Origin of the sequence: Amycolatopsis sp. NPDC049159 (assembly GCF_040648295.1) — a bacterium.
Taxonomy (GTDB): Bacteria; Actinomycetota; Actinomycetes; order Mycobacteriales; family Pseudonocardiaceae; genus Amycolatopsis; species Amycolatopsis pretoriensis_A.
The window spans coordinates 57,672-169,458 of the sequence record NZ_JBEZDL010000002.1 but is presented as its reverse complement, the minus strand read 5'-3'; the positions used below and the strand labels follow the sequence as shown (position 1 = coordinate 169,458).

Sequence of the window (111,787 nt, the reverse complement as noted above, 5' to 3'; positions counted from 1 at the left end):
GGTGATCTCGAACAGCCCGATGGCCCTGCCGGGCATGCTCCAGACCGAAGACTACGTGCGCTCGGTCTACGAGCTGTCCGGCCGGTACACCACGGATCGGCTCAAGGCCCTCGTCCAGGCGAGGATCGACCGGCAACAGCTGCTGCAGCGCCGGAACCCGCCGCAGTGCCTCTACTTCGTGTACGAGCACACCTTGCGGTCGGTCCTGCGCGACCCGGCGCTGATGCACGAACAGTTGCAGTACCTGGTGCTGGCCACCAACCTCCCGCACTGCACCATCCGCGTCGTCCCCGCTTCCGCACCGCCGTACCACCTGGTCGGCAGCCGGTTCACGATCCTCGAGTTCGCCGAACACCCGCCGGTGGCCTACGAAGAGACCTTCGCGGCCGGGCTGTTCATCGACGAACGCGTGGCGGTCGAAGCCTTTTACGTCCTGCGCACGCGGCTGGAACAGATTGCCCTGTCGGAGCACGAGTCCCGGGCGTTCCTGGTCCGGCTGGCCGAGGAGTTCGACGTCATGGCGGGCTGAACCCGGCCTTTCCCGATCGCCGGACCGGCCGGACTTCGAGGACTCGCCGTACGAGCCGGGCAGGTGTCCGGTCCGGGCCGGTCAGCGCGCGGGATGAGCGGTCAGTCATCCCGGATGCCGCGATCCACCTCGGCACCGGAGATCCTCCCGCACCCCCAGAGCATCCGATCACCTGTCGCCACGGTCGCGACCTCCCCTGGACAGAACACTTAGCCGACCCGGTTGCCGTCGTGCCAGACCGCCCGGATCCGGGTGGGCAGGTCGGTCACGTCCAGGTCCGTGCCGTCGAGCAGCACCACGTCGGCACGCAACCCCACCTCGAGCCGGCCTCGGTCGTGCTCCAGCCGCAGCAGGCGGGCGGCCTCGGCGGTCGCCGCCTTCAAGGCGTCCGCGGGGCCGAGCACCGCGGCCAGGAGGCGGAGCTCGGTCGTCAAGTCGACATGGGGACGGGGAGCGAGGTCCGAACCGGCGGCGATCGGGATGCCCGCTTCCGCCGCGAGGCGGAGCGAACCGCGGTGCGTTTCGGCGAACTCGCTGTCGCTGATCGGCGAGAGCGTCGGCACGTACCAGGCGTTCGCCAGTGCGGCCACGGCGTCGTCGTCGAGGAACATGCCGTGCTCGATGCTGCGGGCACCGGCGCGGGCCGCCGAGGTGACCGACTCGGCGGTGTGCGCGTGGGCCAGGACGTCCCGGCCGGTGCGGCGGGCCTCGTCGACCAGGGCGGTGAGCTCGTCGTCGGCCGGCCGGACGTCCGTGCCCTCGCGCACGGCCCGCAGGGCGCCGCCGGCGCCGACCTTGATCCAGTCGGCGCCGGCGCGCACCATGCGGCGGACGGCCGCCCGGGCCGCGTCGGGCCCGTCGAACACCGGGTCCGGCAAGGACGGGTCACCGAAGTTGTCGACCGTGCCCGCGGGCGGGTCCCAGCTGTCGCCGAGGCCGCCGGTCGGCGACAGCTGGCGGAGGCTGACCAGCAGGTCGGGCCCGTCGATCCAGCCTTCGCGCAGCGCGTGCTTGAACCCGGCGTCGGCACCCCAGGCGTCCCGCACCGTGGTGATCCCGCGCGCCAGCAAGCCGCGCAGCACCGGCACGGCTTCGAGGATCCGCGCGCTGCGCGGCAACGGCTCGGGCCGCGGGAAGGCGACGTGCACGTGGCAGTCGATGAGCCCGGGGATCAGCAACCCGCCCGAGCAGTCGACACGCCCGTCGCCGTCGAGGCCCGGGCCGACCTCGGCGATCCGGGCCCCGTCGAGCCGGACGTCGGCCCGGACGACGTCGCCGGTTTCGGGGTCGAAGACGTGCGCCCCGGCGAGCAGCGTCACGCCAGGTCCTTGCGGTAGATCAGGAAGTCGCACGGCGTCGCGAGCGAAGGCGCGAGGTGCGGGTAGTCCTCGGCGAGGCCGGCTCGGTGCGAAGCGGCGGCGATCTCCCCGGTCGAAGCGAGGCCGGACGGCGGTGGGGACACGATCTCCATGCCCCCACCATGCCAGGCGGGTCACCTCACTTGTCGCGGCGGAACAGCTTGTTGCCCAGCCAGACGATCGGGTCGTACTTGCGGTCCGCGACGCGCTCCTTCATCGGGATGAGCGCGTTGTCGGTGATGTGGATGCCTTCCGGGCAGACCTCGCTGCAGCACTTGGTGATGTTGCAGTAGCCGAGGCCGTGCTCCTCTTGGGCCGCGTCACGCCGGTCCGCGACGTCGAGCGGGTGCATCTCCAGCTCCGCGATGCGCATCAGGTACCGCGGCCCGGCGAAGGCTTCCTTGTTCTCCTCGTGGTCGCGCACCACGTGGCAGGTGTTCTGGCACAGGAAGCACTCGATGCACTTGCGGAACTCCTGCGAGCGCTCGACGTCCACCTGCTGCATCCGGTACTCACCGGGCTTGAGGTCCGCGGGCGGGGTGAACGACGGGATCTCCCGCGCCTTCGTGTAGTTGAAGGACACGTCGGTGACGAGGTCGCGGATCACCGGGAACGTCCGCATCGGCGTCACCGTGATCACCTCTTCCTCGGTGAACGTCGACATCCGCGTCATGCACAGCAGCCGCGGCTTGCCGTTGATCTCCGCCGAGCACGAGCCGCACTTGCCCGCCTTGCAGTTCCAGCGCACCGCGAGGTCCGACGCCTGGGTGGCCTGCAGCCGGTGGATGATGTCGAGGACGACCTCGCCCTCGTTCACCTCCACCGTGAAGTCCTGCAACCCGCCGCCGGTGTCGTCGCCGCGCCACACCCGGAAACTCGCCTTGTAGCTCATGCTTTGCTCCCGGGGTGCGCTTCGAGCTCGTCGTCGGTGTAGTACTTCCCGAGTTCGCCGAATTCGAACAGCTCCAGCAGGTCCTGCCGCAGCGGCACCTGCTCCTTCACTTCGACGCCGATGTCCGGGACGACCGGGTTGTCCCCGTCCGAAGCCGAGCACACCAGCAGCTTGTGCCGCCACTCGGCGTCCATACCCGGGAAGTCGTCGCGCGTGTGCCCGCCGCGGCTCTCGGTCCGTGTCAGCGCGGCCTTCGCGACGCACTCGCTGACCATCAGCATGTTGCGCAGGTCGATCGCGAGGTGCCAGCCGGGGTTGAACTGCCGGTGCCCTTCGACCGTGACGCGCAGGATCCGCTGCCGCAGCTCGCCCAGCTTCTCCAGCGCCTGCTCGATTTCGCCGGCCTTGCGGATGATGCCGACCAGGTCGTTCATCGACTGCTGCAGTTCGGTGTGCAGGGTGTACGGGTTCTCGGCCGACGCACCCGCGGGCGGGTCGAACGGCGCGAGCGCCATCTTCGCCGCGGCGTCCACATCGGACTGCGCGACGGCCGGCCGGTCACCGAGGCCGTCCACGTACTCGGCCGCGCCGAGCCCCGCGCGGCGGCCGAACACCAGCAGGTCCGACAGCGAGTTGCCGCCGAGCCGGTTGGACCCGTGCATGCCGCCCGAGCACTCGCCGGCGGCGAACAGGCCGGGCACGCTCGCCCCGGCCGTGTCCGGGTCGACCTCGATGCCGCCCATGACGTAGTGGCAGGTCGGGCCGACCTCCATCGGCTCGGCCGTGATGTCGACGTCCGCCAGTTCCTTGAACTGGTGGTACATCGAGGGCAGCCGCTTCTTGATCTCCTCGGCCGGCAGCCGGCTCGCGATGTCGAGGAAGACGCCGCCGTGCGGGGACCCGCGGTTCTCCTTGACCTCGGAGTTGATCGCGCGGGCGACCTCGTCGCGGGGCAGCAGGTCCGGCGTGCGGCGGTTGCTCTCCTGGTCGGTGTACCAGCGGTCGGCTTCGTCTTCGCTTTCCGCGTACTGGCCCTTGAAGACGTCCGGCACGTACTCGAACATGAACCGCTTGCCCTCGGAGTTCTTGAGCACGCCGCCGTCCCCGCGCACGCCTTCGGTGACGAGGATGCCCTTGACGCTCGGCGGCCAGACCATCCCGGTCGGGTGGAACTGGACGAACTCCATGTTGATCAGCTTCGCGCCCGCGCGCAGGGCCAGCGCGTGGCCGTCGCCGGTGTACTCCCACGAGTTCGACGTCACCTTGAACGACTTGCCGATGCCGCCGGTGGCGAGCACGACCGCGGGCGCCTCGAAGAGGATGAACCGCCCGCTCTCGCGCCAGTAGCCGAACGCGCCGGCGATCTTCCCGTCGGTGGTGAGCAGCTCGGTGACCGTGCACTCGGCGAAGACCTTGATCTTCGCCTCGTAGTCGCCGGTCTCCTTGAAGTCCTCCTGCTGCAGCGAAACGATCTTCTGCTGCATCGTGCGGATCAGCTCGAGCCCGGTGCGGTCACCGACGTGCGCGAGCCGCGGGTACGTGTGCCCGCCGAAGTTGCGCTGGCTGATCCGCCCGTCCGCGGTGCGGTCGAACAGGGCGCCGTAGGTCTCGAGCTCCCAGACGCGGTCCGGCGCCTCCTTGGCGTGCAGCTCGGCCATCCGCCAGTTGTTGAGGAACTTCCCGCCGCGCATGGTGTCGCGGAAGTGGACCTGCCAGTTGTCGTTCGAGTTCGCGTTGCCCATCGACGCCGCGCAGCCGCCCTCGGCCATCACCGTGTGCGCCTTGCCGAACAGGGACTTGCACACGACCGCCACGCGGAAGCCGCGTTCTCTGGCTTCGATCACCGCGCGCAGGCCGGCACCACCGGCACCGATCACCACCACGTCGTAGCTGTGCCGTTCGACCTCGGTCATGTAGGAATTCCACCTCGGAAATGGGGACGTCGTTGTCGGGAGGGGCGGACGCTAGTTCACGAATCTCAGGTCGGAGATCGTCCGGCTGGCCACGAGCATGACGTAGAAGTCGGTCAGCACCAGCGTGCCGAGCGTCGTCCAGGCCAGCGCCATGTGGCGGGTGTTGAGTTTCGAGACCTTGGTCCAGATCCAGTACCGCACCGGGTGCTTGGAGAAGTGCTTCAGCCTGCCCCCGGTGACGTGCCGGCACGAGTGGCAGGAAAGCGTGTAGGCCCAGAGCAGGACGACGTTGGCCAGCAGGACGATGTTGCCCAGCCCGAAGCCGAAGCCGCCGGTCTTCCCGTGGAACGCGGTGATCGCGTCGTAGGTGTTGATCAGTGAGACGACCAGCGCGACGTAGAAGAAGTAGCGGTGGACGTTCTGGATGATCAGCGGCAGGCGCGTCTCGCCGGTGTACTTCGCCTTCGGTTCCGCGACGGCGCACGCGGGCGGGGAGAACCACACCGCCCGGTAGTAGGCCTTGCGGTAGTAGTAGCAGGTCAGGCGGAACCCGAGCAGGAACGGCAGCACGACGAAGCCGAGCGGGATGAACCCCGGCAGGTCGCCGAACCAGTGGCCGAAGTGGCTCGAGCCCTCGACGCAGGACGTGGACAGGCAGGGCGAGTAGAACGGCGTCAGGTAGTGGTATTCGGGCACCCAGTACGCGGTGCGCACGAACGAGCGGACCGTCGCGTAGATGATGAACGCCGACAGTCCGAGCACGGTCAGCAGCGGCTGGAGCCACCACCGGTCCGTGCGGAGGGTGCGCTCGGCGATCCGGGCCCGCTTCGGGGACCGGACGCCGGTGCCGACGCCGTTGTCAGCCGGTGCGCTCACCGCTGGTCGCGCTTGTAGCCGCCGACGCCTTCGTCATCGGCGCCGTGCCAGAGCGCCGGGTCGTAGGGGGTGTCGGGTACCGGGACACGCTCGGCGGCCTTCGCCTGCGCGGGCACGGCCAAGGGCGTGCCGTCGAGGTCCGCGATGTCGATGTCGAGGCGCTCCACGTCGTTCGCGAGCCGGCGCACCGCCGAAGCGTCGCCGTAACGAGAGCGCAGTGCGCCGACGCACTGCCGGAGCTGGCCGATGGTTCGCCGCAGCTCGGCGATCTCGGAGGTGGACATCATGCCTCCCGTGGTGGTGGGGCCGACAGGGAACCGGCCGGGCGAGCGTTCGCCCCTACGGCTTTGCCGCGCGTCGTGCAGTGTGACAACTAGCACACTAACGGTTCGCGGGGTGATCAGGGTCACGCGGGTCGATCTTCTGAATCGATTTTGATTCGGTGTTTTCCCGAGGTAGTGTGGCCAGGGTCACGACCCTGAGGCGTCAGCGTTGCCGTCCCGCGGACCACCACACACCAGTGATCCGGAGCCGGACATGAGCCCCGCCCCCACCACGAAGCTGCACCGAGTCGTCGCCGACGTCACCGAGCGCATCGCGAGCCGCAGTGCCGCGACCCGCGGCGCCTACCTCGCCCGCATGGCCGCCGCGCACGAAGAAGGCCCGGTCCGCCGCGGTCTCGCGTGCAGCAACCTGGCCCACGGGTTCGCCGCGATGGACGGCGTCGACAAGGCCGCCCTGCGGGCCGCGCGCGCCCCCGGCGTCGCGATCGTCTCGTCCTACAACGACATGCTTTCGGCGCACCAGCCGATGCAGGAGTACCCGGCCTGGCTGAAGAAGTCCGTGCGCGAAGCGGGCGGCGTCGCCCAGTTCGCCGGCGGCGTCCCGGCCATGTGCGACGGCATCACCCAGGGCCGCGCCGGCATGGAGCTGTCCCTGTTCAGCCGCGAAGTCATCGCGATGTCGACGGCGATCGCGCTGTCGCACGACATGTTCGACGCAAGCCTGCTGCTGGGCGTCTGCGACAAGATCGTGCCCGGCCTGCTGATCGGCGCCCTGTCGTTCGGGCACCTGCCGGCGCTGCTGGTCCCGGCCGGCCCGATGAACTCCGGCCTGCCGAACAAGGAGAAGGCGCGCGTCCGGCAGCTCTACGCGGAGGGGCTCGCGACCCGCGAAGACCTCCTCGACGCCGAAGCGGCGTCGTACCACTCGGCCGGCACGTGCACGTTCTACGGCACCGCCAACTCGAACCAGATGGTCGTCGAGGTGATGGGCCTGCACCTGCCCGGCGCCAGCTTCGTCCAGCCGGGTTCTCCCCTGCGCCGGGCGCTCACCGAGGAGGCCGGACGCCGGGCCGTCGCGATCTCGCGCGGCGAGGAGTACACGCCGGTCTCGCGGATCCTCGACGAGAAGGCGTTCGTCAACGGCGTCATCGCGCTGCTCGCCACCGGCGGCTCGACCAACCACACGATGCACCTGGTCGCGATCGCCGCCGCCGCGGGCATCCAGCTGACCTGGGACGACTTCTCCGACCTCTCGGCGATCGTGCCGCTGCTGGCGCGGGTGTACCCGAACGGCAGCGCGGACATCAACCACTTCCACGCCGCCGGCGGCATCCAGTTCCTGGTCGGCACGCTGCTCGACGCGGGCCTGCTGCACGAGGACGTGCACACGGTCGCCGGGTTCGGGCTGCACCGCTACCGCGCCGAGCCGATCCTGTCCGACGGTGAGCTGGTCTGGCGCGACGTGCCGACCCGCAGCCTCGACGAAGAGGTGCTGCGCCCGGTGTGGCGCCCCTTCGCCGCGGACGGCGGGCTGAGGATGGTCGAAGGCAACCTCGGCCGCGCGGTGGTCAAGGTGTCGGCGGTGGCGCCGGAGCACCGGGTCGTCGAGGCGCCGGCCCGGGTGTTCACCACGCAGGAGGCGTTCACGGCCGCGTTCCAGGCCGGTGAGCTCGACCGCGACGTCGTCGTGGTGATCCGGCAGCAGGGTCCGCGGGCCAACGGCATGCCGGAGCTGCACGGCCTGACCCCGGCGCTGGGCGTGCTGATGGACCGCGGGCACCGGGTGGCGTTGCTCACCGACGGCCGCATGTCGGGCGCTTCGGGCAAGATCCCGGCCGCCATCCAGGTGACGCCGGAAGCCGCGGCGGGCGGCCCGATCGCGCGCATCGCCGACGGCGACGTCGTCCGGCTGGACGCCGCCGCCGGTTCGCTCGACGTGCTCACCGGTGACGAAGAACTCGCCCGCCGTGAGCTTGTGGACGGACCGCCGTCCGAAGCATCCTGGACCGGCACCGGCCGAGAGCTGTTCGCCGCGTTGCGCCGTGCCGTCGGCCCCGCTGACCAGGGCGCTTCGGTGTTCGGGCCCTTGACGCCGGAGCACTTCGGAATGCCCACGCACACTCTGGAAATCCAGGAGGTCGGTCAGTGACCACCGGTCAGGACCTGCTCGCGCTGTCCCCCGTGATGCCCGTCGTGGTGATCGACGACGCCGCCGACGCGGTGCCCACGGCCCGGGCCCTGCTCGCCGGCGGGATCGGGGTCATCGAGCTGACCCTGCGCACCCCGGCGGCGCTGTCGGCCATCGAGCGCGTCGCCGCCGAGGTGCCGGACATCGTCATCGGCGCCGGCACCGTCACCGCGCCGGAGCACGCGAAGCAGGCCGCCGACGCCGGCGCGAAGTTCCTCGTGACGCCGGGCTGCACCGACGCGGTCGTCGACGCGTGCTTCGAGACCGGGCTGCCGTTCCTGCCCGGCGCGAGCACCGTGTCCGAGGCGATGCGGCTGGCCGAGCGCGGGCTTTCGGCGCTGAAGTTCTTCCCGGCGGAGGCGTCCGGCGGCGTCGCGTACCTGAAGTCGATCGCGGGCCCGTTGCCGTCGCTGAAGTTCTGCCCGACCGGCGGGATCACGGTGGCGTCCGCGCCTTCGTACCTGGCGCTGCCGAACGTCGGCTGCATCGGCGGTTCGTGGCTGACGGCGTCGCTCGAACCCGCGACGATCGAGAAGCTGGCCGCGGAGGCCGCGAAGCTGTAGCGGAGATCACCCCGCGTCGGCACCCGCGCCCGAACGGCGGAATGCGCGTCCGCATTCCGGGAGCACCGTTCCAGCACTCTGGAACGGTGCTCCGAGCGGGTGTGGCGGCGGTCATGAATTCCGCTGAATGGCGCATTCCCGTCGCCGGTGGGTGATTTACCGGCCTGTTATCGTTCACCCTCGCTGTTTCGAGCGAGGAGATCCGGTGTCCCTGACCGATGTGGTCGCCCCCAGTCCTGCCCCCGAGAACGTCGCCGCACTGGTCGGCGAACGCCTTTCGCTGTCCGCCCTCCACCAGCTGGGCGGCACCCTCGGCGGCTATTCCTTCGTGAAGGTCGTGGTGGACCGGGAAAAGTCGGTGATCCACTTCCTGAACGACGCGCGGCATTCCTTTCACGCGATCTATATCGGCGAAGAGATCCTCGGCGTCCCCGGGGAACGGGTGCGCGCGGAGATCGACTCCTACAACCAGGCTTTCTACCACGGGCCGGATCGCCGGTTCCTGCTCGGCATTCTGGCCCGGCACCCGCAGATGCTTTCGCTGGAGACGGTCGAGGTCGACACGATGCCGTCCGCGCTGATCCGCGAGTTCCACGCCTTCGTCGCCGAGCACGTCGACCCGGCGCTGCCGCTGGTGTTCAAGCCGGCCAACCAGCTGCAGGAACGGATCGTCCGGGAGATCCCGGCGGCCGAGCTGCCCCGCGTCTTCGCGCACGAGCTGTTCTCGACGGCGCCGTTCGTGGCACTGAACCCCGGCACGGCCACCGGCCGGCTGCGCGCGTTCCGCACCGAGGCCGAGTACCGGGCGGCGACGCTGGACTGGACGGACATCATCGTGATGGACCGCGTCCCCGACGACGTCCCGCGGCTGTCGGGCATCATCAACGCCCGCCACACGACGCCGCTGTCGCACACCAACGTGCTGGCGACCGGCTGGCAGATCCCGAACGCGGTCCAGCTCGGCGCCCTCGCCGAGATCGAGCGCCGCGGCCTCGACGGCAAGTGGGTCGAGTACACGGTGGACACCCAGGCGCTCTCCCTGCGCGAGATCCCCGAGCCGCCCGCCGCGACGCCGCCGAGCTGGTACGCCCAGCGCGTCACGCTGGAGCAGCCGGAAGCCGACCACAGCCCGATCGTGAACCTGGCCCGCCTGCGCGCGGCCGACCGCCACCGCTACGGCACCAAGGCGGCCAACCTCGGCGAGCTGCACCACGTGCTGGCACGCGGCTCCCAGCGGCTGCTCGGCTTCTACCAGGTGCCGCGCCCGCCGAGGGAGAACCTGCTGCCGTACCTGGCCCGGCTGCTGGACCTCCCCACCGGTCCGACGGCGTCCGACCACCGCGCCGAGCCCGCGGCTCCGGGGCGGTTCGCGGTTGAGGACCGGTTCGCGGGTGCCGACCAGCCCGCGGCGCCGGGCCGGTTCGCGGCTGAGGACCGGTTCGCGGGTGCCGACCAGCCCGCGGCGCCGGATCGGTTCGCGGGTGCCGACTCCGCCACCAGCCCCGCGGTCGCCGACCTGACCGTCGCGGCCCGCCGGCTGCTCGACGAGCGCGTGCGCGTCCCCCGCGGGATCGCCCTGCCGTTCTCGCTGCAGCGGCGGTTCCTGGAGTCGTCGCCGCGGATCCAGCAGGCCATCGGCAAGCTGAAGATGGCCCTGGAGCTGGACGCGCGGGAGATCGAGCCGCTGTGCGTCGAGCTGCAGACGCTGATCCGGTCGGCCCGCATGCCCGGCGCGCTGGCCGGCGAGATCGACTCCGCGCTGGTGTCCCAGCTGGCCGGCGTGCGCGCGTTCGTCGTGCGCAGTTCGTCGAACGCCGAAGACCTCGCCGGGTTCTCGGCCGCCGGGATCTACGAGTCGCTCAACCACGTCACCACCGCCGAGCGGATCTTCGCCAGCGTCAAGGAGGTCTGGGCGTCGCTGGTGTCGGTGCGCAGCGTCCGCCTGCGCCGCCAGGCCGGGATCTCCCTCGACGACTGCTACATGGGTGTCGTGATCCAGGAGCAGGTCACGGCCGACTTCGGCGGCGTGCTGGTGACGACGAACCCGATGAACCGCGCGGACTTCCGCACGGTCTACGTCAACGTGTCGCCCCGGGTCACCGACGTCGTCGAGGGCTCGGTCCTGCCGATGCAGTACCTGTATTCGACGGTCGAGGGCGGCGGCCGCACGGTGTCGCTGGGCGACGCGCCCGAGGACCTCGACGAAGCCGCCCACGCGCAGCTGCAACGGCTCGCCGTCGCCGGTCGCCTGCTGCAGGGCCACTTCTCGCCCGACTACACGTTCGATTCGCCGGTGGACGTCGAGTGGCTCGCCGACCGCGACCACATCCACATCGTGCAGCTGCGTCCGTATTCCGTTTGATCCTCCAGGAGACACCACCATGCTGGGCTTTCGCCTGCCCGCGAAACCGGCCGTCCAGCGCGCCGTCCGGCTGACCTACGGGTTCCAGTTCTTCTTCGGCCTGCTGCTGTGGGTGCCGATCTTCTACCAGTACCAGAAGCTCGTCGGACTCTCCGACAGCGAGATCTTCGGCATCCAGAGCATCTACTACGTCGTGTTCTGCCTGCTGGAGATCCCGACGGGCCTGATCGCCGACCGCTTCGACTACCGCACCTCGCTGACGGCGGGCGCCGGCGTGCTGGTGGTGGCGAACCTGGTGCCGGTGTTCCTGGGCTCGTACCCCGGGTTCCTGCTGCACTTCATCCTGATCGCCCTGGCCCGCTCGCTCGTGTCCGGCGCGCAAAGCGCGTACCTGTACGAGTACCTGCACGCCCACGGCGAAGGAGAGCACTACCTCCGCGTCGAGGGTGTCGGCCGCGCGTACAGCCTGGTCGGCAAGATCGTGTACTGGCCGGTGATCGGCCTGCTGATGACGTGGAACCTCCCTTCCCCGTACTGGCTGACGGCGATCAACGCGGCCGTGGCACTGGCGTTCGCCTGCAAGCTCCCGCCGATCCCCGGCGGCCGTCGTACCTCCGGCAAGACGGCGTCGCTGCTGTCGGGCGTCGGCGGCGCGGTGGCCGCGCTGCGGTCGTCCCGGTGGCTGGCTTTGCTGATGGTGCAGGGCATCGCGATGTTCACCCTCGTCCGGATCTGCCAGGTGAACCTGTTCCAGCCGATCCTGGAGTCGAAGTCGCTCTCGGTGAACTGGTACGGCGCCGTCCTGGCCGCGATGACGGTCTTCGAAGCACTCGGCGCGGCCCGCCCCCACCGCCTCCGCCGCGCGATCGGCCCGGTGGGCTCGGTGTTCACGCTGACGATCGTGATGGCGTCGTGCCTCGGCCTGCTGGTCTGGGCGGGGCCCTTCCCGGCGGTGGTGCTGCTGTGCGTCTTCGCGGTGGCGACCGGCATCGCCTTCCCGGTGCAGAAGCAGCTGCTGAACGACTCCATCCCGGACTCCCGCTACCGCGCGACCCTGCTGTCCATGGAGTCCATTGTGGACCGCGCGGTGTGCGCGCTGGTGGCGGTGGCACTGGGCGCGTACCTGGCGGCCGGGCAGCTGAACGAGTTCCTGCTGCTGACGGCCGTGGTCACGTGCGCCGCGATGGGGCTGCTCGCACTGCTTTTGCTCGCGGTCCGCAAGCACCGCTCCGACCGCCGGGTGCCGGTGGTCCGCGCACCGGCGCCCGAAACCGTCAGTCGATGAAGGCGTCGTCGAGGAGGGTGGACTCCGCGCCGTACTCGCGGAGTTCCTCCTTGATGACGCTGTACGCCAGCCCCTGCGGGTAGCCCTTGCGGGCCAGGAAGCCGAGCAGCCGCCGCAACGCCGTCTGTTCGTCGACGTTGCCCAGCGAGCCGAGGCGCTTGCGGACCAGTTCCCTGGCCATCTGCTCCTCGGACTCGCGGTCGACCTCGCCCGCCGCCTGCGCCGCGACCTCGTCGTCGACGCCCTTGCGCCGCAACTCGGCCATCAGCGCGGTGCGGGACAGGCCCTGGGTCTCGTGCCGGGACTTGACCCACAGCTCCGCGAACTCGGCGTCGTTCACCAACCCCGCCCGGTCGAGCTTGCCGAGCAGGGTCTCGCTGGTCTCCTCGTCGAACCCCTTGCGGCGCAAAGCCTGCCGGAGCTCCTCCTGAGTCCGCGCACGCACGGCCAGGAGGTCGTAACAGATCTCCTTGGCCTTCTTGTAGCGCTCCTCGGGAGGCAGCTCCGCCGGGGGAACCTTCGGCGCCCTCGCCACTCAGCTCACTCCTCGTTCTTCACAAGCCAAAACCAGGCGTCACCACACAACGCGCCCACGCCGGGGGTCCAGGGGGCGAGTGCCTTCCGCGAGCACACTTCGCCCGATCCCGAAACCCTGGAACTCCTTCGATCAGAAGTCGACCGGCGCCGGAACAGCTTCGACGGCCTCGGCGTCGACCTGTGCGCCGATGCCCAGCTTCTCCTTGATGCGCTTCTCGATCTCGTTGGCGATGTCCGGGTTGTCGCGCAGGAACTTCCGCGCGTTCTCCTTGCCCTGGCCGAGCTGGTCGCCCTCGTAGGTGTACCAGGCGCCGGACTTGCGCAGGATCGCCTGGTCGACACCCATGTCGATGAGCGAACCCTCGCGGGAGACGCCGTGGCCGTACAGGATGTCGAACTCGGCCTGCTTGAAGGGCGGGGCCATCTTGTTCTTCACGACCTTGACGCGGGTGCGGTTGCCGACCGGCTCGCCGCCGTCCTTGAGCGTCTCGATGCGGCGCACGTCGAGCCGGACCGACGCGTAGAACTTCAGCGCCTTACCACCGGTCGTGGTCTCCGGGGAGCCGAACATGACGCCGATCTTCTCGCGCAGCTGGTTGATGAAGATCGCGGTGGTGCCGGAGTTGTTCATCGCACCGGTCATCTTGCGCAGCGCCTGGCTCATCAGGCGGGCCTGGAGACCGACGTGCGAGTCACCCATCTCGCCCTCGATCTCGGCGCGCGGCACGAGCGCGGCCACGGAGTCGATGACCAGGATGTCGAGCGCGCCGGAGCGGATCAGCATGTCCGCGATCTCGAGCGCCTGCTCACCGGTGTCCGGCTGCGAGACGAGCAGCGCGTCGGTGTCGACGCCGAGCTTCTTGGCGTACTCCGGGTCCAGCGCGTGCTCCGCGTCGATGAACGCCGCGATGCCGCCGGCGCGCTGCGCGTTGGCCACCGCGTGCAGGGCGACCGTCGTCTTACCGGAGGACTCCGGGCCGTAGATCTCGACCACGCGGCCGCGGGGCAGCCCGCCGATGCCGAGCGCGACGTCGAGGGCGATCGCACCGGTCGGGATCACGGAGACGGGCGCGCGGCCGTCCTGGCCGAGCCGCATGACCGAGCCCTTGCCGTACTGCTTGTCGATCTGCGCGAGCGCGAGCTCGAGCGCCTTGTCCTTGTCGGGTGCTGCAGGCATGGAAGTCCACCTCGCTGGTCGAAGCCCCCCGTCTCGAGGGCTCTGTGTCGGTTCTTCAACTGTCCGGTCCGACGCTAGCGGCGGGGACCGACAATTCCAGGCGCGGCGCCCAATCTGTGGATCGCTGGACCCGATGTGGACAACACGATAGACGAACACGTGTTCGAGGTCGGCAGCGACACACCCTTGCGCTAGGGTTTTCGCCCGCCCGGGTCCGGACCCGGGCGGATCCGCGCAGGTCAGCGCCGTTCGAAGGGGACATCGAAGGCGTCGCAGACCTCTCGCCAGACCTCTTTCGCCGGGATCCCCGCGGTCAGCGCCTGGTCGACGGTGCGCCCGCCGAGCCCGCTGATGACGTGGTCCCTGGCCAGTACCTGGGCCCGTCCGGGGCCGAACTCCTCGGCCATCAGCCGCCGGAAAACCGTGATGCGCATCGAAGCCACTCTAACCCGGCGGCACGAACGGTCCGTTCGCGCCCGCCACCCGCCCCGCCCGGCCACCGCGAGTGGCGCCGGACCCGCGTCCGGACGTCATGGACGACCCTTTCACCGCGTCGGGCGAGGTGAACGATTCGTTCATGACGTCGCGGGCCGGCGGCTACTCCCCCGGCTGGACGCTCGCCTCGAAGTAGTTGGCCAGCGTGTCCGGTGTGGTCGCCGCCGCCTGGTCGTTCGAATTCAGCTGGTAGATGAAGCCCACCAGCGGCCGGTCCGACACCGTGAACACGAGCACCGCCGACGTCTTGCCCGCCGCGGACGAGTAGTGGCCCTTGAGCCCGTTGCCGCCCCAGTCGGCCTCGGTGCGGTCGCCGCCCGCGGAGGTGAGCAGGCCGTCGGTGTACTCCTTGAGCGTGTCGGCGCTGTCGCCCTGGACGTAGGTCACCTGCGTGCCCGCGCGGCCGGGCGCAGAGCAGGTCGAGGCCACGCCGAGGCTCTTCGCCGGCGCCGCCGGGCCGTTGCCCATGCCGGCCTTGCAGTCGCCGGTGTCGGCGATCTTCCCGGCGAGCTGGCGCAGGCAGCCGGTGAGGCCCTTGTCGTCCGCCTGACCCGGCGTCCTGCACTGGTCCGCGGTGTAGGTCGGCACCGAAGACGACGACGTCAGGAAGAAGGTCAGCCCCGCGGCGAGCACCACGACGACCGCGGCCGCGATCCCGATGAGCAGCTTCTTCTTGCCGCCGGACTTCGGCTCGGCCTGCTCGGTGGCCGCGGCGGGCGAGTACGCGGGGAAGTTCGACGGCATCGGCTGCGGCCCGCTGGGCGGGAAGTTCGCGTACCCCGGGTACTGCTGTTGCTGCGGCGGAGGCGGCGGTGCGTACTGCGGGCGGTGCGGCCCGGCGCCGGCCGCCACCGCGCCTTCGACGTTCTGCGTCCGCGCGCCCATGCCGTCGCGGGCGACGTGCTGGGCACCGAGCGCCACCGCCGTCTCCGGCTGGTCCAGGCTGCCCGGCACGACGCCGAGCTTCTCCGCGATCATGGCCCCGACCAGCGGCAGCCGGCTCGACCCGCCGACGAGGTAGATGCCGGCCAGCCGGTCCGGGCTCAGCCCCGACGAGCGCAGCGTCCGCGACAGCAGCTCGACGCTGCGCAGCATCGCCGGCCGGACCAGGCCCTCCAGCTCACCGCGCGTGACGAGGACGTCCTTGAACGGCTCGGGCATCGGCACCTCGGTCTGCGGGTGCCGCGACAGCGCCTCCTTGGCCGCCTTCACGTCTTCCTGCAGCGCGCGCCGGGTGCGCCGGTCGCCGGTGGACTCGGGCCGCAGCAGCCGCTGCCAGCGCTGCGGGTCCGAGTGCGAGACCTCGCGCCCGACGTGCACCATCAGCGCCTGATCGACGTCGAGGCCGCCGAGGTCGGGCAGGCCGTCCTCGGCGAGCACGGTGAAGCCGTTCTGCGTGGCGCCGACGACGGCGACGTCGAAGGTGCCCGCGCCGAGGTCGTAGACCGCGAGGGCCTGCCCGGGCGCGAGCGACTTGCCGGGGAACGACGCGAAGTGCGCCGCCGCGGCGACGGGCTCGGGCACCAGCAGGATGTTCTGGCCCATCCCGGCGAGGCGGGCGGCGGACATCAGGACGTTGCGGCGGGTCTGGCCCCACTGCGCGGGGTGGGTCAGCCGGACCTCGTCGGGCTGCTCGCCACCGAGCTGGCGGGTGGTTTCTTCGAGCACGCGGCGCAGGATCGCGGCCAGCGCGTCGGTCACCGGGACGACGTCGGTGCCGAGCAGCAGGGTCTGTTCGTCGATGCGGCGCTTGGGGTTCGGCTCGAAGCGCGTCGGGTCGAGGCGGGCGCGGCGCTCGGCGTCGCGGCCGACCATGATCGTGCCCTCTTCGGTGGCGAAGACCGCCGACGGCATGTTGGCCGAGCCGTCCACCTCGACGACCCGGGGCGGCATGCCGTGCGCCGAAAGCACGGCGACGGTGTTGGACGTCCCGAGGTCCACCGACAGGATCCGCACTGCACTTCCCTTCACGAAAACCCGCCTTGGCGGCGTTCGCCGTGATGCTGCCACGTGCGCGGTCACCGCACGTGCGGACCCGCGAAAGTCCCCCGCCGCTTGACGGAGAGGTGGATCACGAGGCACGATAGTTGCGCAGTTCGGTCAACCGAGTTGCACGAACCGCGCAAAGGAGCGTTGCGATGCCCCAGCTGCTCGTCCTCGGGGACGACCTCACGGGCAGCAACGCGTCCGGAGGGCTCTACGCCCGCTTCGGACTGCGCGCGATTTCGGTCAACGCGCCGCTGGAGCCGGACGCGCCCTGCTTCCGCCCGGACAGCGGGATCGACGCGCTGGTGGTGAACCTGGGTACCCGGCACGCTTCGCCGTCACACGCCGAGCGGGCGGTCCGCCGCGCGATCGAGCTCGCCGGGCCGGTCGAGCTGACGGTGAAACGCGTGGACACGACGCTGAGCGGCAACGTCGGCGTGGAGACCGAAGCCGAAAGCCCCGCCGCGCGCGACCCCCTGGCGCCGGTCGCGTCCTCGCGCGTCCGCACCCTCCTCGGGCCGACCCGCCGCGAACTCGCCGAACTGCCGCTGGACGTCGTCGAAGAGGGCGTGGACGCGGTCGAAGCGGCCCTGCGGTGCCCCGCCGGGCTCGTCGTCTGCGACGCCACGACGAACCGGCACCTCACCACCGTCGCCAAGGCCGCGGCCCGGCTGGCGGCCGAGGGCACGAAGTGGATCTCCGTCGGCTCCGGGCCCTTCGGCGTCCGGCTGGCCGCGGCGCCGGGCCTCGCGCCGGGCCTCGCGCCGGGCCTCGCGCCGGGCCAAGGCACCGTCTCGCCGGTGCTCGCGGTGGTCGGCAGCATCACCGGCCAGACCCACGACCAGCTGCTGGAAACCGAGCTGGTGCCGGACGCGCGGTACGTCGACGTCGAGGCGGGCCGGCCCGATCCACCGGCCGTCGCGGCGGCGGCCGGACAGCTACCGGCAGCCGGGCACCGGGTCGCCGGCATCCGCACGCGCGCCCCCGCCACGGGCACGAGGGCCGACCCGGCGCGGATCCCGCCGGCGCTCGGCGAAGCGGCCGGCTGGTGCCCGGCGCGCACCGGATCGGCGGGCTCTACGCCTCCGGCGGCGACATCGCCGTCGAGGTCACGAAGTCCCTCGGGGCCGAAGGCTTCGAGATCGACACCGAAGTCCTGCCGCCGGCGGTCGCCGGGCGGCTCTCCGGCGGTCCGCACGCCGGGCTGCCCTTCGCCACCAAGGGCGGGTCGATCGGCGGCCGGGACGCCGCCGTCCCTTGCCCGGAACACCTGAACCACGTGCTGGCCACCGGAAGGAAGAACCCGTGAGCGACCTCCCCCTCCTCGCCGTCACCCTCGGCGACCCCGTGGGCATCGGCCCGGAGATCACCCTCAAGACCCTCGCCGAGCCCGAGTCCCTGCAGCTGGCGCGCGGGGTCGCGGTCGGCGACGCGATCGTGCTGGAACGCCTGGTCCGCCACCTCGGCCTGCACCTGGAGGTCAACCCGATCGCCACGGTCGCCGACGCGCGCTTCACCACCGGCGTGATCGACGTCCTCAACCTCGGCGTGGTCACCGAAGACCTGCCGTGGGGCGAGGTCAACGCGACCGCGGGCGCCGCCGCCGTCGGCGCGATCGAAGTGGCCACCCGGCTCGCGCTGGCCGGCGAGGTCGACGCGGTCGTGACCGCGCCGATCAACAAGGAGGCGATCTGGGCGGCCGGCTCCCAGTACCTCGGGCACACCGAGATGCTCGGCGAGCTGACCGGCTCGACCCGGTACAACACCATGTTCTGGGTGTCGGGGCTGAAGATCTTCTTCGCCACCCGGCACCTTTCGCTGCGCGAAGCGATCAACCGGATCACGCGGGAGAACATCGAGCACGCGATCCGCGAGGCGTACACCGCGCTCGAGGTGTTCGGCACCGAGAAACCGAGACTCGCCGTGGCCGCGCTGAACCCGCACGGCGGCGAGAACGGCAAGTTCGGCGACGAGGAGATCGTCGCGATCGCGCCCGCGGTGGCCGCCGCGCGCGCCGCGGGGCTCGACGTGGTCGGCCCGATCCCGGCGGATTCCGTGTTCCACCAAGGGATCCAGGGCCGCTTCGACGGCGTGCTCTCGCTCTACCACGACCAGGGGCACATCGCGTCGAAGACGTACGACTTCGACGGCACGGTCTCGGTGACGGTCGGCCTGCCGATCCTGCGCACGTCGGTCGACCACGGCACGGCGTTCGACATCGCCGGCACCGGCCGGGCGTCGCACCGCACGATGGTCGCGGCGTTCAAGGCCGCGGCGACACTGGCGCCGTACGCGCGGAAGCTGCCCGCGATCTACCCACCGGGCGTCCGGTGATCCCCCGCAAGCGCTGGGCGTACGTCATCCCGGTCGCGGTGGTCATGTACATGCTGGCCTACCTCGACCGCACGAACGTCGCGGTGATCCTGCCCTACATCGGCGACGACTTCCCGTTGTCCGCGAGCGCGAAGGGGCTGGCGAGCGGCATCTTCTTCCTCGGCTACCTCGTGCTGCAGATCCCGGCGGCCGTGCTGGCGGTGAAGTGGAGCGCCCGCAAGACGGTGCTGATCCTGATGGTCGCGTGGGCGGTCGCGGCGGTGCTGTGCGGGCTGGTGCGGAACGAAACGCAGCTGCACCTGGCGCGGCTGCTGCTGGGGCTGTTCGAAGGCGGCGTGTGGCCCGCGGTGCTGATCCTGCTGGCGTCGTGGTTCCCGCAGGCGGAACGGGCCAGGGCGAACGCGCTGTGGATGACGTGCCTGCCGATCTCGGCGATCGTCATGTCGCCGCTGTCCGGGCTGATGCTCGACCACATGTCGTGGCGCTGGGTGTTCGTGCTCCAGGGCCTGCCGCCGCTGCTGTGGGCGGTCGTCTGGTCGTTCGCGGTGGCCGACCGGCCGGCCGGGGCCCGCTGGATCTCCGCCGAAGAGCGCAAGTACCTCGAAAGCACGTTGAAGGCCGAAGAAGACGCGAAGCCCGCGTTCGCGAAGCAGGGCTACCGGCAGGCGCTGGCGAACCGCCAGGTGCTGCTGCTGATCGGCGTCTACTTCTTCTGGATCACCGGCTTCTACGGCTTTTCGCTCTGGCTGCCGTCGGCGGTGAAGACGATGACCGGCGGCTCGGCCACCGCGGTCGGGTTCCTGTCGGCCGTGCCGTACGTCCTCGCGCTGGCCGGGATGGTCGCGTGCGCGCACTGGTCCGACCGGACCGGCAACCGGCGGCTCGCGGTCACCGTGCCGCTGCTCGTCGCCATCGCCGGGCTCCTGCTCGGCAACCTCGGGCACTGGCCGGCGGCCGCGCAGCTGGTCCTGCTCTGCGTCGTCGCGACCGGCGTGTACATGCCGTACGGGCCGTTCTGGGCGATCCCCAGCCGGATCCTCGGCATCGAAGTGGTCGCCGTGGCGATGGGCCTGATCAACGCCCTCGGCAACCTCGGCGGGTTCGCCGGGCCCTACCTGGTCGGCTGGCTCACCGACGTCACCGGCAGCGCGACCACCGGGTTCGTGGTGCTGGCCGCGTTCCTCGCCGTGGCCGCCGGCCTGGCGTTCTTCGGGCTGAAACCGGCCGTCGTGGAAGACTCGGCGCATGTCCCAGCCGCGACCAGGAACCCGTGACCGGCGCGCGATGCTGCTCGAAGCCGTCCGCGACGGCTCCGGCGGCATCGCGGAGCTCGCCGAGGAGTTCGGCGTCTCCGAGTCGACGATCCGCCGCGACCTCGCCTCGCTCGCCGGGGCCGGGCACGTCGTCCGCACCTACGGCGGCGCGCTCGACACCGAACGCAGTCCGCGGGAAAAGGACCAGGAGCACGCGGCGGCGAAGGAGACCATCGCCCGCGAAGCCGCCTCGCTGGTCGAGGACGGCGAGGTCGTGCTGCTCGACGCCGGCACCACCACCGGCAGGCTCGCCCGGCACCTCGCGCACCGCGACGGGCTGACGGTGGTCACCAACGGCGTCGACGCCATCCGCGAGCTGGCCGGGTTCGCCGGGATCGACCTCATCGTCCTCGGCGGCCGGCTGCGGCACCCCGACGAAGCGATCCTGGGCGAGAGCGTGCTGGCACAGCTGCGGCACATCTCACCCGATCGGGTGTTCCTGGGTGCGGACGGCGTGGTCGAGGGCCGGGGGCTGTGCTGCCCGTCACTGGAACAGTCGGTGGTCAAGCACGCGATGCTCCACGCCGGGGGCGAGGCGTACGTGCTCGCCGACCACTCCAAGCTGGACCAGGCCCCTTTTTCGTACTGGGCTCCGCTGGACCGCGACTACCGGCTGATCACCGACGGGCCGGCGGTCGACGTCGCGTTCCCGCAGTTCGCCGACAGCGTGATCCTCGCCGGAGGATCGGAAACTGTCGGTGGTGCCGCGCATCATGGACGACGTGGCCACTGACGTGCTCGACCTCTTCTCCCCCGCGACCCGCGACTGGTTCGCGGGGGCCTTCGCCGCGCCCACCGCGGCGCAGGAGGGGGCCTGGCGGGCGGCGCACGCGGGCGAGCACGCCCTCGTCGTCGCGCCGACCGGCTCCGGCAAGACGCTCTCGGCGTTCCTCTGGGCGCTCGACCGGCTCTCGGTGGAGCCGCCGCCGGCGGAGGCCACCAAGCGCTGCCGGATCCTCTACGTCTCCCCGCTGAAGGCCCTGGCCGTCGACGTCCAGCGGAACCTGCGCGCGCCCCTGGCCGGCATCTCCCAGGCCACCCGGCGGCTCGGGCTGCCGGTGCCGGAGATCGAAGTGGGGATGCGCACCGGCGACACCACGGCGGCCGAGCGCCGCTCCTTTAACAAGACCCCGCCGGACGTCCTGGTGACCACGCCGGAGTCGCTGTTCCTCATCCTCACGTCGTCGGCGCGGGAGTCGCTGCGCGGCGTCGAGACCGTGATCGTCGACGAAGTGCACGCGGTCGCCGGCGGCAAGCGCGGCGCGCACCTCGCGCTTTCGCTGGAGCGGCTGGACTCGTTGCTGCCGAAGCCGGCGCAGCGGATCGGGCTCTCGGCGACCGTCCGCCCGGTCGACGAGGTGAGCGCGTTCCTGGCCGGCGGCCGTCCGGTGCGGGTGGTCCAGCCGAAGCTGGCGAAGACCATCGAGGTGCGCGTCGAGGTCCCGGTCGAGGACATGAGCAACCTCGACGCGCCGCGCAGCGGCCCGGCACCGAGCCCGCTCGACGCGCTGGAGTCGCTCGAGTCGCTGACCGAGGCGTTCCCTCCCGGTGACTCCGACCTCGGTTCGGGGGTCCGGGTGGCGAAGCCCCCGGCCCGGGGTGAAGCCCCGGTTGTCACTGCGCCCGGTGGGCTGGGCACGCTGGAGGAGATCGCCGGCAACCCCGTGCAGCGGCCGTCGATCTGGCCGGCCGTCGAGGAACGGGTGCTGCACCTGATCCGGGAGCACCGCTCGACCATCGTCTTCGCCAACTCGCGCCGGCTCACCGAGCGGATGACGGCCCGGCTCAACGAACTGGCCGCCGAGCAGACGGAGCTCACGCCCGCCGACGCCTTCCCGGCCGAAGCCGTCGGGCAGTCCGGCGTCAGCACCGGTGCGCCGGCGGTGATCGCCCGGGCGCACCACGGGTCGATGTCGCGGGAGCAGCGCACGCACGTCGAGGAAGACCTCAAGTCCGGGCGGCTGCCCTGCGTGGTGGCGACGTCGTCGCTGGAGCTGGGCATCGACATGGGCGCGGTCGACCTGGTGGTGCAGATCGAGGCGCCGCCGACGGTGGCGTCCGGGCTGCAGCGCGTCGGCCGGGCCGGGCACCAGGTCGGCGCGGTGTCCTCGGGGGTGATGTTCCCGAAGTTCCGCGGCGACCTCGTCTCGTGCGCGGTGGTCGCGGAGCGGATGGCGAGCGGCGCCATCGAAGCCGTGCGCTACCCGCGCAACCCGCTCGACGTCCTCGCGCAGCACATCGTGGCCATGGTGGCGCTGGAGCCGTGGACGGTGGCGGACCTGGCGTCGCTGGTGCGGCGGGCGGCGCCGTTCGCGTCGCTGCCGGACGACGCGCTGCACGCGGTGCTCGACATGCTCGCCGGCCGGTACCCGAGCGAGGAGTTCGGCGAGCTGCGGGCCCGCATCACGTGGGACCGGATCAGCGGCGAGCTGCGCGGGCGGCCGGGCTCGCAACGGCTGGCCGTGACCTCCGGCGGCACGATTCCGGACCGCGGCCTCTTCACCGTGATGACGCCGGGCGCGGACGACAAGCCCGGTTCGCGCGTCGGCGAGTTCGACGAGGAGATGGTGTACGAGTCGCGCGTCGGCGACACCATCCTGCTCGGCACGTCGTCGTGGCGGATCACCGACATCACGCACGACCGGGTCATCGTGGTACCCGCGCCCGGCGAGCCGGCGCGGATGCCGTTCTGGAAGGGCGACGCGCCGGGCCGCCCGCTGGAACTCGGCCGGGCGCTGGGGAAGTTCGTCCGCGAACTATCCACATCGGACGACAAGAAGGCCAGGGAACGGGCCGCCGCGGCGGGTCTCGACCAGCGGGCGTCGGACAACCTGCTCGCCTACCTGACCGAGCAGAAGTCCGCGACCCGCCACGTGCCGAACGACCGGACGCTCCTGCTGGAGCGCTACCGCGACGAGCTGGGCGACTGGCGGATCATCCTGCACTCGCCGTTCGGCGCGCAGGTGAACGCGCCGTGGGCGCTGGCCATCGCCGCGCGGTTGCGGGAAAACCGCGGGGTGGACGCGCAGGTGGCGCACTCCGACGACGGCATCGTGCTGCGCCTGCCGGACGCGCTCGACGCCGAGGGCGGCGACGTCACGATCGGCGCGGACGACATCCTGCTCGATCCCGAGGAGGTCGAGCAGCTGATCGTCGCGGAGGTCGGCGGCTCGGCGGTGTTCGCCGCGCGCTTCCGGGAGTGCGCGGCGCGGTCGCTGCTGCTGCCGCGCCGGGACCCGCGGCGCCGCACTCCCCTGTGGCAGCAACGGCAACGCGCGTCGCAGCTGCTTTCGGTGGCGGCGAAGTACGAGCGGTTCCCGGTCGTCCTGGAGGCGATGCGGGAAGTCCTGCAGGACGTCTACGACGTGAGCGGGCTGCGCGAGCTGATGGCCGACGTCCGGGCCCGCAAGGTCCGGCTGGTGGAGGTCGAGACGCCGGCCGCGTCGCCGTTCGCGCGCAGCCTGCTCTTCGGCTACGTCGGGATGTTCCTGTACGAGACGGACGCGCCGCTGGCCGAGCGGCGGGCGGCGGCGCTGTCGCTGGATTCGGCGCTGCTGGCCGAACTCCTGGGCACCGAGGCGATCCGCGAACTGCTCGACCCGGAAGCCGTGCGCGAGGTGGAGCGGTCGCTGCAGCGGCTCGAACCCGACCGGCACGCGCGCTCGGCCGAAGACGCCGCGGACCTGTTGCGGTTCCTCGGCGACCTGACCGTCGAGGAGGCCGCCGAGCGCGGGATCCAGGCCGAGTGGCTCACCGAGCTCGAAGCGGCGCGCCGCGCGATCCGGGTGCGGATCGGCGGCACGGAACGGTTCCTGGCCATCGAAGACTCCGGCAAGGTGCGGGACGCGCTGGGCACCGCGCTGCCGGTGGGCGTGCCCGAGGCGTTCACCGAACCCGTCGCGGACCCGCTCGGCGACCTCCTCTCGCGCTACGCCCGCGGTCGCGGGCCGTTCGCCGCGGCGGCGGTGGCCCAGCGGTTCGGGCTCGGCCTGGCCGTCGTCACCGGCGTCCTCGACCGGATGACCGGCGAAGGCCGGCTGGTGCGCGGCGAGCTGAGTCCCGTCGGGCATCCGGACACCCACGGGGCAGGGGTCGAGTACTGCGATTCGGCGGTCCTGCGGCGGCTGCGACGAGCGTCCCTGGCGAAGCTGCGGGCCGAGGTCGAGCCGGTCGAACCGGCGGCGCTGGGCCGGTTCCTGCCGGCGTGGCACGGGTTCGGCGGGCGCGTCCGGGCGGCGCCGACGGCGGACGACGTGCTTTCGGTGGTCGAGCAGCTCGCCGGGGCGCCGCTGCCGGCGAGCGCGGTGGAGTCGCTGATCCTGCCCGGGCGGCTGCCGGGCTACTCCCCCGCGCTGCTGGACGAGCTGACGACGGCGGGCGAAGTCACGTGGGCGGGCTGCGGCGCGCTGTCCGGCGGGGACGGCTGGATCGCCCTCGCTCCCACGGACGTCGCCGACCTGCTGCTGCCCGAGGTCGTCGAGGACATCCCGACCGGGCCGCTGCACGACGCCATCGTGTCCACTTTGGAGGGTGGCGCGCTGTTCTTCCGGCAGCTGGTGGACCGCGCGACCGTGCTGGTGGAGAAGGCACCGGGTGACGCCGAAGTCGTGGCGGCGCTGTGGGACCTGGTGTGGGCGGGGCTCGTCACCGGCGACACGCTCGGCCCGCTGCGGGCCCAGGTCGCCGGGCACGGCGCGCACAAGGCCCGGCGCCAGGCGCCCCGCGGCCGGTACGCGCGGTTGCGGGCCGGCCGGCCGCAGATGCCGTCGCGGTCCGGGCCGCCGACCGTGGCGGGCCGGTGGGCGCTGACCCCGCCGCGCGAAACCGACGCGACCCGGCGGGCCCACGCTCGCACGGAAGCGTTCCTGGAACGCCACGGCGTCCTGACCCGCGGCGCGCTCGACACCGAACGCGTCACCGGCGGGTTCTCGGGCATCTACAAGGTCCTGCGCGGCATGGAGGACACCGGCCAGGTGATCCGCGGCTACGTCGTGGAGGGCCTCGGCGCGGCCCAGTTCGCGGCGAAGGGCGCGGTGGACCGCTTGCGCGCCCTGTCCGGCCCGGGCCGGCCGGCCCCGGGCCGCGCGGTGGTCCTGGCCGCGGCGGACCCGGCCCAGCCCTACGGCGCCGCCCTCCCCTGGCCGGCGGCGACGGGCGACACGAAACACCGCCCCGCGCGCAAGGCCGGCGCGCTGGCGGTCCTGGTGGACGGGGTCCCGGCCCTGTACGTCGAGCGAGGAGGCCGATCACTGCTGAGTTTCACGGAGGAACGCCAACCGTTGTCGGACGCGGCCCAAGCGCTGTCGGCCGCGGTCCGCGAGGGCTGGCTGGGCCAGCTGGCCGTCCAGCGCGCGGACGGCGAGCAAGCCCTGACCTCGGAGCTGGCGGAAGTGCTGCGGGAGGCGGGTTTCCGGGCGACGCCGTCGGGCTTGCGCCTGCGAGCCTGACCCGGGATCGGCGCCCGCCCGCGGGTGGCCCGCGCGCCCGGGCCCGCCGGGTTGCCGATTGCCCGGCGACCTCGGTGCGGGCTGCCCTAAGCTGCCAGTCCGACACGCACGAAGGATGTTCTGCTCATGGCGATGCGCGAACTGCGCTATTTCGGCGATCCGATCCTCAAGTCCGTCTGCGACCCGGTCACCGTGTTCGACGAGAAGCTCGAGGCGCTCGTGCGGGATCTGGTCGACTCGGTCAAACCCGCCGGGCGGGCCGGGCTCGCCGCGCCGCAGATCGGTGTCGGGTTGCGGGTTTTCAGCTACGACGTCGCCGGGCTGACCGGGTACGTCGTCAACCCCGAGGTCGTCGAAGTGTCCGAAGAGACGCACGAAATCGACGAAGGCTGCCTGTCCGTGCCGGAGCTGTGGTTCCCCACCCGGCGCGCGAAGCACGCGAAGGTCCGGGGCGTCGACATCCACAACGAGCCCATCGAGGTCGAAGGCGAAGACGTGCTGGCGCAGTGCCTCCAGCACGAAACCGATCACCTCGACGGTGTCCTCTACCTCGACCGGCTCACCGCCGAGCGCAAGAAGTCCGCCATGCGCGAAGCGCGGGACAAAGACTGGTTCTGGAAGCGCTAAGCGGGCAGGAACAGCCGGAGCTTGGCGCCGTCCTCGGGGGCGCGTTCCGTCCGCAGGCCGGCCCGGGCCGCCGTGCGGGGCAGGACGTCGTCGCCGGTCAGGCAGTCGGCCGTCAGCTCCGTGATGCCCTGGGTTTCCGCGAGGACGGCGAGCCGGGCCAGCAGGGCCGTGCCGATGCCCTGCTGCTGCCAGTCGTCCTCCACCAGCAGCGAGATCTCGGCGGGACCCGACGCGCCCGGGATGAGCTGCGCCAGCCCGATCACCTCGCGGCCGAACACCGCCAGCACGCTGGTTCCGCGCGGGGGCACCAGCAGCCGGTGCAGCCAGCGGCGCGGGACCGTCCGCACGCCCGAGTGGTAGCGCCGGAAGAGCGTCGCCATCGAGCAGCGGCGGTGCAGGTCGGCGACCGCGTCGGCGTCGCCGGGGAGGCCTTTGCGCAGGACGATCGCGGCTCCGTCCGGGCGGTCGAGCACGACCGGGCCGGCCGCGTTCCGGGCCGCCGCCGTCAGCAGCGCCACCAGCGCTTCGGCACGGGTCAGTTCCAGCTGCACGAACGGGGCCCAGCGGCGGCGCGCCACCAGTGCGCGGTCGCCGGCCAGCGCGAACACCGCCCGGTGCCCGCTTTCCGTGCGAGCCGGGTTCGCTTCGGTGGCGGGCACGAGCGTCACGACGTCCGCGGCGAGGACGTCCTTGAGCACCTCGGCGAGGCGGGCCGGGTCGTCGACGGCGCGGCGGGCCGCCAGCAGCGTCGACGCGGCCGGGTCGACCAGCTCGTGGACGTCGGCGTCGATGATCGCGGTGCATTCGCAGCCTTCGGCGCGGATGGCCTCGGCGAGGTGCCGGCGGGGCAGGCCGGTCGCGGGGCGCAGCACGATCTCGTCGAGCACCCCGCCAGGCACCGGCAGCACGCTCAGGCCGAGGATGTTGCACTCCAGGTCGGCGAGCCGGATGGCGAGGCGAGCCAGGGTGCCCGGGTGGTCGTGCATCCGGACCCGCACCCGCCACGCCGACGCGACGGCGGGTTCCTCGACGACGGCCGTCCGGCCCGGCTGGGGCAACGCTCTGGAGGTCTCCATGCCCCCACGGTCCCGCGTGGTTGTTGCCAAGCCAGGACGCCGGTGTTTCGCGCAGGTCAGCGTTCGACGCGGCCCGGCAACCCCGGCGAAACACTCGTCAGCCAGGAACGCAGCTCCGTCGCCAGCGCGACCGGGGCATCCAGCTGGACCAGGTGCCCGGCGTCGCGGATCGGGGTGAACTTCGCGCCCGGGATGCCCGCGGCGAGCCGCTCGCCGATCCCGATCGGAATCCAGGTGTCCTCGGTGCCCCACAGCACGTGCACGGGCAGGTCGACGCGGTCCAGCAGTCCCTCGATCTCGGCGAGGTAGCTCTCGTCGTACGCCGCGATCTGGCGGTACAGCGCCGGCTGGCCTTCTTCGCCGAGCCACGGCGCGGCGAGCTCGTCGACGTCGGCTTCGCGCAGCTCGCGGTGGCTCGCGTTGGCGACGTAGGCCCGGACCAGCGCCTCGTGGATGTACGGCGGCACCCGGGCGAGCACGTCCGGGTGTTCCTTGACGAGCTGGAAGAACGGCGAGCCCGACGGCGGGATGGCCACGGCGTCGACGAGCAGCAGCGACGCGTACGGCACGCCGTGGACCAGGTTGGTGCGCAGCGACACGACGCCGCCGTAGTCGTGGGCGACGACGTGCGGCCGGTCGAGCTCCCAGTGCGCGAGCAGCGCCCGGAACGCCTCGGCTTGGACGTCGAAGCCGACTTCGTGCCCGGCGTCCTTGGACGATCGGCCGTAGCCGGGCATGTCCCAGAGGTAGACGGTGAAGTCGCCGCTCAGCGCTTCGGCGAAGGGCCGCCAGAGCCACGACGACCACGGCGTGCCGTGGCAGAACACCACCGGGGGCCCGGAGCCGGCACGGTCCCAGGCGATCCGGCGCCCCTGCCAGTCGAAGGTCTCCATGACCTCCAAGCTAGGTCACCGCGGGGTCAGCACGCAGAACTCGTTGCCCTCCGGATCGGTCAGCACCCGCCACGGCAACGGCGGCCCGCCCAGGTCCGCCGGTGCCGCACCGGCCGCGACGACCTCCCGCACCGCCGCGGCGTGGTCCGCGCCCGCCGGGGGCGCGACGTCCAGGTGGACGCGGTTCTTGCCGCGCTTGGCGTCGTCGTTGCGGAGGAACTCCAGCCACGGCCCGCGCCCGGACGGCGCGCGCAGCCCGACCAGGACGTCACCTTCGCGGGCTTCGACCGGCCGGCCCGTGAGCCCTGCCCAGAACGCCGCCAGTTTCTCCGGGTCGTGGGCGTCGACCAGGATCGACGCCACCGCGCCCGTCTCCGCGTAGCGCTCGCGGGGCTCGAGGACGCAGAACTCGTTGCCCTCCGGATCCGCCAGCACGACCCACGGGACCGCGCCCTGGCCGACGTCGACGCGGTCGCCGCCCAGCTCGAGGGCGCGCGCCACCAGCGCGGCCTGGTGCTCGGGGGTCTTGCTCGCCAGGTCCAGGTGGATCCGGTTCTTCACCTCCTTGGGGTCCGGGACCGGGACGAAGACGAGGTCCAGGTCCCAGCCGTCGGTCTCCGGGGCGCGCACGTCGACCTCGCCGAGGTCTTCGACGGCGACGTCCCAGCCGAGCAGCGCGGCCCAGAAGTCCGCGAGGACCTCCGGGCGCGCCGCGTCGATCACCAGGTTCACCAAGCGCGTGTTCATGCGGCGCAGGCTAACCGCCACCCCCGACAGTTCCGGTTCGGCTTCCCCACCGGCCGGTTCATCGGGTCGCGAGCCGCAGCAGCGCCCAGAGCTGGGCCGCCTGGTCGTGCACGCCGCGCACGGTCACCGAGGTCAGGGACGCGCGGCCCCAGAGCCACAGGTAGACCTGCGCGGGCTTCGCCGTGACGACGTCGTCCGCGGCCTCGGCCTCCTCGGCCGAACAGCGCCAGGCTTCGGTGGTTTCGGGCCCGGCGCGCGCGATCCAGCTGTGGGCGCCGGTGCGCACGCCGACCGAGCCCGCTTTCGTGCCGGTCAGCCCGAGCATCGGCAGCTTGTGGCCGAACCACAGGGTGAGCGCTTCGTCGATGCCGTCGATCGCGAGGTCGTCGGGCACGCCGCGCGGGTCCGCGCCGGACGCCTGCTCGACGTCGACGCGGTGGATCAGCGTCTCGTGCAGCATCCGGCGCCGCCAGAACCCGTAGGTCGGGTCCGCGGGCCACCAGGTGTCGGCGCGCTCCCGCGGTTCGTGGGCGGCGAGCTCGTCGAGCAGCTCGGCGAGGCCCGTCTCGAGGAACTCGTGGAGCGGCCGGCCCGGTTCGGGGTCGCGCTGCCAGTCTTCGGGGGTGCGGCCGTCCGCGAGCCGGCGCCGGACGAGCCGGTAGAGGCTGCCGACGTGCCGCGCCACCTCGCCGAGCGACCAGCCGGGGCAGGCGGGCACCGGCGCTTCGAGCGGAGCGGCGTGCACGGCCTCGGCCAGCACGCGGCCTTCGATCCCCAGCGCCGTGAGCAGCCGCCCCGGGTCGACCGGGCCGTGCTCACGCGACATGGGCTTCCCCACTGACCGGCAGGCCGTGCACGAGCCGGCGCACGAGCTCCAGGAACAGCCCGGCGACGCGCACCAGCTGAGCGGCCGACTCCCCGGTGACCTTCCCGGTGATCCCGGCCTGCGCGGCGGCGCGCGTGGCGGAGTTGCCGGCGAAGAAGGCGGACCACTCGTGCAGCTCGGGCGCGACGGAGTCGAGCAGCATCCAGCTACTGGCCGGCCGGGCCCGCCCCCGGTGCGGCCGCCCCCGCGCGGCGAGCACGGCGGCGGCCCCGCGCAGGGCGGCGAGGTAGGCCCCGATGAACCGCTCGGCGGGGGCGGTCTCACGTTCGGCTTCGGCGAGCCCACGCCGAGCTTGGGCGAGCAACGCGGCCGCGGCGGGCGGTGCGGGAGGGTGGAGCGACATGGGCAGCTGGGACTGATCGGACTCCGCGACGGGCGGGCTGAGGGGCACGCGTTGAGGAGGCACGGCGACCTCGGGCGCATCCGGGACCGGGGCGGGTGTCGGCTCGGGCGCCGTCGAGTCCGCGGCCGGGGAGGCCGCGATGGCAACGGGCGGATGCGGCACCCCGGGCTGCGCAGGCGCGACGGTGGCCGGCAGGTCGGTGGCGGTGGCGGCGGGCGAGTGCGACAACGCGAGCTGCGCGGGTTCGGTGGCGGCGGCGGCTGGGGCGGCCGCCGGCAGGTCCGCGATGACGGCGGGCGAGCGCGACGACGCGAGCTGCGGGGGTTCGGTGGCGGCGGCCGGGACGGCCGTCGGCAAGTCCGCGATGACGGCGGGCGACTGCGGCAACGCGAGCTGCGGGGGTTCGGTGGCGGTGGCGGGCAAGCTCGCTGTGGCGGCGGCCGGAGGCAAGTCCGCGATGGCGGTGGGCGACTGCGACAACGCGAGCTGCGCGGGCGCAGCGGCGGTGGCGGCCAAGCTCACCGTGGCGGCAGCCGAGGCGGCCGCCGGCAAGTCCGCGACAACAGCAGGCGACTGCGGCAACGCAAGCTGCGCAGGTGCGGCGTTGGCGGGCGACTGCGGCAACGCGAGCTGCCCAGGCGCGGCCGTCGAGTCCGCAAGCGCCGCGGGCGGCCGCAGCGGCAACCCGGGCCGCGCCGGGTCCCCCGCTCCCGACGGGCGCGGGCGCCGCCGCCCTGCCGCGTCGGCCTCTGCCGGGTGCGGGGACATCGGCAGCTCCGGCTGCCTCGGCTCCGCGGCGGACGGAGACGGGCGCGGGCGGCGGGGACGGCCGTGGTGGGTGCCGGGGGCCGGTGGGGTCACCGGAGGGCGCAGCGACATGGGCAGCTGGGGCTGTCCGGGTTCCGTGGGGGACACGACCTCGACGGACATGGCGACCCTCCTCCTGCGCGGCGTGAGCTCGATCCGGTACCCGGCGCCGAGACGCTTCCCCCGTCCCGGAGCCGGGCACCCGACCGGTGCGCGCTCACCAGATGTCGAACGTCTGTTCGAACAATTTCCAGAGTAACCCCGGACCGGGCATCCGCTCAACCCCAGGGGTGGAATCCCGCGGGACAGCAGGTCGGCGGCGTGATCTCATAGGCGCATGAGTTCGCTGGACCACCCCGCCGTCGCCAAGGTGGCGGCCGCGCTCGCCGAAGCCGGGCAGCACGCCGCCGCCGAAGGCATCCGCGTTCTGGCCGCCGAGGTGCGGACCGCCGCCCAGGCGGCCGACGCGCTCGGCGTTCCCGTCGGCGCCATCGCCAACAGCCTCATCTTCCGCCTGGGGTCCGACAAAAACGCGCTCCTCGCCCTCACCTCGGGGGCGCACCGCGCGGATCCGGCCACCCTCGCGCGGCTGGCCGGGGGCGAAATCGGCAAGGCCGACGCCGATTTCGTGCGGGCACACACCGGGCAGCCGATCGGGGGCGTCGCGCCCGTCGGGCACCCGCGGCCGCTGCCGACGCTGGTCGACACCGCGCTGCGGGCCCACGACGTCGTCTGGGCCGCCGCCGGGCACCCCAAGACCGTCTACCCCACGACCTTCGCGGACCTCGTGGCGTTGACCGGGGGCACCCCCGGCGCGCTCGGCGGCGCGGAGGAAGATGGCTCGCTGTGACCGCGATGCCCGCCGGCTGCTCCCGCTACGTCCAGCTCTCGACGGACGAGTTCCGCGCGCGCCTGCCCGAAGCGCTCGACATCTACGTGCGGGCGATGCGGTACCCGGCCGGCACGGCCGAGCAGCGGGCGCCGATGTGGCTCACCCACGCGCTGCGCGAGGGCTGGCGCTGCATGGCCGCGCTCGACGCCGACGACGTTCTGCTCGGGCTGGCCTACGGCTACCGCGGCCGGGCCGGGCAGTGGTGGCACGAGCAGGTGCGCCACGGCCTGAGCCGCCGCTCCGGGCCCGCCGAGGCCGACCGCTGGCTGGGTGACTACTTCGAGCTGACCGAGATCCACGTCAAGCCGGAGAACCAGGGGCACCAGATCGGCGAAGACCTGCTGCGCGGCCTCCTCGACGGCGTGCCGAGCGCGAACGTGCTGCTCTCCACGCCCGAAGGCACCAGCAGGGCGTGGAAGCTCTACCGCCGGACCGGGTTCGTCGACGTCCTGCGCGACTACCACTTCGCCGGCGACCCGCGGCCGTTCGCGATCCTCGGGCGGGCGCTGCCCCTCGAGCCGCGCTGAGGGGCAGCACCCGGGTTTCACCGCGGTTCGGGCCGCCAGTAGCCGACCGCCAGCGCCGCGACCAGCACGGCCGCACCGCACCACGCCGTGCCGCTCAGCCGCTCGCCGAGCAGCACCGCGGACAGCACCGCCGCCGTCAGCGGCTCGAGCACCGCCGACAACGCGCCCAGCACGGGGTGCGCGTCGGTCAGGCCGCGCAGGTACGCCGCGTACGCGAGCGCGGTGGGGACGGCGCCGAGGTAGCAGGCCACCAGCAGGACGTCCGCGTGCAGCGGCAGCGCCATCCCGGTCCAGCTCGCGACCGGGGTGAGCAGCAGCCCGCCGGTCAGGCAGCCGAACGCCGTCGTGGGCAGCGGCTCCAGACCCTCGACCGGCTTCGCCGTGAGCAGCGTCAACGCCGCGAAGCCGACCGCGGCGAGGAGCGCGAAGCCGAGACCGCCGATCGTGGCCACGGCGTCCGGTGCCCAGCGCAGCAGCACCAGTCCGGCGAGCGTGCCCGCCACCGAGGCCAGCGTCCAGCCGCCGGGTTTCCGGGTGCCGGCGAGGGTGACCACGACGGGCGCGGCGCCGATCGTGGTCATCGTCGCGATGCTGACCGAGCTCAGCGAGACGGCGGCGAAGTAGCTCGCCTGGAACAGCGCGAACAGCCCGCCGACGGCGAGGACGCGCTTGACCGCTCCGGCCGTGCGCGGGAAGGTGCCGCCCTTCAGGAGGACGAACAGGGTGGCGAACCCGCCGCCGACGAGCAGCCGGTAGGCGGCGACGGCGAGCGGGTGGAGACCGGCGAGGTCGCCGAGCAGCGAGCCGGCGAGGCCACCGGTGCCCCAGAGGACACCGGCGAGGACGAGCGCGGCCGAAGAACGGGCGCGCGTGGGCAGAGACACCAAAGGAAAGCTCCTGCGTCGAAGGAAGGGGGAAATCGACGACGCGGGGCGGTGCGCAAGACGAAGCGGCCGCGGGCGCTCAGGCCACGCGGCGAGGAACCACCCCGCTCAGGCGCGGGGCGGTGGGGTGACGAGGAAGATCCGGTGCACGGGAGGAACCTAACGGCGGACCGCGCGGCGGGGCCACCGGTTTTCCGGTGACCCCGCGCACGTCAGTCCAGGTGGGCCAGCTGCTCCCGCAGGGTGTCCAGCCCCATCCCGCCCAGCTTCAGCGCCTCGGTGTGGAACCGCTTGATGTCGAACGCGGCTCCCGCGCGGGCCTGCGCCTCCGCGCGGGCGGTCAGCCAGAGGCGCTCGCCGATCTTGTACGCCGGGGCCTGGCCGGGCCAGCCGAGGTAGCGGTCGATCTCGTCGCGGAGGTGGGCCTCGTCGGTGATCGTGCGGGTCAGCATGAACTCCAGGCCGAGCTCCGGGGTCCAGCGCGCCCCCTCGTGGAAGCCGGTGCCCGCCGGGATCGTCAGCTCCAGGTGCATGCCGAGGTCGACGATCACCCGGGCGGCGCGGAACAGCTGCTCCGAGAGCATGCCCAGCAGGTCGCCGTCGTCGGAGAGGTAGCCCAGCTCCTCCATCAGGCGCTCGGAGTACAGCGCCCAGCCCTCCGCGTGGCCCGACGTGAAGGCCATCAGGCGCTGGTACTTGTTCAGCGACGCCGACTGGTCCACCGCCGTCGCGATCTGGAGGTGGTGGCCCGGCGCGCCCTCGTGGTAGACGGTGCTCGTCTCGCGCCACGTGCTGAACTCGTCGCGGCCGGCCGGCAGGGACCACCACATGCGGCCCGGGCGGCCGAAGTCCTCGCTGGGGCCGGTGTAGTACGCGCCGACGCCGCCGCCGGGCGGGGCGATCTTGCACTCCAGGGCCATCACGCGGTCGGAGATCTCGAAGTGCTTGCCGCGCAACGATTCCAGGGCGCCGTCGGACAGGCGCTGCATCCACGCCTCGAACTCCGCGCGGCCCTGGACGCGGTAGCGCGGGTCGGCGTCGAGGATCTCCGCGGCTTCCTTCGGGGTCGCGCCGGCCTTGACGCGGTTCGCGACCGCGCGCATCTCCGCTTCGATGCGGGAAAACTCGGCCCAGCCCCATTCGTAGGCCTCGCGCAGGTCGAGCGCGGCACCGACGAAGTACCGCGACCACAGGCGGTAGACGTCCTCGCCGACGGCGTCCTTGACCGGGGCCTTCGGCGCCAGCTCGGCGCGCAGGAACCCGGCGAACTCGGCGAACGCCTCCTCGGCGGCGCGCGCGCCGTGCGCGAGGTCGGCCTTGAGCGCTTCGCCCTGCGAAGCCGCCCCGGCGACGAGCTCGGCGAAGAAGCCCTTCGCCTCCTTCAGGCCGGCCCACGTCTCGCACTGCTCCGCCACCTTCGAGACCTGCCGCAGCGCCGCGACGTGACCCGCGTCGGCGCCCGCGAGGAGACCGCTGCGGACGCCGGCCAGCGCCTTCGGGACCTCGCCGATGCGGGCCGCGACGACCGACCAGTCCTGCTCCGACTCCAGCGGCATCAGGTCGAACGCCATCCGCAGCTCCTGCACGGGGCTGGAGATGACGTTCAGGCTCGCCACGTCGAGACCGGCTTCGTGGATCTCCAGCTCGAGGCCGAGGCGCTCGGTGAAGACGGCCTGTGCCGCCCGTTCCGCGGCGTCGCGCGGCTCGGCGGCCGCGACGGCGGCGTGCGCCCGCGCGACCAGCCCGGCGCGCTCGGCGAAGCCGTCCGCGGAGTAGTCGGTCAGCCGGTGGTCGTGACCGGTGATGCCGTAGGAGGTCGCGGCGACCGGGTCCGCGGCCGCGTAGTCGTCGACGTAGCGGTCGCAGACACCGTTGACGTCTGAAGCAGTGGAAGCCATGCCGGGCACGCTACCGGGCCACCCAGACCCGGTGGTACGTACTTAAGCACGGGCCGGGACGAGACCCAGCCGCGCGATGACCTCGCGCGTCGCCTTCGAGCGGTTGAACGTGTAGAAGTGCAGGTTCGGCACGCCTTCCGCGATCAGCTTCTCGCACAGCTCGGTGATGACGTCGATGCCCGCGGCGCGGAACGCCTTGGGGTCGTCGGCCAGCGGTTCCAGCCGGTCGAGCAGCTTCCGCGGGGCCGGGGCGCCGGACAGCTTGATCGTCGTCTGCAGCGTCCGCATGGTCGTGAGCGGCATGACGCCGGGCAGGACCGGGACGTCGCAGCCGGTCGCGGCCACCCGGTCGCGCAGCCGCAGGAAGTCCTCGGCGTCGTGGAACAGCTGCGCGATCGCGAAGTCCGCGCCCGCGCGCAGCTTGCGGACCAGGTACTTCGTGTCGGTGTCGAGGTCCGGCGAGCGGGGGTGGCCGTAGGTGGACGCCGAGACGCCGACGCAGAAGTCGCCCAGCTCGCGGACGAGCTGCACCAGCTCCTCGGCGTAGGTCAGGCCCTCGGGGTGCGGGATCCAGTCGCCGTAGACGTCGCCGGGCGGGTCGCCGCGCAGCGCGAGGATGTTGCGGACGCCGACCGAGGCGTACCAGCCGATGACGTTGCGCAGCTCGGCGACGGAGTGGTTGACCGCGGTCAGGTGGGCCATCGGCACCAGCGTCGTCTCGGTCGCGACGCGGGCGATGCTGCGGATCGTACCGTCGCGGCTGGAGCCGCCCGCGCCGTAGGTGATCGACATGTAGGCCGGGTCGTACGGCTCGAGCTCCCGGACCGCCTTCCACAGGACGGCCTCGTCCGCCGCGTCCCGGGGCGGGAAGAACTCGATGGAGAACTTCGGCCCGTCTCCGCGCAACCGCTCGATCACCGACGTCATACCCGCATGTTAAGGGCCGACGCCCGCCATGCGGGAGCCCCCGTCCGCGTCGCGAGACTGCGGTTCGACTCACATTCGAGGCGCTATGGCGGACACTGTGCCGATCGTTACCGATCCGACCACAGCCACGGCCGAACGGCTTCGCGACAACGTCACGTCCCGCGCGGGGGTCGGCCTGCTTTTGGCCGGATCGGTAACCTGGTCCGGTGCGGGACGATGCCGGCTGGGACGAGGACGTGCGCCTCGCGGTCTACCACGCGTTCGCCGACCACGGCCGGGCGCCGACCGCGCCGGAGCTGGCCGACGCGGCGGGCGGCTCGCTGGCCGTCGCGAAACAGGCGCTGCACCGCCTCGCCGACGCCCACCACCTGGTGCTCGACGACTGCGAGCACGTCGTGCTGGCGCACCCGTTCGCCGCGAAACCGCTCGGGTTCTCCGTGATGGGCGCGCGCACCCTGTGGTGGGGCGGCTGCGCCTGGGACTCCTTCGCCATCCCGCACCTGGTCGAAGCCGAGCCGGAGGTGCTGGTCGCGACGCGCTGCCCCGGCTGCGGCCAGCCGCACGCGCTGGTCGTGAACCGGGCCGAGCCGCCGGAAGGCGCCCAGGTCGCGCACTTCCTCGTACCCGCATCGCGGATGTGGGACGACGTGCTGCACACGTGCGCGAACCAGCGGCTGTTCTGCTGCGAGTCCTGTGTGGACGCCTGGGTCGCGGAATCCGGGCAGGACAAGGGTTCCGTGCTGGACCTCGTGACGCTGTGGCGGCTTGCGCGCGGCTGGTACGAGGGCAGGCTCGAGCGCGGCTACCGGCGCCGCGAACCGGACAGCGCGGCCGCTTACTTCGCCGAAGCGGGCCTGACGGGGTCGTTCTGGGCCGCCACGGCCGGAGTCTGATTCACCACATCCGGGTGCCCCGGCGGGCCGCGCACCCGTGGGTTCGGCGAGGATGGGCCGCATGAACGCGCCCGCCGATACCGACCTGCCCGCCCACGTCGAGCGGGCGCTCGCCGGGTTCCTCGACCGGGCCGGCACCGAGATCCTGGCGACCGAGCCGACGGTGGCCGCCGGCATCGACGCGCTGCGCGGGTTCGTGCTCGGCGGCGGCAAGCGGCTGCGCCCGACGTTCGCCTGGTGGGGCTGGCGCGGCGCGGGCGGCGACCCCGAGGGCCCGGACGCCGAGGGCGTGCTGCAGGCGGTGGCCAGCCTCGAGCTGATCCAGGCGTGCGCGCTGATCCACGACGACCTCATCGACTCCTCCGACTCCCGCCGCGGCTTCCCGACCGTGCACATCGCGGGCGCGAAGCTGCACGCCGACCAGGGCTGGCTCGGCTCCCCCGCGACGTTCGGCCTGGCCACCGCGGTGCTGGTCGGCGACCTGGCGCTGGCCTGGGCGGACGACATGTTCGCCGACGCCCCGCTGCCCGCGCGGACGCTCGCCGCGGCCCGCCCGGCGTGGCGCGCGATGCGCACCGAGGTGCTCGCCGGCCAGTACCTCGACGTCCGCACGCAGGCCACCGGCGACGCCTCGGTCGAGGCCGCGCTCAAGATCGACCGGCTCAAGACCGCCGCCTACACGGTCCAGCGGCCGCTGCACCTGGGCGCCGCGCTCGGCGGGGCCGCTCCCGAGCTGATCGCCACGCTGCTGGAGTTCGGCGGCGAGGTCGGCGTCGCGTTCCAGCTGCGCGACGACCTGCTCGGCGTGTTCGGCGACCCGTCGGTCACCGGCAAGCCCGCCGGGGACGACCTGCGCGAGGGCAAGCGCACCCTGCTCGTGGCCCTGGGCCTGCAGCTCGCCGCCGAGAAGGGCGAGCAGGCCGCGGCCACCGTGATCGCGGACGCGATCGGCGACGCCGACCTGTCCGACGAAGGCGTCGAGACCGTCCGGATGGCGTTGCAGCAGGTCGGCGCGGTCGACGCGGTCGAGCGCCGGATCGACGAGCTGACGACGGCGGCGATGGCCGCGCTCGAGCGCGCGCACCTGGCCGAGCCGGCGCCCGCGGCGCTGACCGGCCTGGTCGTCAAGGCCACCCAGCGGACGTACTGACGTGCGGACCATCGAGGGGCCTGCCGACCACGTCGTCGTGATCGGGGCCGGGCTGGCCGGGCTTTCGGCGGCCCTGCACCTGCTCGGCGCGGGCCGGCGCGTCACGCTGCTGGAGCAGGCGGACACCCCGGGCGGGCGGGCCGGGCAGCAGAGCTTCGACGGCAACGCGGTCGACACCGGCGCGAGCGTGCTGACCATGCCCGAACTGCTGGAAGAGGCGTTCGCCGCGGTCGGCGAGTCCCTGGCCAAGAACCTGCGCCTGACGCGGCTCGACCCGGCGTACCGGGCGCGCTTCGCCGACGGCAGCTCCCTCGCGCTGCACACCGACGGCGACGCGATGGAAGCCGAGATCCGCGAGTTCGCCGGTGCCCGCGAAGCGGCGGGTTACCGGGCGCTGCGGCGCTGGCTGAGCGAGCTGTACGCGGTGCAGAAGGACCGCTTCATCGGGACGAACTTCGACTCGCCCGCCGACCTGGCCCGCCCCGAGCTGGCGAAGCTCGCCGCGCTGGGCGGGTTCGGCAGGCTCGGCCCGCGCATCAGCCGCTACCTGCTCGACGAGCGCGTCCGGCGGCTCTTCTCCTTCCAGGCGCTCTACGCGGGCCTCGACCCGGCGCGCGCGATCGGCGCGTACGGCGTCATCTCGTACATGGACACCGTCGGCGGCGTCTACTACCCCGAAGGCGGGATGGGCGAGATCGGCCGCGCGCTGACCGGTGCCGCCGCGCGGGCGGGCGCGGCCGTCCGGTTCGGCACCGAAGCCGCCTGGCTCGAACGGGTGAATTCGCGGGTGCGCGCGGTGCGGACGCGCTCGGGCGAGCGGATCGCGTGCGACGCCGTCGTGCTGGCCACCGAGCTGTCCACCGCGTACCGGCTGATCGGCGCGCGGCCCCGGCGGCCGGTGCCGTTGCGCTACTCACCGTCCGCCGTGGTGCTGCACGGGCGGACCACCGAGAAGTGGGACCTCGGCCACCACACGATCTTCTTCGGCGGTGCCTGGGAGCGGACGTTCGCGGAGATCATCCGCGAGGGGAAGCTGATGAGCGACCCGTCGCTGCTGGTCACACGCCCGACGGCGACCGACCCCGGGCTGGCCGGGCGCGGTGGCGAGATCGTCTCGGTGCTCGCGCCCGCGCCGAACCTGCACCGCGGCCGGGTCGACTGGGACCGCTTGCGCGGGCCGTACCGCGAAGAGCTGTTCCGCACGCTGGAGGCCCGCGGGCTGACCGGCTTCGGCGACGAGTTCAGCGTCGACGAGACCATCACCCCGGCGGACTGGGCGGCGCGCGGGCTCGCGGCGGGGACGCCGTTCTCGCTGGCGCACACGTTCGCGCAGACCGGCCCGTTCCGGCCGGCGAACCTGGTGCGCGCGGCGGGCAACGTCGTGCTCGCCGGCTGCGGCACCACCCCCGGCGTCGGCATCCCGCCGGTGCTCATCTCGGGACGACTGGCGGCGGAAAGGATCACCGGCCGGTGAACGAACTCGACGCCGCGGGCATCACGGCGCCGGACCTGCGGGCCGCGTACACCGAATGCCGGCGCATCAACGCGCACCACGGGCGCACGTTCTTCCTGGCGACCCGGCTGCTGCCGGCCCGCGCCCGCCCGGCGGCGCACGCGCTGTACGGGTTCGCGCGGATGGCCGACGAACTGGTCGACAACCCGGCCCCGGGCAGCGACCCGGCGGCGGCCCTCGACCGGGTCGGCGACCTGGTCGACGTCGTCTTCGACGGCGGGACCCCGGACGACGCGGTGCTCGTGGCGCTGGCCGACACCGTGCGGCGCTACGACCTTTCGCGCGACCTCTTCGCCGCGTTCCTGAAGTCGATGCGGATGGACCTTTCGCCGGTCGAGTTCGCGACGTTCGCCGAGCTGGGCGAGTACGTGTACGGCTCGGCCTCGGTGATCGGGCTGCAGATGCTGCCGGTGTTCGGCACGATCGGGCCGCCGGCCGACGCCGAGCCGGGCGCGATCGCGCTGGGCGAGGCGTTCCAGCTGACGAACTTCCTGCGCGACGTCGGCGAGGACCTCGACCGGGGCCGCCTGTACCTGCCGCTCGACGAACTGGCCGCGTTCGGCGTCTCGCGTTCGCTGCTCGAGGAGCGGCGGCCGGACCCGCGGATCCGCGCCGCGATGGCGTACTTCGTGGCGCGGACGCGGGCGGTGTACCGGCGGGCCGAAGCCGGGGTTCCCTTGCTGCGCCCCGAATCCCGGCCGTGCGTGCGGACGGCGTTGACGCTGTACCAGGGCATCCTCGACGAGATCGTCGCACTGGACTACGACATCCTGACGCGGCGGGCGGTGGTGCCGAAGTCGCGAAGGCTGGTAGTTGCCGCACCTGCCTTGGCGAGAGTCGTGCTGAGTCGCCGATCACGGGCGTAACAAGGACGGACCCACCGGCGACTCGACCGCACGGGCCAACGAAGCCGACGCCCGAGCGACGGCGGCCGCGAACCTGCAGGCGGCGCGTCAAGCAGCAGTGGCCTCGATTCGCGGGTCGCTGGCATCACTCGCGGGCTACGAGTACTTCGAGGCGAAGATCATCCGCCCGACGCTGAAGACCCACGGTCGCTTCCGCACCAAGGCGGACACATCCGCGCGCGTGGCCTGGAAGCTGACGTCCGAGCAGGAGTACTACGTCGACGGCTACCTTGAAGTGCCGGTTTGGTTCGGTTTGGACCAGATCGTCTACCGGGCGAAGATCTTCGGTGGGGACCCGCAACAAGCAGCTCGACCGCGACATCTCGGCGAAGTACGGCCTCGACCACGACCAGGTCGTCGCCGAGCTGGACAGGGTGCTCGGGCTGAGCACGCCCTACCCGACCCCCAAGGAGCTGCCACCAGCTGTCGATCTGGCAGGTCTCGACAAGCTGCTTGTTCGTGAGCGAGCGGCTCGGACATGGCTCGACCACGGCACCTCGCCGTCGGAGACAGCCTGAACGTCGCAGGCCGGTAGTCGCGCTACCACCGTCGGCCGCGGTCTGGGCGCGCGAAACGTTCCGGAGCGGTCGTAGGCTGCGATCATGACCGAACGACGCATCCGGATCGGCCTGCAGCTCCAGCCGCAGCACGCCGACTACGACACCATCCGGCGCACCGCGTCGGCCGCCGAAGACCTCGGGGCCGACATCGTCTTCAACTGGGACCACTTCTACCCGCTGTACGGCGATCCCGACGGCCTGCACTTCGAGTGCTGGACGATGCTGGGCGCGTGGGCGGAGTCGACGTCCCGGGTGGAGATCGGCGCGCTGGTGACCTGCAACAGCTACCGCAACCCCGAGCTGCTGGCCGACATGGCCCGCACGGTCGACCACATCTCGGGCGGCCGGCTCATCCTCGGCATCGGCTCCGGCTGGTTCGAGAAGGACTACGACGAGTACGGCTACGAGTTCGGCACCGCGGGCGGCCGCCTCGACGACCTGGCGGAGTCGCTGCCGCGCATCGAGTCGCGCCTCGGCAAGCTGAACCCGGCCCCGACCCGCAAGATCCCGGTCCTCATCGGCGGCGGCGGCGAGAAGAAGACGCTCAAGCTGGTGGCCAAGCACGGCGACATCTGGCACGGCTTCGGCGACCCGGAGGTCGTCGAGCGCAAGGTGAAGATCCTCGACCAGCACTGCGCGGACGTCGGCCGCGACCCGGGCGAGATCGAGCGTTCGTGCGGCGTGCAGGGCGAGCCGGACGAGCTGGGCCCGAAGCTGCTCGACCTGGGCGTCACGACGTTCACGGTCGGCGTGGGCGGTCCGGACTACGACCTGGGCGCGCTCGAGAAGTGGGTCGCTTGGCGGGAGAAGACCACCAGCTGAGTTCTCGAGGTGGTCGAGGTCCGAGCGGCCTCGACCACCTTCAGCCGCAGCTGACGACGGCGTACTCGCCGGAGCTGCTGTTCTCCGAGACGACGTGGCCGTCGCCGCGGACGCCCGAGCCGGTCGTCGTGACGCTGTAGGTGATGCGGTTCGCCTTGCGCTGGGCTTCCTCTTCTGCCTTGCGTTGCGCCTCGGCCGCGGCAGCTGGCCGCCGCCTTCGAGGACTGTTCGGCAGCCGAGGACGAAGCATCGGCCGCCTCCGAGTTCCGACTTTCCTGGGCTTCCCAGCTCGCCTTCGCGGCGGAACTTTCAGCGGCCGCGGCGACCGGGTCCGTCGTGCGGACAGTCAGGTCCGAAGTCGCCTCGGCCGTGAGCGCCGGCTTCGGCGAGGTGGCCATGGAGATCGAGCCGATGATGACGACGGCACCCACCGCCGCGGTGATCCACGGCTACCTGGGGCGCCGCTTCGGGTTGGGTGGCGGCTGGACTGCGGGGAAGGTCATGCGGTTCTCGATTCGGGTCTCGCCGGCTCTTCCCCCGCGTCGTCGCGCACGTCCGGCCGGTTGTTGCGGTCCGCAGCGAAGACAGGCCGAAAGACCCGGGCATGACCTCAGTGCGTCACCTTCGCGCCCGGTGCGCGGCGACGCGTTCGCGTGTCGCGCACCGGGGCGAACAAAACCGCCGGGGGCTGCCGCCGCCGGTGTGGGCGAACGGCTTGCCGCACGACGGTGAAGCGCACAACCCTCCCGGGACGTCCTGGCGCTCCGCCAGCAGCGAAGCCAGCCCCAGCGCCGACGAAGTCACCAGCCACGCGCGCCACGGGCCGTCGTCCGAGGCGTCGACGTGCAGGTGCCAGCCGTAGCCCTCGTCGTGGTCGGTCAACCGCGGCGGGCGCGCGTACGTCGCGAACAACCCGTTCAGCACCGCGGCCGCCGCAGCGACGTCCGGCGCCGCGAAGACCGGAAGCAGCTCGAGAGCCGCCGCGTGCAGTTCCGGAACGTCGACCTCGGAGAGGTCGGTTTCGCCGTGGGCCAGCAAAACGCGCCGCACCGCCGCCGGATCGGGGTCCGGGAGCAGTACCCGGAGCAGGTCGACCGCGCGCTGCACGGAATCCCGGTGCGGAAACGCCATACCCCACTGTAACGTCTCGCTCATGATAAGGCGTTACCTGGTCGGAGCGACGCTCGCGCGGACCGGGGACGAGCTGTCCGGCCCCGCTCTCCTCCTGCTCGGCCTCACCGCCGGGCCGCACGCCGGGTCCGCGCTGCTCGCCGGGCTGACCGCCGCCGCCGCCGTGGGTGGCCCCCTGTTCGGGGCCCTTCTCGACCGCAGTGCCGTGCCCGGGCGGCTGCTCGCCGTCGCGCTCGCCGGGTACGCCGGAGGGCTCGCGGTCGTCGCCGCCGTCTTCGGGCACCTGCCGCTCGCCGGGGTGGTCGCCGTGGCGGCCGCGGCCGGGCTGCTCAACCCCGCCATCGCGGGCGGCTGGACCGCTCAGCTGCCCGGCGTCGCCGGTCCGGAACTCCCCCGCGCCAGCCGGCTCGACGCCCTCACCTTCACCGCCGCCGCGCTCGCCGGGCCCGGGCTCGCGGGGCTGCTCGGCGGGCCGGCCGGGCTCGTCGTGGCCGTCGCCATGGTCGGCGTCGCGGTGCCGGTGGCGTGGGCGCTGCCGAAGAAACCCGGGAAGGCGACGACCCACCTCAAGGAGGGCTTCACGGTTCTGGTCCGCAACGCCGCGCTCAGGCGGGCGACGGTCGCCTCGACCCTCTCCTGCGCCGGGATCGGTATGGTCACCGTCTGTTACCCACTCCTCGGCGCGGCGCACCTGCGCGGCCCCACGGACGGCGCACTGCTGATGACCGTGCTGGCCGTGACGTCGCTGCTGGTCAACGCCGTCTTCGCGAAGAAGCCGCTGCCGTGGGCGCCGGACCGGACGGTGTGGCTGAGCACGCTCGTCCTGGCCGCGAGCGCCGTCCTGGCCGCGCTCGCCGACGGCGTGACCCTGCTGCTGGTCGCCGCGGCCACCGCCGGATTGGCCGAAGGTCCGCAGCTCACGGCCTTGTTCGCGATCCGCCACCGGGAAGCGCCCGAGCACGTCCGGGCGCAGGTGTTCACGACGGCGGCGAGCGTGAAGATCACCGGGCTGGCGGCGGGAGCCGCACTGGCCGGTCCGCTGGCCGCGTGGTCGCTCCCCGCGTGCCTCGGCGTCGCCGCGGCCGTTCAGGCCGTCGCGGCGCTCAGCTGTCTGCGCAGGTCAGAACGCCATCGCCTGCGCGCGCCGCTTGACCTCGGTGCCGTGGCTGGTGCGCAGCGCGTTGACCGGGGTGCTGCCGGGCAGGGTGTCGTCCGCCGTGAACAGCCACCGGAGCATCTCCGTCCGGCTGAACCCGGAGTCGGCGAGCACCGTGATGGTGCCGGCCAGGCCCTTGACCACGCCGTCCTTGACGAAGAAGTCGCCGGGCACGCACAGTTCGCCGCCGCGCTTCAGCGCGATCAGCTGCCCGTCGCGCAGCATCTGCCGGACCTTGTTGGTCGAAGTCCCGAGCGCTTTCGCGACCTCGGGCAACGGGAGGACCGCGATGGCGGTGTCGAGGACGTCATCGGCGACAGGAATCCCACTCACAGGTGACACTGTGCCACATTCGGCTCCCGCACCCGCTAGTGCGCACGGGTGACCCGCGAGGTCTCCTCCACGAGGCGTGTGCGGTTCCGTACGATCCATACCCGTGACACGCACCCACCCCAGCCTGGCCGGCACGCTCCTCGAGCGGCGCTACCGGGTGGACCGGCTGCTGGCCCACGGCGGGATGTCTTCCGTCTACCGGGGGACCGACACCCGGCTGGACCGTCCGGTCGCGATCAAGATCATGGACCCGCGGTTCGCGGACGACCGGTCGTTCGTCGACCGCTTCGTGCGCGAGGCCCAGTCCGCGGCGCAGCTGCACCACCCGCACGTCGTGGCGGTGCACGACCAGGGCTTCGACCTGCCGCAGGGCGCCGAGTCCGGGCTGGCGTTCCTGGTCATGGAGCTGGTGGACGGCGGGACGCTGCGCGACCTGCTCGACGAGCGGGGTCCCCTGGACATCGCGCTGGCGCTGAGCGTGGCCGAGCCGGTGCTCTCGGCGCTGGCGTCGGCGCACCGGGCCGGGCTGGTGCACCGGGACGTCAAGCCGGAGAACGTGCTGATCGGCCGGTCCGGCCCGCACACCGGCGGCGCGGTGAAGGTCGCGGACTTCGGCCTGGTGCGGGCGGTGGCGAGCGCGGGCACGACGAGCTCGAGCGTCATCCTCGGCACCGTCGCCTACCTCTCCCCCGAGCAGGTCGAAACCGGCTCGGCGTCGGCACGCGGCGACGTCTACTCGGCCGGGATCCTGCTCTACGAAATGCTGACCGGCCAGGTGCCCTACACCGGCGACACGGCGATCTCGGTGGCCTACCGGCACGTGAACGACGACGTGCCGCGCCCGAGCCTGCTGCGCCCGGACCTGCCGCCGGAGCTCGACGACCTGATCACGCGCGCGACGCGCCGCGACCCCGAGCAGCGCCCGGCCGACGCCGGCGAGTTCCTCACCGAGCTGACCGCGGTGCGCGCCCGGCTGGGGCTGCTGCCGGTGAACGTGCCGATCCCGGTCTCCCACGGCCAGGGCGACCACGCCGACACCGAACGCACCCTGCCGCGCATCCCGCAGGTGCCGGACGGCCAGCGGACGATGCCGGTGCACCGCCCGAACGCGACGCGGGCGCTGAGCCACCCGGGCACCCCGCCGCCGGGGATCACCCAGCAGATCCCGCCCGTCCGCTCCCACCCGCCGCGGCGGCGGAGCGAGCCGGAACCGGAGAAGCCGAAGGACAAGCGCAAGCTCATCGCCATCGTCGCCGGCGCGGCGCTGCTGTTCGGCGGGCTGATCACCGCGTTCGTCTTCATGCTCACCGACACCGGCGGCGACAAGACCGCGACCGTGCCGAAGCTCGTGGGGCTGAACCAGGCCGCGGCCGGCGACGCGCTGCGGTCGGTGAAGCTGACCCCGCAGTTCAGCCAGGAGTACGACAACAGCGTCCCGTCGAACACCGTGCTGCGCGCCGAGCCCGGCGAAGGCACGCCGCTGGCACCGAACTCGACGGTGTCGGTCGTGCTGTCCAAGGGCCGCCCGGCGGTCCCGGACGTCCGGCCCGGCACCGCGCTGCCCGATGCCGAGAACGCGATCAAGACCGCGCAGCTGACCCCGGTCCGCGGCACCGACGACTACGACGCCGAGGTCCCGCAGGGCGCGGTCATCCGCACGGAGCCCTCCGCCGGCAGCCAGCTGAACATCGGCGGCCAGGTCACGATCATCGTGTCGAAGGGCCCGATCCCGCTGCCGCCGGTCCCGGACGTCGCCGGCCGGAGCAAGGACGAGGCCTTCCAGCTGCTGCAGCAGGCCGGCTTCGAGCCGTTCCAGGCGGGCGAGGAGTTCAAGCAGGACGTCCCGGGCGGCGCCGTCACCCGGACCGACCCGCCGGGCGGCGCGCAGGCGAAGGAAAAACGGATCGGCGTCTTCGTGAACAACGCCGTCCAGGTGCCGGACGTCCGGTTCCGCTCGTTCGACGACGCGCAGAAGATCCTCGAGCAGGCCGGGCTGAAGGCCGACCGCGACGGCGGCCGCGGCCGCGGCCCGGGCGGCGGCGGGTTCGACTTCGTCTTCAACCAGGACCCGCAGCCGGGGTCGTTCGTGCAGAAGGGCTCCAAGGTCAAGCTCAAGGGCTTCGGCCAGTGATCGGCAGCCGCGGCCGCGTCACCGGCACGATCGGCCCCGGTCTCATCGGCGAGGTGCTGCTGAACGTCCGGGGCGGCACGGAGGCGTTCTACGCCTACCCGGCCGACCCGGACGAGACCTACCGCTCCGGCACGCAGGTGCTCGTGGTCGACTTCGAACCCCCGCGAACGGTTTATGTCGAACGGTGGCAACCGCTGAGCCGCTGACGGCGTCGAAGAGGCACCAACACACCCACAACAGAAGAGCGAGGGGGTCGGTGCCATGAGTCTCGTGGAAATCGTGCTGCTTTCCATCGGTGGTCTCATCGTCGCGCTGGTGGTGATCTTCGGCATCCTGCGGCTGCTCTACAAGGTCGCCGAGCCGAACGAAGCCCTGATCATCTCCGGGCTCGGCGTCCGCGTCGACCGCGCGGACACCGCGGACAGCCTGGGCTTCAAGATCATCACCGGGCGCGGGGTGAACGTCCTGCCCGGCTTCCAGACCGCGCGGCGGCTGTCGCTGGACACCCGGGGCGTCAACCTGCAGGTCTCCTGCGTGACCAAGCAGGGCCTGCCGGTGACCGTGCGGGCCGTCGTCATCTACAAGGTCGGGGACGACTTCGCCTCCATCGCCAACGCCGCCCGCCGGTTCCTGGACCAGCAGAAGGGCATGAACGACACGATCCACGAGCTGTTCTCCGGGCACCTGCGCTCGATCGTGGGCGGGCTGACCATCGAGGAAATGATCCACAACCGCGACGCGCTCACCGGCGAGGTGCGCCAGTCCTCGGCCACGGAGATGATCAAGCTCGGGCTGATCGTGGATTCGCTGCAGATCCAGGAGATCGACGACGAATCGGGCTACATCACCAACCTCGGCAAGCCGCACGCCGCCGCGATCGCCGCTTCGGCCCGCATCGCCGAGGCGCGCAGCGACCAGGAGGCCGCCGAGGTCGAGCAGGTCTCCGCGGCGAAGAAGGCGGCCGCGGTCCGCGAAAGCCAGATCCAGCAGGCCGGTTACCAGGCCGAGGTGGACCAGGCCCGGGCGAAGGCGTCGCAGTCGGGCCCGCTGGCCGAGGCGACCGCGCGCCAGGAGGTCGTCGTCCAGGAGACCCGCGCGGCCGAGCTGGAAGCGGCGCTGGCCGAGCAGCGGCTGCAGTCGCAGGTCCGCAAGCCGGCCGACGCGAAGGCGTACGACACGCGGACGACGGCCGACGCCGCCCGTGACGCTTCGATCGCGAAGGCCCAGGCCGAGGCGAAGGAGACCGAGCTGCGGGCCGCGGCGGACGCGACTCGCGTGAAGACGGCGGCCGAAGCCGAGGCGCAGGCCACGAAGGCCCGGGCGGAGGCGGCGGCCGGGGCGACCCGGGCGACCGGTGAAGCGGAGGCGGCCGCGGCCAAGGCCCGCGGGCTGGCCGACGCGGAGGCCGCGAAGGCGAAGGGTCTCGCCGAAGCGGAGTCGGCCCGGGCGAAGGGTCTCGCCGAGGCGGACGCCATCAAGGCGCGCGCGGCGGCGCTGGCGGAGAACCAGGAAGCCGTCGTCGCGCAGCAGCTGGCCGAGCGCTGGCCGGAGATCGTCGAGGCGGGCGCGAGCGCGTTCGGCAACATCGACCACATGGTCGTGCTCAACGGCGCCGACGGCATGTCCGACATGTTCGCCAAGGCGCTTTCGCTCGGCGGAACCGGTCTCGGCCTGGCCCGGCAGCTCATGGACGCCATGGGCAAGCCGGCCGAGAACGAGCTCGACGAAGGCGCGCGCAAGAACGGCGAGCTCAAGCTGAGCGACTGACCGGCCACGGAGCGTACGGCCCCGGTGTCCCGGATCACGGGAAGCCGGGGCCGTACGCCCGATCGGGGGCGGCAATTCCCCGGCCGTTGTCCTACCGTGGGCGCATGGTGCCGGACTGCGTGTCGCGGGCCGCCCGATGAGCTTCTTCACCGGCGGTCCCCGTGAACGTCCCCTGTTCCCCGTCCCGGAGCAGGAGCTGTACGCGTTCAACGGCCGGCACTGGACCGACGCCCCGCGCGAGCACATCGTCCCGGCCGTGCTGAGCTGGGCTCAGCCGCTGGGCCGCGCCGAGCGCACGGTGGTCGCGCTGCGGGCCATCGAGGTGTGGCCGGAGGCGCTGACGCTGCGCATCACGGTGTACTCGCGGGACAGCCTGCTCGACGACCCCGCCGAGGGGCTGATCGACCACCGGCGGAAGCCGGACTACAACGGGCTGCTGATCGGCGTGCTCTACGCCGACGGCAGCCGGGCCAGCTCGGAAACGGTTTCGGTGCCCTCGGCCGCCGAGCCCGACGGCCCGGTGCTGCGGGCGCAGGCGGCGGGCGGTACGCGCTTCGCCGTCGAGCACGAGGTGTTCCTGTGGCCGCTGCCCCCGGCCGGTCCGCTCAAGCTCGTCGTGCAGTGGACCGACCGGGAAATCCCGGAGACCCGGACGACCCTCGACGGCGGCGCGATCCGGGCCGCGGCGAAGGACGCCGCGGAGATCTGGCCGGGGCTCGGCAAGCGGCAGGCGAACGGCTTGCCTGTCCGCCGGGTCGGCAAGCAAGTGGCACTGACCCCCGATTGGGGGACCCCGGTGGTGCGGGCGGAGCAGCCTGGATCCACCCCGGGCGAGTGACCACCAGCTGATCTGTGACCCCGCGCACCGCGACCCGGGGTATCTCGAATGGATGAACGGGGTGAGTAGTTAGCGTCGTGGAAACACTTCGACCACCCCGCCGTCATGTCGGGCTGGTGCAGTGGATCCCCTCCTCCTGACGCACGTGGCCGTGCACCCGCGAACCAGGAAAGGTCGCCCATGGCAGGCTCGCCGCTCAGCGCTCTCGACGTCGCTTTCCTTTGCCTGGAAAGCGAAACCTCCCCGATGCACATGGGCGCGGTGCTCACGTTCACCCCCCGCCGCCCGGTGGACGCCGGGGCTCTGACGGCGATCCTCGCCGACCGGGCCGCGCGGCTGCCGAAGCTGCGCCAGCGGGCGCGCGCGGAGCTGTTCCCGCCCGGCGCCGCCAGCTGGACCGAGGACGCGGGATTCCTTGCCACCGACCACATCCACCACGTCGTGCTCAGCTCGCTCTACGATCCGGACCCCTTGGCGGCGTTCGCGTCGCGGTGGATCGCCGAGCCGCTCGACACCACCCGCCCGCTGTGGGACCTCACCGTGGTGACCGGCCTGCCGGACGGGAAGTTCGCGCTGCTGCTCAAGCTGCACCACGCGCTCACCGACGGCGCCGGGGCGTACGCGGTCGCGGCCGGCCTGCTCGACGGCGTCAAGCTGCCGGAGCGGAGCACCGCGCCGTCCCGGGCGATCCCGGCGCCGCGCTCCACTTTGGACACGGTGAAGGACGCGCTGGGCACGGCGTGGGGGCAGGCGAACGAGACCGCCGGGATCGCCTCGTCCCTCGTGCGGGCCGCGCGGCCGCCGCTCTCGCCGGTGTCGGCGCCGACGTCGGCCGAACGACGCCTCGGGTTCGTGCGGCTGCCGCTGGCGGAGCTGCGCCGGGTGCGCCAGGCCCACGGCGGCACCACGAACGACGTCGTGCTGGCGGTGCTCTCCGGCGCGCTGCGCGAATGGCTGGTCAACCGCGGCCGGCGCGCCGACGGCCGCACGCTGCGCGCGCTGATCCCGGTGAGCGTGCGCGGCCGGGCGGGCGGTGGGCTCGGCGGCAACAAGCTGTCCGGCTACCTGTGCGACCTGCCGGTCGGCGAAGACGACCCGGTCGAGCGGCTGCGCGCGGTCCGCCGCGCGATGACCCGCAACAAGGCGGCGGGCCCCAGCCGGGGTGCCGGCGCGCTGCCGCTGCTGGCCGACCGCGTCCCGCCGCTGCTGCACCGCCTGGGCACGCGCACCGCGGGCTTGGCCGCGCCGATGCTGTTCGACCTGGTCGTCACCACGGTCCCGGTGCCACCGGCCCGCCTGTCGATCGACGGCGCCCGGCTGGCGGAGATCTACCCGTTCGTGCCGCTGGCCCCGCGGCACGCGGTCGGCATCGCGGTGGCCACCTACCGCGACTCGGTCCACGTCGGGTTGCAGGTCAACGGCGCGGCGGTGCCGGACGTCGGCTCGCTGCGCGACGCGGTGCTGAAGTCCGCGGACCGGCTCGTGGACGCGTCCTAAGGTGTCACGCCCGCCGCGCCGACCACTTCCAGGAACGCCAGCGCCTCGGCGCTCCGGGAGCCGGGCGGTGCGGTGTAGAGCACGAGGTGCTGGTCGTCGCCCGGCAGGGTGAGGGAGTCGCAGTCGACGGTCACCTCGCCCACGGCCGGGTGCCGGAAGGTCTTGGTGAGCACCGGCGCCGCGTGCACGTCGTGGCGCTCCCACAGCCGGGCGAAGTCGGCGCTGCCCGCGCGCAGCTCGTCGACCAGCCCGCGCACCGCCGGGTCGGCCGGGTAGCGGGCCAGGGTCGCGCGCAGTTCCATGACGACGTTGAGCCGGAACTCGGCGGTGTCGGAGACCCGGTACAGGGACCCGGCCGGCGCGAGGAACGCCTTGCGGGCGAGGTTGCGCTCCTCGGGCGGGACCGCGGCGAAGTCCGCCATCAGGGCCACCGCGAGGTCGTTCCACGCCAGCACCTCGAACGTGGCGGAGACGACGAAGGCGGCCGTCTGCGGCAGCCGCTGCAGCAGCGCCAGGATGCTGGGGCGCACGGCACGGCGGTGGTGCCCGCTCCGGATCGGCGCGGTCCCCGCCAGGACGTGCAGGTGCTCGGCCTCGGCACCGGTCAGCCGCAGCGCCTCGGCGATACCGGCCAGCACCTCGCCCGACGGGCGCGGCGCCCGGCCCTGCTCGAGGCGGACGTAGTACTCGGTGGAGATGTGCGCGAGCACCGCGACCTCCTCGCGGCGCAGTCCCGGCGTTCTCCGGCGCGGCCCCGAGGGCAGGCCGGCGTCCGACGGCCGCAGCCGCTCACGGCGGCTGCGGAGGAAGGCCCCGAGCTCTTGCTTGTCCACCCCTCCAGTATGCGAAGGGCGCGGCGCCGGATCCTGGTACGACCCGTGCCTGTCTCGCGGCTCCGGGCCGGGGCAGCGTCGAAGGCATGACGAACTCCCGTGACTTCCCCTCCCCCGGCCTGCTCGCCGGCAAGGTCGTGCTCATCACCGGCGCCAGCCGCGGCATCGGCGCGGCCGCGGCCCGCCTCTTCGCCCGCGAAGGCGCCTCCGTCGTGCTGGCCGCGCGCACCACCGCGTCCCTCGACGCCCTCGCCGCCGAGATCCGGGCCGAGGGCGGCACCGCCGACGGCGTCGCGCTGGACCTGGCCGATCCCGGGAGCATCCGGGCCGCCGTCGACCAGGTCGAGCGGCGGCACGGCCGGCTGGACGGCGCGTTCAACAACGGCGCGGCCGGCCAGTCCCCCGGTCCGCTCGACACCACCGGCGAGGACGACATCGACCGGCAGTTCGCGGTGAACTTCCGCGGGCACTGGACGGCCATGACCGCGGAGGCCGCGCTCATGCGCCGCACGGGCGGCGGGGCGATCGTCAACACGTCGAGCATCGGCAGCCGCCGCGCCAACCCCGCCCTGCCCGCCTACGGCGCCATGAAGCGGGCGCTGAACAGCATCACCGAGACCGCGGCCGTGACGTGGGGCCCGCACGGCATCCGCGTCAACGGCCTCACCCCCGGCGGCACCGCCACGGACATGATCGACGAGTGGGAAGCCGCGACCCCCGGGATCGTCGAGCGGATCACCGCCTCGATCCCGCTGGGGCGGATGGCCGAACCCCGCGAGGTCGCCGAGGCGGCCGCCTGGCTGCTCAGCGACCGCGCGTCGATGGTGACCGGCGCGATCGTGCCGGTCGACGGCGGCGCGGGCGCCTGAGCCGTCAGCCGCGGAGCATCTCCGCGACCAGGAAGGCCAGCTCCAGCGACTGCTGCGTGTTCAGCCGCGGGTCGCAGGCCGTCTCGTAGCGGCCCGACAGGTCGACGTCCGAGATCTCCTGGGCGCCGCCGAGGCACTCGGTGACGTCCTCGCCGGTCAGCTCGACGTGGATGCCGCCCGGGTAGGTGCCCAGCTTGTTGTGCACCTCGAAGAAGCCCTGGACCTCGTCGACGATCCGGTCGAAGTGCCGGGTCTTGTAGCCGGTGGACGACTCGTGCGTGTTGCCGTGCATCGGGTCGCACTGCCAGATGACCTTGTGCCCGGACGCCTCGACCTTCTCGACGATCGCCGGCAGCACCTCGCGGACCTTGCCGTTGCCCATCCGCGCGATGAGCGTCAGCCGGCCGGGCTCGTTGCGCGGGTCGAGCCGCTCGACGTACTCCACGGCCTGGTCGGGCGTGGTCGTCGGGCCGATCTTCAACCCGATCGGGTTGGCCAGCAGCTCGGCGAACGCGATGTGCGCGCCGTCCAGCTGGCGGGTCCGCTCGCCGACCCAGAGGAAGTGCGAGGAGAGGTTGTACAGCTTCGGGTCGGCCGCGTCGGCGTTGTCCAGGCGCAGCATCGAGCGCTCGTAGTCGAGCAGCAGCGCCTCGTGGCTGGCGAAGATCTCCGTCGACTGCAGCGACGTGTCGGTGACCCCGCACGCCGACATGAACCGCAGGCCGCGGTCGATTTCGTTGGCCAGCGCCTCGAAGCGCTGGGCCGCCGGCGAGGCCGACACGAAGTCCTTGTTCCAGTCGTGCACCTGGTGCAGGTCGGCCATGCCGGCGCCGGTGAGGGCGCGGACCAGGTTCATCGCGGCGCCCGCGTTCGCGTAGGCGCGGATCATCCGGCCGGGGTCCGGCACGCGCAGCTCGGGCTTGGCGACCAGCGAGTTGATGATGTCGCCGCGGTAGACCGGCAGGCCCAGCGCGTCCGTCGCGGCCGACCGCGGCTTCGCGTACTGGCCGGCGATGCGCCCGACCTTGACCACCGGCAGGCTCGCGCCGTAGGTCAGCACGACGGCCATCTGCAGCAGCGTGCGCAGGTTGGCCCGGATGTGCGGCTCGGTGTTGGACTCGAACGTCTCGGCGCAGTCGCCACCCTGCAGGAGGAACGCCTCGCCGCGGGCGACCATGGCCAGCCGGTCCTTGAGCCGGTCGATCTCGGCCGGGACCGTGATCGGCGGCACGCTCTCGAGCACGCCGCGGACCCGGCGGGTCGCGTCCGGGTCGGGCCACTCCGGCTGCTGCGCGGCCGGCCGGGCCAGCGCGTCGTCCAGCCGCTCCCGCAGACCGGGCGGCAGCGGCGGCAGTTCGGGCAGTGTGTCGACGGGGACGTCCACAGTCCAGTTCACGCAGACCAGGATAAGGTTCGCGCCTCACGGCGTTCCGCCCGGTCAGCCCAGGCCCCCTGAGCTGCGGACGTCATCGGCACGGCCCGTCCGCCGCCGGGAAGACCCCGTCGCGCAGGTAGCCCAGCACCAGTCGGTTGCCGCACGCGTTCTCCCGCGTGAAGACGCCGTGCCCGCCGGCGTCGACGGTCACCAGCCGCGCCCGGGACCCGAAAGCCGCTCGCGTTTCGCGCGCGCCGGACAGCGGGGTCGCCGGGTCGCGCAGGTTCTGCACCAGCAGGACGTTCGCCGGGCCGGGGCCGCCCACGCGCACCGCCGGTTCCGCGCGTCCGGCGGGCCAGAACGCGCACGGGTTCACGTTCGCCGCGGCCGGGCCGAACATCGGGTGGCGGCGCCGTTCGCGCTCGACCACGAGCTGGTAGGTGCCGATCCGCCCGGGCCAGTCGGAGTCGTTGCACAGCACCTGCAGCTGGAGGGCGGCGTGGTTGTCCCCGTCGAGGGACCCGCCCGCGGCCCGCGCGGTGCCCGCCCAGTCCGCGGCGAGGACGGGGAACAGCGCGTCGTCGTAGAGCGCGTTCCACGTGCCGGCCCGGAACCCCGGTCCACGAGCGGCGGCGAGTGCGAAGAACTTCGCCGTCACCGCCGCCTCGGTCCGGCCCAGGTGGTAGACGTCGTCGCGCCGCGCGGCCCACGCCGCGAAGTCCGGGAAGCGGTCGTCGAACCCTTCCGCGAACCGCAGCTGGGCGCGGTAGTCCAGGCCGCCCGGCCCGAGCACGCTGTCCAGCACGATCCGGTCCCCGCGCCCGGGGAACATCGAGGCGTAGGCGGCGCCGAGGTAGCTGCCGTACGAGACGCCGTAGTAGGAGATCTTCTCCTCCCCGAGCGCCTCGCGGATCCGGTCGAGGTCGCGCGCGGTGTTCGCGGTCGTCATGTGCGGCAGCAGGTCCTTTGTGGACGCGGTCGCGCATTGCCGCGCGACGGCCCGCGCTTTCGCGGCGGTGGCGGCGACGTCCCGGGGTCCTTCGGCGTAGGGCCCGAGCACCGCGCCGCGCTGCTCCGGCGTCAGATCGCAGGTGACCGGCGTGCTGTAGCCGGTGCCCCGGGGTCGAAACCGATGACGTCGTAGGCGCCGGGCAGGCCGGACCCGCCCATCCGCTGCGCCAGCTGGGCGGGCATGGCGAGCCCGGGACTGCCGGGCCCGCCGGGGTTCATCAGCAGCACCCCGCGCCTCTTGCCCGGGACACCGGCGCGGCGCGAGAGGGTCAGCTCGATGGTGCGCTCCGGGTGCGCGTAGTCGAGCGGGACGCGCAAGGTCGCGCATTCGAGCCCCACGGTCGGAGACGGGCTCAGGCCGTAGTCCGGGCAGGGAACCGTCCACTTCGGACTCGGGGCGGCTTCGGCCGGCGGAGCGGCGAGAACGGGCAGGAAGGCGAGCGACAGCAGGATTTTCCGCATGCCCGCAAGCCTGGCCCGCCGATGCGCGGCGGACGTCAGCCCAGGGGCCGGAACCGCGGCTCCACCCCCGGGCTGACGACGGTCACGCGGCTTGCGCGCGGTTGTACAGGTTCTGCGCGTCGGTGCCGAAGTACGGCCCGAACATGTAGCCGGGCAGGAAGGTGTAGCCGAAGCTGTTGACCGAAGCCTGCACGCCGGTGCCGGTGCTCTCGTCGAACGAAAGGAACCACGGCCCGCCGCTGGAGCCGCCGGTCATGTCGCAGTTCATGCCGTGGTCCTTGGTGAGCAGGAAGTCGGTGAAGGTACTCCCGCTGCAGTAGATCAGCTTCGTCCCGTCGTACGGCGCGGCGGCCGGGTAGCCGAAGGTGTACATGCTCTGGTTCTTCGGCTGGTTGAAGGCGATGCCCTGCGCGCCGACGACATCGGTGAGCCGCTGCCCGTCGAGCGGGTTGACGACGGCCATGCCGACGTCGTAGTTCATGTCCTCACCGGCTTCCCACTGCGGCGTGGTGAGCGTGGTCTTCGCGGCCCACTGGCCGTAGGGCGCGTTGCCGTTGGTGTACCCGGGCACGAAGACCCATTCGGTGTGCCAGGTGCCCTGGTACTTGACGCAGTGCCCGGCGGTGACGACGACACTGCCGTTGGCGCTGGTGACGGCGTCCCCGGAGCAGGACGCTTTCTGCCCGTTGAAGAGGAAGAACACCCGCCCGGCGGTCTGGGTGACCTTGCCACCGCCGGTCCAGGCTCCTCCGCCGTTGGGGATGCTCTGAATGATCGCGCTCTGCCCCTTGGCCACGTCTTTCGGCGTGGAGGCGGGGACCTTGACGAGGTTGTCCATCGGAACGGCCGCCCGCATGGCATCGGGCGTCCAGAAGGGTTTCGCCGCTGCTCGCGCGGGCGCGCTGACGAGGCCGAAAGTAAGCGAAAGGACGGCGGTGAGGACCGCGGCCCGGAATGTCGTGCGCTTCAAGACACCCACCTTCCGCGAAAGTGAATTGCCGCAAAAGCGGCACAGCTACTCGAAAGTAGTTGTCCGTGTACGCAGAGCACAGCCGCCGTTCGGCGTAACGCTTCAGGCGGGTCGGTCGTCGGGTGATCGCAGCCCGAGTCTCGCTTCCTGTAATCGGATGTACTGGTCGGCCATCCGGGCGAGACCGGGGTGATCCGTAGACGGCAGCACCGACAGCACCTGCGACCACTCGTCACCCGACGCGAGATCAACCAAAACTTCGGATCGCAGCGGCTCGGCGAGCCGACCGGCGATAGACAGCATGACCGAGATCCGGTCAAACGACTTCAGTTCCGATTTCGCCAGCTCCAGCGCACGAGGACCGTCGCGTTCAGCAAGCCTCTCAATGAAGACCTTTGCCGCCGAACCCGCCGCCAGCCCGAGTCCGGCAAGGATCTGCATACCGTCCTCGCAGCCGGCCTTCGCCAACCCCTCCGCCAAGACGACCGACAGCTCGTGCGTGCGATCGCCGTCCGCAATGCGATCGCGGACGCATTCAACCGCCGCATCGACTTCACCGGTCACACACAGTTCCTTGACAATGAGCAGGTACGATCTTCTGCGATCATGCAATGATTCAAAGGATTGCGAAATTTCGAGCGCCCGCCCCACAAAGCCTGCAACACAAAAGAATTCCACGAAACATACATGCTGATCACCCCGCACTCGCCCGGAGCCTATACTCTTCAGACAGTCCTCGACTCTGGCAACCAACCGGAGGATCGAATCGTTCTCACCGCTCTGCCTCAGCCGACGCAGCAGCACCACGAGCTCCTTGACCGAGGCAGGCAGGTCGACCAGCCGAAACGCAAGCTCTTCAGCCAGATTCACATCCCCCGATTCGGCCAGTAGCCGGGAAAGCTTCACGACATCGTCCTGCGCAACGTCGACAGTCAGGCAAATGCGCGCCATCCGTTCGGCAACCGCCACGTCACGGCCATAAACGACTAGATCAACGAACTTTCGGAAAGGCTGGCTATAAATTAACGCCCCACCTTCTTGACGCGCCAGGAATTCCGCCTCGCCAGCCAGGACTCGCGCCCGCTCGATGTCACCGGAAAGGACAAGGCCCTCAGCGAGCGCAGTCATAGCGTCCGGCCGAGACGACAGACCGGGTCGCTTATTCAGACTCGACAGTACTTCTTCCAGGAGAGCCATCCCGTCGTCGTACAGCCCAGCCGACCCGTACGCCCGGAGAACCGCGTAAAGGCCCATGGCCCGGTACATGACGGACAGGTCCAGAACCAGAGAACCGGCGAACTCGACGAGCCCCTTGACGAGCGCCAGATCAATGAGACTTAAACTGACTTCATCGCGAAGAGAATCATCTTCCATGTCGGCCAATTGGGTTCGCGTCTGGACTGGATCCTCTTCCAGCGATGCGTAAAACCTCAGCCTGAGGCCCAGGCTTTCGACCTGACCCTCCCCACTCTCCGACTCGATAACCTGGCGTGCCGCCGCAAAATCACCGGTAGCAGCCAATCCGCGAACGAGCCGGCCGATCGGATCGATTCGATCCAACGGCGAGATCCCCTTCGGGATATTCACGACTTTCCCGAACGCCCGTTCCAGCTGCAGACCCATGAGGTCGGATAGGGTTATCCCTTGCAAGTCCACGTTCTTGATCTCGCTCGCCACAACCAGCAGAGGCTCAATTTCGACTTGTCGTTGATCAGCAGCCATCATGACGAGCGTCCTACGGCGCCAATCCAGGTCAACGATGCGTTCAAGGATCGAAATCGCCTTGGCGGTATCACCCTTCGCCGCAATCGCGCGTGCAAGACGCGACCACGGTCCCGGATATTTCGCCTCGTCGGCCGTCTCCTCGACCAACCGTTCGGCGCGACCGGCATGGCCAGCCTCGACCAGTACGTCGACGAGTTCGGCAACGGCTTCGACCCGCCGATGCGGCACGGAGAAAGAATGCGCCAGCGCTTCTCCGTGACCGATCTCGCCCAGACGAGCCCATAAGGCGGGAAGCCGATCTGGCGTCCGAGCGTTGCGCTCCCTGAGCGCAGTCCGGTGCATCGTCAGGGTGAGCACATCGACGATGTCGGGATCAGCAGACGCGGTGGCCAACGCATGTGCCGCCGCAACTTCTGCCTGCGCCGCCGCCTCACCTTCGGTGACTCGCTGAAGCCTGTTCTGCCTTGCCAAGTCCGTCACACACTCGACCATCAAACTAAGGCGGCCGTTCTCCTGCAGGATCCTCGGATAGCTGTGAAGAAGGAACTGTGGAGTCGAGACCGGCCAACCACGAGCCCGATATCCTTCGGCCCATTCAATGATTCTCTCGGCATACCCCCGCATCTCCGCCGTACCCAGCCGGTCGGCCGCCGCTGTCTGCAAATTTTCATGGCTCAACAGGTAGACTTCGGGAGATTCGACCGGATTCCATCTGGCGGGGCGCCGACTGAATACCCGCCCTTCGACACTGTTGAGCGTCATCCGAACCTGTCTCTCTTGCGCCAGACCGACGAGTTCGACGAGATCCTGTTTACTGAGGCCACCACGCGCAGAAACGAGGAATCCCAGCACCGCTCGAGCTTCCGCAACCTCTACACCGAGTAGACGATCCAGGTCGCTTTCCATTGTCTCCCGGGCTGCGGAAGCGGCGGCTGAAGGAACCAGTTCGCGGACGACCTCGGGATCGCGCAACGGATGATCAGCGGCAAGCACCTCAGGCAGTGCGGGATTGGGACGGCCGGTGACAATGATCCGCAAGCCGCGCGCGGGACTACGAGGCAAGAGCGCCGCGATGCTCTTCGCTCCACCGGCTTCGCCCGCAGCTCGGTCTTCGTCCAGTCCGTCGACGACAAGCGCAAGACGTTCGCCCCGGCTCACGCAAAGTTCCGCAGCTTCGGCAAGCAAGCCACGGAAGTTCGAAGGGCCATCCCCATCGGGAACTTCGATACCCAGCATTTCCGACAGCTGTGGGAGAACGACGGTCAGGAAATCCGCTCGCGTGTCGTACCCGGCGAACCGCGCCGTGATGAAGAACGACACAAGCCTAACGTTCTCCGGAGGATTCAGCACGAACCACGAGACGAGCGCCGTCTTGCCTGTCCAGGCTTCAGCTCGCCACCAGACATACTGCGTCGACGAGTCCGGAGCCTCACAGAAGCGAACCAGTTCCGCCAGTTCGCTGTCTCGTCCTGCCAAGACACGTGGAGCGATCTCGCGAACGGTTTCCAGATAACGCGACTTCGTATTGTTACGCTCACCGAGATAGACATCGCCCGAGACTTGCTGCGCCTGGAAAACTGTACCGGACACGTCGCCCGCTATGAGATTCTCGCTACCCGACCTGGCGTCCTCTGGTTGCATCATCGGTCGGCCTTCCGTGACAGTCAGCTGCTCTTCCAGCGTCGTTCGAGGAAGTGGGCACGTTACACGGAAGCCCTACACGGAACGCCGAAGGCCCCCTCACGGGCGGCGAAGGGGCCTTCGAAACGAACCGATCAGACCACCGCGAGCGGCAGCGCCGTCGGGTGCACTGGCGCCGGGAGGTCCGAAGCGCCAGTCAGGTACGTGTCCACCGCGTTGGCCACCGAACGGCCCTCCGCGATCGCCCACACCACGAGCGACGCTCCACGGTGCGCGTCACCACAAACGAACACCCCCGGCGTCTCCGTCTGCCAGTCCGCGCCGCAGGAAAGCGTTCCCCGCCGGGTCAGCGAAAGGCCCAGCCCGTCGAGCAACGGCATCTCCTCGACGCCTTCGAAGCCGATCGCCAGCAGAACAAGGTCGGCCGGGACCGTCTCGATCTCCTCCGTCACCGGGATGACCTCGCGGCGGCCCGTCGTCGGGTCCTTCTGGACTCGGACCTGCTGCAGCTCCACCGCCGTCACGTGGCCCTTGGCGGAACCGACGAAACGCTTGACCGCCACCGCGAACTTGCGCTCGCCCGCTTCCTCGTGGGCCGGGTATGTGCGCAGGATGTACGGCCAAGTCGGCCACGGTGAGCGCTCGTTGTCCCTTGTGGACGGTGGGGTCGGGTACTGGTCCAGCTGGGTCACCGAGCGCGCGCCCTGGCGGGTGGCCGTGCCGTAGGAGTCCGCGCCCGTGTCGCCGCCGCCGATGATGAGGACGTGCTTGTCGCGGGCGTCGATCGACGGCGGGCCGTCGCCCTCGACGTACTTGTTGGCCGGGACCAGGTGTTCCATCGCCAGGTGGATGCCCGTGAGCTCGCGGCCCGGCGTCGTCGTGTCGTCGCGGCCGCGCAGGGCGCCGACCGCCAGCACGACGGCGTCGTACTGCGCGCGCAGGTCTTCCACCGAGAGGTCGACGCCGACCTCGCAGCCGGTGACGAACCGGGTGCCCTCCTTGCGCAGCTGCGCGAGGCGGCGGTCGAGGACCTTCTTCTCCATCTTGAACTCGGGGATGCCGTAGCGCAGCAGGCCGCCGAGGCGGTCGTCGCGCTCGAACACCGTGACCTCGTGGCCCGCGCGGGTCAGCTGCTGGGCGGCCGCGAGGCCGGCCGGGCCGGAGCCGACCACCGCGACGCGGCGGCCACTGGCCACTTCGGACATCTGCGGCTGGACGTAGCCCGCTTCCCACGACTGGTCGGCGATCGTCTGCTCGACGCGCTTGATCGCCACCGGCCCGCCGGAGTCCGGCGAGATCGACAGCACGCAGCCCGCCTCGCACGGCGCCGGGCACAGCTTCCCGGTGAACTCCGGGAAGTTGTTGGTCGCGTGCAGCCGGTCGCTCGCCGCGGCCCAGTCGCCGCGGCGGACCAGGTCGTTCCACTCCGGGATCAGGTTGCCCAGCGGGCAACCCGAGCCGCCGGAGTGGCAGAACGGGATGCCGCAGTCCATGCACCGCGACGCCTGCTTGCGCACCTTTTCGTTGCGCTCGGCGGAAGGAACGTCCGCGTAGACCTCACCCCACGAAGAAAGCCGTTCCTCGTAGGACTTCTTCGGCGGCTCTTCGCGGTCGTACTTCAGGAAACCGGTCGGGTCAGCCACGAGCGGCCTCCATGATCGCCTCGTCGACGTCGCGGCCGGCGGCCTTGGCCGCCTTCGCCGCGTCCAGGACCCGCTGGTAGTCGCGCGGCATCACCTTCGTGAACGCCGCCGAGCGGCGCGGCCAGTCGCCGAGCAGCGAGGCCGCCACCGCGGAGCGGGTGAGATCGTGGTGCTGCTGCACCGTTTTCTTGAGCCACGCCAGGTCGTCGGCGGTCGGCTTGAGCAGGTCCACCATGTCCTGGTTGACCTTCTTGCGGTCGACGTCGAGCAAGAACGCCATGCCGCCGGACATGCCCGCCGCCAGGTTGCGCCCGGTCGGGCCGAGCACCACCGCGCGGCCGCCGGTCATGTACTCGAAGGCGTGGTCGCCGACGCCCTCGGCGACGACCGTGGCGCCGGAGTTGCGGACGCAGAAGCGTTCGCCGACCTGGCCGCGCAGGAAGATCTCGCCGCCGGTCGCGCCGTAGGCGATCGTGTTGCCCGCGATCGTCTGCGCCTCGGCGGCGAACGACGCCACCGGGTCGGGGCGGACCACGATCCGGCCGCCGGAGAGACCCTTGCCGACGTAGTCGTTCGCGTCGCCGACCATGTCGAGGGTGATGCCGCGCGGCAGGAACGCGCCGAGCGACTGCCCCGCCGAGCCGGTGAGCGTGACGTTGATCGTGCCCTCGGGCAGGCCGTCCCCGCCGTAGCGGCGGGTGATCTCCGAGCCGAGCAGCGTGCCGACGGTCCGGTTGACGTTGCGCACCGGCAGCTCGATGTTCACGTGGTGCGCGTCTTCCAGCGCCGCCTCGGCGAGCTGGATGAGCGTGCGGTCGAGCGCGTGCTCGAGGCCGTGGTCCTGGCCGCGGGTGCGCCGCTTGGCGCCGCCGTACGGGGTCTCCGACGGCATCTCGAAGATCGGCGCCAGGTCCAGACCGGACGCCTTCCAGTGGTCGACGGCCTCGTCGGTGTCCAGCAGCTCGGCGTGGCCGATGGCCTCGTCGAGTGTGCGGAAGCCCAGCGCCGCAAGGGTTTCGCGGACTTCTTCGGCGATGAACCTGAAGAAGTTCACGACGTGCTCGACCTGGCCGGTGTAGCGCTTGCGCAGTTCGGGGCTCTGCGTGGCGACGCCGACGGGGCAGGTGTCGAGGTGGCAGACGCGCATCATGATGCAGCCCGCGACGACGAGCGGTGCTGTCGCGAAGCCGTACTCCTCGGCACCGAGCAGCGCCGCGATGACGACGTCGCGCCCGGTCTTCATGGCGCCGTCCACCTGCACGGTGATCCGGTCGCGCAATCCGTTGAGCAGCAACGTCTGCTGGGTCTCGGCGAGGCCGATCTCCCACGGCGTGCCCGCGTGCTTGAGCGAGTTCATCGGGGACGCGCCGGTGCCGCCGTCGTGGCCCGAGATGAGCACGACGTCCGCGTGCGCCTTGGACACGCCCGCCGCGACCGTGCCGACACCCAGCGAGGACACCAGCTTCACGTGGATGCGGGCGTGCTCGTTGGCGTTCTTGAGGTCGTGGATCAGCTGGGCCAGGTCCTCGATGGAGTAGATGTCGTGGTGCGGCGGCGGCGAAATGAGGCCCACGCCCGGCGTCGAGTGCCGGGTCCGCGCGATCCACGGGTACACCTTGTTCGGCGGCAGCTGGCCGCCCTCGCCGGGCTTGGCGCCCTGCGCCATCTTGATCTGGATGTCGTCGGCGTTGACCAGGTACTCGCTCGTGACGCCGAAGCGGCCCGAAGCGACCTGCTTGATCGCGCTGCGCCGCTCGGGGTCGTAGAGCCGTTCCGGGTCCTCGCCACCCTCACCGGTGTTGGACCGGCCGCCGATGCGGTTCATCGCGATGGCCAGGGTTTCGTGCGCCTCGGCCGAGATCGAGCCGTACGACATCGCGCCGGTGTTGAAGCGCTTGAAGATCGCTTCGGCGGGCTCGACCTCGTCGAGCGGCACCGGCTCGCGGACGCCGTCGCGGAAGGCGAACAGCCCGCGCAGCGTGCCGCCTTCGCGGTAGAGGCGGTGCACCTCGTCGGTGTACTTGCGGTACACCTCTTCGCGGCCGGTCTTGGACGCGTGCTGCAGCAGGAACACCGTCTCCGGCGTGAACAGGTGCAGCTCGCCCTCGCGGCGGTAGGCGTACTCGCCGCCGGTGTCGAGTCCACGGTGGACGCGCTCGGTCGGGTTGTCCGGGTACGCGCGGCGGTGGCGCACGGCCACCTCTTCGGCGAGCACGGTCAGGCCGACGCCGCCGAGCTTCGACGACGTCCCGGTGAAGTACTCGTCGAGCAGGTCCTGGGCCAGGCCCAGGGATTCGAAGACCTGGGCGGCGGTGTACGCGCCGACCGTCGAGATGCCCATCTTGGACATGATCTTCAGGACGCCCTTCACGAGCGCCTGCACGTAGTTGCGGATCGCCTTGGCGGGCTCGATGCCGGTGACCGCGCCCTGCCCGATCATGTCCTCGATGGTCTCGAAGGCCAGGTACGGGTTGACCGCGGCGGCGCCGTAGCCGAGCAGCAGCGCGATGTGGTGCACCTCGCGGGCGTCGCCGGACTCGACGACGAGCGCGACGCGCAGGCGCTCCTTGGTGCGGACCAGGTGGTGGTGCACCGCGGAAACCAGCAGCAGCGACGGGATCGGCGCCATCCGGTGGTCGGAGTCGCGGTCGGACAGCACCAGCGTGCGCGCGCCGGCCGCGATCGCCTCGGACGCCTCACGCCGGACGCGCTCGATCGCACCGGCCAGCGCCTCGGCGCCACCGTCCACTTCGTACAGTCCGGAAAGGACACTGCACGCGAAGCCGGGGAGGTCGCCGTCGTCGTTGATGTGGATGAGCTTCGCCAGCTCGTCGTTGTCGATGACGGGGTACGGCAGCTTCAGGTGCCGGCACGACGCCGGGCCGGGGGCCAGGAGGTTGCGCTCCGGGCCCATGATCCGCGCCATGCAGGTGACGAGCTCTTCGCGGATCGCGTCCAGCGGCGGGTTGGTGACCTGCGCGAAGTTCTGCTTGAAGTAGTCGTAGAGGAGCCGGGATCGCTGCGACAGCACCGCGGGCGGGGTGTCCGAGCCCATCGAGCCGATCGGCTCGGCGCCCTTCTCCGCCATCGGCGCGAGCAGGATCTTGAGTTCTTCTTCGGTGTAGCCGAAGGAAAGCTGGCGGCGCAGCACCGAATCGTGGCTCTGCACGACGTGGTCGCGGTCGGGCAGCTCGGCGATCTTCAGCAGCCCGGCGTGCAGCCAGGCGTCGTAGGGCAGTTCGCCGGCGAGGGCGGACTTGACCTCTTCGTCGTCCACGATCCGGCCGGCCTCGGTGTCGACGAGGAACATCTTGCCGGGCTTGAGCCGTCCCTTGGCCACGACGTCGGCGGCGGGAACGTCCAGGACGCCGGCCTCGCTGGCGAGGACGACGCGGTCGTCGGCCGTGCGCCACCAGCGCGCGGGGCGCAGGCCGTTGCGGTCCAGGACCGCCCCGACCAGGCTGCCGTCGGTGAAGGTGACGCACGCCGGGCCGTCCCACGGCTCCATCAGGCTGGCGTGGAACTGGTAGAACGCGCGACGCTCGGGCTTCATGGTGGCGTGGTTCTCCCACGCCTCCGGGATCATCATGAGCACCGCGTGCGGCAGCGACCGGCCGCCCAGGTGCAGCAGCTCGAGGACCTCGTCGAAGGACGCCGAGTCCGAAGCGTCCGGCGAGCAGATCGGGAACAGCCGCGACAGGTCGCCGTCGAGGAGCTCGGACTCCAGCAGCGCCTCGCGCGCCCGCATGCGGTTGCGGTTGCCGCGGATGGTGTTGATCTCGCCGTTGTGGGCCACGAACCGGAACGGGTGGGCCAGCGGCCACGACGGGAAGGTGTTGGTGGAGAAGCGGGAGTGCACCAGCGCGATGGCGCTTTCCAGCCGCTCGTCGCGGAGGTCGGCGAAGAACGCCGGCAGCTGCTCCGGCGTCACCATGCCCTTGTAGACGATCGTCCGCGAGGACAGCGACGGGAAGTACGTGCCACAGCCGGAGTTCGCGCTTTCGTGCTCGACGCGCTTGCGCAGGCAGAAGGCCAAGCGGTCGAGCTCCAGGCCCGCTTTTCCGTCGGCGGTGACGAAAAGCATGGCGAAGTGCGGCATCACCGAGCGCGCGGTCGGGCCGATGTCGGCGCGGTCGGCGTCGACCGGCACCTCGCGCCAGCCGAGGACCTCCAGGCCCTCTTCGACGGCGATGCGTTCGGCCAGCTCGACGGCCTTGCGGCACTGCTCGGCGTCTTGGGGGAGGAACGCGATGCCGGCGGCGTAGGTGTGGTGGCCGCGCTCGTCGGGTTCGGGCAGCGCGAAGCCGGCTTCCGCGCGCAGCAGCACATCGGGTAGCTGCAGCAGGATGCCGGCGCCGTCGCCGCTGGTGGGTTCGGCGCCGGCGGCGCCGCGGTGGTCGAGGTTCGTCAGCGCGGCCAGGCCGTCGGTGACGATTCCGTGGGAGCGGCGCCCGCGGATGTCGGCCACCATGGCCACACCGCAGGAGTCCTGTTCGGTCTCCGGGTCGTAGAGACCCTGCTTGCCGGGAATGGCGGAGAAGATCATGAAGAAGGGACCTCCTTCGTCGTCTGTCGTGCGGGGCCGGGCTACCGGCCGGGAGCGCACGGGACGACGATGGCCCGCTTGTTAGCGCGACTTTAACACCTGGGAAACACGTCAGCATCAATTCGGACTGCCCCGAACAGCGCCGGACGGTAACGATCCGGCAGCGCGGAACGACGTAGTTCCTGATGGGTTCCCGGTAGTTCGCGGCGCTAAGTATACGGCCCGGAAACTCCGGCCGAGCCTAACGTGACCAGTCCGACCCGGCACATCCGGCCTGTGTCCGCCGTCACTAGAACGTGTTACATTTCGCCGCATGATCCTCGACCGGTTCAAGCTCACCGACCAGGTCGCGGTGGTCACCGGCGCCGGCCGCGGCATCGGCGCGGCCACGGCCGTGGCCCTCGCCGAAGCGGGCGCCGACGTGGTCATCGCCTCCCGGACCGCCGCCCAGCTCGAAGAAGTGGCCGCCCGGGTGTCGGCGGCCGGTCGCCGCGCCGTCACCGTCCCCGCCGACCTCTCCACACCGGACGCCGCGGCCGCACTGGCCGAGACGGCGGTGGCCAAGTTCGGGCGCCTCGACCTGGTGGTCAACAACGTCGGCGGCACGTACCCGCGGCCCCTGCTGGAGACCACTCCGGACTTCCTGGAGGAAGCGTTCCGCTTCAATGTCTCGACCGCGCACGCGCTGACGGCGGCGGCCGCCCCTGCCCTGGTGAAAGCGGGCGGCTCGGTCGTCAACATCTCGTCGGTGATGGGCCGCGTCTCGGGCCGCGGCTTCGCGGCGTACGGAACGGCGAAGGCGGCCCTGGCCCACTACACCCGCCTGGCCGCGGCCGACCTGGCCCCGAAGGTCCGGGTGAACGCGATCTCGGTGGGCTCGGTGGCGACGTCGGCCCTGGAGATCGTGGTGGGCAACCCGGAGCTGAAGGCCAAGATGGAGTCGGCCACCCCGCTGGGCAAGATCGGCGAGGCGGAGGACATCGCGGCGACGGTGGTGTTCCTGGCCTCGCGGGCCGGCGGGTACATCACCGGCAAGATCCTCGAGGTCGACGGCGGGCTGCAGACACCCAACCTGGAGCTGGGCCTGCCCGACCTGTCCTGAGGGGCACCCTCGTGGCCGTGAAAGCCAGGGGCCCCGCTAAGCCGGATCGGCCGCCCCAGGTCCAGCGGTTCGCAAAGTCATGAGGGTGCCCCTCATGGCTACGGTCAGCTCTCGTCGGTCTTCTTGGGCTCTTCGGCCGGGGCTTCGTCGGCGGGCTTCTCCGCGGCCGGGGCCTCGGCTGCCACCTTCGCGTGTTCCGGCTCCCCGTCCGCCGGGGAAGCGCCGTCGACCGGCACCTCGTCCGGCCCGGGCGCGTCCTTGCTCACCAGCGTCTCCGGCAGCTCCCGCGGCCCCCGCTTCCCGGCCAGCACGAAGTACACCACCGCCGCGGCGAACAGCAGGATCGACGTCCACACGTTCACCCGCAGGCCGAGGATGTGGTTCGCGGTGTCGGTCCGCATCATCTCGATCCAGCCGCGGCCGACCGTGTAGCCGGCGACGTACAGCGCGAACGCCCGCCCGTGCCCGAGCTTGAAGCGCCGGTCCGCCCAGACGACCAGCAGCGCGACCAGCAGGTTCCAGATCAGCTCGTACAGGAACGTCGGGTGGACCGGGCTCTCCGGCAGCGGGATGTGGTCGATCGCGACGCCGTTGAGCAGATTGCTCGGGTCGTCGATGTTGATCCGCTGGTAGACCTCCAGGCCCCACGGCAGATCGGTGTGCGCGCCGTAGAGCTCCTGGTTGAAGTAGTTGCCGATGCGGCCGATGGCCTGCGCGACGACGATGCCCGGGGCGATCGCGTCCGCCATCGCCGGCAGCGGGATGCCCTTGCGGCGGCACGCGATGAGCGCGCCCACCGCGCCGAGGGCGATGGCGCCCCAGATGCCGAGGCCGCCGTCCCAGATCGCGAACGCGTTCCAGGGGTTCTTGCCCTCGGTGAAGTACAGCTCGGGGTCGGTGATCACGTGGTACAACCGGCCGCCGACCAGGCCGAACGGCACCGCGAACACCGCGATGTCGATCACCGTGCCCTTGGTGCCGCCGCGGGCGGCCCAGCGCCGTTCGCCCCACCAGATCGCCACGATGATGCCGGCGATGATGCACAGGGCGTACGCGCGGAGCGGGATCGGTCCCAGGTGCCAGACCCCCCGGTCGGGACTGGGGATCGTCGCGAGGTAGGCGCTCATCACGCGGCCACCGTAGCGCTACCGGCCCGGACCATCCAAGGCGGCCAGGTACCCCGCCACCAGCGCGTGCGCGACGTGGGTGACGGCTTCGTCGCGCGGGAGGAAGCGTTCGTCGTGCAGGCTGGGCACGCCCGCGGTGTCGCCGAGGCCGACGAAGAGCATCAGCCCGCGGGTCGCGCCGCCGCAGTAGTGGGCGAAATCGTCGGCGCCGAAGGACCGGAACTGGTCGTCGACGGCGAAGCCCGCGTGGCTCAGCCAGCGCTGGGCTCCGGTCGCCAGCGCGGCGTCGTTGTCCAGCACCGGCTCGCACGGGCTGATCTCCAGCTCGGCCGTGCAGCCGTGCGCCCGCGCGGTGCCGTGCACGATGTCGGCGAGCGCCTCCAGCGCGCGGTCGCGGTCCTTCTCTCGCATCAGGCGCAGCGACCCGAACGCGGTCGCGCTGTTCGGGACGACGTTGGCCGCCGCGCCCGCCTGGATCCGCCCGACCGAGCAGACCGCGCCGAACACCGGGTCGATCCGGCGCGACGCGAGCTGCTGCAGGCTCACGACCAGCTGCGACAGCGCCAGGATCGGATCGCGCAGCAGGTGCGGGTAGCCGGCGTGGCCGCCCTGGCCGTGCAGGGTCACCTCGAACTCGTCGGTGGACGCGTTCACCGGGCCGGGCACCGCCGCGACGACGCCGTGCGCGATCCGCGGCTGGACGTGCGCGCCGATCACCGCGTCCACGCCGTGCTCGGCCAGCACCCCGGACTCGACGATGTCGACCGCGCCGGGCGGCGACGTCTCCTCGCGCGGCTGCAGCAGCGCCAGGATCGGCCGCGGCACGCCGGCGCGCACCGCCGCGCGGCCGACGGCGACCAGCGCGGCGAGGTGGACGTCGTGGCCGCACGCGTGCATCAGCTCGTTGCCCGACGCCCACGGCACGCGGGTGCCCTCCAGCACCGGGAGGGCGTCGAGCTCGGCCCGCAGCGCCACCGCCGGGCCGTCGCCGCCGGGCAGCGGGATGGCGCGGCCGGTCTTGGCGACGCGGATCCCGTCCCCCGCGCCGAGCGCCTCGGCGACCAGGCGGGCCGTGTCCTCTTCGTCGCCGGAACCGCGCGGGTCGGCGTGCACCGCGTGCCGCAGCTCGACGGCGGCGGGCAGTTCGTCGGCGATCGCCCGCGTCCACCGGGCCCACAGGTCACTCACACGTGCTCCAAGCGGTAGATCCTCTGCGCGTTCTCGTGCCCCACCAAAGCACACAGCCGCACGGCGTCCACTTCGGACACCGCGTCCGCGTCGAGCGCGGCACGCACGAAGTCGGACAGACCTCGCCGGAACAGGGCCGTGCCCAGGTGGTACAGCTCGGCCAGGCCGAACGCGTCGGTCGAGAAGAGGACCTTCCCGAACGGCGCGACCTCCAGCAGCTCGGCCAGGATCGCCGGCGCCCGGAACCCCGCGTTGTGCGTGATGAGCCCGGCGTCCACGAACACGTGCTCGAAGACCTGCGCCAGATACGCGGCGCCCCGGTGGAAGGGGTAGTTGTGCAGCAGCAGGATCGGCACGCCGAGGTCGCGGGTGGCCCGCAGCAGCCCGGTGAGCAGGAGCGGGTCGCAGCGGTGCAGGTCGACGTCGGAGTCGCCGTAGCCGACGTGGAACTGCACCGGCAGGCCCAGGTCGAGGCCGGTGAAGACGAGGTGCCGGTGCAGCACCTCGTCGGCCAGGCGCGGGTTCCCGCCGCGCAGCCAGCGTCCCGCCGCGGCCGCCACCTCCGAGGGCGACGGCCGCTCCCCCGCCAGTTCGAGGCCGACGCGGTAGGCGGCGATCGACTTGAGCCCGACGGCGGTCTTCGCGCGTTTCCCCAGCTCGTCGGCGAAGGCGGCGGCGAACCCTTCGGCGGTGGTCCCGCCGATGACTGCCTCGGCGACCTGTTCCAGCCGGACGACGTCGTGCGCGCGGGTGCCCGCGAGCGCGGCGAACTCCGGTGTCGTGGTCACCGGCTCCGGCAGGAACCCGCCGTCCAGGAGGAAGCCGGTGGTGCCGGTGGCGCGCAGGAACCGCCGCGCCACCTCGGCCGCGCCCAGTTCGGCGCGGCGTTCGAGGTAGGCGTCGGCGTCCGCGTGCTTCGGCAGGTCGAGGACGGGCGCGCAGCGTTCGCGCACGGCCAGCCCGATCAGCGAGTCGAACAGGCTCGTGCCGAGCGGCGAGCGCGCGTCGGCCTCGGTCAGCATCCCTTCGAAGTCCGCGCGGGTCACGTCCCGGGTGACGAGGCCGTGGCAGTGGTGGTCCACCAGCGGCAGGTCCGCGACGAACGGGAGCAGGTCGGTCATGCGCCTCCGTCCACGGTGGTCAGCCCCTCCCCCACCCTACGAGCGTAGGCGGGCGCCGACAGCACCAAGATCACCGCGAGCACCAGCACCGCCGCTGCGGCAACGGGAAACCAGCGCGCCGGTCCCTCGGCCGGGTAAGGCACCACGTTGACGTAGACGGTGTACCCGAGGACGGCGAGCGCGCCGAGCGGGAACACGAGGTACCACCCCGGTACGCGCATGCGGCGCTTCACGAACAGCAGCAGGATCGCGCCGAGCGTCGTGAGCAGGTAGATCACCAGCAGGATCAGCGTCCCGATCGAGCCCGACCAGGCGAAGGTGTCCGCCGCCGTGGCGCCGAAGGCCAGCGCGCACACCAGGGTGATCAGCGCCGCCGCGCCGGTCACCGCGCCGACGGCGACCACCGGCGTGCCGCGGCTCGACGTCCGGCCGATGCCGCGGCCGCCGACGGCGTCCCGCCCCAAGGCGTACAGGAGCCGCGAACCGCCGACCACGCAGGCGAGGCAGCAGCCGAACGCGCTGATCGCGGCGCCGACGCTGATCACGTCGCCGACCCAGGCGCCGGCGTAGCGGCTGCCGAGGTCGCCGAGCAGGGACGGCGAGTCGTGGAACGCGGCCGCGTCGGTGCCGAACGCCATCATCTCGACGGCGGTGACCACGACGAAGTAGCCGCCGCCGAAGATCGCCGTGCCGAGGATCGCGCGCGGGATGTTCCGCTTCGGGTCGTGCGTCTCCTCGCCGAGCGTGGCCGCGGCCTCGAAGCCGGCGAAGGACAGGAAGCCGAACACCGCGCCGAGGAAGACGCCGGACAGGCCGGTTTCCGGCACGAAGACGTCCAGGGTGAACCGGGCGCCACCGGGGGCGTTCCCGGCCAGCAGGCGCACCAGGATCACCACCGTGACCAGCAGGATCACCGCGATCGTCGCGCCTTCCACGGCGAGCAGCGTGCTCGTGCCGCGGCGGGCGGGCAGCACCGCCAGCAGCCAGGCACCGGCGAGCGCGACGGCCGTCAGCACGAACGGGCCCCAGGACGGCGGATCCGGCCAGATCCCCGTCTGCGTCAGGAAAGCCGTGCCGAGCGTGCCCGCGGCCGAGCTCGTGACGACGGCGTAGAACGTGTACGTGCCGAGCAGGCCGATGCCGGAGACGACGCCGGCGCGCGGGCCGAGGGTGGCGCCGACGAAGGCGTACACCGAACCGGCGTGCTGGTAGTGGCGGCAGAGCTTGACGAAGCCGTACGCGACCAGCAGGACGCCGACCGCGGAGAGCAGGAACGCGAGGGGGACGGCGCGGCCGGCGGCGGCCGCGGTCTGCTGGGGGTTGATGTTCGCGGCCATGCTGGGCGCCATCAACGCCACGGACAGGCCGACGGCCTGCCAGACGGAGAGGGAGCGGCGCAGCCCTGGACGGGTTTCGACGGTGTCTGACACGATCTCCACCTCTTTTCTCAAGACGAACAGTGAACAACGACGGGAGCGGGATGAGCCAGCTCGATCGGGCAGAACTCGCGCAGCAGGGCGCGATCCGGGCCGACGGCCTGCGCGCGGCCGGCGTGGAGCTGGTCGCGCTGACCTTCGTGGACAACAGCGGCATCGCCCGGGTCAAGGCCGTCCCGGTGGACCGGCTGTGGTCGGCGGCGTCGTGGGGCGTCGGCGCGTCGAACTCGTTCGACTTCTTCCTGGCCACCGACGACATCGTGGGCGGCACGTACTCGCACGGCCCGGTCGGCGACCTGCGGCTGCACCCGGACCTCGACGCGCTGGTGCCGCTGGCTGCGCAGCCGGGCTGGGCGTGGGCGCCGGTCCGGAAGTACGACACCGAGGGCGAACCGCACCCGCAGGACGCGCGGGCGCTGGCCGCGGCCGCGACGGCCGAGCTGGCCTCGCACGGTTACCGGGCACGAATGGCGTTCGAGCTCGAATGGGTGATCACCGCGGCGGACGCGCCGGACGACCCGCGCTCGGCCACCGCGGGCCCGGCCTACGGCTACGCGCGGCTGTCCTCGCAGGCGGGCTACCTGCGCGCGCTCGTGTCGGCGTTGTCCGCGCAAGGCGTTGCGGTGGAACAGATCCACCCGGAATACGCGGCGGGGCAGTTCGAGCTGTCGGTGGCGGCGGACGACCCCGTGCGCGCGGCCGACGTCGCGGTGCTGACGCGGGAGACGATCCGGGCGGTCAGCGGGCAGCACGGGCTGCGGGCCTCGTTCACGCCGAAGTTCGCACCGGGCGGCGTCGGCAACGGCGGCCACGTCCACCTGAGCGTCTGGGACGGCGACCGCAACCTGTGTTCCGGCGGCGACGGTCCCTTCGGGCTGACGCGGACGGCGGAGGCGTTCGGCGCCGGCATCCTCTCGCGGCTGCCGGCGCTGCTGGCGATCGGCGCGCCCTCGGTGGTGAGCTACCTGAGGCTGGAGCCGCACCACTGGGCGGGTGTGTTCAGCGCGTGGGGCCTGGAGAATCGCGAGGCACCGCTGCGGCTGGTGCAGGGCCCGGCTGGGCAGCGCGAACGGACGGCGAACTTCGAGGTCAAGTGCTTCGACCTGACGGCGAACCCGTACCTGGTGGTGGCGGCACTACTGTTCGCGGGACTGGCGGGCGTTTCGGCGTCGGCGTCGCTGCCGGAACCGGTGGACGTCGACCCGGCAACGCTCCCGTCGGCGACGCGCCTGCCGACGTCGCTGGCGGACGCGGTGACGGCGTTCGAAGCGGATTCGGTGCTGACGTCGGCGTTCGGCCCGGAGCTGGCGACGACGCTGATGGACGTCCGCCGCGGCGAAATCGACCGGCTCGGTTCGCTGCCGCCGGAAGAGCTGTGCGCGGTGATGCGGTACCTACATTGAGGCTTTCACCTCGTCCCGCAGCTGCGGGAGCTTGGCGTAGAGGCGGTCGCCGGGGCACTCGGTGTTGTAGAAGTCGCGGTGGCCTTTGATTTCGGCCACGGGGATGCCGTACTGGCGGCAGACGTGGGCGCAGAAGACGACGAGCGCCGCCCACTGCGCTTCGGGTGGCTCGACGCTGGTGTAGGTGCCTTCGTTTTCGATGCCGATGGCGTTGGTGTTCTGCCCGGGGCAGTGCGCGCCCTGGATCATGGTGGTGCGGCCGCGCAGGGCGTCGAGACTGCCGTGCCGCCCTTCGAGCCGGTACCCGCCGCGGCTGACGGTGAAGTGCTGGCCGGTGTCGGACCAGCCGTTGTTGTCCATGTGGTCGTGCTGGTCGTCGCGGGCGACCTGGAAGGCGTGGGCGCGGGAGTAGTCGGTGCTGTTGGCGCTCGCGATGTGGTGGATGAGGATGCGGTTCGCGGGGTGGTCGAGCGTGGTGAGGGCATCGGCGGGCGGCCGGGCACCCCACTCGGCACAGCTGTAGACCCGCGGTTCGGTCGCTGCTTCTGCTGCACGGGGTATCGCGAGCCCGGCTGCTCCCGAGGCTGCGATGCCGGCGGCGCCGCGGAGGAAGGCGCGCCGCGGGAAGTGGCCTGAGTCGAAGTCCATGGCGCGGAGCTTGATCGAGCCGCGTACAGCTTTCGTACAAAGACCGTCAGAGGTGGAGGGTGGCCTCGAAGGGGCGGGTGAGGTGGAGATCGCGCGCTTGAGAATCCGGTCCTGCACCTTGGCCGATGGCGAGACGATTTCCGCTGCCACCAGGACATCACTCGCCGCGTAGGCGACGGTGTCAGTCCCGGGACAGTTGAAGATCACCAGGTCCGGGACCAGCTCGGCCACTGTTCTGGATCAGGTAAGGGTGTCACGCCGGTGCGGCAGCCAGCTCCTCCGCCCCGCTGTACAGCCGGATCTTGAACCGGATGTGGTCCTGGTGCTCCTGCAACCGCGAGATCTGCGCCGCCACCCGCCGTTCGTGCTCGCGCAGGACCTCCACCCGCTCGTCGCGGGTCGCCTCGCCGGAGCGCAGCAGCTCCACGAACCGGAGCATCTCCGCCACCGGCATGCCCGTGTACCGCAGGCAGCGCAGGAGCTGCAGGAACTCCACATCCTGGTCGGTGAACACGCGCCGCCCGCCGGCGGTGCGGCCGACGTGGTGGAGGAGGCCGATGCGCTCGTAGTACCGCAGGGTGTCGATGGTGAAGCCGGTCTTTTCGGTCACCTGGGCCGGGGTGTAGGACGTCACCCGCCCAGCCTGGCACCTGGAGCGCACTCCAGGTCAAGCGGTGGCGACCGCCCGGCGCACGCCTTCGGCCAGCTCGGCGGACAGCGCACGCACCCCGGAAGGACCTTCCGCCGCCGCCGTGACCAGGGCCGAGCCCACGATCACCGCGTCCGCGAACGACGCCACCTCGGCCGCCTGGTCGCCCGAACGGACGCCCAGGCCCACGCCGATCGGCAACGACGTGTGGGCCCGCGTGCGGCGGACCAGCTCCTCGGCACCCGCGCCGACCTGGTCGCGCGCGCCGGTCACACCCATCACCGCGGTCGCGTAGATGAAGCCCGACGAGGCCGCCGCCGTGCGGGCGAGGCGCTCCTCCGACGACGAAGGCGCCACCAGGAACGTGCGGTCCAGGCCGTGCTCCTCCGACGCCGTCAGCCACGCCGAGGCTTCGTCCGGGATCAGGTCCGGCGTGATCAGCCCGAGGCCGCCCGCCGCCGCGAGGTCGCGGGCGAAGCGGTCGACGCCGTAGCGGTTGACCGGGTTCCAGTAAGTCATCACGACCGCGCGGCCGCCGCGGGAAGCGATCGACTCGACGACCTCGAAGACGTGCTTGAGGCGGAAGCCGTTGTCCAGCGCCGTCACCGAGGCGGCCTGGATGGTCGGGCCGTCCATCACCGGGTCGGAGTACGGGACGCCGACCTCGATCAGGTCCGCGCCGCCGTCCACGCACGCCGCGATCAGGTCCTTCGACCCGGCCACCGTGGGGAAGCCCGCCGGGAGGTAGCCGACCAGCGCGGCCCGGCCCTCCGCGCGCGTCGTCGCGAAGAGGTCGTCCAGCCCGCTCATCCGTTCACCAGCCCGAACCACTTCGCCGCCGTGTCCATGTCCTTGTCGCCGCGACCGGAGAGGTTCACCACGATCAGCCCGTCCGGCCCCAGCTCGCGGCCGAGCACCAGCGCGCCGGCCAGCGCGTGCGCCGACTCGATCGCCGGGATGATGCCCTCGGTGCGCGAGAGCAGCTTGAACGCGTCCATCGCCTCGGCGTCGGTGACCGGGCGGTACTCCGCGCGGCCGGTGTCCTTCAGCCACGCGTGCTCCGGGCCGACGCCCGGGTAGTCCAGCCCGGCCGAGATCGAGTGCGACTCGACCGTCTGGCCGTCCTCGTCCTGCAGCAGGTACGTCATCGCGCCGTGCAGGTTGCCCGGAGTGCCCTTCGTGAGCGTCGCCCCGTGCCGGTTGCCCTCGATGCCCTCGCCGCCCGGCTCCAGGCCGACCAGCCGCACGGACGGGTCGTCGTAGAAGCCGGAGAAGATGCCGATCGCGTTCGACCCGCCGCCGACGCACGCCGCGACGACGTCGGGCAGGCGGCCGGCCTGCGCGAGGATCTGCTCGCGGGCCTCGGTGCCGATGACGTGGTGGAAGTTGCGCACCATCGTCGGGAACGGGGCCGGCCCGGCGGCCGTGCCGAACAGGTAGTGCGTGGTGTCGGCGTTGGTGACCCAGTCGCGCAGCGCCTCGTTGATCGCGTCCTTCAGCGTCCGCGAACCGGTCTTGACCGGGATCACCTCGGCGCCGAGCAGCCGCATGCGGGCCACGTTCAGCGCCTGGCGCTCGGTGTCGACCTCGCCCATGTAGACGACGCAGTCGAGGTCGAGCAGCGCGCACGCGGTCGCCGTCGCGACACCGTGCTGGCCCGCGCCGGTTTCGGCGATGACGCGCTTCTTGCCCATCCGCTTGGTGAGCAGTGCCTGGCCCAGCACGTTGTTGATCTTGTGGGAGCCGGTGTGGTTCAGGTCTTCGCGCTTGAGGAAGACCCGCGCGCCGCCGGCGTGCTCGCCGAAGCGCTTGGCCTCGGTGAGCAGCGACGGGCGGCCCGCGTAGTCCTTCAGCAGGCGGTTGAACTCGTTCAGGAACTCCGGGTCGTGCCGGGCCTTCTCGTACTCCGTGGCGACCTCGTCGACGACGCCGATCAGCGCCTCCGGCATGAACCGCCCGCCGTACGGGCCGTAGTAGCCCCGCTCGTCCGGGTCGTGCTTGTCGTGCTGCTCCGTCACCGCGACGGCCTCGGGCAGGCGGGGTGCGATCCGGCGGTGACCAGCTTGACCAGGGAACCCTTCGGGTCACCGGACGCGACGAGACCCTCGCCGACCAGCACCGCGTCGGCGCCGTGACCGGCGTAGGACATCAGGTCGCCCGGCCCGCGGACACCCGACTCGGCGACCTTGTAGACGTCCATCGGCAGGCCGGGGGCCAGCCGCGAGAAGACGTCCCGGTCCACCTCGAGGGTGTGCAGGTTGCGCGCGTTGACGCCGATGACCTTGGCGCCCGCTTCGAGGGCCTTGTCGGCCTCCTCGGCGTTGTGGATCTCCACCAGCGCGGTCATGCCGAGCGACTCGACGCGGTCGAGCAGCGCGACGAGCGCGTTCTGCTCCAGCGCGGCGACGATCAGCAGCACCATGTCGGCACCGTGCAACCGGGCCTCGTGCACCTGGTACGGGCTGACGATGAAGTCCTTGCGCAGGATGGGGATGTCCACCGCGGCGCGGACCGCGTCGAGGTCGGCCAGCGACCCGCCGAAGCGGCGCTGCTCGGTCAGCACGCTGATCACCCGCGCGCCGCCGTCTTCGTAGTCCTTCGCCAGCGCGGCCGGGTCGGGGATGTCGGCCAGGTCGCCCTTGGAGGGGCTGCGCCGCTTCACCTCGGCGATCACGCCGATGCCGGATTCACGCAGCGCGGACATCACGTCGCGGGGTGCCGGGGCGGCGGCCGCGCGGATCTTCAGTTCGTCGAACGGCAGCGCGGATTCCCGCACGGCGAGGTCTTCCCGCACGCCGGCGACGATGTCTTCGAGCACGCTCACCGGGCGCCCCCGCCCTGGCACGTGCTCACGGATTCACTCGCAAGGTCGCTCACAAAAACCTTCCCCTTCCCGCCGAAACGATGCTAACCCCCGCATCTGGAGCGCTCGGTTCCGGGTGCGTGCGTTACTCCGAATGCCTGCCGCGGACGTCCGTCGGGTCCTCCCCTTCCGACAGCGCTTCCCACAGCTCGGCGTCCGGATCGCGGGTCTTCTTCCGCGTCGCCGGAGCCGCGTACTTGGTACCCAGCCGCGCCGCCTTGCCCGCGCCCTTGACGGCTGCCAACCCGCCGGCGGCGACGAGAATTCCCCCGAGCACGGCCAGCGCGCGCCCGATCAGCATCTGGGACACCGGCAGGCCGTCGGCGTAGCCGCCGAAGCGGACGCCGTCGATCCCGGTCCAGACCGCCGCCAGGCCGGCCAGCGCGAGCACGACGCCGAGCACGCGCCGCGCCCAGCCGCCGGTCGCGATGACCCCGGCCACCCCGGCCAGCGCGAGCAGGGCCAGCGGCACCAGGGCCGTCGCCTGCTGCTCGCCGGTCTCGCGGTACAGCACCGTGCCGCGCACGCCGCCGTCGCGGAATTCGGCGAACCAGGTCAGCCGTGACGCGCCCCACAGCGCGAGCGCGCCGAGCAGCAGCCCGGTCACGATCATCCACAGTGGACGGCGGGACGGCTTGGCCGCGGCGGGCTCAGACACGGGCGGAGTCCGCGGCCGGGTCGAGGGTGCCCGCGGGCACCATCGTCTGCGCGGCGGCCACCGCCGAGAGCACGGTCCTGGCCTTGTTCAGCGATTCCGTGTCCTCGTAGTCCGCCACCGAGTCCGCGACCACCCCGCCGCCGGCCTGCACGTGCGCGATGCCGTCCTTGACCAGCGCGGTGCGGATCGCGATCGCCGTGTCGGCGTCGCCGGCGAAGTCGAGGTAGCCCACGACCCCGCCGTACAGCGCGCGGCGGACCGGCTCCAGCTCCTCGATCAGCTGCATGGCGCGGACCTTGGGCGCGCCCGAGAGCGTCCCGGCCGGGAAGCACGCGGTAACGGCGTCGAAGGCCGTCTTGCCCTCGGCCAGCTCGCCGGTGACGGTCGAGACGATGTGCATGACGTGGCTGTAGCGCTCGATCTGGAAGAAGTCGACGACGCGGACGGTGCCCGGCTTGCAGACCTTGCCGAGGTCGTTGCGGCCGAGGTCGACGAGCATCAGGTGCTCGGCGCGCTCCTTCTCGTCGGCCAGCAGGTCCTTGGCCAGCTGCGCGTCCTCTTCCGGATCGGCGCCGCGCCAGCGCGTGCCCGCGATGGGGTGCGTGGTCGCGCGGCCGTCCCGCACGGTGACCAGGGACTCGGGGCTGGAGCCGACGATGTCGAAGCCCTCCAGCCGCAGCAGGTACATGTACGGGCTCGGGTTGGACGTCCGCAGCACGCGGTAGATGTCGAGCGCGTCGGCGGCGGTCGGGATCTCGAACCGTTGCGAGGGAACGATCTGGAACGCTTCGCCGGCCTTGATCGCTTCGACGGCCTTCTCGACCGCGGCGTGGAAGTCCGCCTTGGACCGCTTCCGGGTGAACTCCGGCGCGGGCCGGTCGAACGCGGCGACGGTCGCGGGCGCGGGCACCTGCAGCTGCTCGGTCATCGCGCTCAGCCGGGCGACGGCGTCGTCGTAGGCCGCGTCCACGCGCTCGGGCGAGTCGTCCCAGTTGACGGCGTTCGCGATGAGCGTGACCGTGCCCTCGTGGTGGTCGAACGCCGCGAGGTCGGTGGCCAGGAGCATGGTCAGCTCGGGGATGTCGAGGTCGCGCTCGGCCAGCTCGGGCAGCCGCTCCAGCCAGCGCACGGCGTCGTAGCCGATGTAGCCGACCATGCCGCCGGTCAGCGGCGGCAATCCGGGCAGGGGTTCGGTGTGCAACGCTTCGATCGTTTCGCGCAGCACGGTGAGCGGGTTGCCTTCGCACGGCAGGCCGACCGGCGGGGTACCGGTCCAGACCGCTTTCCCGGCACGCACGGTCAGCGCGGCCGGGCTGCGGACGCCGATGAACGACCAGCGCGTCCAGGAGGCGCCGTTTTCGGCCGACTCGAACAGGAACGTGCCCGGCCGGTCGGCGGCGAGCTTGCGGTACACCCCGATCGGCGTCTCGCCGTCGGCGAGGACCCGGCGCACGACCGGGATCACGCGGCGGCTCTCGGCGAGGGCGCGGAAGTCCTCGCGGGACGGGCTGACCGAGCCGGGACCGGTCGAACCGGCGGAAGCGCTGACCATGGGGCTCATTGTGCCGCCCCGGGCAGATCCGGCGACGGCGGGGCCACAATTCAATGAATGTTGAATTGCACCGGGACGTGCGCCATGATGGAGCCGTGAGCACCACCGACAACCCCGACACTACTGCCCGCCGCCGCGGCCGCCGGCCCGCCGGCCAGGACACCCGCACGGCGCTGGTCGAGGCCGCGCGGGCGGTGTTCGCCGAGAACGGCTACGACGGCGCGACGGTGCGCGCGATCGCCACCCGCGCCGGCGTCGACGCGGCGATGGTCAACCACTGGTTCGGCAGCAAGGAGGGCCTGTTCGCGAAGGCCGTGCTCCAGCTGCCGTTCGACCCGGTGGAACTGCTGGGGGAAATCCGCCGCGGCCCGGACGAGGAGATCGGCGAACGCATCGTCCGCACCTTCCTCACCCGCTGGGACGGCGCGGGCGGCGACGTCTTCCAGGCCCTGGTCCGCAGCATCACCGGCCACGAGCAGGCCGGCCAGGTCCTGCGGGCCTTCTTCCAGAACTTCTTCACCGGCCTGATCACGTCGATCGGCTCGGACCGGATCCCGCTGCGCACGGCGCTCTGCGCGTCCCAGCTGGTCGGCATGGGCATGATCCGGTACGTGGCGAAGTTCGAGCCGCTGGTGGCGGCGGAGGTCGAGACGCTGGTGGCGGCGGTGGCGCCGACGGTGCAGCGCTACATCACCGGCGAGATCGACTAGGCCCGCCGTCCCGCAGCCGGGAGTGCGTCAGGACGCCGGGCGCCACCGGGCGGCCTCGGCGCGCGCCCCGAACAGCACCGGTCCGTCGCGCAGGGGCGGGTTCGGGGGCACGAGCACCGTCATCGCGGGTCCGTCGCCGGCGACGATCGCCGGCAGCCCCGGCGTCAACGCCCGTACGGCCACCCCCGCCTGCCACGAGCGGAGATCGAGCCGGCTGCCGTCCGCGAACCGCACGGCGACGGGAACCGAGCCGGCCTGCCAGGACACATCGGCGACGGTGACGACCGCGCTCCGCCAGCCCGTCCGGCGGGCCGCCTGCGCGCGCCTGTCCGCGGCGAAGCCGCAGTAACCCCCGCACACCGCGATCACCGGGCCGAGCACCATGAGCGGCACCTGGCCGCTGAACAGGCACGCGACCGCGATCAGGATTTCCAGGACCAGGAACGCCGCCAGCCGCCGGAACCGCCGCTCCAGCACGGTCGTGCCCTGCCCGGACCACGCCGGCTCGCTCTTCTCCCGCGGTGGCAGGAAATCCGCGTACCGCTCGCGGCCCTCCACCGGGCCCGTTTCCCCCATTTCCGCAGCTTGCGCCGGGCTCAGCGGGCGAGCAGCAGCGCGATCAGCGCCAGCGCGGCCGGCAGCACCTGCACGAACAGGATCCGCTTGCTCGCCGTCGCCGCGCCGTAGAGGCCCGCGACGATGACGCACACCAGGCCGTACAGCTTGAGCTGGAAGCCCGACGGGTCGCTCGCGATGAGCCCCCACACCAGCGCGAGCGCCAGGAAACCGTTGTACAGCCCCTGGTTCGCGGCGAGCGTCTTGCTCTCCTCCGCGAACTCCTTCGTGGTGCCGAAGGCGGCGCGGGCGCGCGGCGTGGTCCAGAGGAACATCTCCAGGACGACGATGTAGACGTGGATCAGGGCGACCAGCCCGACCAGGACGTCGGCGACGATTGTCACGCGTGCTCTTTCTCGTCGGCCAGGAGCAGCCGCTCCTCGGTGTCGAAACAGGTGTGCGTGCCGGTGTGACAGGCGGGGCCGGTCTGGTCGACGCGCAGCAGCACCGTATCGCCGTCGCAGTCGATGCGCACCTCGCGGACGTGCTGGTAGTGCCCGGACGTCTCGCCCTTGACCCACAGCTTGCCGCGGCTGCGCGACCAGTACGTGCCGCGGCGGGTGGCCAGGGTCGCGGCGAGGGCGTCGTCGTTCATCCAGGCCATCATCAGCACGTCCGAAGTGGCGTGCTCGACGACGACCGCGGCGATCAGGCCGTCGGCGGTGCGCTTGAGGCGCGCCGAAACGGCCGCGTCCAGGCTCATGCTTGCGCTCCCAGGATGTGCCGCTTGAGCGGCATCGAGTTCAGCAGGACGAACGCGTAGCCGTAGCCCGCGAAGGACAGACCGGAGAACAGCTTGTTCCACCACAGCGCCGCGCCGAGCAGCAGGAAGGCGTGCAGCAGCGCGAAAACCACAGTGACGACGAGGCCGCCGATGCGCGCGCTGCCCATCTTGTGCACCAGCCCGGTCGTCACGACGCCGCCGAGGATCAGCGCCAGCGCCGGCATCCGGTAGATCTCGAGCCCCGAACCGGCACCGAGCACCGGGATCAGGTCGAGCAGCGCCCACGCGACCGGCAGCCCGATCAGCAGGGCGGCGGTGACCTTCACCTCGACGGGTGCCTGCCACGACCTCATCGGACCTCGACCCCGCCGTCGCGCAGCGCGCCCTTGACGTCGCCGATCTTCAGCTGTCCGAAGTGGAACACGCTGGCCGCGAGCACCGCGTCGGCGCCGGTGCGCACCGCGGGCAGGAAGTGCTCGAGCGCGCCCGCTCCCCCGCTGGCGATCACCGGGACCCGCACGGCCTTGCGGACCAGCTCGATGAGCTCGAGGTCGAAGCCGTTCTTGGTGCCGTCGGCGTCCATGGAGTTCAGCAGGATCTCGCCGACGCCGAGCTCCTCGCCGCGCGCGGCCCACTCGACGGCGTCGATCCCGGTGCCGCGGCGGCCGCCGTGGGTGGTGACCTCGAAGCCGGACGCGGTCGGCTCGCCGCCTTCGGGGACGCGGCGCGCGTCGACCGAAAGCACGATGCACTGGGCGCCGAAGCGGCGTGAGGCCTCGTGGAGGAACTCGGGCCGGGCGATGGCGGCGGTGTTGATGCTCACCTTGTCCGCGCCGGTGCGCAGGAGCCGGTTGACGTCGTCGTTGGTGCGGACGCCGCCGCCGACGGTGAGCGGGATGAAGACCTGCTCGGCGGTGCGGCGGACCACGTCGTAGGTGGTTTCGCGGTCGCCGGAAGACGCCGTGACGTCGAGGAACGTCAGCTCGTCGGCCCCCTCGGCGTCGTAACGCCGGGCCAGCTCGACCGGGTCGCCGGCGTCGCGGAGGCCGGCGAAGTTGACACCCTTCACGACCCGGCCCGCGTCGACGTCGAGACAGGGGATCACCCGCACCGCGACAGACATGCGCACCAGCGTAGTCAAGGGGGTTCTAAGCTCGGGCAATGGCACGGGCGGGACGGCGGCCGGGACAGACGGAGACGCGCGAGAAGATCCTCGACGCGGCCCGCCACCGGTTCGCCGAGCTGGGCTACGACGGCGCGACGGTCCGCGGGATCGCCGCCGACGCGGGCGTCAACGCGGCCCTGCTGCACCACTTCTTCGGCAGCAAGCAGGCCCTCTTCGCGGCGGCGATGAACCTGCCGGTGAACCCGGCGTCCCTGGTCCCGGCGATCCTGGCCGGGCCGCGCGAAGGCGTCGGCGAACGGCTGGTGCGGGCCTTCCTGGCGGTGTGGGCGGCGCCGGAGGGGCGCACGCCGTTCATCGCGATGCTGCGCGCGGCGGCGACGAACGAGCAGGTCGCGGTGATGATGCGCCAGTTCATCGAGCGCACGGTGCTGGCCGAGGTGGCGCGGGCGCTGGACGTCCCGAAGATCCGCGTGACGGGGATCGCGGCGCAGATGATGGGGGTCGCGCTGCTGCGGTACGTCATCAAGCTGCCCCCGCTGGCCGGGGCGGACGACGAGGAGATCGTCGCGCTGCTGGCTCCGGTGGCGCAGTACTACCTGGATTCGCGCGACGGTGTCGAAACCCGCCCGGCGCCTTCGTAGTCAGGGTGAGAGTCCCCGACCCGAGGAGCGCACCATGACCGCCACCTACACCTTCGACGTCTTCATGAGCCTCGACGGCTTCGGTTCCCACACCGGCGACTGGGGCGGCTACTGGGGCAAGCAGGGCCCCGAGCTGCTCGAACGCCGCCTCGAGCTCTACCGCGAGGACCAGCGGATGGTCTTCGGGGCGGCCACGCACCGGCTGAACGCACAGCTGCTGTCGGCCGACCCGGCGGCGCTCGACCCGTGGGTGACCCGGATGCGGGACCTGCCGGCGACGGTGGTGTCGGCCACCCTGGACGGCCCGCTCGGCTGGCCGGACGCGACCGTCGTGGCCGGCGACGCCGTCGAGGTCGTCACCCGGCTGAAGGCGGAGTCGCCGGTGCCGTTGCGCTCGCACGGGAGCCTGTCGCTCAACCGGGCACTGCTGGCGGCGGGCCTGGTGGACCGCGTCCAGGTGACGGTGTTCCCGGTGCTCACCGGGCAGACCGGCGAGCGGCCGATCTTCGAGGGCGTGGCGGACCTCGACCTGGAGCTGCTGGAGAGCCGGACGCTCGACGGCGGCACGCAGGAGCTGATCTACCGCCCGGCGCTGCACGGGTGAACCCGGCATCCGCCGTTCACGTACCGGACACCCGATTCGTCTAATTTCCGCACGTGCGCAGACTCCTTCCGGTGGCCGTGGCCGCTGTCTCCCTGCTGTCCGCCGTCCCGGCTTCCGCAGCTCCGCGCGACCCCTCGCCGGTGGCCCAGACGCAGGCCTTCGTCGACGATCCCTCGGCGTCCCCGGCGAACGCCGACGCCGACGACCCGGCCATCTGGGTCCACCCGCACGACCCCTCGCGCAGCGTCGTGCTGGGGACGCTCAAGGAGGGCGGGCTCGCCGCGTTCGACCTGGACGCGCGCACGCTGCAGCTCGTCCCGGCCGGGCCGGGCGGGCGGTTCAACAACGTCGACGTCGTCGGGGACCTCGCCGTCGTCAGCGACCGGGGCCGGGACCTCGTCCGGGTGTACCGGATCGATCCGCGGGGCGCCGCCGCCGGGGCGGGCCTGCTGCGGGACGTCACCGAGCCGAACGCCCCGCGGGTGTTCCCGCAGTCCGCTGTGGACGAACAGCGGACCGCGTACGGCCTGGCCGCGGGGCGCGACCCGCGCACCGGCGTCCGGTGGGTGGCGGTGACCCGGCGGCACGAGACGCGGGTGGCGCTGCTGCGGCTGGCCGACCGGCCGGACGGCACCGTCGGCACGGCCCCGGTGGCCACCGTCGACCTGCCGTCGTCGTTCCGGCTGCCCGGCGGCGCGACGTGGTCGCCCTGCGAGGAGCCGGGCGAAGGGCCGCAGCTGGAGGGGTCGGTGTTCGACGGCCGGGTGCTCTACACCGCCCAGGAAGACGTCGGGATCTGGCGGATTCCGCTGACGTCCGGCGGCTTCGGGCGGCCCGAGCTGGTCGACCGCGTGCGCTCCTACGGTGTTCCCCAGCGCTGGGACGCCGAGCAGGAGGAGTGCGTCCCGGACGGCGCCGGCCCCGGCTTCGGCGGCCGGTGGCTGGAAGCCGACGCCGAAGGGCTGGCGGTGGCGAACGGGACGCTGTTCGCGTCGAGCCAGGGTGACTCGCGCTTCGTCGTCTACGGGCACCGCACGCGCGACCTCCGGATCGTCGCGGGCCGCGGCACGGATTCGGTCGAGCACTCCGACGGCTCGGCGATCACGACGGCGTCCCTCGGCCGCCGCTTCCCGCACGGCCTCCTGGTCGTCCACGACGGCGAACGCCGCCCGGCGGCCGGCGATCTCCCGACCACGGGCTTCGCTTTCGTCCGCCTCGAAGACGTCCTCCCCCGGTAACGGGCGGCCGAACACCGGATTTCTACCGACTGCCATTGTCCCGGATTTGTCCTGTTCTCGTTTCCGGTGATTGTTTTACCGCGGCCGGAAATCCGCAACTGTCCACTGATGGCGGTATCTACGGGATCGATTCTGCGTAGGTTCACGGCATGCCGCGCACCCATTCCGCGCTCGTTGTCCTGCTCGTCGCCGCCTCCGTTGTACCGGTTTTCGCGACCACCGCGCCCGCCGCCGCAGCAGCCGGAACAGGTGCCGTTTGTGACCACCAGCCCGCGCTCTACGCCCAGGCACCGCCGGGTGCCGTCACCGTCGACCTGGCCGTGGAGGGTGACCTCAGCGTCAAGACGCAGGCGTCGCCACCGGGGACCACCTTCTGGCTGCCGCCCGGCACCCACCGGCTGGCCTCCGACCAGTTCGGGCAGGTCATCCCCAAGGACGGCGACGTCTACCTCGGCGCGCCCGGCGCCGTGCTCGACGGCCGCGGCGTCAACCGCGCCGCCTTCACCCAGCAGGCCAAGGACGTCGTCATCCGCGGCCTGACCATCCAGAACTTCGTCGCGCCGCAGGACCAGGGCGTGGTCAACCACGACTCCGGCGAGCACTGGGTCATCGAGAACACCACGATCCAGCGCAACACCGGCGCCGCGCTGATGGCCGGCGTCCGGCAGGTGGTGCGGGCCAGCTGCCTGCGCGACAACGGCCAGTACGGGATGAACGCCTACCGCCCCGACAACGCGATCACCGGGCTGCTCGTCGAAGGCAACGAAATCACCGGGAACAACGTCGACGACTGGGAAACGCGCAGCCCCGGCTGCGGGTGCAGCGGCGGAATCAAGTTCTGGGCCGTCAACGGCGCCGACGTCCGCGGCAACTGGATCCACCACAACCACGGCGTCGGCCTGTGGGCGGACACCAACGACAACGATTTCCTGATCGAAGACAACGTCATGGAAGACAATGACTCCGAAGCGATCTTGTACGAGATCAGCTACAACGTCGTGATCCGCCACAACGCCATCCGCCGCAACAACGTGGTGGCCGGCAGCAGGCGCGCGTCCCGGGGAGACAACTTCCCGTCCGCGGCGGTGTACCTGTCGGAATCCGGTGGCGAACCCCGCGTGCCGGCCCGCACCGACATCATCGACATCTACGGCAACTCCTTCGAGGACAACTGGTCCGGCATCACGCTGTGGGAGAACGCCGACCGCTTCTGCAACAGCCCGGCGAACACGTCGACGGCGAGCTGCACCAAGCTCGTCCCGGACCGGACGCGGTGTTCGGCACCGGGCATCGAGTCCACGCCGCTGTTCGACGACTGCCGCTGGAAGACCCAGCGGGTCGAGATCCATTCCAACACCTTCCGCTTCGATCCCGCCCGGCCCGGCTGCGCCGGCCTGTGCGGCCGGATGGCCGTGCTGTCGAACTACGGCACCTACCCGGCGTGGTCCCCGTACCGGGGCACGCTCGTGCAGGAGGCGATCGCGCACGACCAGGACAACTACTGGTACAGCAACGACTACATCGGCCCGTGGGCGTTCGTCGCCGGGGACACCTCCCGCACCCTCACCGCGGACCAGTGGCAGAACGACCCGTGGAACCAGGACGACTGCGCCTCCTTCGACGGCGTGACCCCGTACTGCTGACCGGGTTCCCCGGCCGCCAGGCCGGCGGGGTCCCGGCGGCCCCGGGCGGGGTGGGCCGCCGGGACCCCGCTCACCAGAAGAAGATCCGGGGCAGGCTCACCCGGGGCGGTATCCGCGGTACCCGCGCGATCTCCGGGGGTACCGCGAACCGGTCCGGCAGGGTGAACCGGTCCGGCGAGGTGTAGCTGAACCTCCCCGGGTCGTACGAGTACGGCAGCCGGTAGTACTCCGGTGGCAGCAGGCGCAGGGGCTGAAGCTCCGGCAGCGTCAGGCGCAGCCGGCCCGACGGGTCGAGCGCCGGAGGTGGCGTCCGGGCCTGGATCACCTCCGTCACCTTCTGCCCCAGCTGGTCCGGGGCCGCCCGCAAGGTCGAAACCGACGCCTGGAACGCCCGCGCCGCTTCCTCGGCGCGGGGTGCCGCGGCCGCCACCGGCCGGCTCACGTCGGTGTGGTCGACCAGCGTCGTCGCCTCGCTCTCGACCGCCGCCGCGAAGTCGCGCGGGCTGCGCAGAGCGATCTCGGCCAGGCGGTCGTAGAGCGGGGACAGCTTGTCCTGCAAGGTCTTGTCGGCCGCCTCGGCGAAGGCCTGCACCAGCGGCTCCAGGATCGGGATCGCCTCGGTGATCGGCTTCGTCACCGCCACGATCCGCTCGGTCGCGACCTTTTCGACCTGCAGGGTCACCTTCTTGCGGCTGTCCGCGACCAGGTCGATCCCCGGTTCGGCCGGCCCGGCGCCGACGACCGCCCCGGCCGCCGCCACCTGCTCGGGCGTGATGCCGGGTGGCGCCTCCCGTGACCGCGCGCCGTCGACCCGCGCCTCGGGTGCGAGCGCCTCGACCTGCTTCCCGCGCTGCGTCTCGGCGCCGATCGCCTCGTCCACCGCCGGCAGCTTCACGTCGTACCCCGCCTTGGCGAACTCCGCACTGCCCCGCGCGGCCTCGACCAGGCCCGGCAGTTCCGTGCGCCGGACGGCGAGCGCGTCCCGGTACACCTTGGGCAAGGACGCTTCGACCTTGCCGTACAGCTTCCCCGCCACCCGCTGGGTCAGGTCCGCCTCGATCTTCCGCGTCACCTCGGCGTAGCCCTGCTGGGCGACCTTGAACTTCACCTGCAGGTCGGTGGCCGGCACGCCGAGCTGCATGCCGAACAGCGACAGCGCCGCCAGCGTGGCGAACCCGGCGGCCGCGGGACCGCTGTACTTCGTGTAGAAGTCCGCGGCCCGGCCGAGCCCGGCCGCGGTGTGCCCCCGCCAGCCGTCCGAGCGGCGCGCCAACAGCAGGCACGTCATCAGGTAGACGCCGATCAGCGCCGCGAACACCGAGAACTCGCTCAGCTTCAGGTTCTCGGAGAAGAACCGCGACACCGATTCGAAGAACCGTTGCAGGGAAATGAGCCAGCCGGTGCTCGACGTGTCCGCGAACCACTGCAGGTACGCCGACAGCCCCAGGTACGCCGTCGCGGCCACCCCGACCGGCACGAGGTACAGCACTCCGAACGCCGCCAGGTGGTACCGCAACCCCGAACCCTCGTCCGCGAACCGCCGCGTGTACCGGCGAAGACCCGCGACGAGCGCCCAGACCGCGCCCGCGAACACCGCGAACGGGCCGATCGCGAAGGCGGCCACGAGCACCGCCACGGCGGCCCCGCCGGCCGCCACCTTCCCCCTCGTCATCGCCCCTCCTCCAGGGTCGGCTTTCCTCCCGCTTCAAGGAAAGCACGCACCACCGACAGGTTTTGCCGAACGCCCGGACCGCCCCGGATCGGACCAGCGGAACCGGGAACGCACCGGAGCCGCCGGTCGCCCGGACCGGTGAACGCCGGCCCCGCCGCCGCCACCCGCTGCCCGAAAGCCGGAGCCAAGTGTGACCGCGACCACATCGTACTGGGCCGAACCGGTGAACTCGGCCGGGGAAAAATACTTTTCGCCCGCGTGCATCAACCCGGGCCCCTCGCGCGTCCAAGGGAGGAACGGAAGGGACGAGTGTGGACTTCGAAGAGTTCGTGGCGGAGCGGCTGGACGGCCTGCTCCGCTACGCCACCGTCCTGACGAACGACCCGCACCTGGCGCAGGACATCGTGCAAGACGTGCTGCTGCGCGCCCAGCAGCGGTGGGACGGCATCGACGCCCCGCCGTCCTACGTGCGGCGGATGATCACCAACGAGTACCTCTCGTGGCGACGGCGGGCGGTGCGGCGGATGGTGCCGAGCAGCCACGACGTCCTCGACGCGCTCGGCCCGCCCGAAGCCGACCCGGCCACCGCCTACGACGAGCGGGACGCGATGCTCGGCCTGCTCGCCACGCTGCCCCGCAAGCAGCGCGCGGCGATCGTGCTGCGGTACTACGAGAACTACTCCGACGCCGAGATCGCCGCGGTCCTGCGGTGCGGCGCGTCGACCGTGCGCAGCCAGATCTCCCGCGCGCTGGCCACCCTGCGCCAGGCCCCGAACCACCGCGCGGTACTCACCACCGGAGCTGGAGAATGACCCGCAGCGAGCACGACACCGAGACGCTGATCCGGGACAGCCTGGACCACCTCGCCGCCCGCGCCCCGGACGGCCGGGCGGTACGCGAAGCGCTGGCCCGCGACGGGCGCAAGCGGCAGCCGGCGACGAAGCTGGCCCTGGTCGCCGCGGCGGTCGTCGTGCTGGTCGCCGGGGTCTTCGTGGGCACGCGCGCGGTCACCGCCCCGGACGTCGTCCCGGCCGCCGGCGTTCCGGTGCTCGGCTACAGCCCGGAGTGGCTGCCGGACGGCTTCACCGAGCAGTACCGCGAAGGCGGCCCGGGCATCACCCCGCAGGTCCGGCGGTGGTCCGCCGGTCCCGCGGCGATCACGCTGTCGGCGTACTCCACCGCCGACCCCGAGTGGTCGCAGGTTGCGCTGCGGATCGCGTCGGTCCGCGACCAGGTCCTGGTGCACGGCCGGGTCGCCATGGTCACCGGCGACACCGAGACCGCCGCGCTGCTCACCTGGCTCGCCGACGACGACCACGTCCTGACCGCGCGGGTCGACGGGGTCCCGGACGCCCGCGCGGTGGCCCAGCGGATCGCCGACGAGGTCACCGCCCGGCCGGTCGGCGTCCGCGGCGAGCTGCGCTTCGGCGAGCTCCCGGCGGGACTGATCGAGCGGTCCGCCGCGGTCGAGGGCAGCGGCCCGGCCGACGGGAGCACCGAGCTGACCGCCGCCGACCCGGCGCGGCCGTCGGTGGCCGTCGTCCGCGTCACGGCGAGCGCGGGCTCCCCCGGCGTGCACGGCGCCGCCCCGGTGACCGTCCGCGGCGGCCAGGGGTTCTTCGTGGCCGGCCGGGAAGCGGTGGTCGCGGTGCGGCTGCCGTCCGGGCGCTGGCTGACGGTGTCGGGCGCGCGGCCGGAGGCGGAGCTGGTCGCCGTGGCGGACGGCGTCCGGCTCGACCCCGCACCCGACTACCGCTGGCTCGGGCGTCCTACCAGCTGATCATCGGGAACCAGATGAGCCCGAGCCTGCCGAGCACGCGGACGTCCCAGTACAGCAGCGTGAACGTGCCGCCGACGAGCAGCGCGGCCCCGGTCACCGTGGCGATCCGGGCCGGCTTCGCCGCCAGCCAGCGCTGCAGGCGCCCGCCGGTGGCGTAGGTCAGGATCAGGAACAGCACGGCCATGATCACGATGTTGCCGAGCGACTGCAGGGCGAACGCGGCGGCGCCGTAGAAGACGTTGTGCTGCTCGGCGGCGCTGCGGAACATGATCCGGAACAGCGGGTAGGGCCGCCCGATGAGGAACCCGCCGATGAGCGCGCCCATCAGGACGTGCGGGGCCGCCGGGTGCCGCCGGGTGAACGCGGCGAAGGGGTTGCGGAGGATGCCGAGCGCGATCAGGCCCAGCAGCAGGAAGATCAGGCCGACGACGCCGAACGCGATCATGGACTGGATGCTGCGGGGGCTCAGCCCGCTCGTCTGCGCGGTGGAGAACTGCGGCATGCCGGTGCCGACGAGGGCGACGACCACGCCGTAGGCGATCGAGACGGTGAGCATGCCCGCGGCGATCCAGCCGAGCGGCTTGAACGGGCTGCGCCGCTCGCCCGCCTGGCCGCCGACCAGCGGCGCGACCGCCCCGAACGCGGCGATGTTGCAGGCGGTGAACGAACCGGCGAGACCGGAGACGAACGCGAACAGCGTCCCGGCGAGGGCCCCGCTGATCGGCGTCGCCTTGGCGTCGTAGCCGAGGAGCCCGTTGGCGACGCTGTCCCCGATCACGGAGTCGACGAACGGCGCCGACCAGATGGCCGTCAGCGCGAAGCCGGCCAGGATCGCGACGAGGGCGATCGCGGCGCGGCGCACGGGATACGGTCCCTCGCCGAAGAACCCCGCCTGCGGGTGGACCGGTAGTTCCTGCTTGACGGCCATCGACATTCCCTCCAGTGGGCGCACCCCCGACCGATGAATCGTCGCAAACCAAGCCCTTGAAGCGCTTCTGCCGTCATGCCCCATCACGTTGCGCCGCCTGCACCCTTGACTCCGGAAACTCACCGGGCGCAGAATTAAACACATGACTAATTCTGCGCTCGCGGTCACCGGGCTCCGGGTCCGGCGCGGCGGCAGGCCCGTGGTGCGGGACGTGAGCTTCGAAGTGCCGCGCGGGTCGGTCACCGGGCTGCTGGGCCCGAGCGGCTGCGGCAAGACCACGCTGATGCGCGCGATCGTCGGCGTCCAGATCGTCGAGGGCGGCACGGTCACCGTGCTCGGCCTGCCCGCCGGCAGCCCGCCGCTGCGGCGGCGGATCGGTTACGCGACGCAGAACCCCGCGATCTACGCCGATCTCACCGTCCGCGAAGCGCTCAAGTACTTCGCCGCGGTGCTGCGCGCGCCGGTGTCCGATGTGGACCGTGTCATCGCCGAAGTCGGGCTGGCCGACCACGCCGGGAAGCTGGTCGGCTCGCTGTCGGGCGGCCAGCACAACCGCGCGAACCTCGCCGTCGCGCTGCTCGGCGCACCGGAGCTGCTGGTGCTCGACGAGCCGACCGTCGGGCTCGACCCGGTGCTGCGCGACGAACTGTGGGCGCTCTTCGGCCGGCTCGCCGACGGCGGCGCGACGCTGCTGGTGTCCAGCCACGTCATGGACGAAGCGGCCCGCTGCGACCGCCTCCTGCTCATGCGCGAAGGCGTCCTCCTCGCCGACGACGCGCCCCTCGCGCTGCGGGAACGCACCGGCGCCGCCGACCTCGAAGGCGCGTTCCTGAACCTCGTGCGGGCCGCGTCGTGAACCCCGCGCTGACGCTGGCCACCACCCGGCGCATCCTGACCCAGCTGCGGCACGACCCGCGCACCGTGGTGATGCTGGTCCTGGTGCCGACGCTGCTCATGGTGCTGCTGCGGTACGTGTTCAACTCGACGGCCGTCTTCAGCCGCGTCGCGCCCGCGCTGCTCGGGGTGTTCCCGTTCCTGATCATGTTCCTGATCGCGTCGATCACGACGTTGCGGGAACGGACCACGGCCACCCTCGAACGCCTGATGACGCTCCCCATCGGCCGGCTCGACCTGCTCTTCGGCTACGCGCTGGCGTTCGGCGCGATCGCCGTCGTGCAGGTCTCGCTCGCGGCCGGGGTTTCGCTGTGGTGGCTCGGCCTCGACCTGGCCGGTTCCGTGGGGATGCTGCTGCTGATCGCGGTCCTCGACGCGCTGCTCGGCATGGCGCTCGGGCTGTTCGTGAGCGCGTTCGCCCGCACGGAGTTCCAGGCGATCCAGTTCATGCCGGTGTTCGTGCTGCCGCAGATCCTGCTGTGCGGGCTGTTCGTCCCGCGCGACGACATGGGCTGGCTGCTGCGGTGGCTCTCCGAAGTGATGCCGCTCTCGTACGCGGTCGAAGCGCTGACGCGCGTCACGACGGCCGGCACGGTCGACGCGGTGATCCTGCGCAACCTCGTGGTCGTCGCCTGCTGCGCGCTGCTCGCCCTGGTCCTCGGCGCGGCGACGCTGCGGCGCCGGACGCCGTGACTACCGTGGGCGCATGGCCTCCGAAACCGACCGCCTCGCGGCCGAGCGCTACGTCGTCCTGACCACGTTCCGCCGCGACGGGCGCGCGGTGCCGACCCCGATCTGGGTGGCGGGCGACGCCGGCGAGCTCGTGCTGTGGTCGGAGCGGAAGGCGGGCAAGGTCAAGCGCATCCGCAACAGCGGCCGGGTCGAGGTCCAGGCCTGCGACCTGCGCGGGCAGAAGACGCACGGCGCCGTCGCCACCGGTCAGGCCCGGCTGCTGGACCTGGACGGGACCGAGCGGGTGCGCAAGGCGATCGCGCGCAAGTACGGCCTCGTCGGGCGCGTCACGATGTTCTTCTCCAAGCTGCGCGGCCCGGCCGACCGGACGGTCGGGATCGCGGTCAGGCTGGACGGCTGAAGCCGCGGAACCCGCGCCGCAGGTAGTTCGGCAGCGCGTTCGGGTGGTCGAGCGTCGAGGTGTGCAGCCAGACCCGGCGCGCACCGGGCACGGTCCAGGCGTCGGCGACGACGAGGGTGAGCGCGTACCCGCCGAGCCCTTTGCCGACGAACTCCGGCAGCAGCCCGAACGTGGTGATCTCGACGTCGTCCCGGCCCTGCGGCTCGAAATCGGCGACGCCGGCGACCTCGCCGCGGTACTCGATCAGCCGGTACCGCCGCCCGGGTTCGGCGAGCCACCGCGCCCAGCCGTCGTCCGAACGGGACGCACTGGGCCACTGGTACGGCGTGCCGACGCGGACGTGCAGCTCGCGGATCAGCGGCCCGGGCCCGGCGGCCCGCAGCGTGACACCGTCGACGGCCGGAGCCGGGTTGAGCTGGTCGGCGGCGGTCATTTCGAGCTGCGTGACGATCTCCTCCACCCGCGGCAACCTACGGGGCCGAGCCGGTGCTGTCAGCCGCTTTTCGGCTCACGGCGGCGGCTCGCAGCGCGGCTCCCATGGCGGCCGAATCGTGACCGGGACCGCACCCCTCGACGATGACCAGGTCACTGGGGATGTGGTCCGCGCGCAGCCGCAGGATCGCCCGGTAGGCGGGCGAGGCGTACCACTCGTGCGCCGCGGCGGTGCTCGGGAACCCGATGAGCACGAGCCCGCCCGGCCAGTCGCCCTCCATGACCTGGACGGGGGCGCCGTGCACGAGGAACTCACCACCGAAGGGGTCAAGCGTCGCCTGGATGCGTTCGAGGTACTCGAAGACCGCTTCGGGCAGTGCGGCGGGCGGGCGCAGGTGGGCGAGTCCGTAGGCGGTCATGGCAGTCCTTTCGTTGTCCTGACAGGATCCTCGCGCGCCCGCGGCGTGACGTCGATTACGTCGGAGGTAAGGCCGGCTGCCCGGCCAGCAAGCGGTCGACCAGGGCCTCGACGAGGTCGTGGCGTTGTTCGCCGGTGAAGAGATCAGGCAGCGTCAGGCGTTCCATGATCAGCCAGTTCAGCGCCAGCCACAGGAGGACGACTGTCGTGCCGTCGCCGGGCAGCCCGGTTTTCGTGTGGTAGCCGACGTTGAAGTCGACGTCTTCCCGGATGCGGCGGGTGAGCACGTCCCGCAGCTCGGGTCGGCGCGTGGCTTCCAGGCGCAGTTCCAGGAGCGCGAGAAAACCGGTGGGGAAGGCGGCAACGCGGTCCACGAGCGCGTGCATCAGCTCGGCGACGCGGGCCCGGTCCTTCGGCCCGGCCAGCCCGTCGGCGATGACGGCTTCGTCGACGAGCCGCTCGTAGACGCGTTCCCCGGCGCGCTTGAGGATCTCGTCACGGCCGGCGAAGTAGTTGGAGGTCGTGCCGACGGGGACGCCGGCTTGCTGGTCCACGGCACGGAAGGTGAGGCCACGCGCGCCTTCGGCGGCCAGGACCTCGATGGCGGCGTCGAGCAGTGCCGCACGCCGTTCGGGGTTGCGTCGGACCATGGCGTTGACACCACTCCAGTTGCGGTATCGGGGTAGCGAACCACTTCAGGCAAAGTACTACAACTGAGGCAGTTCGTGTCTGGTGCAGTCGGCGCGCGGATCGCCTGCTCGACGACGACCCGGTTGCTACTGTCCGGCCATGCCGCGTTTGAAGATCGAGGTGACCGTCCCGGAAAGTCACGTGGCCGCCGTGATCGACGCGCTCCACGAAGCGGGAGCGGGCCGGGTCGGCCAGTACGCGCGGTGTTCCAGCGTGTGGCAAGTGTCCGGAACCTGGCTGCCGTTGCCCGGCTCGGATCCGTACGACGGTCAGGTCGGCGTCGTGCAGCACGCCGAGGAATGCCGCGTCGAGTCGGTCTGCGACGTCGATCAGGCCCGCGCCGTCCAGCAGGCGGTCCGCGCCGCCCACCCGTACGAGGAAGCGGTCATCCGCTTCCTCCCGCTGCACGAACCGTGAGCCGTGGCGGCTAGACCTCCGCGACCGCGGCGAGCGCCTCCGGCAGCGTGAACGCGCCCGCGTACAACGCCTTCCCCACGATCGACCCCTCGACCCCGTCCGAAGCCAGCCCGGCCAGCGCGACCAGATCGGCCACGCTCGACACCCCACCCGAAGCGATCACCGGCGCATCCGTGCGCGCCACGACGTCCCGCAGCAGTTCGAGGTTCGGGCCGCGCAGCGTGCCGTCCTTGCTGACGTCGGTCACCACGTAGCGGGACGCGCCGTCGCGGTCGAGGCGCTCCAGGACCTCCCACAGGTCGCCGCCGTCCGAGGTCCAGCCGCGGGCCGAGAGGCGGTGGCCGGCGTCGGTGATACGGACGTCGAGGCCGATCGCGACGCGGTCGCCGTACTCGCCGATCACGCGCGCGGTCCACTGCGGGTCCTCGAGCGCGGCGGTGCCGAGGTTGACGCGGCGGGCGCCGGTGGCCAGCGCGGCCTTCAGCGACGCGTCGTCGCGGATGCCGCCGGAGAGCTCCACCTGGACGTCGAGCTTGCCGACGACCTCGGCGAGCAGCTCGCGGTTGCTGCCCTTGCCGAAGGCGGCGTCGAGGTCGACGAGGTGGATCCACTCGGCGCCGTCGCGCTGCCAGGCGAGCGCCGCCTCCAGCGGACTGCCGTAGGAGGTCTCGGTGCCGGCCTCGCCCTGGACGAGTCGCACGGCCTGGCCATCGGCCACATCAACGGCCGGAAGCAGCGTGAAAGTCACGCCGCTAACTCTAGGGCGGAGACCCCGGTCACCCGGTCAGAGGGTCGCGAGCCAGTTCGTCAGCAGCCGCGCGCCCGCGTCGCCGGACTTCTCCGGGTGGAACTGCGTGGCCCACAGCGGCCCGTTCTCGACCGCCGCGACGAAGTCGTCGCCGTGGTTCGCCCAGGTGACCTTGGGTTCCTGGCCGGGCAGGCCGTCGAGCTCCCACTTGCGGGCGGCGTAGGAGTGCACGAAGTAGAACCGCTCGTCCGGGTCGAGGCCGGCGAACAGCTGCGAGTCCGCGGGCGCGCGCACGGTGTTCCAGCCCATGTGCGGCAGGACGTCGGCGTTGAGCCGGTCGACGACACCCGGCCACTCCCCCGTGCCCTCGGTCTCCTCGCCGTGCTCGACGCCGCGCGAAAAGAGGATCTGCATGCCGACGCAGATGCCGAGCACGGGGCGGCCGCCGGCGAGGCGCTTGCCGATGATCCGCTCGCCCTTGACCTCGAGCAGCCCGGCCATGCACGCCGAGTACGCGCCGACGCCGGGCACGACCAGGCCGTCGGCCTCGATCGCGGCATGCGGGTCGGCGGTGACCTCGACTTCGGCCCCGGCGCGCGCCACAGCGCGTTCGGCGGAGCGGAGGTTGCCGGAACCGTAGTCGAGGATCACCACACGAGACACGCCACCCAGCGTAGCCGGAGGGCTCAGCGGCGCTCGAAGGAATAGACGTCCGTCACGGTGTTGCACGGCGACGGCGGCACGACCTCGACGCGCAGCACGCCGGCGTCGTAGTCCACGCCCTCCGGGGTGAACGTGCCGGTGCAGGTGCTGACCAGCGGAACCTGCTGGATTTCCCGCACCTTCGCCGTCAGGTCGTGGCCGTTCAGGGGCCGCGGCAGGTCGATCTGCAGGAGCTGCAGGTTCGTCGGGTACAGGTCGTTGTACGGGTCGCTGGTGGCGCAGATCAGCCGCGTCGGGCTGACGAAGTCGCAGCCCTGGGCACTGCGGACGTGGTGGTCGAGGTGGATGCGGGCGGCGATCGGGAGGTCGCCGGCGGTCTTCGGGCCGCTCGGGTTGAGGAACGGCGTCGGCGAGACGTAGAGGCGGTCGATCTCGCCGAGCGGGCCCGAGACCAGCCACTGACCGTCCGGGGTGGCCGCGACCTGGGCGTTCGCGTTGGCCGCGGGCTCGTCGGGGGCGAGCGGGTGGACGAACTCCGTCGTGCTGCCGTCGGGCTTGGTGACCAGGTACATCTTCTTGACCGGCGCCGGGGTGACGGTGTCCTGGTAGACGTCGAAGACGTAGCCGCGCAGCGAGTCCGGGTCGCCGACGTGACCCCAGCCCTCGTCCTTCAGCGGCTGCGGGATGGTGGCACCGTTGCGGTAGACGACCTCGGGCGCGTGGCCGGGCAGGCGCAGCGTGGTGAGGCCTTCGCCGCTGACGCGGTTTTCGGCGGTCGTGTGCCCCACCTGGCGCCAGCCGGTTTCGTGGGCGGTGGCGACGCCGGTCGCCGCGAGCAGGGCGGCGGTGGTGAGGGTGAGCAGACTGGCCGCGCGCATGGGCGCTCCTCGGGAGTAGAGGCCTTGGCGGCGGCGACGCGATTCTGCCATGGCGGGGTGACCGGCCGGAAGAAATCCGGGCGAGGACGTTTCACCGTCCCGCCGACTGGGTATTACGCAACCCGATCGTGTGGCTTCCGCCCCGCACGACCGGACGCCAGGGAGGCGAAGATGGCCGAGGACGACGTGCTGTCGCAGATGCTGAACGCCTGGCGCGACGACATCGACAGCGTGCCATTCCCGCAGTTCAGCGAGCTGCTCATCCCCCGGCAGCAGACCCGCCCGCGCCGTTCGCCGTCCGCGTCTGCTGTCCGCGTGACGAACGCCACGCGGAGGACAGACGCCTGACTGTGGTTTCCTGCGAGGGCCGCATCGACGCGTCCCCCGGGAGCCCTCATGAGCCGCACCCCTGATCCGCACGACTTCCTCGACCTCGACGCCGGGCTCGCCGAAGAGGAACGCGCCATCCGCGACGCCGTGCGCGCGTATGCGAAGGACAACCTGCTCGACCACATCGCCGACTGGTACGAAACGGGCGCGCTCCCGGCGGCCGAACTGGCCAAGGGCTTCGGGTCGCTGGGCCTGCTCGGCATGCACCTGGAGGGCTACGGCTGCGCCGGGACCAGCGCGGTCGCGTACGGCATCGCGTGCCGCGAGCTCGAAGCCGTCGACTCCGGGCTGCGCAGCTTCGTGTCGGTGCAGGGCTCGCTGGCGATGTACGCGATCCACAAGTGGGGCAGCGAAGAGCACCGGCAGGAGTGGCTGCCGCGGATGGCCACCGGCGACGCGCTGGGCTGCTTCGGGCTGACCGAGCCGGACGCGGGCAGCGACCCGGGCTCGATGCGGACCCGCGCGGTGCGCGACGGCTCCGACTGGGTGCTGTCGGGTACGAAGATGTGGATCACCAACGGGACCGTCGCCGACGTCGCGGTCGTCTGGGCGCAGACCGACGACGGCGTCCGCGGCTTCGTCGTCCCGACGTCGACGCCGGGCTTCACCGCGAACGAGGTCAAGCACAAGCTGTCGCTGCGGGCGTCGCTGACCGCGGAACTGGTGCTGGACGGCGTGCGGCTGCCCGGCTCGGCGGCGTTCCCCGAGGTCCGCGGGCTGCGCGGACCGCTTTCCTGCCTGAACGAAGCCCGCTACGGCATCCTCTTCGGCGTCGTCGGCGCGGCGCGGGCGTGCTACGAAGCCGCGCTGGAGTACACGCTTTCGCGCTCGCAGTTCGGCAAGCCGCTGGCCGGGTTCCAGCTGACCCAGCGCAAGCTCGCCGACCTGCTCGTCGAGGTGAACCGCACCGGGCTGGTGGCGCTGCAGATCGGGCGGCTCAAGGACGCCGGGACGCTGCACCACAACCACGTCAGTTTCGGGAAGATGGCGAACGTCCGGTCGGCCCTCGACGCGGCGCGCACGGCCCGTTCGATGCTCGGCGCCAACGGGATTTCGCTGGAGTACCCGGTGATGCGGCACATGGCGAACCTCGAGACGGTGCTGACGTACGAAGGCACCGAGGAGATGCACGCACTGTCACTCGGTCAGGCGATCACGGGGCTCGCGGCCTTCCGCTGATCCGTTTTTTGTCGGTGGTGGCCGCTAGCTTCGGCGGCATGACCTTCACCGACTTCGAAACCGTCATCGAGCTCCGCCGCTACACCCTGCACCCGGGGCGGCGCGACGAGCTCATCGAGCTGTTCGAGCGCGAGTTCGTCGAGCCCCAGGAGGCGGCGGGCGCGCACCTGTTCGGCATGTTCCGCGAGCGCGCGTCGCCGGACAAGTTCGTGTGGCTGCGCGGGTTCCCCTCCATGGCGGCGCGCAAAGCTGCGCTGGAGGAGTTCTACTTCGGCCCGGTGTGGAAGGAGCACCGGGAGGCGGCGAACGCGACGATGATCGACTCCGACGACGTGCTGCTGCTGCGGCCGGTCCGGCGCGGGCTTTCCGCTCCCCCACCGGGTTCCGGCCTGCACGTCGCGATCTCTCCGCCGGCTTCGCCACCGGATTCCGCGTTCGCGGCGTTCGAGACCGAGCCGTCGGAGAACACCTTTCCGCAGTTGCCGGTCCGCGCGGACGGCCCGTTCTCGGTGTGGTTCAGCCGGACGCCGCTCGGTGCCGGCGTGGAGCTGGCGTTGGAGGCGACTTCGCGGTCACTGATCCGCTGAGAGGAGTTCGAGGAGCCCCATCGGGTAGAGGATCTTGCGGCCGTCACGGAAGTCCGCGAGGTCGACCCAGCGCGCGGTGGCGGGGTCGTCGAGGATCTTCATCTCTTCGCGTTCGTAGAAGGCGGGGTCGGTGAACTCGGCGGCGTAGAGGAAGGCGATCTCGTGGCCGGGCCTGCCCTGCCAGGTGAAGATGTTTTCGAGCACGCCGACCCGCTTGCCGACGAGGAGCTCGGCGCCGAGCTCCTCGACGAACTCCCGGCGAAGGGCGTCCTTGCCGCTTTCGCCGAACTCGATCCCGCCCCCGAGCGGCCGGCAGTACGTCTCGCCTTTGACGTCGTCGCGTCCTTCGAACACGAGCAGCGCGTCGCCGCGCCACACCAGCCCGAGCGCGAGCGGCCTGATCCGGAACCCCATGGGGCCACGCTAGCGGCCCCGCTACCCCTGGAGGAAATCTTTGATCGACAACGCCAGTGAGCCCGCGTCGAGACCGTGGGCCAGGTCGTGGTCCGCGATGCCGCCGTAGGTCCGGACTTCGGTGTCCCGGCGGACACCGAGCGACCGCAACCGGTGCGGCACGTCGGAAAGAGCTTCCGCGACCCAGTGCGCGGACGTCCCGGCCAGGTACGGCTCGACCAGGACCACGTCCGGTGCGGCGGCCAGCGCGGCGGCGCGCAGGCCCGCGGCGTCGAACGGGCGGATCGTCGAGGCGTAGAGCACCGTGACGTCGAGGCCCGCCGTCGCGCGCAGGACGCGGTCCAGCACCGGGCCGACGGCCACCACGACGCCGCGTGCGCCCTCGCGCAGGCGCGTGAAGCCGACTCCGAGGTGCGGTGACACGTTCTCCTGGGCCGAAAGGCGCAGGTAGATCCGGCCGTCACCGGGGATCGACTCGAGCAGCAGCCGGCGTGCCTCGTCCGGGTGGCCCGGTACGTGCACGGTCCAGCCCGGGAGCGAGTCGATGAGCGCGACGTCGCCCGGGGACTGGTGCGTGCGCCCTTCCGCGGCCATGTCGTAGGAGGCGCCGTAGGACACGAGGACGCCACCGGCCTCCTGGTGGGAGAAGTCGAGCTTGATCTGCTCGAACGCGCGCTCCACCAGGAACGACGGGAACGTGTGCACGATCGGCCGCAGCCCGGCGAGCGCCAGCCCGGCGCCCGCGCTGACCAGCAGCTGCTCGCGGATCCCGACGTTGATCACCCGGTCCGGGTGGCGCCGCGCGGCGCCCGCGAGCTGGGCGGCCGAGATGTCGGCGAGCACGACGGCGACGTCCGGGTCCGCGTCGAGGATCTCTTCGGTGGTGCTCAAAAACGCTTCGCGCATCGACGACACGGGTCAGCCCTTCGGTTCGACGACGGCGACCACCGCGAGCGGGCGGCCGGGGTGGGCGGTGGTGAAGGCGTCGTACAGCGCGTCGTGGTCGCGGCCGGACACCTCACGGGTCTCCCAGCCTTCGACGGCGAAGCGCCGGGCGATCCCGCCCGGCCAGCCGCGCGAGGAGGACTGGTTGTCGATCACCACCGTGGTCAGGTTTTCCAGGCCGGCGCGCGCCGCGACGACGATCGCCTCGTGGTTCGAGCCTTCGTCGAGCTCGGCGTCGCCGACGAGCGTCACGACCTTCGACGCCGTCAGGCCGCGGGCCCGCAGGCCGAGCGCGGTGCCGAACGCGATCGGCAGGCCGTGGCCGAGGGATCCGCTGGAGATCTCGACACCGGGCACCCGCCGCCGGTCGGGGTGGTGGCCGAGCCGGGAGACGGGGTCGGACCAGGTCGGGAGCTCCGCCTCGGCGATGAAGCCCTTCGCGGTGAGCACGGCGTAGTACGCCATCGGGCCGTGTCCTTTGGACAGCAGGAAGCGGTCGCGGCCGGGCTCGCGGAAGTTTTCGGGCGTGACGTCGAGGACGCGGTCGTAGAGCACCCACAGGACGTCCACAGTGGACTCCGCGGCGGCGCTGTGCTTGTCGTCGCCGGTCATCAGCGAGATCAGCCGTGGCAGGTCGGCGTAACCCGGTTCGGTCGCAGTGGTCATGACCCGACGATGCAACCTCGACTAAACTCGAAGTCAAGGATAGCCTGAGCAGGTGACGAGGCTCGCTGAACATCTCAGCATCGGACAGGTGGCGGAACGCAGCGGGGTGCCGCACACGGCACTGCGGTTCTACGAGGAGAAGGGGCTGATCAGCTCGGAGCGGTCGGCGGGCAACCAGCGCCGCTACCCGCGTTCGGTGCTGCGCCGGATCGCGTTCATCCGCGCCGCGCAACGGGTCGGGCTGTCCCTGGAGGACATCAGTGCGGCACTGGCGTCCCTGCCCGAAGACCACGCGCCGACGAAGGCCGACTGGGCGCGCCTGTCGCGCGACTGGCAGCACGAGCTCGACGCACGCATCGACGCCCTGCAACGCCTCCGCGACCGCCTGACGGGCTGCGTCGGCTGCGGCTGCCTGTCCCTGCGCAGCTGCGCGCTCTACAACAACGACGACGAGCTGTCCCGCCACGGCCCAGGCGCAAGCAAACTCCGCCCAGCGATCGAGGGCGGCATTTAACCGCTTGCCCTCGGCGGGATCCTGGAAAGGAATGAACGAAAAGCACCGAACCCGCATCTCGAAGCGACTCGCCCGCCACCTCCGCCACGACCCGGCAGCCCTCGGCCTCACCCTCTCCCCGGACGGCTGGGTGAGCGTCGAGACCCTTCTCGACGCCCTGCGCGCAAACGGTTTCGCGGTCACCCGTGCCCAACTCGACGAGGTCGTCGAGACGAACAACAAGCGCCGCTTCGCCTTCGACGAAACAGGCACCCGCATCCGCGCGAGCCAGGGCCACAGCATCACGGTGGACCTGGGCCTGCCCAACGCAACCCCACCACCGGTCCTGTACCACGGAACGGTGTCGAAGTTCCTCGACGCAATCTTCCACGAGGGCCTCCGCCCGATGAACCGCCACGCGGTCCACCTGTCCGCAACGACGGACACGGCCCGCACAGTGGCGGCCCGCCACGGAAAGCCGGTAATCCTGCGGGTGGACGCGGCCACTATGGCGAACGCGGGCCACAAGTTCCAGGTAAGCGCCAACGGAGTCTGGCTGACGGCAGCGGTCCCACCGCAACACCTCACCCGCCTCGACTGAGCACGAGCCGACCGACCGCAAGTCGCCCACCCGCGCGCCGGCCGCACGCAAGTCAGCCGCCCGCGGGCAAGCCGCCCGGCCAGACGCAAGCCGCTGCCCCGTGCACCGGCCACATACAAGTCAGCCGCCGCCGCGCGGACCGCCGCCCCACAGATCGGCTGCCGCCGCACGAGCCGCCGCCCCCACCCAAGTGGACCGTCACCGCGCGAGCAGCCGGCCGCACACAAGTCGCCGCCCCGCGTACCGGTCACCGCCCAGACGCAAGTGCCCACCGCACCAGTCACCGGCCACAGGCAAGTCCCCCACCTCGCGTCCGGCCAGCCAGACACAAGTCGCCGCGCCGGCCGCCGCCCCACGCGAGTCGGCCGCCCAGGCGCACGAACCTTCGCTCAGCTCAAAGAGACGGCACCGCACCCGCTGTCCGGCGGCGCGGGCGCCCGAGCAACCTCCGGCCCACGTCCAGCAACTCCGTGCGCAGCTCGTCGTCACCCATGCGGGCCAGATCCGGGGACCCGCCCGCCATCGCGATGCCCGTCAACGTCACCATCGCGTTCACCCGCGCCGTCGCGTCCGGGTCCGGGCCCGCCAAAATGCCCAGCAGGGCCTGGCCGAAGCCCTCCATCCCGCCGTGGGCGGACTTCTCGATCGCGCGGATCAGGCCCGGGTCGCTCGAAAACAGCGCCACCAGCGCCCGGTGGCGGATCACCAGGTCGATGAACCCCTCCAGCAGCAAGTCCACCTGCGCGCCCCGGCGTTTCTGGGCCGCCGCTCGCAGCACCAGCTCGTCCAGGTCTCGCACGCCCGGCTCGGCGACCGCCTCGGTGATCTCCGCCTTCGTCTTGAAGTGGTAGTAGACCGCGGCCTTCGTGATCCCCAGCGCGTCGGCGATCATCTGCAGCGACGTGCCCTCGACCCCGTGTTCGCTGAACAAGCGCAGCGCGGTCTGCAGCAGTCGGGTCCGGGTGTCCTCGGCCGGGCCGGCGGTCATTCTTCCTCCTCAGCGAGCCGTCGGAGCGTACGTCACTCCCTGTCGATCGGCAAACTCGCTTACTAGCCGATCGGCTGGGATAAACCTTGCTGTTCGGCAAGTCACATACTTGCCGATCGGCTTGGACGCATCCTTGCCGATCGGCTAGCTTGGAGAGAGACCTGATGGAGTGAACCGAGCCCGTTCGGGCGAAACGGAGCTGACTCGTGGCGACCTTCCTGTACCGGCTCGGCCGGTTGTCCTTCCGACGGCGAGCGCTGGTCGCCGCTGTCTGGGCGGCCGTCCTCGTGGCGCTCGGGCTGGGTGCCCTGACGCTTTCAGGCCAGCTTTCGAACTCGGTGACGATCCCCGGCACCGAGTCGCAGCGGGCGATCGACCAGCTGACCGAGAAGTTTCCGCAGGCCAACGCCGGGGGCGCCACCGCGCGCGTCGTGATCGAGGCTCCGGCCGGGGCCACGGTGACCGACGCGAAGGGCAAGGCCGCCGTCGAGTCGCTCGTCACGCAGCTGAAGACGGCCCCGAAGGTCGCCGCCGTCGTGGACCCGTTCCAGGTGCAGTCGATCTCACCCGATCAGCGCGTCGCCTTGGCCCAGGTCAGTTACGGAGCGAAAGCGTACGAGCTGACCGAAGAGGACCGCCAGGCGCTGCAAGCCCCCGCAGACGCCGCCCGTGCCGCCGGGTTCACCGTCGAGTTCGGCGGTGACGCCGTGCAGGGCATCCCCGAGACCGGCGCCACCGAAGGCCTCGGTGTCGCGGTCGCCGCCGTCGTGCTGATCATTACCTTCGGCTCGCTCGTCGCGGCCGGCATCCCGCTGCTCACCGCGCTGATCGGCGTCGGCACCGGGATGGGCGGCATCTTCCTCGCGTCCGGTTTCCTCGAGCTGAACTCGAACACGCCGATCCTCGCGCTGATGATCGGGCTGGCCGTCGGCATCGACTACGCGCTGTTCATCGTCTCGCGCTACCGGCACGAACTGGGTCTCGGCCGAGAACCGGAGGAAGCCGCCGGGCGCGCGGTCGGCACCGCCGGCTCGGCCGTCGTGTTCGCCGGGCTCACCGTCATCATCGCGCTGGCCGGCCTGACCGTCGTCGGGATCCCGTTCCTCGGCCAGATGGGCGTCGCCGCCGCGGTGACCGTCGCGGTCTCCGTGCTCATCGCGCTGACGCTGCTGCCCGCGGTGCTCGGGTTCGCCGGCGCCCGCGTCGCCGGCAACCGCATCCGGCTGCGCCGCAAGGCGGTCGAACCGACGCACGGTGAGCGCTGGGCGCGGTTCGTGGCCCGCCACCGGATCCCGGTGCTGCTCGTCGCGCTGGCCGGGATGGCCGTCGTCGCGCTGCCCGCGCTGAGCATGCAGCTCGGCCTGCCCAACGACAGCACCGCCGCGCCCGAGTCGACGCAGAAGAAGGCGTACGACATCGCGAGCCGCAGCTTCGGCGAGGGCTCCAACGGCCCGCTGCTGGTCGTCGTCGACACCCGCGCGAGCACCAACCGCCAGGCCGCGCTCGGCCAGGCCGCCGCCGACATCCAGAAGCTGCCCGACGTCGCCGCCGTGACGCCGCCGCGCGTCAACCAGACCGGCGACACCGCGCTGCTGACGGTGATCCCGAAGAGCGGCCCGAGCAGCACGCAGACCGAGGACCTGGTCGCCGCCATCCGCGCCGGATCGGGCGTCCTGGAGAACGCGACCGGCGCGAAGCTCGCCGTCACCGGCCAGACCGCGGCGAACATCGACGTCTCGGAGAAGCTGTCGGACGCGATGCTGCCGTACCTCGCGCTGATCGTCGGGCTGGCGTTCGTGCTGCTGATGCTGGTGTTCCGCTCGGTCGTGGTGCCGCTGAAGGCGACGATCGGCTTCCTCGGCTCGGTCGCGGCGACGTTCGGCGCGGTGGTCGCGGTGTTCCAGTGGGGCTGGCTGACCGATCTGCTCGGCGTCGCGTCGACCGGCCCGATCATGAGCATGCTGCCGATCCTGCTGATCGGCGTCCTGTTCGGGCTCGCGATGGACTACCAGGTGTTCCTGGTGACGCGGATGCGCGAGGAGCACGTCCACGGCGCGGAACCGCAGGAGGCCATGGTGACCGGCTTCCGCCACGGTGCGCGGGTGGTCGTCGCGGCCGCGCTGATCATGATCAGCGTGTTCGCCGGCTTCATCCTGGCCGAATCGTCACTGATCCAGTCGATCGGCTTCGCGCTGGCGTTCGGCGTGCTGGTGGACGCGTTCGTGGTCCGCATGACCCTGGTCCCGGCGGTGATGTCCCTGCTCGGCCGCGGCGCGTGGTGGCTGCCGAAGTGGCTCGACCGCATCCTGCCGGACGTCGACGTCGAGGGCGAGAAGCTCACGAAGCACCTGGACGAGCCGGAAGAGCGCGAACTGGTCGGCGCGAGCCGCTGAGCGGAGCCTCCCCCAGCCCGGCCGTGATGTGGCGCCCACATCACGGCCGGGCTCTTTTCCGGTTGCCGACCGATGGCTCCTGTTCGGCGGATGTGTCTCAGGCCCTCGCCCGCGTCACCAACGTCATGACCCGCAACAGCTAGCTGGACAACCAGAAGATCGCGCCGCCGACAGCCAGCAGGGCTGCGATGCCCAGCACCACCGCGATGAACTTCGCCGTCTTCCACGTCGAATACACGCCGCCCACCAGAAATCCGCCGAGGGCCAGCAAAAGGACTCCGACGACGCTGCTGTTCACAGAACGCCCTTCGTGGAGGGGATGCCGCCCGCGCGGGGGTCCGGCTCGGTGGCCGTGCGCAGGGCTCGGGCCACCGCCTTGTACTCCGCCTCCGCGATGTGGTGCGGGTCGCGGCCGTGGATCACCCGCACGTGCAACGCGATCTGCGCGTGGAACGCCAGCGAGTCGAACACGTGCCGCGTCAGCACGAACGGGTAGTTGCCGCCGATCGTGAACGTGTTGAACTGCTCCGGCTCACCGACGTGCACGCAGTACGGGCGGCCCGAGACGTCGATCGCCGCGTGGGCCAGGGTTTCGTCCATCGGGATCCACGCGTCGCCGAAGCGGCGGATGCCGCTCTTGTCGCCCAGGGCCTGGCGGATCGCCTGGCCGAGGACGATCGCCGTGTCCTCCACCGTGTGGTGGGCGTCGATGTGGACGTCGCCGGTCGCCTCGACCTTGAGGTCCAGGGAGCCGTGGACGCCGAACGCCGTCAGCATGTGGTCGTAGAACGGGACGCCGGTCGAGATGTCGACCTCGCCCGTGCCGTCGAGGTCCAGCTGCACGAAGATCGAGGACTCCTTGGTGGTCCGCTCGACCTTGCCGATGCGCGTCATCGGGAAACTTCCTTACTCGCCTCGAGGAAGGCGTCGTTCTCTTCCGGGGTGCCGATGCTCACGCGCAGGTGCCCCTCGATGCCGGGGTCGCGGATCAGCACGCCCGCGTCCAGGTAGGCCCGCCACGCGGCGCCCGGGTCGGGGAAGTGTCCGAAGAGGACGAAGTTCGCGTCGCTCGGGACCGGCTCGAAACCCAGGCCCGCCAGCGCTTCCACGACGCGGTCGCGTTCCGCGGACAGCTTGTGCACGCTGCCCAGGGTGGCGTCGGCGTGGCGCAGTGCCGCGCGCGCCGCCGCCTGCGTCAGCCGCGAGAGGTGGTAGGGCAGGCGCACCAGCTGCAGCGCGTCGACGACGGCGGGCGCGGCGGCCAGGTAACCCAGGCGGCCGCCGGCGAAGGCGAACGCCTTGCTCATCGTGCGCGACACGATGAGCTGGGCCGGGTAGTCGCCCAGCAGCTCCACCGCGCTCGCCCGCGAGGAGAACTCCGCGTACGCCTCGTCGACGACCACGATGCCGGTCGCCGCCTCGATCACCACGCGCAGCTCGCCCTTCGGGATCGAGCCGCCGGTCGGGTTGTTCGGGCTGGTGACGAACACGATGTCCGGCCGCCGCTCGCGGATGAGCCGCGCGGCCGCCGCCGTGTCCAGCGTGAAGTCGGGGCGGCGCGGGGCCGGGACCCACTCGGTGCGGGTGCCCGAGGCGATGATCGGGTGCATCGAGTACGACGGTTCGAAGCCGAGCGCGGTGCGCCCGGGACCGCCGAAGGCCTGCAGGATCTGCTGCAGCACCTCGTTGGACCCGTTGGCGGCCCAGACGTTCGCCTCCGACAGCACGACCCGCGTCGACACGCTCAGGTAGTCGGCCAGGTCCTGGCGCAGCGCCAGCGCGTCGCGGTCCGGGTAGCGGTGCAGCTCGGCCGCCTCCGCGCGGACCGCCGCCACGACGTCCGCGACCAGCTCGGGCGGCGGCGGGTACGGGTTTTCGTTGGTGTTGAGCCGGACCGGGACGTCCAGCTGCGGCGCGCCGTACGGGGACTTGCCGCGCAGGTCCTCGCGCAGCGGCAGTGCGGCCAGGGTGATCTCGTCGCCGAGCGTCATCGGGCCTCCTCCCCCGCGAACCGGGCGGTGACGGCTTCGCCGTGCGCGGGCAGGTCCTCGGCGTTCGCCAGCGCGACGACGCGGCCGGCGACCTCGCGCAGCGCGTCCTCGGAGTAGTCCACGACGTGGATGCCCTTGAGGAAGCTCTGCACCGACAGGCCCGAGGAGTGACGGGCGAACCCGCCGGTGGGGAGCACGTGGTTGGACCCGGCGCAGTAGTCGCCGAGCGAAACCGGGGCGTACGCGCCGACGAAGATCGCGCCCGCGTTGCGGACCCGGGCCGCGACCGCGCGCGCGTCCGCCGTCTGGATCTCCAGGTGCTCCGCGGCGTAGGCGTCGACGACCCGCAGCCCGTCGTCCACAGTGGACACCAGGATGACGCCGGACTGCTTGCCGCCCAGCGCTTCGGCGACCCGCTCGCTGTGCTTGGTCGCGGCGACGCGGCTGGCCAGGTCCTTGTCGACGGCGTCGGCCAGCTCGGCCGACGTCGTCACCAGGACGCTCGCCGCGAGGGGGTCGTGCTCGGCCTGGCTGACCAGGTCGGCGGCGACGTGCACCGGGTCCGCCGTCTCGTCGGCGAGGATGGCGATCTCGGTCGGCCCGGCCTCGGCGTCGATGCCGATCAGGCCGCGCAGCAGCCGCTTCGCCGCGGTCAGGTAGATGTTGCCCGGCCCGGTGACGGTGTCGACCGGGGCGAGCTCGGCGCCGTCGGTGTCCGTGCCGCCGTACGCCATCAGCGCCACGGCCTGCGCGCCGCCCGCCGCCCACACCTCGTCGACGCCGAGCAGCTCGGCCGCGGCGAGGATGGTCGGGTGCGGGAGGCCGTCGAACGCGGCCTGCGGCGGCGAGCACACGACCAGGGAGCCGACGCCCGCGATCTGCGCCGGGACGACGTTCATCACCACGGTGGACGGGTACACGGCCAGGCCACCCGGGGCGTACAGCCCGACGCGCTCGACCGGCACCCACTTCTCGGTGACTGTGCCGCCCTCGACGACGGTGGTCGTGACGTCGGTGCGGCGCTGCTCGGCGTGCACCTTGCGGGCGCGGGTGATCGACTCCTCCAGCGCCGCGCGCACGGCCGGGTCCAGCTCGGCCAGCGCCCGCGTCAAGCGCTCGCGCGGCACCCGCACGGACGCGGGGCGCACGCCGTCGAACCTCTCGGTGTACTCGAGGACGGCTTCGACACCGCGGTCGCGGACCGCCTCGACCACCGGGCGCACGTGGTGCAGCGCCGCGTCCACGTCGTATTCGGCGCGTGGGAGCGTCGCGCGCAGTTCGGCGGCGGTCGGGACCTGCCCGCGCAGGTCGGTGCGGTTCAACATGCCCTCCAGGGTACGAGGTCACACTGGAGCGCTCGTCGGCGATACTCCCCGGTGACGGCGGATCCCAGCATGCAGGAGGCAGCGGTGGCGCGAATCGCGTTGTGCCAGGTCAACTCGGGTGACGATCCGGAGGCGAACCTGAAACTCGTTCGCTCCGGGGTGGAAGCCGCGGTGGCGGGCGGCGCGCGGATCGTCGTGTTCCCCGAGGCGACGATGGCGCGCTTCGGCCGTCCGCTGGAACCGGTCGCCGAGCCGCTCGACGGGCCGTGGGCCTCGGCGGTGGCCGCCGTCGCCGCCGAGTACGACGTGGTCGTCGTGGCCGGGATGTTCACCCCGGCGGACGAGGGCCGGGTCCGCAACACGCTGCTGGTCACCGGCGGCGGCCACCACCGCGGCTACGACAAGATCCACCTCTACGACGCGTTCGGGTTCGCCGAGTCCGACACGGTCGCCCCCGGTGCCTCGGCGACCACGTTCGAGCTGGACGGCGTGGTCTACGGCGTCGCGACCTGCTACGACGTGCGCTTCCCGGAGCTGTTCCGCGCCCTGGCCGACGACGGCGCCGACGTCGTCCTGCTGCCGGCGTCGTGGGGCGCGGGCGAGGGCAAGCGCGACCAGTGGGAGGTGCTGGTGCGGGCGCGGGCCCTGGATTCGGGCTGCTGGGTGCTGGGCTGCGGCCAGGCCGACCCGGCGGCGACCGGAACCGCGGTGAACCCGAAGGCACCGACCGGGATCGGCTTCTCGACGGTCTCCGACGGCTTCGGCCGCGTGGTCGTCCAGGCGGGCGCGGCGCCGGAGACGCTGCTGGTGGACGTCGACCCGGCCGTGTCGGCCAAGGCCCGCACCGCGACGGGAGCCCTGGCCAACCGCCGCCTCTGAACCCGCAAAGCCGCACTTTCACGTGAAAGTGATCCGGAGTGCGCACTCCGGGTCACTTTCACGTGAAAGTGCGGGGTTCTGTCAGCGGAGCAGGCCTTCGCGGATGGCGACCCGTACGAAGCCCGCGCGGCGTCGTTCGCCGGTCTTGTCGCGGATGCGGTCCAGGTAGGACCGGACCGTCCGGACGCTGATGTTGAGGATCTCCGCGACGTCGACGTCCCGCTCCCCGGCCGCCACCAGCCGCAGCACCTGCTTTTCGCGTTCCGACAGCACGATCTTCGGGCCCGCGTGCCGGTCTTCGCTGTCCTGGATGATCATCCCGGCCAGCGTCGGCGACACGTACGCGTTGTCGTCGGCGATGGTGCGGATCGCGCGCAGCAGCTCGTCGCCGTCGACGTCCTTGGACAGGAAGCCCTTCGCACCCGCCTGCATCGCGCCGAGCACCTCCGGCTGTTCCGCGTGCGCGGACACCACCAGCACCTTGTGCCCCATCTGCCCCACTTCCAGGACCGCGGCCGCGTCCTGGACGCCCCTCAGCTTCAGGTCCAGGACGACGACGCTGCCCGCCGGCTGGTCCTGGACCGCGAACCGGGCCACCGAGTCGGCGACCGCGCCGAGCTCGATGTCCGCGGCCTCGGTGAGCACGCGGGTCAGCGCGTACCGGTAGAGCGGGTGGTCCTCGATCACGCCCACGTGGATCCGCCGCGGGGGCGGGGCCGGGGTCTCTTCCTCGTCGCTCATTTGCGGCCGCCGCGCCGGGGGCCCGCGCCGCCGATCAGGCCGCGCCGGATGGCTTCCTTCACCAGGCCCGGCCGCCGCCGCTCCCCCGTCTTGTCGCGGATGCGGTCGAGGTAGCCCCGCACGGTCCGGACGCCGATGCCGAGGATCAGCGCGATGTCGACGTCCCGCTCCCCCGCCGCCACCAGCCGCAGCACCTGTTCCTCGCGCGGCGACAGCTCGACGTCCGCCGAGACGGCCGGGCGGTCCGCGTTGTCCTTCATGATCATCCCCGCGACCACCGCCGAGACGTACGCGCCGCCGCCGGCGACCGTCTTGATCGCGATCAGCAGCTCGTCGGCGTCGACGTCCTTGGACAGGAAGCCGCGCGCCCCCGCCGCGATCGCGCCCAGCACGACTTCCGGCTCCGCCTGGGCGGAAACCACGAGCACGTGGTGCCCGAGCTCGCACACCTCCAGCACCGCCGCGGCGCCCGCCACGCCGGGCAGCCCGAGGTCGAGCAGGACGACGCTGCCCGGTGGCTGCCGGTGCACGTGGAACCGCGCCACCGAGTCGACCACCGCGCCGAGCTCGACGAAGTCGGCCTCGGCCAGCACGCGCTCGACGGAGACGCGGTACAGCGGATGGTCCTCGATGACCGCGACGCGGACCCGCCCATGGTCCACGTCGCCGGTCGAACGCTCTTCTGTCATTTGCACGACTTTCACCCCGTTCCACCCG

109 protein-coding genes and 2 pseudogenes (2 of these 111 only partly in view) are annotated in these 111,787 nt (G+C 71.8%); 46 read left to right on the top strand and 65 right to left on the bottom strand.

All coding sequences use genetic code 11. The features are described from left to right. Positions 1-529, top strand: the 3' portion of a protein-coding gene (locus tag AB0B33_RS04030) for a helix-turn-helix transcriptional regulator (protein WP_247012272.1). Its footprint begins 323 nt before the window's first position; only the last 529 of its 852 coding nucleotides appear in the window; the start codon falls outside the window, past its left edge; the stop codon is at positions 527-529. Between the two features lie 209 nt (positions 530-738). Here AB0B33_RS04030 and AB0B33_RS04025 read toward each other — a convergent pair whose 3' ends face one another. The 6 genes from AB0B33_RS04025 to AB0B33_RS04000 are packed head-to-tail and all read right to left on the bottom strand — an operon-like array spanning position 739 to position 5,852. Next, entirely contained in the window at positions 739-1,848 is a 1,110-nt protein-coding gene (locus AB0B33_RS04025) for an amidohydrolase family protein (protein ID WP_360766547.1), read from the bottom strand. After that, a complete protein-coding gene (locus tag AB0B33_RS04020) occupies positions 1,845-2,000 on the bottom strand; it encodes a hypothetical protein (protein ID WP_360766545.1) in 156 nt (51 codons plus the stop codon). Before AB0B33_RS04020 ends, AB0B33_RS04025 begins: the two co-directional genes overlap by 4 nt. A gap of 26 nt (positions 2,001-2,026) precedes the next feature. Continuing rightward, positions 2,027-2,779 (bottom strand): succinate dehydrogenase/fumarate reductase iron-sulfur subunit, encoded by a 753-nt coding sequence (locus AB0B33_RS04015; RefSeq protein WP_247012277.1) that lies wholly within the window; start codon positions 2,777-2,779, stop codon positions 2,027-2,029. Then, on the bottom strand, positions 2,776-4,692 hold the full coding sequence (locus AB0B33_RS04010; RefSeq protein WP_360766542.1) for a fumarate reductase/succinate dehydrogenase flavoprotein subunit: 1,917 nt from the start codon (positions 4,690-4,692) through the stop codon (positions 2,776-2,778). The genes AB0B33_RS04015 and AB0B33_RS04010 overlap by 4 nt, the downstream gene beginning before the upstream one ends. 51 nt (positions 4,693-4,743) lie before the next feature. Beyond that, positions 4,744-5,568 (bottom strand): hypothetical protein, encoded by an 825-nt coding sequence (locus AB0B33_RS04005; protein WP_360766539.1) that lies wholly within the window; start codon positions 5,566-5,568, stop codon positions 4,744-4,746. Further along, positions 5,565-5,852, bottom strand: a complete 288-nt coding sequence (locus AB0B33_RS04000) for a hypothetical protein (protein ID WP_360767430.1) — start codon at positions 5,850-5,852, stop codon at positions 5,565-5,567. Before AB0B33_RS04000 ends, AB0B33_RS04005 begins: the two co-directional genes overlap by 4 nt. Before the next feature lie 253 nt (positions 5,853-6,105). Here AB0B33_RS04000 and edd point away from each other — a divergent pair, with 253 nt between their 5' ends. From edd to AB0B33_RS03980, 4 genes are all read left to right on the top strand, one after another. Next, positions 6,106-8,001 (top strand): phosphogluconate dehydratase, encoded by a 1,896-nt coding sequence (gene edd / locus AB0B33_RS03995; protein ID WP_247012282.1) that lies wholly within the window; start codon positions 6,106-6,108, stop codon positions 7,999-8,001. Further along, a complete protein-coding gene (eda, locus tag AB0B33_RS03990; RefSeq protein ID WP_247012284.1) occupies positions 7,998-8,603 on the top strand; it encodes a bifunctional 4-hydroxy-2-oxoglutarate aldolase/2-dehydro-3-deoxy-phosphogluconate aldolase in 606 nt (201 codons plus the stop codon). The genes edd and eda overlap by 4 nt, the downstream gene beginning before the upstream one ends. Positions 8,604-8,808: 205 nt before the next feature. Next, positions 8,809-10,965 carry a PEP/pyruvate-binding domain-containing protein gene (locus tag AB0B33_RS03985; RefSeq protein WP_360766534.1) on the top strand — a complete coding sequence of 719 codons (2,157 nt, stop codon included), beginning with the start codon at positions 8,809-8,811 and terminating at the stop codon, positions 10,963-10,965. Between the two features lie 19 nt (positions 10,966-10,984). Next, positions 10,985-12,250 carry an MFS transporter gene (locus AB0B33_RS03980; protein WP_360766532.1) on the top strand — a complete coding sequence of 422 codons (1,266 nt, stop codon included), beginning with the start codon at positions 10,985-10,987 and terminating at the stop codon, positions 12,248-12,250. Here AB0B33_RS03980 and AB0B33_RS03975 read toward each other — a convergent pair. From AB0B33_RS03975 to AB0B33_RS03960, 4 genes are all read right to left on the bottom strand, one after another. Beyond that, on the bottom strand, positions 12,240-12,785 hold the full coding sequence (locus tag AB0B33_RS03975) for a regulatory protein RecX (protein WP_247012290.1): 546 nt from the start codon (positions 12,783-12,785) through the stop codon (positions 12,240-12,242). The two genes, AB0B33_RS03980 and AB0B33_RS03975, sit on opposite strands and share 11 nt — an antisense overlap. A 132-nt stretch (positions 12,786-12,917) precedes the next feature. Further along, positions 12,918-13,964, bottom strand: coding sequence for a recombinase RecA (gene recA, locus AB0B33_RS03970; protein ID WP_247012292.1), 1,047 nt, complete (start codon positions 13,962-13,964; stop codon positions 12,918-12,920). 239 nt (positions 13,965-14,203) lie between these two features. Further along, the gene (locus AB0B33_RS03965) at positions 14,204-14,398 is read right to left on the bottom strand and encodes a DUF3046 domain-containing protein (RefSeq protein ID WP_247012294.1); all 195 of its coding nucleotides are present in this window, start codon (positions 14,396-14,398) and stop codon (positions 14,204-14,206) included. A gap of 163 nt (positions 14,399-14,561) precedes the next feature. Next, complete coding sequence (locus AB0B33_RS03960; RefSeq protein ID WP_247025226.1) at positions 14,562-16,415, bottom strand: Hsp70 family protein; 1,854 nt, start codon at positions 16,413-16,415, stop codon at positions 14,562-14,564. A 182-nt stretch (positions 16,416-16,597) separates the two neighbouring features. Between AB0B33_RS03960 and AB0B33_RS03955 the strand changes: the two are divergent. The 7 genes and pseudogenes from AB0B33_RS03955 to def all read left to right on the top strand — a co-directional run. After that, a pseudogene (locus tag AB0B33_RS03955) lies at positions 16,598-17,107 on the top strand (four-carbon acid sugar kinase family protein); the annotation flags it as partial. Further along, positions 17,041-17,754, top strand: coding sequence for a nucleotide-binding domain containing protein (locus AB0B33_RS03950; protein WP_360767426.1), 714 nt, complete (start codon positions 17,041-17,043; stop codon positions 17,752-17,754). The pseudogene AB0B33_RS03955 and the gene AB0B33_RS03950, both read left to right, overlap by 67 nt. Continuing rightward, complete coding sequence (gene pdxA / locus AB0B33_RS03945; RefSeq protein WP_360766529.1) at positions 17,751-18,779, top strand: 4-hydroxythreonine-4-phosphate dehydrogenase PdxA; 1,029 nt, start codon at positions 17,751-17,753, stop codon at positions 18,777-18,779. Before AB0B33_RS03950 ends, pdxA begins: the two co-directional genes overlap by 4 nt. After that, positions 18,776-20,053 (top strand): MFS transporter, encoded by a 1,278-nt coding sequence (locus tag AB0B33_RS03940; protein ID WP_360766526.1) that lies wholly within the window; start codon positions 18,776-18,778, stop codon positions 20,051-20,053. The genes pdxA and AB0B33_RS03940 overlap by 4 nt, the downstream gene beginning before the upstream one ends. Then, the gene (locus AB0B33_RS03935) at positions 20,025-20,825 is read left to right on the top strand and encodes a DeoR/GlpR family DNA-binding transcription regulator (RefSeq protein ID WP_360766523.1); all 801 of its coding nucleotides are present in this window, start codon (positions 20,025-20,027) and stop codon (positions 20,823-20,825) included. The genes AB0B33_RS03940 and AB0B33_RS03935 overlap by 29 nt, the downstream gene beginning before the upstream one ends. After that, complete coding sequence (locus tag AB0B33_RS03930; RefSeq protein WP_360767423.1) at positions 20,806-25,539, top strand: DEAD/DEAH box helicase; 4,734 nt, start codon at positions 20,806-20,808, stop codon at positions 25,537-25,539. The genes AB0B33_RS03935 and AB0B33_RS03930 overlap by 20 nt, the downstream gene beginning before the upstream one ends. Before the next feature lie 126 nt (positions 25,540-25,665). After that, the gene (gene def, locus AB0B33_RS03925) at positions 25,666-26,166 is read left to right on the top strand and encodes a peptide deformylase (RefSeq protein WP_247012304.1); all 501 of its coding nucleotides are present in this window, start codon (positions 25,666-25,668) and stop codon (positions 26,164-26,166) included. Here def and AB0B33_RS03920 read toward each other — a convergent pair. From AB0B33_RS03920 to AB0B33_RS03900, 5 genes are all read right to left on the bottom strand, one after another. After that, a complete protein-coding gene (locus tag AB0B33_RS03920) occupies positions 26,163-27,224 on the bottom strand; it encodes a GNAT family N-acetyltransferase (RefSeq protein ID WP_360767420.1) in 1,062 nt (353 codons plus the stop codon). The genes def and AB0B33_RS03920 overlap by 4 nt on opposite strands. Before the next feature lie 74 nt (positions 27,225-27,298). Then, positions 27,299-28,135 (bottom strand): alpha/beta hydrolase, encoded by an 837-nt coding sequence (locus AB0B33_RS03915; protein ID WP_360766520.1) that lies wholly within the window; start codon positions 28,133-28,135, stop codon positions 27,299-27,301. 15 nt (positions 28,136-28,150) lie between these two features. Further along, on the bottom strand, positions 28,151-28,882 hold the full coding sequence (locus AB0B33_RS03910) for a VOC family protein (protein WP_360766517.1): 732 nt from the start codon (positions 28,880-28,882) through the stop codon (positions 28,151-28,153). Between the two features lie 58 nt (positions 28,883-28,940). Continuing rightward, a complete protein-coding gene (locus tag AB0B33_RS03905) occupies positions 28,941-29,708 on the bottom strand; it encodes a maleylpyruvate isomerase family mycothiol-dependent enzyme (protein WP_360766514.1) in 768 nt (255 codons plus the stop codon). After that, positions 29,698-30,111: an SAV_6107 family HEPN domain-containing protein gene (locus AB0B33_RS03900; protein WP_360767417.1), complete on the bottom strand. Its 414-nt coding sequence runs from the start codon at positions 30,109-30,111 to the stop codon at positions 29,698-29,700. The genes AB0B33_RS03905 and AB0B33_RS03900 overlap by 11 nt, the downstream gene beginning before the upstream one ends. A gap of 1,144 nt (positions 30,112-31,255) precedes the next feature. Between AB0B33_RS03900 and AB0B33_RS03895 the strand changes: the two genes are divergently transcribed. Together AB0B33_RS03895 and AB0B33_RS03890 are read left to right on the top strand one after the other, a co-directional pair. Next, the gene (locus tag AB0B33_RS03895) at positions 31,256-31,768 is read left to right on the top strand and encodes a YbaK/EbsC family protein (RefSeq protein ID WP_247012314.1); all 513 of its coding nucleotides are present in this window, start codon (positions 31,256-31,258) and stop codon (positions 31,766-31,768) included. Further along, complete coding sequence (locus AB0B33_RS03890) at positions 31,765-32,337, top strand: GNAT family N-acetyltransferase (protein ID WP_247012316.1); 573 nt, start codon at positions 31,765-31,767, stop codon at positions 32,335-32,337. The genes AB0B33_RS03895 and AB0B33_RS03890 overlap by 4 nt, the downstream gene beginning before the upstream one ends. Positions 32,338-32,354: 17 nt before the next feature. Here AB0B33_RS03890 and AB0B33_RS03885 read toward each other — a convergent pair whose 3' ends face one another. The 3 genes from AB0B33_RS03885 to AB0B33_RS03875 all read right to left on the bottom strand — a co-directional run bounded on the left by AB0B33_RS03885 (position 32,355) and on the right by AB0B33_RS03875 (position 36,046). Continuing rightward, positions 32,355-33,224: an EamA family transporter gene (locus tag AB0B33_RS03885; RefSeq protein ID WP_360766509.1), complete on the bottom strand. Its 870-nt coding sequence runs from the start codon at positions 33,222-33,224 to the stop codon at positions 32,355-32,357. 209 nt (positions 33,225-33,433) lie between these two features. After that, a complete protein-coding gene (locus AB0B33_RS03880) occupies positions 33,434-35,119 on the bottom strand; it encodes a DUF885 domain-containing protein (RefSeq protein WP_360766506.1) in 1,686 nt (561 codons plus the stop codon). A 42-nt stretch (positions 35,120-35,161) separates the two neighbouring features. Further along, positions 35,162-36,046, bottom strand: coding sequence for a methylenetetrahydrofolate reductase (locus AB0B33_RS03875; protein ID WP_247012324.1), 885 nt, complete (start codon positions 36,044-36,046; stop codon positions 35,162-35,164). 206 nt (positions 36,047-36,252) lie between these two features. Here AB0B33_RS03875 and merB point away from each other — a divergent pair, with 206 nt between their 5' ends. The 6 genes from merB to AB0B33_RS03845 all read left to right on the top strand — a co-directional run bounded on the left by merB (position 36,253) and on the right by AB0B33_RS03845 (position 41,889). Beyond that, the gene (merB, locus tag AB0B33_RS03870) at positions 36,253-36,939 is read left to right on the top strand and encodes an organomercurial lyase (RefSeq protein ID WP_360766502.1); all 687 of its coding nucleotides are present in this window, start codon (positions 36,253-36,255) and stop codon (positions 36,937-36,939) included. 61 nt (positions 36,940-37,000) lie between these two features. Continuing rightward, on the top strand, positions 37,001-38,089 hold the full coding sequence (locus tag AB0B33_RS03865; RefSeq protein ID WP_360766499.1) for a polyprenyl synthetase family protein: 1,089 nt from the start codon (positions 37,001-37,003) through the stop codon (positions 38,087-38,089). 1 nt (position 38,090) lies between these two features. Then, on the top strand, positions 38,091-39,563 hold the full coding sequence (gene crtI, locus AB0B33_RS03860) for a phytoene desaturase family protein (RefSeq protein ID WP_360766496.1): 1,473 nt from the start codon (positions 38,091-38,093) through the stop codon (positions 39,561-39,563). Continuing rightward, on the top strand, positions 39,560-40,468 hold the full coding sequence (locus AB0B33_RS03855) for a phytoene/squalene synthase family protein (RefSeq protein WP_360766493.1): 909 nt from the start codon (positions 39,560-39,562) through the stop codon (positions 40,466-40,468). Before crtI ends, AB0B33_RS03855 begins: the two co-directional genes overlap by 4 nt. Before the next feature lie 326 nt (positions 40,469-40,794). Continuing rightward, positions 40,795-41,025: a hypothetical protein gene (locus tag AB0B33_RS03850; protein ID WP_360766490.1), complete on the top strand. Its 231-nt coding sequence runs from the start codon at positions 40,795-40,797 to the stop codon at positions 41,023-41,025. An 84-nt stretch (positions 41,026-41,109) separates the two neighbouring features. After that, the gene (locus AB0B33_RS03845) at positions 41,110-41,889 is read left to right on the top strand and encodes an LLM class F420-dependent oxidoreductase (protein ID WP_247012338.1); all 780 of its coding nucleotides are present in this window, start codon (positions 41,110-41,112) and stop codon (positions 41,887-41,889) included. A gap of 40 nt (positions 41,890-41,929) precedes the next feature. Here AB0B33_RS03845 and AB0B33_RS03840 read toward each other — a convergent pair whose 3' ends face one another. The 5 genes from AB0B33_RS03840 to AB0B33_RS03820 all read right to left on the bottom strand — a co-directional run bounded on the left by AB0B33_RS03840 (position 41,930) and on the right by AB0B33_RS03820 (position 44,509). Next, on the bottom strand, positions 41,930-42,139 hold the full coding sequence (locus AB0B33_RS03840) for a hypothetical protein (RefSeq protein WP_360766487.1): 210 nt from the start codon (positions 42,137-42,139) through the stop codon (positions 41,930-41,932). 368 nt (positions 42,140-42,507) lie between these two features. Beyond that, positions 42,508-43,020: a CGNR zinc finger domain-containing protein gene (locus tag AB0B33_RS03835; RefSeq protein ID WP_360767415.1), complete on the bottom strand. Its 513-nt coding sequence runs from the start codon at positions 43,018-43,020 to the stop codon at positions 42,508-42,510. A 360-nt stretch (positions 43,021-43,380) separates the two neighbouring features. Continuing rightward, positions 43,381-43,680: a hypothetical protein gene (locus AB0B33_RS03830; protein ID WP_360766485.1), complete on the bottom strand. Its 300-nt coding sequence runs from the start codon at positions 43,678-43,680 to the stop codon at positions 43,381-43,383. A 6-nt stretch (positions 43,681-43,686) separates the two neighbouring features. After that, positions 43,687-44,025, bottom strand: a complete 339-nt coding sequence (locus tag AB0B33_RS03825; protein WP_360766482.1) for a hypothetical protein — start codon at positions 44,023-44,025, stop codon at positions 43,687-43,689. Between the two features lie 115 nt (positions 44,026-44,140). After that, positions 44,141-44,509 (bottom strand): Rv2175c family DNA-binding protein, encoded by a 369-nt coding sequence (locus AB0B33_RS03820; RefSeq protein WP_360766479.1) that lies wholly within the window; start codon positions 44,507-44,509, stop codon positions 44,141-44,143. A 103-nt stretch (positions 44,510-44,612) separates the two neighbouring features. On the opposite strand from AB0B33_RS03820, the gene pknB reads away from it, so the two are divergent. From pknB to AB0B33_RS03795, 5 genes are all read left to right on the top strand, one after another. Beyond that, positions 44,613-46,640, top strand: coding sequence for a Stk1 family PASTA domain-containing Ser/Thr kinase (pknB, locus tag AB0B33_RS03815; protein ID WP_360766476.1), 2,028 nt, complete (start codon positions 44,613-44,615; stop codon positions 46,638-46,640). Then, a complete protein-coding gene (locus AB0B33_RS03810) occupies positions 46,637-46,846 on the top strand; it encodes a hypothetical protein (RefSeq protein ID WP_247012350.1) in 210 nt (69 codons plus the stop codon). Before pknB ends, AB0B33_RS03810 begins: the two co-directional genes overlap by 4 nt. Positions 46,847-46,901: 55 nt before the next feature. Continuing rightward, on the top strand, positions 46,902-48,407 hold the full coding sequence (locus AB0B33_RS03805; protein WP_247012352.1) for a flotillin family protein: 1,506 nt from the start codon (positions 46,902-46,904) through the stop codon (positions 48,405-48,407). A gap of 136 nt (positions 48,408-48,543) precedes the next feature. After that, positions 48,544-49,245, top strand: a complete 702-nt coding sequence (locus AB0B33_RS03800; protein ID WP_360766473.1) for a hypothetical protein — start codon at positions 48,544-48,546, stop codon at positions 49,243-49,245. A gap of 180 nt (positions 49,246-49,425) precedes the next feature. Next, entirely contained in the window at positions 49,426-50,742 is a 1,317-nt protein-coding gene (locus AB0B33_RS03795; protein ID WP_360766471.1) for a wax ester/triacylglycerol synthase family O-acyltransferase, read from the top strand. Here AB0B33_RS03795 and AB0B33_RS03790 read toward each other — a convergent pair. Next, positions 50,739-51,575, bottom strand: coding sequence for a helix-turn-helix transcriptional regulator (locus AB0B33_RS03790; protein ID WP_360766468.1), 837 nt, complete (start codon positions 51,573-51,575; stop codon positions 50,739-50,741). The genes AB0B33_RS03795 and AB0B33_RS03790 overlap by 4 nt on opposite strands. A gap of 86 nt (positions 51,576-51,661) precedes the next feature. On the opposite strand from AB0B33_RS03790, the gene AB0B33_RS03785 reads away from it, so the two are divergent. Then, entirely contained in the window at positions 51,662-52,444 is a 783-nt protein-coding gene (locus AB0B33_RS03785; RefSeq protein ID WP_360766465.1) for an SDR family oxidoreductase, read from the top strand. 4 nt (positions 52,445-52,448) lie between these two features. Here AB0B33_RS03785 and AB0B33_RS03780 read toward each other — a convergent pair whose 3' ends face one another. The 6 genes and pseudogenes from AB0B33_RS03780 to gltB all read right to left on the bottom strand — a co-directional run bounded on the left by AB0B33_RS03780 (position 52,449) and on the right by gltB (position 65,817). Further along, on the bottom strand, positions 52,449-53,840 hold the full coding sequence (locus AB0B33_RS03780) for a class II 3-deoxy-7-phosphoheptulonate synthase (RefSeq protein ID WP_247012357.1): 1,392 nt from the start codon (positions 53,838-53,840) through the stop codon (positions 52,449-52,451). A 70-nt stretch (positions 53,841-53,910) separates the two neighbouring features. Further along, positions 53,911-55,292, bottom strand: a pseudogene (locus AB0B33_RS03775) (alpha/beta hydrolase). An 82-nt stretch (positions 55,293-55,374) separates the two neighbouring features. Further along, a complete protein-coding gene (locus AB0B33_RS03770; RefSeq protein WP_360766463.1) occupies positions 55,375-56,262 on the bottom strand; it encodes a peptidase in 888 nt (295 codons plus the stop codon). 102 nt (positions 56,263-56,364) lie between these two features. Beyond that, positions 56,365-59,631, bottom strand: coding sequence for a hypothetical protein (locus AB0B33_RS03765; protein ID WP_360766460.1), 3,267 nt, complete (start codon positions 59,629-59,631; stop codon positions 56,365-56,367). Positions 59,632-59,762: 131 nt separating this feature from the next. Further along, positions 59,763-61,271, bottom strand: coding sequence for a glutamate synthase subunit beta (locus AB0B33_RS03760; protein ID WP_360766457.1), 1,509 nt, complete (start codon positions 61,269-61,271; stop codon positions 59,763-59,765). Continuing rightward, on the bottom strand, positions 61,264-65,817 hold the full coding sequence (gltB, locus tag AB0B33_RS03755) for a glutamate synthase large subunit (RefSeq protein WP_360766454.1): 4,554 nt from the start codon (positions 65,815-65,817) through the stop codon (positions 61,264-61,266). The genes AB0B33_RS03760 and gltB overlap by 8 nt, the downstream gene beginning before the upstream one ends. Positions 65,818-66,130: 313 nt before the next feature. Between gltB and AB0B33_RS03750 the strand changes: the two genes are divergently transcribed. Beyond that, positions 66,131-66,919, top strand: coding sequence for an SDR family oxidoreductase (locus AB0B33_RS03750; RefSeq protein WP_360766452.1), 789 nt, complete (start codon positions 66,131-66,133; stop codon positions 66,917-66,919). Positions 66,920-67,023: 104 nt separating this feature from the next. On the opposite strand, the gene lgt is transcribed toward AB0B33_RS03750, so the two are convergent. The 4 genes from lgt to AB0B33_RS03730 are packed head-to-tail and all read right to left on the bottom strand — an operon-like array spanning position 67,024 to position 71,785. Further along, positions 67,024-68,046 (bottom strand): prolipoprotein diacylglyceryl transferase, encoded by a 1,023-nt coding sequence (gene lgt, locus AB0B33_RS03745; protein ID WP_360766449.1) that lies wholly within the window; start codon positions 68,044-68,046, stop codon positions 67,024-67,026. An 18-nt stretch (positions 68,047-68,064) separates the two neighbouring features. Continuing rightward, on the bottom strand, positions 68,065-69,234 hold the full coding sequence (locus tag AB0B33_RS03740; protein WP_247012371.1) for an amidohydrolase: 1,170 nt from the start codon (positions 69,232-69,234) through the stop codon (positions 68,065-68,067). Further along, positions 69,231-70,355, bottom strand: coding sequence for an amidohydrolase family protein (locus AB0B33_RS03735; protein WP_360766446.1), 1,125 nt, complete (start codon positions 70,353-70,355; stop codon positions 69,231-69,233). The genes AB0B33_RS03740 and AB0B33_RS03735 overlap by 4 nt, the downstream gene beginning before the upstream one ends. Beyond that, entirely contained in the window at positions 70,352-71,785 is a 1,434-nt protein-coding gene (locus AB0B33_RS03730) for an APC family permease (protein WP_360766444.1), read from the bottom strand. The genes AB0B33_RS03735 and AB0B33_RS03730 overlap by 4 nt, the downstream gene beginning before the upstream one ends. 50 nt (positions 71,786-71,835) lie before the next feature. Between AB0B33_RS03730 and AB0B33_RS03725 the strand changes: the two genes are divergently transcribed. Next, entirely contained in the window at positions 71,836-73,194 is a 1,359-nt protein-coding gene (locus AB0B33_RS03725) for a glutamine synthetase family protein (RefSeq protein ID WP_360766441.1), read from the top strand. Here AB0B33_RS03725 and AB0B33_RS03720 read toward each other — a convergent pair. From AB0B33_RS03720 to AB0B33_RS03690, 7 genes are all read right to left on the bottom strand, one after another. After that, on the bottom strand, positions 73,186-74,073 hold the full coding sequence (locus AB0B33_RS03720) for a peptidoglycan recognition family protein (RefSeq protein WP_360766438.1): 888 nt from the start codon (positions 74,071-74,073) through the stop codon (positions 73,186-73,188). The genes AB0B33_RS03725 and AB0B33_RS03720 overlap by 9 nt on opposite strands. A 22-nt stretch (positions 74,074-74,095) precedes the next feature. Continuing rightward, positions 74,096-74,476 carry a MerR family transcriptional regulator gene (locus AB0B33_RS03715; RefSeq protein WP_360766435.1) on the bottom strand — a complete coding sequence of 127 codons (381 nt, stop codon included), beginning with the start codon at positions 74,474-74,476 and terminating at the stop codon, positions 74,096-74,098. A gap of 33 nt (positions 74,477-74,509) precedes the next feature. Further along, positions 74,510-75,301 (bottom strand): tryptophan synthase subunit alpha, encoded by a 792-nt coding sequence (gene trpA / locus AB0B33_RS03710; RefSeq protein WP_247012385.1) that lies wholly within the window; start codon positions 75,299-75,301, stop codon positions 74,510-74,512. After that, entirely contained in the window at positions 75,298-76,509 is a 1,212-nt protein-coding gene (gene trpB, locus AB0B33_RS03705; RefSeq protein ID WP_360766432.1) for a tryptophan synthase subunit beta, read from the bottom strand. Before trpB ends, trpA begins: the two co-directional genes overlap by 4 nt. Then, on the bottom strand, positions 76,506-77,315 hold the full coding sequence (gene trpC / locus AB0B33_RS03700; RefSeq protein WP_247012389.1) for an indole-3-glycerol phosphate synthase TrpC: 810 nt from the start codon (positions 77,313-77,315) through the stop codon (positions 76,506-76,508). Before trpC ends, trpB begins: the two co-directional genes overlap by 4 nt. Positions 77,316-77,439: 124 nt before the next feature. Then, positions 77,440-77,967, bottom strand: a complete 528-nt coding sequence (locus tag AB0B33_RS03695) for a Trp biosynthesis-associated membrane protein (protein ID WP_360767412.1) — start codon at positions 77,965-77,967, stop codon at positions 77,440-77,442. Between the two features lie 37 nt (positions 77,968-78,004). Continuing rightward, positions 78,005-79,564, bottom strand: a complete 1,560-nt coding sequence (locus tag AB0B33_RS03690) for an anthranilate synthase component I (protein WP_360766427.1) — start codon at positions 79,562-79,564, stop codon at positions 78,005-78,007. 95 nt (positions 79,565-79,659) lie between these two features. Between AB0B33_RS03690 and AB0B33_RS03685 the strand changes: the two genes are divergently transcribed. Beyond that, a complete protein-coding gene (locus tag AB0B33_RS03685; protein WP_360766424.1) occupies positions 79,660-80,274 on the top strand; it encodes a TetR family transcriptional regulator in 615 nt (204 codons plus the stop codon). 27 nt (positions 80,275-80,301) lie between these two features. On the opposite strand, the gene AB0B33_RS03680 is transcribed toward AB0B33_RS03685, so the two are convergent. Genes AB0B33_RS03680 through hisF form a run of 5 tightly spaced genes read right to left on the bottom strand, consistent with a single transcriptional unit; the run spans position 80,302 to position 82,736 of the window. Then, on the bottom strand, positions 80,302-80,850 hold the full coding sequence (locus AB0B33_RS03680) for a hypothetical protein (RefSeq protein WP_360766421.1): 549 nt from the start codon (positions 80,848-80,850) through the stop codon (positions 80,302-80,304). Positions 80,851-80,870: 20 nt separating this feature from the next. Beyond that, entirely contained in the window at positions 80,871-81,233 is a 363-nt protein-coding gene (locus AB0B33_RS03675) for a DUF1304 domain-containing protein (protein ID WP_247012399.1), read from the bottom strand. After that, a complete protein-coding gene (gene hisI, locus AB0B33_RS03670; RefSeq protein ID WP_247012401.1) occupies positions 81,230-81,592 on the bottom strand; it encodes a phosphoribosyl-AMP cyclohydrolase in 363 nt (120 codons plus the stop codon). Before hisI ends, AB0B33_RS03675 begins: the two co-directional genes overlap by 4 nt. Further along, positions 81,589-81,966 carry a hypothetical protein gene (locus AB0B33_RS03665; protein ID WP_247012402.1) on the bottom strand — a complete coding sequence of 126 codons (378 nt, stop codon included), beginning with the start codon at positions 81,964-81,966 and terminating at the stop codon, positions 81,589-81,591. The genes hisI and AB0B33_RS03665 overlap by 4 nt, the downstream gene beginning before the upstream one ends. Then, positions 81,963-82,736, bottom strand: coding sequence for an imidazole glycerol phosphate synthase subunit HisF (hisF, locus tag AB0B33_RS03660; RefSeq protein ID WP_247012404.1), 774 nt, complete (start codon positions 82,734-82,736; stop codon positions 81,963-81,965). The genes AB0B33_RS03665 and hisF overlap by 4 nt, the downstream gene beginning before the upstream one ends. A gap of 38 nt (positions 82,737-82,774) precedes the next feature. On the opposite strand from hisF, the gene AB0B33_RS03655 reads away from it, so the two are divergent. The 4 genes from AB0B33_RS03655 (at position 82,775) to AB0B33_RS03640 (ending at position 86,865) form a co-directional block, all read left to right on the top strand. Beyond that, entirely contained in the window at positions 82,775-83,380 is a 606-nt protein-coding gene (locus tag AB0B33_RS03655) for a TetR family transcriptional regulator (protein ID WP_360766415.1), read from the top strand. Between the two features lie 34 nt (positions 83,381-83,414). Continuing rightward, positions 83,415-83,984: a dihydrofolate reductase family protein gene (locus AB0B33_RS03650; RefSeq protein ID WP_360766411.1), complete on the top strand. Its 570-nt coding sequence runs from the start codon at positions 83,415-83,417 to the stop codon at positions 83,982-83,984. Between the two features lie 71 nt (positions 83,985-84,055). After that, complete coding sequence (locus tag AB0B33_RS03645) at positions 84,056-85,222, top strand: phytase (RefSeq protein ID WP_360767409.1); 1,167 nt, start codon at positions 84,056-84,058, stop codon at positions 85,220-85,222. Positions 85,223-85,371: 149 nt separating this feature from the next. Next, complete coding sequence (locus AB0B33_RS03640; protein WP_247012411.1) at positions 85,372-86,865, top strand: right-handed parallel beta-helix repeat-containing protein; 1,494 nt, start codon at positions 85,372-85,374, stop codon at positions 86,863-86,865. 70 nt (positions 86,866-86,935) lie between these two features. On the opposite strand, the gene AB0B33_RS03635 is transcribed toward AB0B33_RS03640, so the two are convergent. Then, positions 86,936-88,537, bottom strand: a complete 1,602-nt coding sequence (locus AB0B33_RS03635) for a hypothetical protein (RefSeq protein WP_360766408.1) — start codon at positions 88,535-88,537, stop codon at positions 86,936-86,938. 311 nt (positions 88,538-88,848) lie between these two features. Here AB0B33_RS03635 and AB0B33_RS03630 point away from each other — a divergent pair, with 311 nt between their 5' ends. Together AB0B33_RS03630 and AB0B33_RS03625 are read left to right on the top strand one after the other, a co-directional pair. Beyond that, positions 88,849-89,349 carry a SigE family RNA polymerase sigma factor gene (locus AB0B33_RS03630; RefSeq protein WP_247012415.1) on the top strand — a complete coding sequence of 167 codons (501 nt, stop codon included), beginning with the start codon at positions 88,849-88,851 and terminating at the stop codon, positions 89,347-89,349. Then, positions 89,346-90,317, top strand: coding sequence for a hypothetical protein (locus tag AB0B33_RS03625; RefSeq protein WP_360766405.1), 972 nt, complete (start codon positions 89,346-89,348; stop codon positions 90,315-90,317). The genes AB0B33_RS03630 and AB0B33_RS03625 overlap by 4 nt, the downstream gene beginning before the upstream one ends. Here the strand turns inward: AB0B33_RS03625 and AB0B33_RS03620 are convergent. Beyond that, entirely contained in the window at positions 90,307-91,245 is a 939-nt protein-coding gene (locus tag AB0B33_RS03620) for a hypothetical protein (protein ID WP_360766402.1), read from the bottom strand. The genes AB0B33_RS03625 and AB0B33_RS03620 overlap by 11 nt on opposite strands. A gap of 142 nt (positions 91,246-91,387) precedes the next feature. Between AB0B33_RS03620 and AB0B33_RS03615 the strand changes: the two genes are divergently transcribed. Genes AB0B33_RS03615 through AB0B33_RS03605 form a run of 3 tightly spaced genes read left to right on the top strand, consistent with a single transcriptional unit; the run spans position 91,388 to position 93,232 of the window. Next, positions 91,388-92,101, top strand: a complete 714-nt coding sequence (locus AB0B33_RS03615) for an ABC transporter ATP-binding protein (protein WP_360766399.1) — start codon at positions 91,388-91,390, stop codon at positions 92,099-92,101. After that, entirely contained in the window at positions 92,098-92,832 is a 735-nt protein-coding gene (locus AB0B33_RS03610) for an ABC transporter permease (protein WP_360766396.1), read from the top strand. The genes AB0B33_RS03615 and AB0B33_RS03610 overlap by 4 nt, the downstream gene beginning before the upstream one ends. A 13-nt stretch (positions 92,833-92,845) precedes the next feature. Next, on the top strand, positions 92,846-93,232 hold the full coding sequence (locus tag AB0B33_RS03605; RefSeq protein WP_360766393.1) for a PPOX class F420-dependent oxidoreductase: 387 nt from the start codon (positions 92,846-92,848) through the stop codon (positions 93,230-93,232). On the opposite strand, the gene AB0B33_RS03600 is transcribed toward AB0B33_RS03605, so the two are convergent. From AB0B33_RS03600 to AB0B33_RS03590, 3 genes are read right to left on the bottom strand one after another with little or no spacing between them, the layout of a single operon-like run. Continuing rightward, on the bottom strand, positions 93,216-93,692 hold the full coding sequence (locus AB0B33_RS03600) for a GNAT family N-acetyltransferase (protein ID WP_247012427.1): 477 nt from the start codon (positions 93,690-93,692) through the stop codon (positions 93,216-93,218). The genes AB0B33_RS03605 and AB0B33_RS03600 overlap by 17 nt on opposite strands. A gap of 10 nt (positions 93,693-93,702) precedes the next feature. Beyond that, positions 93,703-94,083, bottom strand: coding sequence for a DUF1330 domain-containing protein (locus AB0B33_RS03595; protein ID WP_360766390.1), 381 nt, complete (start codon positions 94,081-94,083; stop codon positions 93,703-93,705). Positions 94,084-94,138: 55 nt separating this feature from the next. Continuing rightward, the gene (locus tag AB0B33_RS03590) at positions 94,139-94,732 is read right to left on the bottom strand and encodes a TetR family transcriptional regulator (protein ID WP_360766387.1); all 594 of its coding nucleotides are present in this window, start codon (positions 94,730-94,732) and stop codon (positions 94,139-94,141) included. A gap of 139 nt (positions 94,733-94,871) precedes the next feature. Here AB0B33_RS03590 and AB0B33_RS03585 point away from each other — a divergent pair, with 139 nt between their 5' ends. Continuing rightward, positions 94,872-95,189, top strand: a complete 318-nt coding sequence (locus AB0B33_RS03585) for a hypothetical protein (protein ID WP_360766384.1) — start codon at positions 94,872-94,874, stop codon at positions 95,187-95,189. 10 nt (positions 95,190-95,199) lie between these two features. Here AB0B33_RS03585 and priA read toward each other — a convergent pair whose 3' ends face one another. Genes priA through AB0B33_RS03570 form a run of 3 tightly spaced genes read right to left on the bottom strand, consistent with a single transcriptional unit; the run spans position 95,200 to position 97,478 of the window. After that, the gene (priA, locus tag AB0B33_RS03580) at positions 95,200-95,937 is read right to left on the bottom strand and encodes a bifunctional 1-(5-phosphoribosyl)-5-((5-phosphoribosylamino)methylideneamino)imidazole-4-carboxamide isomerase/phosphoribosylanthranilate isomerase PriA (RefSeq protein WP_360766381.1); all 738 of its coding nucleotides are present in this window, start codon (positions 95,935-95,937) and stop codon (positions 95,200-95,202) included. Between the two features lie 36 nt (positions 95,938-95,973). Beyond that, on the bottom strand, positions 95,974-96,591 hold the full coding sequence (gene hisH / locus AB0B33_RS03575) for an imidazole glycerol phosphate synthase subunit HisH (RefSeq protein WP_360767406.1): 618 nt from the start codon (positions 96,589-96,591) through the stop codon (positions 95,974-95,976). Positions 96,592-96,623: 32 nt separating this feature from the next. Continuing rightward, a complete protein-coding gene (locus tag AB0B33_RS03570) occupies positions 96,624-97,478 on the bottom strand; it encodes a hypothetical protein (RefSeq protein ID WP_360766378.1) in 855 nt (284 codons plus the stop codon). 171 nt (positions 97,479-97,649) lie between these two features. Here AB0B33_RS03570 and AB0B33_RS03565 point away from each other — a divergent pair, with 171 nt between their 5' ends. From AB0B33_RS03565 to AB0B33_RS03555, 3 genes are read left to right on the top strand one after another with little or no spacing between them, the layout of a single operon-like run. After that, a complete protein-coding gene (locus AB0B33_RS03565; RefSeq protein ID WP_247012435.1) occupies positions 97,650-97,826 on the top strand; it encodes a hypothetical protein in 177 nt (58 codons plus the stop codon). Positions 97,827-97,874: 48 nt separating this feature from the next. Further along, positions 97,875-99,047, top strand: a complete 1,173-nt coding sequence (locus tag AB0B33_RS03560) for an acyl-CoA dehydrogenase family protein (RefSeq protein WP_247012437.1) — start codon at positions 97,875-97,877, stop codon at positions 99,045-99,047. Between the two features lie 38 nt (positions 99,048-99,085). After that, positions 99,086-99,634, top strand: a complete 549-nt coding sequence (locus tag AB0B33_RS03555; RefSeq protein ID WP_360766375.1) for an NIPSNAP family protein — start codon at positions 99,086-99,088, stop codon at positions 99,632-99,634. On the opposite strand, the gene AB0B33_RS03550 is transcribed toward AB0B33_RS03555, so the two are convergent. From AB0B33_RS03550 to AB0B33_RS03540, 3 genes are read right to left on the bottom strand one after another with little or no spacing between them, the layout of a single operon-like run. After that, positions 99,620-100,048, bottom strand: a complete 429-nt coding sequence (locus AB0B33_RS03550; protein WP_247012441.1) for an NUDIX hydrolase — start codon at positions 100,046-100,048, stop codon at positions 99,620-99,622. The genes AB0B33_RS03555 and AB0B33_RS03550 overlap by 15 nt on opposite strands. Positions 100,049-100,069: 21 nt before the next feature. After that, on the bottom strand, positions 100,070-100,954 hold the full coding sequence (locus tag AB0B33_RS03545; RefSeq protein ID WP_360766372.1) for a transketolase: 885 nt from the start codon (positions 100,952-100,954) through the stop codon (positions 100,070-100,072). A gap of 12 nt (positions 100,955-100,966) precedes the next feature. After that, positions 100,967-101,659, bottom strand: coding sequence for a thiamine pyrophosphate-dependent enzyme (locus AB0B33_RS03540; protein WP_360766369.1), 693 nt, complete (start codon positions 101,657-101,659; stop codon positions 100,967-100,969). Between the two features lie 52 nt (positions 101,660-101,711). Here AB0B33_RS03540 and soxR point away from each other — a divergent pair, with 52 nt between their 5' ends. Further along, a complete protein-coding gene (gene soxR, locus AB0B33_RS03535) occupies positions 101,712-102,173 on the top strand; it encodes a redox-sensitive transcriptional activator SoxR (protein WP_247012447.1) in 462 nt (153 codons plus the stop codon). Between the two features lie 31 nt (positions 102,174-102,204). Beyond that, positions 102,205-102,753 (top strand): RNA 2'-phosphotransferase, encoded by a 549-nt coding sequence (locus tag AB0B33_RS03530; protein ID WP_360766366.1) that lies wholly within the window; start codon positions 102,205-102,207, stop codon positions 102,751-102,753. Positions 102,754-103,147: 394 nt separating this feature from the next. Here AB0B33_RS03530 and AB0B33_RS03525 read toward each other — a convergent pair whose 3' ends face one another. Continuing rightward, positions 103,148-103,741, bottom strand: coding sequence for a TetR family transcriptional regulator (locus AB0B33_RS03525; RefSeq protein ID WP_360766363.1), 594 nt, complete (start codon positions 103,739-103,741; stop codon positions 103,148-103,150). Between the two features lie 206 nt (positions 103,742-103,947). On the opposite strand from AB0B33_RS03525, the gene AB0B33_RS03520 reads away from it, so the two are divergent. Beyond that, complete coding sequence (locus AB0B33_RS03520; RefSeq protein WP_360766360.1) at positions 103,948-106,134, top strand: MMPL family transporter; 2,187 nt, start codon at positions 103,948-103,950, stop codon at positions 106,132-106,134. Positions 106,135-106,273: 139 nt separating this feature from the next. Here the strand turns inward: AB0B33_RS03520 and AB0B33_RS03515 are convergent, their stop codons facing one another. From AB0B33_RS03515 to hisD, 4 genes are read right to left on the bottom strand one after another with little or no spacing between them, the layout of a single operon-like run. Continuing rightward, complete coding sequence (locus AB0B33_RS03515; RefSeq protein ID WP_247012455.1) at positions 106,274-106,432, bottom strand: hypothetical protein; 159 nt, start codon at positions 106,430-106,432, stop codon at positions 106,274-106,276. After that, positions 106,429-107,028 carry an imidazoleglycerol-phosphate dehydratase HisB gene (gene hisB, locus AB0B33_RS03510; protein WP_360766358.1) on the bottom strand — a complete coding sequence of 200 codons (600 nt, stop codon included), beginning with the start codon at positions 107,026-107,028 and terminating at the stop codon, positions 106,429-106,431. The genes AB0B33_RS03515 and hisB overlap by 4 nt, the downstream gene beginning before the upstream one ends. Further along, a complete protein-coding gene (locus AB0B33_RS03505; RefSeq protein WP_247012459.1) occupies positions 107,025-108,125 on the bottom strand; it encodes a histidinol-phosphate transaminase in 1,101 nt (366 codons plus the stop codon). The genes hisB and AB0B33_RS03505 overlap by 4 nt, the downstream gene beginning before the upstream one ends. After that, complete coding sequence (gene hisD / locus AB0B33_RS03500) at positions 108,122-109,450, bottom strand: histidinol dehydrogenase (protein ID WP_247012461.1); 1,329 nt, start codon at positions 109,448-109,450, stop codon at positions 108,122-108,124. The genes AB0B33_RS03505 and hisD overlap by 4 nt, the downstream gene beginning before the upstream one ends. Positions 109,451-109,534: 84 nt before the next feature. Between hisD and AB0B33_RS03495 the strand changes: the two genes are divergently transcribed. Then, positions 109,535-110,329: a carbon-nitrogen hydrolase family protein gene (locus AB0B33_RS03495; RefSeq protein WP_360766354.1), complete on the top strand. Its 795-nt coding sequence runs from the start codon at positions 109,535-109,537 to the stop codon at positions 110,327-110,329. Between the two features lie 81 nt (positions 110,330-110,410). Here AB0B33_RS03495 and AB0B33_RS03490 read toward each other — a convergent pair whose 3' ends face one another. The 3 genes in view from AB0B33_RS03490 to eccB are tightly spaced (at most 11 nt apart) and all read right to left on the bottom strand, a layout consistent with a single transcriptional unit that may run on beyond the window. After that, complete coding sequence (locus AB0B33_RS03490; RefSeq protein ID WP_247012463.1) at positions 110,411-111,070, bottom strand: response regulator transcription factor; 660 nt, start codon at positions 111,068-111,070, stop codon at positions 110,411-110,413. Then, positions 111,067-111,759: a response regulator transcription factor gene (locus AB0B33_RS03485; protein WP_247012465.1), complete on the bottom strand. Its 693-nt coding sequence runs from the start codon at positions 111,757-111,759 to the stop codon at positions 111,067-111,069. The genes AB0B33_RS03490 and AB0B33_RS03485 overlap by 4 nt, the downstream gene beginning before the upstream one ends. Positions 111,760-111,770: 11 nt before the next feature. Beyond that, positions 111,771-111,787, bottom strand: the 3' portion of a protein-coding gene (gene eccB / locus AB0B33_RS03480; RefSeq protein ID WP_360766350.1) for a type VII secretion protein EccB. 1,405 nt of this gene lie beyond the right edge of the window; the window shows 17 of its 1,422 coding nt (coding positions 1,406-1,422); the start codon falls outside the window, past its right edge; it ends in the stop codon at positions 111,771-111,773.

Coding starts and splice junctions, on each gene's coding strand:
- AB0B33_RS04020 (WP_360766545.1), bottom strand. CDS start 2,000: ATGGAGATCGTGTCCCCACCGCCGTCCGGCCTCGCTTCGACCGGGGAG.
- AB0B33_RS04015 (WP_247012277.1), bottom strand. CDS start 2,779: ATGAGCTACAAGGCGAGTTTCCGGGTGTGGCGCGGCGACGACACCGGC.
- AB0B33_RS04010 (WP_360766542.1), bottom strand. CDS start 4,692: ATGACCGAGGTCGAACGGCACAGCTACGACGTGGTGGTGATCGGTGCC.
- AB0B33_RS04000 (WP_360767430.1), bottom strand. CDS start 5,852: ATGTCCACCTCCGAGATCGCCGAGCTGCGGCGAACCATCGGCCAGCTC.
- edd (WP_247012282.1), top strand. CDS start 6,106: ATGAGCCCCGCCCCCACCACGAAGCTGCACCGAGTCGTCGCCGACGTC.
- AB0B33_RS03980 (WP_360766532.1), top strand. CDS start 10,985: ATGCTGGGCTTTCGCCTGCCCGCGAAACCGGCCGTCCAGCGCGCCGTC.
- recA (WP_247012292.1), bottom strand. CDS start 13,964: ATGCCTGCAGCACCCGACAAGGACAAGGCGCTCGAGCTCGCGCTCGCG.
- AB0B33_RS03965 (WP_247012294.1), bottom strand. CDS start 14,398: ATGCGCATCACGGTTTTCCGGCGGCTGATGGCCGAGGAGTTCGGCCCC.
- AB0B33_RS03935 (WP_360766523.1), top strand. CDS start 20,025: ATGTCCCAGCCGCGACCAGGAACCCGTGACCGGCGCGCGATGCTGCTC.
- AB0B33_RS03930 (WP_360767423.1), top strand. CDS start 20,806: ATGGACGACGTGGCCACTGACGTGCTCGACCTCTTCTCCCCCGCGACC.
- def (WP_247012304.1), top strand. CDS start 25,666: ATGGCGATGCGCGAACTGCGCTATTTCGGCGATCCGATCCTCAAGTCC.
- AB0B33_RS03915 (WP_360766520.1), bottom strand. CDS start 28,135: ATGGAGACCTTCGACTGGCAGGGGCGCCGGATCGCCTGGGACCGTGCC.
- AB0B33_RS03910 (WP_360766517.1), bottom strand. CDS start 28,882: ATGAACACGCGCTTGGTGAACCTGGTGATCGACGCGGCGCGCCCGGAG.
- AB0B33_RS03905 (WP_360766514.1), bottom strand. CDS start 29,708: ATGTCGCGTGAGCACGGCCCGGTCGACCCGGGGCGGCTGCTCACGGCG.
- AB0B33_RS03900 (WP_360767417.1), bottom strand. CDS start 30,111: ATGTCGCTCCACCCTCCCGCACCGCCCGCCGCGGCCGCGTTGCTCGCC.
- AB0B33_RS03895 (WP_247012314.1), top strand. CDS start 31,256: ATGAGTTCGCTGGACCACCCCGCCGTCGCCAAGGTGGCGGCCGCGCTC.
- AB0B33_RS03880 (WP_360766506.1), bottom strand. CDS start 35,119: ATGGCTTCCACTGCTTCAGACGTCAACGGTGTCTGCGACCGCTACGTC.
- AB0B33_RS03875 (WP_247012324.1), bottom strand. CDS start 36,046: ATGACGTCGGTGATCGAGCGGTTGCGCGGAGACGGGCCGAAGTTCTCC.
- AB0B33_RS03865 (WP_360766499.1), top strand. CDS start 37,001: ATGAACGCGCCCGCCGATACCGACCTGCCCGCCCACGTCGAGCGGGCG.
- AB0B33_RS03845 (WP_247012338.1), top strand. CDS start 41,110: ATGACCGAACGACGCATCCGGATCGGCCTGCAGCTCCAGCCGCAGCAC.
- AB0B33_RS03840 (WP_360766487.1), bottom strand. CDS start 42,139: ATGCTTCGTCCTCGGCTGCCGAACAGTCCTCGAAGGCGGCGGCCAGCT.
- AB0B33_RS03835 (WP_360767415.1), bottom strand. CDS start 43,020: ATGGCGTTTCCGCACCGGGATTCCGTGCAGCGCGCGGTCGACCTGCTC.
- AB0B33_RS03805 (WP_247012352.1), top strand. CDS start 46,902: ATGAGTCTCGTGGAAATCGTGCTGCTTTCCATCGGTGGTCTCATCGTC.
- AB0B33_RS03800 (WP_360766473.1), top strand. CDS start 48,544: ATGAGCTTCTTCACCGGCGGTCCCCGTGAACGTCCCCTGTTCCCCGTC.
- AB0B33_RS03795 (WP_360766471.1), top strand. CDS start 49,426: ATGGCAGGCTCGCCGCTCAGCGCTCTCGACGTCGCTTTCCTTTGCCTG.
- AB0B33_RS03785 (WP_360766465.1), top strand. CDS start 51,662: ATGACGAACTCCCGTGACTTCCCCTCCCCCGGCCTGCTCGCCGGCAAG.
- AB0B33_RS03765 (WP_360766460.1), bottom strand. CDS start 59,631: ATGATGCAACCAGAGGACGCCAGGTCGGGTAGCGAGAATCTCATAGCG.
- gltB (WP_360766454.1), bottom strand. CDS start 65,817: ATGATCTTCTCCGCCATTCCCGGCAAGCAGGGTCTCTACGACCCGGAG.
- AB0B33_RS03750 (WP_360766452.1), top strand. CDS start 66,131: ATGATCCTCGACCGGTTCAAGCTCACCGACCAGGTCGCGGTGGTCACC.
- lgt (WP_360766449.1), bottom strand. CDS start 68,046: ATGAGCGCCTACCTCGCGACGATCCCCAGTCCCGACCGGGGGGTCTGG.
- AB0B33_RS03735 (WP_360766446.1), bottom strand. CDS start 70,355: ATGACCGACCTGCTCCCGTTCGTCGCGGACCTGCCGCTGGTGGACCAC.
- AB0B33_RS03725 (WP_360766441.1), top strand. CDS start 71,836: ATGAGCCAGCTCGATCGGGCAGAACTCGCGCAGCAGGGCGCGATCCGG.
- trpA (WP_247012385.1), bottom strand. CDS start 75,301: ATGAGCGGGCTGGACGACCTCTTCGCGACGACGCGCGCGGAGGGCCGG.
- AB0B33_RS03695 (WP_360767412.1), bottom strand. CDS start 77,967: ATGATCGTGACCGGGCTGCTGCTCGGCGCGCTCGCGCTGTGGGGCGCG.
- AB0B33_RS03690 (WP_360766427.1), bottom strand. CDS start 79,564: ATGGTCAGCGCTTCCGCCGGTTCGACCGGTCCCGGCTCGGTCAGCCCG.
- AB0B33_RS03680 (WP_360766421.1), bottom strand. CDS start 80,850: ATGGGGGAAACGGGCCCGGTGGAGGGCCGCGAGCGGTACGCGGATTTC.
- hisI (WP_247012401.1), bottom strand. CDS start 81,592: ATGAGCCTGGACGCGGCCGTTTCGGCGCGCCTCAAGCGCACCGCCGAC.
- AB0B33_RS03665 (WP_247012402.1), bottom strand. CDS start 81,966: ATGAGGTCGTGGCAGGCACCCGTCGAGGTGAAGGTCACCGCCGCCCTG.
- hisF (WP_247012404.1), bottom strand. CDS start 82,736: ATGTCTGTCGCGGTGCGGGTGATCCCCTGTCTCGACGTCGACGCGGGC.
- AB0B33_RS03655 (WP_360766415.1), top strand. CDS start 82,775: ATGGCACGGGCGGGACGGCGGCCGGGACAGACGGAGACGCGCGAGAAG.
- AB0B33_RS03650 (WP_360766411.1), top strand. CDS start 83,415: ATGACCGCCACCTACACCTTCGACGTCTTCATGAGCCTCGACGGCTTC.
- AB0B33_RS03640 (WP_247012411.1), top strand. CDS start 85,372: ATGCCGCGCACCCATTCCGCGCTCGTTGTCCTGCTCGTCGCCGCCTCC.
- AB0B33_RS03635 (WP_360766408.1), bottom strand. CDS start 88,537: ATGACGAGGGGGAAGGTGGCGGCCGGCGGGGCCGCCGTGGCGGTGCTC.
- AB0B33_RS03625 (WP_360766405.1), top strand. CDS start 89,346: ATGACCCGCAGCGAGCACGACACCGAGACGCTGATCCGGGACAGCCTG.
- AB0B33_RS03620 (WP_360766402.1), bottom strand. CDS start 91,245: ATGGCCGTCAAGCAGGAACTACCGGTCCACCCGCAGGCGGGGTTCTTC.
- AB0B33_RS03615 (WP_360766399.1), top strand. CDS start 91,388: ATGACTAATTCTGCGCTCGCGGTCACCGGGCTCCGGGTCCGGCGCGGC.
- AB0B33_RS03605 (WP_360766393.1), top strand. CDS start 92,846: ATGGCCTCCGAAACCGACCGCCTCGCGGCCGAGCGCTACGTCGTCCTG.
- AB0B33_RS03595 (WP_360766390.1), bottom strand. CDS start 94,083: ATGACCGCCTACGGACTCGCCCACCTGCGCCCGCCCGCCGCACTGCCC.
- AB0B33_RS03590 (WP_360766387.1), bottom strand. CDS start 94,732: ATGGTCCGACGCAACCCCGAACGGCGTGCGGCACTGCTCGACGCCGCC.
- AB0B33_RS03585 (WP_360766384.1), top strand. CDS start 94,872: ATGCCGCGTTTGAAGATCGAGGTGACCGTCCCGGAAAGTCACGTGGCC.
- AB0B33_RS03570 (WP_360766378.1), bottom strand. CDS start 97,478: ATGCGCGCGGCCAGTCTGCTCACCCTCACCACCGCCGCCCTGCTCGCG.
- AB0B33_RS03565 (WP_247012435.1), top strand. CDS start 97,650: ATGGCCGAGGACGACGTGCTGTCGCAGATGCTGAACGCCTGGCGCGAC.
- AB0B33_RS03560 (WP_247012437.1), top strand. CDS start 97,875: ATGAGCCGCACCCCTGATCCGCACGACTTCCTCGACCTCGACGCCGGG.
- AB0B33_RS03555 (WP_360766375.1), top strand. CDS start 99,086: ATGACCTTCACCGACTTCGAAACCGTCATCGAGCTCCGCCGCTACACC.
- AB0B33_RS03550 (WP_247012441.1), bottom strand. CDS start 100,048: ATGGGGTTCCGGATCAGGCCGCTCGCGCTCGGGCTGGTGTGGCGCGGC.
- AB0B33_RS03545 (WP_360766372.1), bottom strand. CDS start 100,954: ATGCGCGAAGCGTTTTTGAGCACCACCGAAGAGATCCTCGACGCGGAC.
- AB0B33_RS03540 (WP_360766369.1), bottom strand. CDS start 101,659: ATGACCACTGCGACCGAACCGGGTTACGCCGACCTGCCACGGCTGATC.
- AB0B33_RS03530 (WP_360766366.1), top strand. CDS start 102,205: ATGAACGAAAAGCACCGAACCCGCATCTCGAAGCGACTCGCCCGCCAC.
- AB0B33_RS03525 (WP_360766363.1), bottom strand. CDS start 103,741: ATGACCGCCGGCCCGGCCGAGGACACCCGGACCCGACTGCTGCAGACC.
- hisB (WP_360766358.1), bottom strand. CDS start 107,028: ATGACGCGCATCGGCAAGGTCGAGCGGACCACCAAGGAGTCCTCGATC.
- AB0B33_RS03505 (WP_247012459.1), bottom strand. CDS start 108,125: ATGACGCTCGGCGACGAGATCACCCTGGCCGCACTGCCGCTGCGCGAG.
- hisD (WP_247012461.1), bottom strand. CDS start 109,450: ATGTTGAACCGCACCGACCTGCGCGGGCAGGTCCCGACCGCCGCCGAA.
- AB0B33_RS03490 (WP_247012463.1), bottom strand. CDS start 111,070: ATGAGCGACGAGGAAGAGACCCCGGCCCCGCCCCCGCGGCGGATCCAC.
- AB0B33_RS03485 (WP_247012465.1), bottom strand. CDS start 111,759: ATGACAGAAGAGCGTTCGACCGGCGACGTGGACCATGGGCGGGTCCGC.